We start from the raw sequence: 115,343 nt of genomic DNA, 5'->3' as shown, positions 1-115,343 counted from the left end.
TGCGATGATAGATTTTTTCATGGTCAATTTCCTTTATTGATGAGACTGCTTAACAAGCTATGACTCTATTAAAGCAACCAATAAAGGCTTTTTACTGCCAACAAAATGACAAGTTACGTATCAATAATGACGAAAAATGACAATGCTCGAAAACGTCACCTTGCGAAAAGTGCTAAATTGATATCAATATAAAGTACCAATTCAATACCTATGTGATATTAAACGCGCATTGGTTAGTTTCGAATCCGAATTTTTTGTTATTTTAATGGTCTGTTTCATCAAGACTGTTTGTTTACGCATGGGAGATATTAATGAAGGCGGGTGTATTAAGGGTTGTTATTAGCGGTGCTATTGTTGGACTGTTATCGGGTTGTGCTACATCGGTAGATCATTTATTGGTAGATGATGTCGCTTTACGAGATATAAATAACCAGGCGTTAGTTAGTGGAGATAAAACGCTAGATATTCAATATCTCGGTGTCGGTGGTTACTTATTCCAATATGGTAATGACAGTATTATGACTGCGCCCTCATTTACTAACCCCAGTTTAGTCAATGTCACCTTGCCGTTACCTATCGAGGCTGATACGAAATTAATTGATAAATTATTACCGGATCACGCTAAACAAGCCGAATTCATTTTAGTGGGACACGCACATTATGATCACTTAATGGATGTGCCTTATATCATGCAGAAGCATATGCCTACGGCAACGGCTGTTGGTTCAACGACGATGACGAATATTGTGACTGCGGTTATTGATGATGAGCGTTTATTGGATATTACTGATTATGCAGCCGTCGGTGAACAAGTAGGTAAGTGGGTATATAACCGAAGCCGCAGTATTCGCTTTATGCCTATTAAATCAGATCACGCACCGCACTTTATGGGTATTAAAGTGATGTCAGGTATATATGAAGAAGCGTTAACGGAATTACCAAGTACCGCTTATGGCTGGAAAGAAGGACAAACCTATGCCTATATTATCGACTTTTTAGATAAGCAGCAGAATCCAACTTATCGTATTCACTATCAAGATGCTGCAAGTAACTCACCGGATGGGTTAATGCCTGTAATGGATGATAGTAAAGCGGTTGATATGGCCATTTTATGTGTTGCTGCTTTTCATCAAGTGGATGATTATCCCGAAGCTATTTTGCAACAAACAAAGCCAAATACAATTGTACTAGGACACTGGGAAGACTTTTTTGATAACAACAGCGTTGATAATCAGAATAAACCAGCAAAAGGTGTACGGATGACCAATATCGATGATTTTATTCAGCGAGTTGATGTTGTGAAAATAGAAGGCGCAACGCCTTTATTACCAGCCCCTTTTTCATGGTTACAAATATACGCTAACTAGTTCAAGAGATTGAGTAAACATACTAAGTAAATTGGAATAACTAAGCTAGCGTCAGTGTTATCAAAATAAGGTATGAGGCTGGGTCTAATGCTTCTAGCTCATTAGATCCTGAATGACGAAATAACCTGATATATGTACGACAATTGGTATCTCAATCAGGGTATATTTACATCCAGAAAAATGACAGCGTGTCCACTTCGGCACGCTTAACAATTTAACTTGTATTCCGTTGTTGTGGCTGGAGTCACTAGAGGATACTTATTTTAGTTTCGCTAAATGGAGTTAGCACCAATGACTAAGAAGACACTTTTTAACAATATCTCTCTACTTTCTGTATCAGTTGCATTAGCACTGACGGCTGGCACTGCTCAGGCGAGTTTAGGTAACCTAGGTTCTACATTTGGTTTAACACCTGTTGATATTGCTTCGGCACAATCTTTTTCTTTATTTAATTCACAATCATCAGCAGCTTATTACAATCCTGCGGCGTTATCTGCGACAGACCAAGGTGAGATGTATGTGGGTTTATTATCTGCAACGCCTGATATGACAGCTGGTGATCAAACATTTGATGAAGCAACACAACCACTACTTGCTGGTATGAATATTAATATCACTAACCTTTTTAATTTTTCTTATCCAATCTATTTTGGATTGATCGCGGGTATTGAAAATTACGGTACAGAGATGATGGCATTTAGTTCTGCAACATCAGAAACAGGTCAACTGGCTAATTATGGTGAGAAACCATTATTTGTGGCAGCATCTGGGTCAATTCAAATAATCCCTGGTTTAACGATTGGTGGTGGTGCTCAAGTATCATTGCATGCTGATGCTGATATGAGTTTAGAAAGTGAATTAGATGGTACTGCATCTGGTAATGAGCGTGTGGCGGTTGCTGCTGAACCCGCTATTACACCGATCGCCGGTATCACCTTAGATTTAGGCCGAATGGCATGTGGTAGTGATAAGAACTGTTCTGGTAATGGTATTGCATTTGCTGCCGCTTTCCGTGGTGAAAGTTATGGCCAAGCCAACATTAAAGCCGCTGCGACGATTACGCAAACAGTCTCTGATTTACCAATTAACCTACTGACTTATGATGCTTATCAACCGGATATTATTTCTGCTGGTGTTCGTATTAAAGCTGGTATGGTGAGTTTAGCATTCAGTGCTGAGCAGCAAAACTGGTCTGATTTAAATGATTTAATGATAAATGATACCGTGAAAGATCAGGCTAGTTTGGGTTTCGAAGACATCATTATCCCACGCGCTGGTATTGAACTGAACTTTGACGATACGGTTAGATTAATGGCGGGTGCAAGCTATGAAGTTTCTCCGCTAGACGCAGATAAAGCCACGTTAGATGTAAATTACCTAAGCGCTGATAAATTAGTCATGGGCGCTGGTATTTCTTATTTCCATAAGGGTACAGGCTTAACGGCTTACCCTTGGCAGATTGATTTAGCCTATCAGTTACAAGTACTTGACCCAACTGATCATACAATTACACACCAAGACAGCGCGAACAATTCATCTGTTGAATTAGAAGGTACTGTCTCTACTATTTCACTTTCGTTTGCGACGAAATTTTAAGGGGGCTTTATGACAAATATTAACGCTCGTTTAAATTCATTTTTTAAATATAGCTTGATTGCTTCAGCGATTACACTTGCTGGTTGTGGTGTCGAGCCACAAGATAATGAGAAAGCAGAAGAGCCAATTCTAACAGCAGAAGAAAGCCGTGATGAATTAGCAAAGCGTCGTGCTCAGAGCTTATTTGATGCGCATACGTTTTATTCATTTCCATTTAATGGCCAAGCCGACGTTGCTGTGAATACATCCGTGTTACTGTCATTTTCTCATCCGCTAGATCGTTTTTCAGCGAAAGCGTTTACGTTGTCAGACAGCAAAGGAAATGTTGTTGAGGTGACGTCGGTTGAGGTGACTGAAGGTAGCTTTGCCACAGACCCTAATAATCCGATGGCGGATGGTCTGGCATTTAAACCGAAAGCTGCGCTTAAAGCGGGCGAACAATATTCAGTTACTTATGCTATCGGCTTGATTAATGAAGCTGATGGAAATAAAGAGTTAACTGCAGAGCGAACTGAGGAAGATCCATTAACGTTTACGACGCGATTAGCGAAAGACTCGGTGAGTTTTGCATTAGATACAAATGGTTTTTATCCGACTGATGATTTGCCGTTTACGACATTTACATCATTACGCTTACGTACAACTAATGACATTGATGCGACAACGCTAATTGCTGGTGATACATTTAAATTTCAAAAAGTGGGTTCGACAGAGCAAGTTGCGGGTGATTTAATTGTCAGAGGTCGTTATATCACATTTGATCCAGCAGATGACCTTGATGTTGATGCTACGTATGAGCTAATTATCAGCAATGACGTTAAGGACAGTATAGGTAATAGTTTTGCGGGTTTAGAAAAAACATTTACGGTGTTAGATTCGGGAGAGCATGCATTTAAGCCGATGAACGTTACCGTGAATACAAATAATCAGGCGTCACCTTACTCTGGTGAACTGACCAATGCAGTAACGATTAAGTCTGTGCTAATTGGTGGTAATGATACAACTTATGTTGACTCAGACTTGATTACTGAATTAGCAAATCTAGGTAACTTTGATGACGCTTCGCCACTTGTAATTCGTAAGGGATCTATTTTAAATAGCTCAAGCTTAACAGTTAAAGTGGGAGGTGAATTCCCGACGGGTTTCGATACTGGCAATATTCGTATGACCAATATTTCTGATGCAACCGGTTATTTAATTAATAATACCAATTCTGATCATAAATATGCGTCAAAGCAGTTACATCTATTTATGGATGTTGCAATGACGACGGATGGTTATGACGAAGATGGTAAGCTGAATGGTAAAGCCAACGGTGGTTTAAGTCAGAATATTATGCATCTTGAATTGATCGGCACCGTGAGAACGGAAGGTCCAACCATGATCATTGATGCAGTCAGTGAAATTGATGTGAAGATTTTAGGTGTGGATAATGCCCATGCACAAGTCTCTTTCCATATGGAGTCATATACTGCTGATGAAACGCCTGCACCTGCTGTTGATATTAAGCCACCTGAATTTCAATCTGCTTATCCGGCGGAGAATATCACTCACTTTAGCTTAGGTGATAATGTCACAGTAACTTATGATGAGCCGTTAACGTTATCATCATTGCAGAATCTTGTTCTTAAAGATGAAAATAATACTGTGATTGATACTGTCATTAGTCAAGACGGTTCCTCTATCGTGATTGACCCTATTACTAATTTAGCGTCTTCAACAGCATATACGATTACAGGCAGCATTGAAGATTTAGCTGGTAATATTGCGTATTTACAACAGCGTTTTACCACCCCGTATAAAGTCCAAGAATTACGCCAAACTTCACCCATGGTTGAAGGTACAGTCCCTGGTTACACTTGTGCCTTAGTTGAAGCTAATTATGCTAATGATATTGCTGGTCGTTGTGCAGGTGGTTCTGATGGCAGTGGTACTGTCGTAGAAGATGATAAGTTTAATATCTTTGATTTGCAGGCAGACAGAGATATCTTTATTGCTTTTAGTCAGCAAATTGATAAAGCGAGCTTAGTACTTGGTAATAGTTGTAATACAGGTTCCTTCCGCGTTGAGGTTGTCAATAGTGCGGGTGTTTGTCAGTCAACTGTACCAGGTGTGATGCAATATGATAATAAAATATTAACCTTCTCACCAATGGAAAACTGGCAAGATCAAGGTGCGAATGTTTATCAGTATTCATTAATTTCACAAGAAAATGCAACGAAAGAACAAGTTGATTGTACTAGCGGCTCTGTTATCTGTAGTGAAGCTGGTTATCCGTTACAAACCACACTACTGAAAGAAACCAGTGCTGAAGATCAAGGTGGTCCTGATATTCGCATCCCGTTTAGAGCGGCACCTGCGGATAACTTTGTATTTAACCCATTGATGATGCCAACGACGGACAGTAATCGCGATTATCGTTGGAATGAAGGACAAGAAACGCTTACCAGTAACTTTGCTTTATTAAGTGTAAATGATGGTGGCTTTGATGGACTAATTACAGATGCACAAACAGGCTGTGCGATTGGTAGCAGTTGCTCAGAAAATCTATCTAAGACTTTTATTAGTGCATTTATGCCAACGGAAGTAGGTGAGTATGATCCAATTAATAACCGTATACCGGTAAAAATTCATGCCCAGCAGATGATTTCATCAGAAGTATATGTACAGGCTAAATTGGTACTTCTAGGTGGTAGTGATGTGCCTACGGGGACGATGATCATGCGCCCACGTTACCCAACTGTTGATGGTAAAACCGTGGTTCCAACGGGTTATATTATCTGGAATGAAGATACCCAGCAGCTTAATTTTAAGATTGAGCTGGATGTATATATGGATTCACCAAATATGCATGTAACGCTTGATTTATCCCATAACTTACACAGTTATCCGATTACGATGAAGCTGCAAGGACCAATTGAATTTGCCGATGATGGCCGGATGGTGATTAGCTTAGCCAATAAAAATAATATTCAAATTAAAGTTATCATTGCCGACGGTAATGGCGATGGTGAAGGGGGAGCTGGAAAAATGATGCTAGAATTAGTACCAGGTGCAGTTTCATTACAACAGATTTCATTACCGATGAAGTAATTCGAAATTATAATTAGTTCTAATAAAAAGGCCGCAAATTTAATTTGTGGCCTTTTTCATTATTAAGCATAGTAATTAGTGAAAAGTATTAAATACCAAAACTTACAAATAACGCGCCTGTAAATGTGCTTTAAAGTGAGCAGGGTTGAGTGTTTCACCCGTTGCTTTTTTCACTAAATCATTAGTACTTAATAATGACGCATTTTGCCAAATGTTAGTTTTAAGCCAAGTGAATATAGGTGATAAATCACCGCTGGTAATAATGGCAGATACATCCATCTCTTGCTTAATTTTCGTCATAAACTGAGCCGCATACATGGCACCTAGTGTATAAGACGGGAAGTAACCAAAGCTACCATCTGTCCAATGCACATCTTGCATACAACCATTACGGTAATTACCTTTAGTATCCACACCTAAATATTGTTGCATTTTAAGCGCCCATAGTTCTGGAATATCATCGACTTCAATATCGCCATTCATTAATGCTTGTTCGATTTCATAACGCAGCATAACGTGAGCTGGGTACGTCACTTCATCGGCATCAACACGGATGAAATCAGGCTTCACGCGGGTGTAGCACTGACTTAGATTGAGTGGATTATAAATGTTGGTATCTGTGCCATTGAATGCTTGTTTAATTTCTGGCGTTAGTAGGGTTAAAAATTCCTGACTGCGGCCTAATTGCATTTCAAATAATAAACTTTGGCTTTCATGGATGCCCATTGAACGCGCTTGACCCACAGGTAAGTGATTTAATGCTGTTGGTAAACCTTGTTCATAGCGCGCATGACCTGTTTCATGGACGACACCCATTAAACTTTGGGTGAAATCATCTTCTTCATAACGCGTGGTAATTCGTACATCTGAAGAGACGCCGCCACAGAATGGGTGGGCTGATACATCAAGACGACCGTGGTCAAAATCAAAACCTAAAATACCCATCGTCTTTAAACCAAGTTGCTGCTGTGCGGCAATAGGGAAGTGACCTGTTGGCATGATGACATTATCTGATTTTTGTTTTTCTTGCGCTGCTAGTGTTAGTTCTGGCAACCATGACTTTACATCATCAAAGATTGGATCAAGTTGTGCACTAGTCATGCCAGGTTCGTACAAGTCCATTAGGGCATCATAGTTACTGCAGTTGTTTGCTTGTGCACGAATAGTTGCTTCTTCACGTGATAATTCAACAACGGTTTTTAAGTTCTTAGCAAAACCAGCCCAGTCATTTTCTTTGCGTTGAGTACGCCAAGCGTGCTCACATTTAGAACCTGCTAGCGATTTAGCTGAAACTAATTCTTCAGGCACAATATTAGCTTGCTGCCAGCTGCGGTCTATTTCCGCTAAGCTTGCTTGTTGCTCTGCTGATAATTGGTCTGACTGTGCTTGTTTAATTAAATCGGCAAGTTGTGGGACTGTGCTTTGCTGGTGGATCATAACCGCTAACTCAGCCATTGCCTCAGAGCGAGCTTCATTACCGCCAGCAGGCATCATTGCTGCTTGGTCCCAACCACAAATAGAAGATAAATGACTTAAATTATGGATCTTTTTAAAATGCTGAGAAAGCTGGTCATAAGCTGATTTTGTTGTCATTGTTACTCCAAAGTTGGATACAGATAAAGAGAGTATTAACCTGAATTGGCTAAGATATTGTTTAATACTCTAAAGGGTTAAATCATTTTTAACAAGGCAAATGAGTTGCAGTAAAAAAGATTAAGCTTCTTTAAAACGAGGTTTAATCATGCCTCCAACAGCTGTTTTTAGAGTGAAAATACAACCTGATAATGGTGATGCAGCACGCTCACTTGCTGACATATTTTCGCGTCCAGATGTAATGAAAAGCGTCTTCATATCACTCCCACCAAAACAGACCATAGTTGGATTTTTAACTGGTAGCGGATATTCAGCTAAGATTTCGCCATTTGGTGAAATTCGAATAACTTTAGAGCCGTTGAACATTGCAACCCAGTAGCAACCCTCGATATCCATTGCCGCACCATCTGGTCGGCCGTAGTCGGGTGCAAATTGTTTGAATATCTCTCTTGTGCCAGCATCACCCAATTCATTGAGAGGTGTTCGATACATCACGCGGTTTGGTGTATCTGTTGTATACATCCATTGTTTATCTGGGCTAAATGCCAAGCCATTAGCCCCAAGGATGTCAGCGTGTATTACTTTGGTATTGAGTTGTGCATCGACACGGCATAACAAGGCGCCATTAAAGTCCTTAGGTGACCAATATGTACCCGCATAAAAACGGCCGAATTGATCGACGCCACCATCATTAAAACGAGCCAGCGCTGGGTTGTTCGGGTTATCACATATTTTTTTATCTAACTGTCCAGCGGGATCGGTTAAGTAGATCCCTGTTCGCATCGCACAGATAAAACCGTCTGATTCTCTTAATGCAAAGCTGCCGACTTCTTCAGAAAAATGTAATACGGTATGTTTTTTTGTTAATACATCATATCGGTGTATTTGTTTTTCTAAGATATCAGTCCAGTATAAACTTTGGCTTTGTTCACACCATGTAGGGCATTCCGGTAAGTGCCCGTTGTAATCAAATAAGATGTTTATATCATTCATATTCAGGTACCTTATGGTCATATTTATAGTCTTGTTAGTTGTGCTAACTTAATTCTGATATCACCCTGATTTAGCTAATATTCCATCCAATACCCGAAATGGTAAAATACGCTTCAACAAGGCAAATAAATAAGTTGGAAAGGTCACGTAATAACGTACTTTAGGTTTGTTGCTTTCAATGGCATGAATCAGAGCCTTGGTTACTGCTTCTGGGCCTAAAGTAAATTGATTACTGACATCCTTTTTACCCAAGCGGCTGATTTGCTGTTGGTAGTCCTTGGTGTGTACGCTGTTTTCGATATCGATGTGTTCTTGAAAAGCGCTTAATGCATTGGCTCTGAACTGGCTGACTATTGGCCCTGGTTCAATTAAAGAAACTTTGATAGGGGAATTTCGCAGCTCTAGACGTAACGTATCCGTTAAGCCCTCGATTGCGAACTTGCTGGCGTTGTACGCCCCGCGATATTTCATTGCGACTAGGCCTAAAACAGAACTGTTTTGTATTATACGGCCACGGCCATTGGCGCGCATTAACGGAATAATTTGTGTGGTGAGTTCGTGCCAACCAAATACATTCGCTTCAAATTGTTTACGTAACTCATCAGTGGGTAAGTCCTCGACTGCACCGGGTTGACCATAAGCACCATTATTAAACAGTACATCAATCTTACCCTCGGTGAGTTTAGCGATATGTGCAACTGCAGTGGTAATTGAGGTTGTAGAGCTTAAGTCCAGTTGTACACTTTCAAAACCTTGTGCGATTAACGCGGTTACGTCTTCTGGCTTTCTTGCGGTAGCAAAGACACGATAACCCGTAGCTTTAAGTGTGACAGCCCCGTGATAGCCAATCCCTGTTGAAGCGCCCGTGATGAGTACTGTTTGCATTGTGCGAGCATCCTTAGCTGTGCTTAATGTATATTTTTGTTAGGTATGCAGTTTGTCATGAATTTCAGGCACAAAAAAGCCCGTCACTCTTTTAAAATGGAGTGACGGGCTTAAGCGTTATTTATATCAACAAAGATTAACCTTGTTCTAGTAATCTACGTAGGTCAATAACAGCCGCATTTGCACGAGACAAGTAGTTTGCCATTACTAATGAATGGTTAGCAAAAACACCAAAACCAGCGCCGTTTAAAATGATTGGGCTGCTTACAGGTTGTAGTGATGCTTCTAATTCAAGTATGATTTGGTCAACACTTGCCAGTGCGTTTTTCTTTTCTAACACGCTTTTAAAGTCAATACGTGCCGCTTTTAGGTAGTGATATAGTGCCCAAGAAGAACCACGTGCTTCCCAGAATACATTATCGATGTCTACCCATGCCGTTTTAACTGTTGCACCAGATGGTGTAAATGTTGATTGTTCAGCACCTGCATCACCAGATAAGTCGGTATTGATTCGGTATTGGCCAACAGATGCACTTAAGCGTTGTGATAATGAACCAAGACGTTTTTCAACTTGTTTGAACCATTCTGCAAGGTTATCTGCACGCGCATAGAATTGTGCGTCAGATTGTGAATCACCTAATTTAGCAAGATATAGTTGTAATTCTTCAACTGTCTTTTTATATTCTGAATCTGCGTTTGTTGGGAATAAACGCGTGTGCTCAACATTTAATGAACCGTGTGCTTTTTGTAAGTCTTTATTTTCAGTTGATTGCGTTTGTGAACGGCTTAAATCACGACGTAATACCAACATTAGATCGCGAGACTGTTCTAACAGACCATATTCCCAAGACGGCATATTATCCATAAAGATTGCTGGTGGTAATACAGAGTTACTTAGGTAACCGCCATTTTTTTCGTCTAGCGTTTGAATCGTTTTAATCAATGTTGCTGTCGTATATGAACCAACTGCGATATCGGCATTATTCTTGACTAGCGTTTCTGTCGCTTGTGTTGGGCTAAAGTTGTCTGGTTCAACACTCCAATAAATTGAAGTGGCATACAAGATAGCACCGACAGCAGCAATACCCGCTATGATTTTAGATTTACTCATCTGGTCGTTCCCTCGAATCATACGTTAAGTTTAGTAATATTTACTCTAGTGTAACTCGCTGAAATGCTTGCAACAAGCCTAATCACAATATAAAAACATACCATGCCACATTGGTATAAAATACATTATGATTTTTTAATTCTGACCACATGCATTATTTCTATTTTAAACCCTGCCACGGTTTCTATTTCAGGATAATACGTTAAATTTACGCTTGCCCCTGTTAATGATTTATAGGCTTTTTTGCGTTTAAATTTGAACGGCACTGTATGCCCTTGGATCATGACGGTGTTGAGGAACCAGTCATCTTTTTCTCGTTGGACGTGGGAGGTAACTTTTTGGAGTTCTGAATGGGTTAATCCGGGGTGTTGTTTAAGTAGTTTATCGGGATCTGAAGCCATTTTATTGTCTCATTGATTTTTCGTTATTTGAATAATAGTAGTTACTTGAATATAGTCGCTGTTAATTGTATTGAACTTGATGATTGCAACTTGAAAATATGAGCGAACAGCCATGAGTATATCGCAAAACAACGTTAAACTTTGTTTATTGGTACTATTTTTTAAGCTTACGCGTGTAAATATGATATAAACTAAAGAGTAAATTAAAACTCCCTTTCAATAATGACATTAGGGGTAACAGGGAGAACGATGTGAGACAAAATACACGTCATCAAAAAATAATTTCGTTGGTTAAGGAAGAGGGGTTTGTTAGTACTGAAGTATTGGTAGAACACTTTTCAGTAAGCCCACAGACAATCCGTCGAGATTTAAATGAACTAGCTGAGAAAAACTTGGTTCGCCGTCATCATGGTGGTGCATCATTGTTAGAAAGCAGCGTCGTTAATGATTCTTACGTTAATCGTAAGCAAAAAACGGCGAAAGAAAAAATGAAGATCGCACAAGCGATGGCAGAACTTATTCCAGATGGTTCATCGCTATTTATTGATATAGGCACTACATCTGAAGCATTGGCTCACGCATTATTAAATCATACTGGTTTACGTATCGTTACCAACAATCTTAATGTGGCGACGATTTTGATGCAGAAACCTGATTTTCGCGTCATTGTTGCGGGTGGTGAAGTACGTAATAAAGATGCTGGCGTTGTTGGCGAAGCAACGGTCGACTTCATTAAACAATTTAGAATGGACTTCGGTATTGTGACCATCAGTGGTTTAGATATGGATGGCTCTCTATTGGACTTCGATTATCAAGAAGTACGTGTAACACAAGCGATTATCGAGTGTTCACAAGAAGTATTTTTACCTGTTGATCACACTAAATTTGGCCGTAATGCTATGGTTAACATTGGTAATGTGAATCAGGTTCATAAATTATTTACAGATATTGAGCCACCTGAAGAATTGACTAAATTATTACAATTGCATCAAGTAGAATCGATAGTCTGTCAATCTGCGTTAGAGAGTTAAATCGTTAAATAATTATAGGGAAAGGAGTGTCTCGTGATCCGTGTTGTGTTTAATCAAAAAGGTGGCGTAGGTAAATCTACGATCTGTAGTAATTTGGCTGCAATTGCTGCATCAGAAGGCAAGCGTACACTGATTATTGATTTAGATAGTCAATGTAATACCAGTGCCTATTTATTGGGTAATGATTATAAGGTTAATTTTAGTGTTGCTGAGTTTTTTGAGCAAACATTAAATATTATTATGAAAGGGCGACCTTATCATGACTTTATTACCCCTACAGCCTTTCCTAATCTGGCCATTATGCCTGCATCAGAACTACTGGGTGAGCTGATTGTTAAATTAGAACAACGCCATAAGATCTATAAATTACGTGACGCGATGGTAAAACTGAAGCGTGATTACGATGAAATTTATATTGATACACCACCGGCCTTTAATTTTTATAGCTTATCAGCGTTAATTGCAGCGGATACCTGCTTGATTCCATTTGATTGTGATGATTTCTCACGTCGTGGCTTATATAGCTTATTGGCGAACATTGAAGAAACACGTCAAGATCACAATGATAAATTACGTGTAGAAGGCATTGTCGTTAATCAATATCAGGGACAGGCCAGTCTTCCTAAAAAATTGGTCGCAGAATTAAGAGCGGAAGATTTACCTATTTTAAACACCTTGATTCACAGCTCTGTTAAAGTAAAAGAATCACACAATCTTTCCCAGCCTTTGATCAGTTGTGCGCCCAAGCATAAAGTAACTCAGCAATTTTGTGAGCTCTACGCTGAGATCTCTGCATAATATATTTAACCGCTTTTGTTAGACCTATAGGCATCTACGCTAAAGCGGTTTAGTCTCTTTTTTCATACTCATTTTGTGAGTGTATTTTTTTATTAATAATCTTTTTAGGCTACATATATTTAAATTTGTGTTGCTAAAGTGGTAAGTAAGGTAGTTATGACTGTCAGTATCAATGAATTAGAATCATTTTTCCGTAATATCCAACAATCAATTATTTCAGCGTTTCAAGCTGAAGAAACCAACGGTGAATTTATTGCTGATAATTGGACTAGCCATCTTGGCAAAGGAACAAGTTGTGTCTTACGTAATGGTGAGGTGTATGAAAGTGCGGGTGTCAACTTTTCGATGGTGAGCGGTGATAAACTACCGGCTGCGGCATCGGCAAAGCGACCACAGTTTACAGGACTCGCGTATCAAGCAATGGGTGTATCCGTTGTTGTTCATCCACGCAATCCCCATGCACCGACGAGTCATGCGAATGTACGTATGTTTATGGTGACTGATAATGAAGGCAAGCAACATTGGTGGCTTGGTGGTGGATTTGATTTAACACCAATTCATTTATATGAAGATGATGCCCGTCATTTCCATACCGTTGCTCGTGATGCTGTAACCCCATTTGGTGATGACTTATACGAGCAGTTTAAACAAGATGCTGACGAATATTTCTACATGCCACACCGTGAAGAGTACCGTGGTATTGGCGGTATCATTTATGATGATTTGAACGCATGGGATATGGAAACGAGTCTCCGTTTTATTGAGTCTGTTGCTCAGGGTTATACCCAAGCATATGCCCCAATCATTGCTAAACGTAAAAACCAAACGTATACAGAACAAGAACGTGAGTTCCAACTGTTCCGCCGTACGCGTTATGCTGAGTTTAATTTGATTGTTGACCGTGGCACTATTTTCGGTTTGCAAAGTAAAGGACGTACCAAATCTATTTTGATGTCAATGCCACCACTAGCGAGCTGGCATTACGATGATCTTGAACCCCAAAATGATGCACAAAAAGCACTCGTGAAGGTAGTTTCTACACCGCAAGCGTGGCTATAATTTTATTTTATACCACGTTTAATCATGAGGCCTAACACCTCTTAATAACGAGCAACTAATGATAGTTGCTCGTTTGCTATATTTTAATCATAGAGTTGGATTAATTATGCGAGTCATCGTTTTATTGTGTTTGTTATTAGTGTCTAACCTTTCTCTGGCACAAATATCATCACCCCAAATAGAAAAACTCAATCAGCTTGATAAAGAAATATCAGTACTGTATAGCGAGTCTCAAGCAATGACAGGCTCTGCTAAAGACGTTGTACGATTACAATTACTTAATAAAAACGATGCGTTACGAGACGTCATTCAAGGCTTAATTGATCAGCGTACTGAGGGTTCTGATGACGTTTTGTTGAAACAAGTGAATCAACAAGTTAAATTTATTTCTGATGCATCGAATTATCTTTTAAATAAGATTACGATCATTGAAAAAAAATTAGAGACAGAAACCAATGAAGGTAAATTATTAGCACAGAAGTCACTTGATGAATCTCGTCGTTTTTCGACGCGCTTACTCAGTGACCAATGGGTCAACTACCAGTGGTTGAAATTATTAGATCAGCCGGTACCACTGAAAGAAAAAGCGTTGATTAGCGATATTGAACACCGTCTTGAGTTTATGTCGGCATCGTTAACGTTTGATCACCAGCAAGAAACAGCATTAAGTAAGCAGCTTAAAGAGGCGACTGAAGGCGAGAAAACTGCAATCCAGCTGGAACATATTCTTGCAGAACGTAAAGTAACGAATGATATTACTACGTTAAAATTTCTTGTCGCCCTTGCGGATAAAATGGCATTAGATACGACGCAATATAAGCAGCAATTGTTTGAAGCGACAGGGACGTTAACGGATGAGTTATTAAATGTTGATCTTATCTTATCTATTATCTCGACTTGGGGCGAGGGTACGGGTCAGTGGCTGGCGGATAATGCGCCGGAATTATTATTCAAAGTACTTATTTTTGCTTTCATCATTTTGATGTTCCGCTGGTTTAAAAAGCTAACACGTAGAATGGTTAAAAAGGCCGTTTCTTCTCCTAATCTACAATTATCTCGATTGATACAAGATTTCTTTATATCGATGTCGGGTAATATCGTGTTTGCGATTGGTTTACTTATCGCATTATCACAGATTGGTGTTGATTTAACGCCGATATTAACCGGTTTTGGTGTTGCGGGTTTAGTCATCGGTTTTGCACTACAAGATACCTTATCTAACTTTGCTTCTGGCATGATGTTATTAATCTATCGCCCATTTGATGAAGGTGATTTTGTTGAAGCTGGTGGTGTATCCGGTAAAGTGGCACACATGAGCTTAGTGAATACCACGATTAAAACGTTTGATAACCAAGTGATCATTGTACCGAACAGTAAGATTTGGGGCGATATTATTAAGAACGTTACACATGAACGTGTACGCCGTGTTGATATGGTATTTGGTATTGGTTATAGCGATGATATAGCGTTAGCTGAAACAGTACTGGCTGATATTGTGCACTCGCATGCTGCAGTATTAAAAAATCCAGAAACGATTATCAAATTGCATACGCTTAATACATCATCGGTTGATTTCATTGTTCGCCCTTGGGTGAAAACGGAAGATTACTGGGATGTGTATTGGGATATCACACGGGAAGTGAAAATTCGTTTTGATAAAGAAGGTTTGTCTATTCCATTCCCACAACAAGATGTGCATTTACACATGGTTGATAAAGCGGCTGAGTAGTTTATAGCATTCATAGAATAACAGTGCGTCTAACGAGTAAAATAGTGTAGGCGCATTTTTTTATGTGAAAGGTTAACTTTTAATTCGAACGAATATGTTTAGAAAAATCTTTAATAATAGCCGCTGTTGTACCCCAAATCGGATATTTCCCCCAAGGCATAAACGTCACTTCACGGTACTTACCCTTAAATAAACTTTTTTCGATAATATGATTATCATCATCAAGTAAAAACGATAAGGGGACTTCAAAAATTTCATCCACTTCGTTCGGATCTATTTTTGATTGATAATCACCATCGACTAAGGCAACGACAGGTGTGACATAATAACGACTAATTGTGGGTCTGCTGGGTAATGTGCCAAGCACCGTTATTTTGTTGGCTGGAATACCTATTTCTTCATGGGTTTCACGTAATGCCGTTGCAATCGAGGAGCTATCTGTTTTTTCTGTTTTGCCGCCCGGCAAGGCTATTTGGCCACTGTGGTGACGCAGATGTGACGCTCGGCGAGTGAGAATGAGGTTCAGTTGGTGTTCTCGTTCAACAATCGGAAATAGCACGGCCGCAGGTGTAAATATTTTTGTTAATTTACTGATTGGCTCAGTACTGGGTGACAGTACAAAACGTGAAGTTAAAGAATTAATATCCATATGCGTCCCTGCAACTCATGATGTTGAAACTACGTGCTTCAACGGATGTATGACTATATAACTAAAGTACTGGATGACTAATTTAAAGTATAGGTAATATTTTGGCTAATTTATCAAATGTTTCTTGATATTCCTCTTCAGCTACCGAGTCAGCGACAATACCACCGCCAGCCCAGCAGTATATTTCCCCGTTATCACACAGTAATGTGCGGATGGTAATACTCGTATCCATATGCCCGTGCGCGGATAAATAGCCGATGCTACCGCAATAGAGTGAACGGCGGTGTGGTTCTAACTCTTCAATAATTTGCATCGCACGAATTTTTGGTGCGCCCGTAATTGAGCCTCCAGGGAAGCTGGCGCGTAATAATTCGCTTGGTTTTTTATCATCTGGCAATTTTCCGGTAATGGTACTAACGAGATGATGCACTGCAGGAAAACTTTCGACATCAAATAATTTAGGTACGCTAACCGAACCCGGTACCGCCACTTTACCAATATCATTACGCAGTAAATCAACAATCATTAAGTTTTCAGCACGGTCTTTGTCGGCATTCTGTAAGGCTTTTGCATTAGCACGGTCAATGATTGGATCTTGACTACGTGGGCGTGTGCCTTTAATTGGCTTAGTTTCAATCGTGCCATCTTTAACTTGAATAAAACGCTCTGGAGAAATAGACAATACCGCTTGGTTTTCAAGGCGCATGAATACAGAAAAAGGAGCTTTATTATGCTGACTTAAAGTGCAATAAGCTTGCCACTCATCACCTCTATATTGGTTGTTAAAGCGCTGTGCTAGATTGATTTGATAGCAATCACCTGCGGATAAGTACGCTTGAATTTGATGAAATTTACTGTGGTACTGCTGTTCTGACATGTTCGACTGCCAGCTATTTTGTAATTCAAAATGCGTTGATGATGGACTCATTGCTGCATTTTGTAACTCTTCACCAACACTACATTCTTTTAGCCATTTGTGACGTGTTTGCCAAGCTTGTTCGGCGTTGTCACTAAATTGTACTTGCCATGCTTGCTGTTGCTTAATATCAATGACAATCGCCCAATCATATAAGCCTACAGCCATATCGGGGAAGTGCAGGTCATTATTCGCAATACTGGCAATGTTCTCGATATTACGGCCGAGGTCATAACCAAAATAACCCAGTGCACCAGCAATAAACGGCAGTTCGACATTAAGCTTATGTTGCTCTATATCACCAATTAACGTCTGATTTAGGTTCTGTAATACCGTAAATGAATCTGTGTTAGTGACAGTTTTTCCACTTGCTTGGTTAACGGTCGTTTGATTGTCTTCAGTAACGATAGTCGCAATGGGGTCTGCAACGATGATATGGAATTGACTATCAATGTGATCAACGGATCCTGACTCAAGTAAAATTGACCAAGGGGCATGACTTAGCGGGGCAAAAAAGGAATGAATGCCATTGCTAGGAAAGGCGATTGGTTTTATTACAAGTGATTTCATTAGTACAGCAGATCCCTAAATTTTGATGCGCGGAGGTTATCACAAATAGCCGAATTAATCTTGATTGATATAAGGGTTAAATATAAAACCTGTTGCTGTAAAGTTGTGCTTCTGTTGTTACTTTGTATCTGTTTAGTTCAGTTTTTAGTGGAGAGAAGTGATCAGCAAAGGTATGATATAGGCAACATATCTTATTGTTAACTATTTTAAAGCCGCTCTATGGCTTTGAAGATGATAAATATAATAATTAGTTAACACAGTGAGTAAGCAAAAGGGAGTTGACCATGAGTACAGTTATCCGTAAAGCGGACTTTATCGACAGTATTGCAGATTCACTACAATACATTTCATATTACCATCCGCTTGATTTTATCCAAGCAATGGAAAAAGCCTACAACGCAGAAAAAAGCCAAGCCGCTAAAGATGCGATTGCGCAGATTTTAATTAATTCTCGTATGTCAGCGGAAGGTAAACGTCCAATCTGTCAAGACACGGGTATTGTGACTTGTTTCGTTAAAATTGGCATGAATGTGCAGTGGGAAACAGATCAAACTGTACAAGAAATGGTTGATGAAGGTATTCGTCGTGGTTACGCTTTCGAAGGTAATCCATTACGTGCATCTATTGTTGCAGATCCTGCGGGCGCACGTAAAAATACCAAAGATAATACACCGGGTGTTGTTCACGTAGAAATGGTACCAGGCGCGAAAGTTGAAGTGATGATCGCAGCGAAAGGCGGCGGTTCTGAAAACAAAAGTAAGATGGTGATGTTAAATCCATCTGATGATGTTGCCGCGTGGATTGAGAAAACAGTACCGACGATGGGTGCAGGTTGGTGTCCACCGGGTATGCTTGGTATAGGCATTGGCGGTACGGCAGAAAAAGCAGCAGTAATGGCAAAAGAGTCATTAATGGAACCTGTTGACATCCATGAACTGATGGAACGTGGTGCTGAAACGACAGATGAAAAAATGCGTTTAGATATTTTTGATCGTGTTAATAAACTTGGTATTGGCGCGCAAGGCCTAGGTGGCATGGCAACAGTATTGGATATTAAGATAAAATCTTGCCCAACACATGCAGCATCAAAACCTGTTGTGATGATCCCTAACTGTGCCGCGACACGCCATACCCACTTTACACTTGACGGTTCTGGCCCTGCTGAATTGCATGTGCCTAAATTAGAAGACTGGCCTGAAGTGACATGGGAAGTAAGCGATAGTGTTCGCCGTGTTAACGTAAATGACATTAAACCAGAGTCAGTACTGGAATGGAAAACAGGCGAAACTGTTCTATTATCAGGCAAGATTTTAACGGGTCGTGACGCGGCTCATAAGCGTATTAAAGACATGTTAGATAAAGGCGAAGGCCTACCAGAAGGCGTAGACTTTACTAATCGCTTTATCTATTACGTAGGTCCAGTTGATGCTGTGGGTGATGAAGTTGTAGGCCCAGCTGGTCCAACAACTGCAACACGTATGGATAAATTTACCGATACTATGTTAGAACAGACTGGTTTATTAGGCATGATTGGTAAATCTGAACGTGGTCCTGCAACGGTTGAAAGTATCAAGAAGCATAAAGCTGTTTATTTAATGGCTGTTGGTGGTGCAGCATACCTTGTATCTAAAGCAATTAAGAAGTCTCGTGTTGTTGCATTTGCTGACTTAGGTATGGAAGCAATCTACGAATTTGATGTTGTAGATATGCCAATGACTGTTGCTGTCGATACGAATGGTGTATCTGCGCATGTTGAAGGTCCAGCAATCTGGAAAATAAAACTGAATGAGTAATAACGTAGTCACTCGTTAGTGTTTTAAAAACTGTTCGAATATAAATAAAGCGTCAACTTAGGTTGGCGCTTTATTCATTTTAACAGTGCTATATTTGAGGGAGTAGGTGGTAAATATCGGCGCTCGTGTTTATCGCTAACCCCCTTACTGTAGCTACCCACTAATGGGTGTTTTTAATTTTGTGTTCGTAGAAAAATGCGAACTAGGACAACTTCAATACATTTGTTTCAAACATTTGTTTACATTGTATTGACATTTCGTCCGTCAGAACGTAATTTTAAAACGTTCGTTTAAAAAGGGTTAATTATGGTTAGTAAGTTGGATACAAAAACTCGCATTCTCGATGCAGCCGAAAGCTTGTTCGCTGAACACGGGTTTTCTGATACTTCTTTACGCTTGATAACTACACGAGCAAGTGTGAATTTGGCATCGGTTAATTATCATTTTGGTTCTAAGAAAGAATTGATTCAAGCGGTCATCGCTCGACATCTCGAACTCTTCATGCCCCTACTGAATGAGAAGTTAACAGCCTTGTGTACACAAGCTGAAAAACCATCGTTGTTAGATGTGTTTAACAGTTTTGTTGATCCGCTATTAGCGTTAGAGCAACAAAGTAAAAATGGTACCGTGATCTTTATGCAATTGCTTGGTCGCAGCTACACCGATGAGCAAGGGCATTTACGTTGGTATACCACTACGCATTACGGTGAAGTCTTAGCCAACATAACTAAGGCTTTATTGAAAGCGAACCCAGCATTGTCATCGCAAGAATTGTTCTGGCGATTACATTTTACCTTGGGTACTGCAGTATTTACGATGGGTTCAAGTGGCGCATTGATGGATATTGCAAAAGCAGATTTTAATCAAGATATTGATGTCGAGGGGCTAATTCGTAAAGTGATCCCTTATTTGGCATCAGGAATGAATACCTCAACAGAAACTACAAGCATGTAGATGCAATTTAGCTATTTGGATGTTGTTCATACAGCTCCAAAGTTGTAAATACAGCATCAAAATAGTGAAACAAAAGGAAATAGTTATGAGCGCAATGAGTGAGTTTAGAAAAAATAATATCACAGCACCATTATTTAAAGTGTTTAAGAAGATCTTGCCACCGCTTTCACAAACAGAGCAGGAAGCAATGGAATCTGGTAGTGTTTGGTGGGATGGTGATTTATTCGCAGGTAGCCCTGATTGGAATAAAATGCTTAGCTACCCAACACCTAAGTTAAGTAAAGATGAACAAAGCTTCATTGATAACGAACTTAAAACATTAATGGGCATGCTGGATGATTATAAAATCGTTCATGAAGATCGTGATTTACCAAAACCAGTTTGGGATTTCATTAAATCAAACGGCTTCTTTGCGCTTATCATTCCAAAAGAATACGGCGGTAAAGCATTCTCTGCTTACGCTAACTCAACAATTGTAACAACGATTGCAACGCGTAGTTTATCTACTGCGGTAACAGTAATGGTACCTAACTCATTAGGTCCTGGCGAATTACTTGCACATTACGGTACACAAGCAGAAAAAGATCGTTGGTTACCAGGTCTAGCAAACGGTACTGAAGTACCATGTTTCGCATTGACGGGTCCTGAAGCGGGTTCTGATGCTGGTGGTATTCCAGATATGGGTCGCGTTGTTAAAGAAGAATTTGAAGGTAAAGAAACGTTAGGTATCCGCGTATCGTGGAGCAAACGTTATATTACACTTGCACCTGTAGCTACTGTACTTGGTCTTGCATTTAAACTACAAGATCCGGATGCGCTACTTGGTGATACTGTTGATATCGGTATTACGTGTGCGTTGATCCCAACATCACATAAAGGTGTTGAAATCGGTGACCGTCACTTCCCAATGGGTCTAGCATTCATGAATGGTACGACTTACGGTGATGATGTATTCATTCCTCTTGATTGGGTTATCGGTGGTGCTGACCAAGTTGGTAAAGGCTGGCGTATGCTGGTTGAATGTTTATCTGCTGGTCGTGGTATTTCTTTACCTGCACTGGGTACTGCATGTGGTCACTTAACTGCACGTATGACAGGTGCTTATTCATACGTACGTAAACAGTTCGGTTTATCAATTGGTAAATTTGAAGGTGTACAAGAGTCACTTGCACGTATTGGTGGTTTAACTTACCAACTTGAAGCTGCGCGTAAATTTACAACTGGTGCGCTAGATTTAGGTCAGAGTCCTGCGATTGTTACGGCAATCTCTAAATACCACATGACTGAAATGGCACGTACAGTTATTGATGATGCGCTTGATATTCAAGCGGGTAGTGGTATCCAATGTGGTCCTAAAAACTACCTAGCACACGCTTATTGGGGTATCCCAGTTGCAATTACGGTTGAGGGTGCAAACATCCTTACACGTAACCTAATGATCTTCGGTCAAGGTGCAACACGTTGTCACCCATATGTACTAGGTGAATTACAAGCTGCTGCTAATCCAAATGAAAAAGAAGGTCTTGATCAATTTGATGACCTATTACTAAAACATATTGCGTTTGGTGCTAAAAACTTCTTTGGTGCACTAGGTCAAGGTCTAACGGGCGGTCTATTAAACTCTGCACCTGTATCTGGTCCTACGAAGAAATACTACAAGCAACTTACGCGTATGAGTAAAGCATTAGCACTGTGTGCTGACGTATCTATGCTTGTTCTTGGTGGTGATTTGAAACGTCGTGAAATGATTTCTGCACGTTTAGGTGATGTACTAAGTAACTTGTACCTTGCATCTGCAACGTTGAAACATTTTGAAGAACAAGGTCGTCAAGCTGAAGATTTACCTATGTTATCTTGGGCTATCGAACGTAACTTGTTTGAAATCGGTAAAGCGTTTACTGGTTTCTTCCAGAACTTCGGTAACAAAGGTATTGCTGGTACATTGAAAACAGTTGTATTCCCATTCGGTATCAACTACAAAATGCCTGAAGATGATACAGCGAAAGCAATTTGTGAAGTACTACTTAAACCAAGCGAAGCGCGTGACCGTCTAACGCACCTTTGTTATGTTGGTGATGAGACAGATGCAAACACTGCAATTTACGACATGGAATCTGCATTCCAAGCAATGTATAAAGCACAGCCTATCGAGAAGAAAATCGCGATTGCTGCATCTAAAGGTACAATTCCACGTAAACTTGCTGCAAAAGTTGCTGCACCACTTGCTGTTGAAAAAGGCATCATTACACAAGTTGAAGCTGATGAACTACTAGCAGCTGATGAACTACGTTTTGCTGCGATTAACGTTGACTCATTCACTCCAGAAGAGTTTGCGGGTATTTCAAAAGTAACAAAAAACGATAAAGTTGCTTAATCTCACGATTAACAGTGAATTAAAAGTCTAGCCTGCGGGTTAGATTTTTAATAAATAAAGCATAAAAAAACCGAGGCTATTTATAGTAGCCTCGGTTTTTTTATGCCTGTATTTTACTTTCCGTACAAGACAGAAGGAAACAGGTCTTGTCTATGTAGATAAATAGACTTATTTGATTGTTAGGATTTTGCTGGTGTTTGTTGAACCAACAGTATCCATTTTATCACCTAGCGTTAGCAGGATGATGTCACCCGCTTTAACTTGGCCAGTTTCTTTTAATACAGCGTAAGCGCCTTCAACAATCTGTTCTTGCGATAAGCCTTCAGTATTAAACTGTAGTGGTGTAACACCACGGTATAGTGCTGTTGCGTTTAGTGTCTTCTGGTGCGGAGACAATGAGAAAATTGGTAAACCAGAACTAATACGTGACATTAATAATGGTGTCGTACCTGACTCACTCAATGCCACGATTGCTTTTACACCGTTCAGGTGATTTGCAGCGTACATAGTAGACATTGCGATTGTTTCTTCGATTGAATCGAATGTGTAATCAATACGGTGGTTTGATACATTTACGCTTGGGTGTGTTTCTGCGCCTAAACATACTTCAGCCATCGCTTTTACTGTCTCTACTGGGAAATCACCAGCAGCAGTCTCTGCAGACAGCATTACTGCATCTGTACCATCAAGTACCGCATTCGCCACGTCCATCACTTCTGCACGTGTTGGCATTGGGCTTGTGATCATTGATTCCATCATTTGCGTAGCAGTGATCACAACACGGTTATATTTGCGTGATAAGTTGATAAGCGATTTTTGAACACCAACAAGTGCCGCATCACCAATTTCAACACCTAAGTCACCACGGGCAACCATGATTGCATCAGAAGCTAAGATGATTTCTTTCATTGTTCCTTTAGTTGCTACGGTTTCTGCACGTTCTACTTTTGCACAAATTTTTGCATTTGAACCAGCTGCACGAACAAGTTCACGCGCGTAATTGATATCAGCACCGTTACGTGGGAAAGAGACGGCAACAAAATCAACGTCAATTTTTGCCGCTGTAATAATGTCTGCTTTGTCTTTGTCTGTTAGTGCTTCAGCAGATAGACCACCGCCTTGCTTGTTGATACCTTTATTATTTGATAGCGGACCGGCTACTGTTACTTCAGTGTGGATCTGCTGACCGTTAATTTCGATTACTTTTAATTGTACGCGACCATCGTCAAGTAGCAGTACATCGCCAGGGAAAACATCACTTGCTAGCTCTGGGTAATCGATACTTACGCATTCGTTATTACCGGCTGTTTTATCAAATGTTGCATCTAGGCAGAATTTATCACCTAAGTTTAAGTGAATTTTACCGTCTGTAAATTTAGATACGCGAATTTTAGGACCTTGTAAGTCACCTAAGATAGCCACGTGTTTGTTATGTTTTTTTGCAATGGCACGTACATCTTCTGCACGCTTGATATGGTCTTCAGGGTTACCATGAGAAAAGTTCATGCGAACCATGTTAGCACCAGCAAGAATAATTTTTTCGAGGTTATTATCACGATCTGTTGCTGGACCTAAGGTGGTTACAATTTTAGTACGACGTAACATGATGACTCCATATGAGTAATGAGATGATTTGTTTTAATTATTTATTATAGGTGTTTTTATTTATGTTAAATTTTGTCAAACAAAGGCCAACTTTCCATTATCTTAGTATGCAAAGGCTTGGTTACCGTAGTGTGACAAAAATAAAAAGAGCGATAGTAGAAATAAAAATGGCCACATTATGTGGCCATTTTTATTAATCTATTTTGTTAAAGCGCGAATCTTTGATTGCTGATTTCACTTTTTTCAAGTTTTCTCGGAATTTGTCTCCGCGGCGTAATGTGAAGCCTGTTGCTAATACGTCAACAAGTACTAACTGTGCAACACGTGATGCCATTGGCATGTATACGTCTGTGTCTTCCATTACATCGAGAGAGATAACTAAGTTTGAATATTCTGCAAGCGGTGAGTTTTGAGCAGTGATACCAATCACGATCGCATCATTTTCACGTGCTAATTTAGCCACATCAACCATACTTTTAGTGCGACCAGTATGCGAGAACAATACAACAACAGAATCTTCAGTGCTGTTTATTACACTCATGCGTTGCATCATTATGTCATCAAAACAAATCACAGGTACGTTAAAGCGGAAAAACTTATTTTCAGCGTCACGAGCAACAGATGCTGAAGCACCTAAACCAAAGAATGAAATCTGTTTCGACTGGATAAGTAGGTCAACGGCTTTATTAATAACTTCAGGATCTAAACTGTTCTTTGCTGAATCTAAGTGCGCAATTGTCGTTTCAAATATTTTTTGTGTGTAAACTTCAGGACCATCATTTGCTTCTACGTTTCTGTTTACGTACGGCGTACCGTTAGCTAAGCTTTGTGCTAAGTGCAATTTGAAATCAGGGTAGCCTTTAGTATCTAAGCGACGACAAAAACGATTGACGGTCGGCTCACTTACGTCGGCAACTTTAGCTAGTGTCGCAATACTTGAATGAATAGCAGATTGCGGAGATTCTAGAATAACATCAGCGACCTTTTTTTCTGATTTACTGAATATTTCTAAATTTTGGATTATTTTTTCGAGCATACTCATGATATTTCCCTGGCAAGCTCCGCAGTGGGCGCATGATAAAGTAATGAAGGTTAATGCTAATTTATAGTGGCATTATAAACCTTGTTGGATATTTATTACGTCAATTATGTAAAAAATATGAAGTAAGTCGAACTATTATTACATTTATTACTTATTTTTAGCATCGTTTTAGCGTCATTTGTGACTTTATTACAGTTTACTTTGATCAAGTAGCATAAACATAATGCGAATTGCTAATTTAAAAGCAGAGAATATGTAGGTTTATAACTAATCATGGTCGTAATATTTTTTCAAATTAGTAATAAAATTGCATAAACAATCATGTGCTATACCTACAGTAAGCAATGTTCATTAATCAGGGAGTATTCTATGATCAGTACCTTTGATATGTTTAGTATTGGTATAGGGCCATCGAGCTCACATACCGTTGGCCCTATGCGTGCTGCATTTGATTTTTTACAACACCTTAAAGCGGAGGGCAACCATGACCCTATTTTGGGGATTAACACTGAATTGTTTGGCTCGTTAGGGCAAACGGGTATTGGGCATGCGAGTGATATCGCGGTGATCTTGGGGTTAGCAGGATATGAACCGGATAAAATAGATTCAGAGCAAGTGCCTTCAATATTAAAAGAGATAGACGAACAACAAGGGATCAATATTCATGGTGTTGGTTTTGTGCCTTTTAATCGCGCAGAGCACATCGTATTACACCACCGAAAAACGTTACCTTATCATAGTAATGCAATGACAATAACGGCACTCAGTAAAGATGCTATCGTCTTGACTAAAACCTACTATTCGATTGGTGGTGGCTTTATTCTTGACCATGAGCATATTGATAAACCGTTGGAAAAAAATGCTAAAATCCCGCCTAAATATAAATTTGATAGTGCCGACGAACTCCTTACCACTTGCCGCTTACATGGTTTATCGATTGCGAAGTTAATGTATGAAAATGAGCGACAATTAAATTCTGATGACGTGATTAATGAAAAATTATTAACATTACATCGTATTATGGTGGACTGTATTCATCGTGGTTGCCGTAATGAAGGTATCTTACCTGGTGGATTAAAGGTCCATCGCCGTGCACCTGGATTATTCAAAAAGTTACAGGCGCCAGATGCCAAGGATGATACGTTCCACGGTATGGATTTCGTTAATATGTACGCGATGGCTGTGAACGAAGAGAACGCCGCTGGCGGGCGAGTTGTGACGGCTCCGACAAATGGTGCTGCGGGTATAATTCCTGCGGTAATGTATTTTTATGATCAGTTCGTGAGTCCATTAACGGAAGATAAAATTAAAACCTATCTACTGACGTGTGCAGCCATTGGGACTCTATATAAGAAAAATGCATCTATTTCTGGCGCAGAAGTTGGTTGTCAGGGTGAAGTTGGTGTCGCTTGTTCGATGGCTGCTGCTGGGTTAACGGCAATAAGAGGTGGAACGTTAGACCAAGTTGAACATGCTGCCGAAATAGGTATGGAGCATAATTTGGGATTGACTTGTGATCCAGTGGCTGGCTTGGTTCAGATCCCCTGTATTGAGCGTAATGCGATTGGTGCTGTGAAAGCGATTAATGCGTCGCGTATGGCGCGCATGGGCAGTGGCGATCATAAGGTATCACTTGATCAAGTGATTAAGACCATGAAGGCGACAGGGGATGATATGAAAAATAAATATAAAGAGACGTCTAGAGGAGGATTAGCGATAAATGTAACGGTTTGTTAGTGATTAAACGTGCATTAAGCGCTGAATGTTATGATTTGAAGGTCATACCAAGGGTAGAAAATGATCCGCGAGTACGGCCTAATTTATCATAGGTTATATTGTTACGAGAGCGGCTACGAATAATGGTGTCGGTTAGTCGCTTGGTGTTGCGTAAATTGAGCTCAATCAGTTTACCGTTGACATCATTAAGCTCTTGGCACTCTCTGATATCAGCTTCAATTTGTTGTTTTTGCGATAGGTAGGTAGTCAGTAATTCTGCCGCATCTGTATGCTGGCCAATTTTTACATCGAGCTCGGCAATTTGCATTATTTTTTGTTGCTTATCTTGACTGAGCTTTTCTAGGGCTGTGACATTGCGTGACTCTAACGCTGATTTTTCAGCCGTTAATAGAGCCAATAATTGTTCTACATAAGATGTTTGTAGAACGAGTAATTCGGGCAATGTAGTCAATATCATCTGTATCTATAGCACTCGGTTAAGCAAGTAAGTTTTCGAAATTAGACATATTCTTTGCTAGCTTGTTAGCATCAACTTGATAGCTACCGTCAGCAATGGCTTTTTTCAAACTTTCTACTTTTGACTCGTTAACAGGCGTACCTTGAGCTAAATCATGTTCCATAGCGGTCAAACTTTTGGCTTGTGATGTAATATTAACCGAGTCACTTTGCGCTGTACGTTGCGGTGAAGTTTGAGCTACATTACCAGTTTGAACACTGGTTTTTTGCTGCGTACTTCTTGCTTGATCAAGCTGGTGACTACGATTATTTAAATTGGTTAAATTTATGGCCATTCTTCTACCTATTGATTTGTAAACAGGTGTACTAAAAGATTATCGACTTATAACAATAATACTTTAGTAAAATTTAATAGTTTATTTGGATGACGCCTGCGGCTTGAACAGTACCCGAAACGATTCGATTCGATTTACGGTTACGGACATTAATTTTGTCACCCAGAATACCGTTAGCCAATGCTACACCATCAGTTTTTACGGTTAGATTTCCCACTGAACTAGTAATTGTAACGCTTTCGCTTTTACACACAAGACAAATATCCCGTGTTGAGATCATTTGTTCATTGGACAGTTGTCGTTTTAAGCGTGCTTTATTGACAAAACTTAAATCTGAAATATAGCCTGAGCGTAAAAAAACACGGTTCATATATTCTATTTTAGTATTGTTTTTCGTTAATAGGCTACCTTTTGATAAAGGTCGGCTGCTCACCACGACAGGAACTAGACGAATAATCTTCACTGGCACGTGCAGTTGCCAGTTTTTAGCATTACTGCATCGTATTCTTACGGTTGCTGCACGTTGTAAGCTTTTATTACCAACTAACTCGGCGGACATATTACCTTCACACTGAGTTACTGCTATTCTGCGGTCAATTTTTGTTACTTCAATGCTTACCCTTTCATTCTGAGAGCTAAGTAGTTGCGCTTTGATAAAAGATTCCGCAAACTCTTCAATCGCCTGATGTTTATCTGTGGCTGCGAGCGCTAGTGGCAAATAGCTCAGTAAACTTAAGCAATAGAAAAGCGAGAATGATAAAATATATTTAAGCATTTAGGTTTCTAAGCCGATATAAAATGAAACGTTACGTATAAAGTGAATTAAGAGCCAAGTTTTTGACTACTTTATGTCGTAAGCGACAATATAAATGAATAATACAGTGGTAAAGCAATATTCAAGCCACGTTGATAATAAGTTACATTTACCTGAGGATGGATAATGGCAGGATTACTCGATACGGTCAATCAGCGCACACAGCTGGTAGGACAAAACCGTCTGGAATTACTTATGTTTCGCTTAAACGGGCGTCAGCGTTTTGGTATCAATGTATTTAAAGTGAAAGAAGTATTGCAATGTCCGCCATTAACTATTCTACCTAAGCTTAATAGTGTCGTCCGTGGTGTTGCACATATACGTGGAAATACAATTTCTGTGATCGATTTGAGTTTAGCGACGGGTGGTCGTCCAATTCAAGATTTGAGCAAAGCGTTTATTATTATTTCTGAATATAATCGTTCAGTGCAGGGCTTTTTAGTATCAAGTGTTGAACGTATTATTAATATTAACTGGGAATCAATTTTACCACCGCCAAAAGGAACGGGGCGATTCAGTTATTTAACAGCTGTTACTGAAGTGGATAATGAATTGGTTGAAGTACTTGATGTTGAAAAAATTCTGCATGAAGTAGCGCCAGTAAAAATGGAAATTAGTGAGGAAGTGCTAGAAACGGCTAGCGAGATTGATAAATCTGCGATTGAGAAAGTGATTCTTGTGGTTGATGACTCAAGCGTTGCGCGTAATCAAATTAAGAAAGCGGTGTCTGATCTTGGTTTTAAAATCGTGTTGGCAAAAGATGGCCGTGATGGTTTAAATAAATTACGTGAAATGGCGCAAAATGGTCCTATTGCGGATCAAGTTGCTCTCATGATTTCTGATATCGAAATGCCAGAGATGGATGGTTACACGTTAACAGCTGAAGTACGTAATGATAAATCACTAGATGGTTTGTATATTATTCTACATACATCACTGAGTGGCGTGTTCAATCAGGCGATGGTGATTAAAGTTGGTGCTAATGATTTCATTGCTAAATTTAATCCAGATGAACTTGCTGGTGCGGTATTAAAGGCATTAAAAGTAGCAGATCCGAGTTAGAAAATTACTGTGTTAAATAAGTGTATCTTTATAATAGAAAGTTGAGTAAAAAATAGTGCAAACATTGTCAAATGAAGTCTATACCCGTTTTAGTGAATTTCTTGAAATTCAGTGCGGTATTGTATTAGGACAAAATAAACAATATTTAGTTAAAAGCCGTTTATTGCCGCTATTGGCAAAACATAAGATGGCTAATTTAACTGAGCTAGTACAAAAATCAATGACCATGTTAGCGCGTGATTTACGTAATGATGTTATTGACGCGATGACCACGAATGAAACATTGTGGTTCCGTGATATTTACCCGTTTGAATATTTGCAAACAAAGCTCTTACCTGAATTTATGAATAAAGGGTTGCCAGTTAAAATATGGTCTGCGGCATCGTCATCTGGTCAAGAACCGTTTTCAATTGCGATGTCTGCGATTGAAACACAAGAAAAACTTAAACGTTTAGTTAAACCTAATGTACAAATTGTCGGTACGGACATATCACCAACAATGATTAAACATTGTAAAGAAGGTGTTTATGATCGCTTAGCGCTTGGACGAGGTCTATCCGCTGAACGTAAGCGTCAGTTTTTCACGACATTACCTGATGATAAAATGAAGGTGAATCGTGAAGTTCAGCAATTGACATCATTTCGTGAAATCAATTTGCTAGAAAGTTATGCCTTACTCGGTAAGTTCGATATTATTTTTTGTCGTAATGTACTAATTTACTTTTCGCCAAAAATTAAAAGTCAGATTCTTAATCAATTTGCAGCGTCATTAAAACCGGGTGGTTACTTATTTTTAGGTGCGTCAGAATCGTTGACAGGCCTAACTGATAAGTTTGAAATGATCCGTTGTAATCCGGGTATTGTATATAAACTAAAATAATCTACTTAGCGGTGAGTTATCGTCATTATTCAAGTGTTTGTTTATTGGCGGTAACTTATCGATCTATACCGTCAAAAAAACTACTCCTCTTTATTATTCTTATCATTACACTCTTTATATCTAAACTCAGTCATTTAGTGCCATTAATTTAAATTAACGCCAAAGTCGTAACGCGTTGTTTTAAATTGTTTTTATTCGAAATTTAAAATGGCGAGATAATATCTGAGTATTGTTTTTAATTTTGGCACACATGTTGCTTTTATCATTTGTATCATCGTAATCATCATGCGATTGGTTACGATATAAATGTTTAGGAGGCGTTCATGGCTATTAATTTTGATAATGCATTAGGTATACACCAATACTCTGTCGGCGTAAGAGAACGCCGTGCAGAAGTGTTAGCGAGTAATATTGCTAATGCGGATACACCTGGCTTTAAAGCAAAAGATTTAAGCTTTAAAGATGCGCTGGCAAGTGCGACGCAAGGTACTAATTTCAATTTATCAAAAACCAGTGAACGTCATATCTCAGGCGGCAGAGGCATTGCGTCTGACCTGCAATTTAGAGTCCCTAATCAACCTGATACCGGTGATGGTAATACCGTTGACGTACAAGAGGAACGTGCCAGTTTTATGCAAAACAGCATGGAATATCAGGCATCACTATCATTTCTAAGCAGTAAAATTCAAACTATGCGCAAGGCAATTAAAGGACAATAATTATGAGCTTATTTCGAGTCTTTGACGTTGCCGGTTCGGCAATGAGTGCACAATCAGTTCGTTTAAATACAACTGCAAGTAATCTTGCTAATGCAAATAGTGTGAGTAGTAGTGCTGGTGAAACCTATAAAGCACGCTATCCCGTTTTCCAAGCACAATTAGATCAAGCCAATGCAGCTCAAAATGAAGCAGTTGGCGTGAATGTTGCAGGGATTGTAGAGAGTGATGCTCCATTGGTTAATGAATTTAATCCGAATCATCCATTAGCTGACGAAGATGGTTATGTATATCGTCCGAATGTAAACGTAATGGAAGAGATGGCAAATATGATTAGCGCATCTCGTTCATACCAGACTAACGTGCAAATAGCTGATTCAGCAAAGAAAATGTTGAGTAAGACATTGGCGTTAGGTCAGGGTTCATAGAGGGTATTTGGTTGTGACGACAATTAACAACAATAATAATATAGCTGATTTTAGTAGTCAGTTTAAGACTGAAAAAAAGGATGCGGCAGAGCAGGCGGCAGAAACTACCCGCAAAGAGCTTGGCCAAGAAGACTTTTTTTCGTTACTAACACAAGAACTTGCTTATCAAGACCCGTTTAAGCCTGTAGAAAACTCAGACATGGTCGCGCAGATGGCATCTTTTACCACTGCTGATGGTATTGCTAATATGGATAGCAAGTTTGAGCAGTTAAACACGATCATGAGTTCGAATCAGGCTTTACAAGCATCTGGTCTTGTTGGCACTAAGGTATTAGCGCCTGCATCATCGGCATTCCTATCTGCAGGTGAAAATGTGTCTGGTCGAATAGACCTGCCTCAGGATGCACCTAATATGCGTTTACAAATCGCTAACCAAGTTGGTGAAGTTGTTAAACTGATTGATATGGGTGAGCAAAAAGGCGGTGCGGTTGCCTTTGATTGGGATGGCACTGATATGAACGGCAATAAAGTAGCGGAAGGAAGTTACCGCTTGAAAGCATCTGCATCGATAGACGGCAATGCACAAGATCTTAAGATATCAAGTTTCCAGCATGTTGAAAGCGTTAACATCGGTAATACGGGTGGCGGTATTATGCTGAACTTAAAAGGTATGGGTAGCCTACCACTAAGTCAAGCAACAGAAGTTGCGGCTAAAACTTACTAAATTATATTGAATAAAAAGGAAGTCATATGTCATTTAACATCGCCTTGAGTGGGATCAACGCTGCTCAGAAAGACCTTAATACAACGGCAAATAATATTGCCAACGTTAATACAACAGGTTTTAAAGAGTCTCGCGCTGAGTTTGGTGATGTTTATGCAACATCGATTTTCTCAAATGCTAAAACGTCAGTAGGTAACGGTGTTGCCACTGCGCATGTAGCACAACAATTTCAACAAGGTAGTTTAAACTTTACTGAGAACTCGCTCGATCTCGCGATTAATGGTAACGGTTTTTTTGTTATGTCTGATGGCATGGAGTCGATGGATCGTAACTATACACGTGCAGGTGCATTTAAACTTGATGCGAATAGTTTTGTAACTAACTCGGCTGGTAATTACCTGCAAATTTATGACGTGAATGATGATGGTTCTCCAAAAGCAGTGAGCATGGCCTCAACCAAACCATTGCAAATACCAGATACAGCAGGTGTACCAGAAAAGACTGCAAATGTTGATATGACAATGAATCTACCAGCAACATCACCTGGACTAGATCCACTAGTATTTGACCCTACTGATAGCGCCACTTATACATCTGCGACGTCGGTATCTATTTACGATTCATTAGGTGAGTCGCATACCTTATCGACTTATTATGTCAAGGATGGTCGAGCTGGTGCGCCGTTAAATTCATGGTTAGAATTTAACTATGTTGATGATCAGCCTCTCGATATAGTGGGGGGGGAAGCTACAGGACAAGCGCCTGGTACCCCAGCAAAACCATTAGCCACACGTTTGACATTTGATTCGTCGGGTTTATTAGATTCCCAGATGCCAGCAATCGCACAAACGGTTCCACTGGGTGCTATTTTAACTAATGGTGCGGATACGACTCAAACGGTAACGTTAAACTTTAATAATCCGACACAGTTTGCATCGGCATTTGAAGTGACAAAATTAGAACAAGATGGTGCAACAGTAGGGCGATTAACTGGTATTGATATTGGCCCTGATGGCATGGTTGTAGCAAGTTACAGCAACGGTAGTAATGATAAATTAGGTATGATTGCCATGGCTAAATTTGCCAATGAGCAAGGATTAAGTCAAACCGGTGATACGGGTTGGCGTCAATCGCAATTATCAGGTGATGCTATCGCCGGTAAACCGAACTCGGGTACATTTGGTAAAATTAACTCATCAGCGTTAGAGCAGTCAAATGTAAACTTGACCAGTGAGCTTGTTAACTTAATTACGGCGCAACGTAACTACCAAGCAAACTCAAGAACTCTAGAAGTGAACTCTAAACTACAAGATACAGTATTACAGATTCGTTAATCTGATTGGCTAAGATGCCATATAATTAGCGGGTTTAATCAAGAACCCTATCTGTTATGCACTATATTAGTTGTAAAAAAGCCACCCTATTTAGGGTGGCTTTTTTATTTTGGCACTTTAATTGCTTTATCACTTAATTAGATGGGAAATTAACGATTTTAACGAAAAGTGACAGAGGATTGACGAATGGACAATATGCTTTATATCTCGATGTCGGGTGCCAAAGAAAATATGAATGCATTGGCTGTTCGTGCCAATAATATTGCTAATGTGAATACACATGGTTTTAAATCTGATTTTGAACAAGCACGTTCAATGCAAGCTTTTGGTGAAGGTCTACCTACTCGTGTATTTTCTATCACAGAAAGCCCTGGCCAAGATTTTACGAGCGGCGCACTACAGCAAACAGGCAATGCGTTGGATGTTGCAATTCAAGGTGATGGTTGGTTGAGTGTACTCGACGATCAAAATAATGAAAGTTATACCCGTAGTGGCAGCTTACACATGAGTCCTACCGGTGAACTGTTAACATCTTCAGGGCGTCCTGTACTGGGTGAAAATGGTCCAATCGTTATTCCTACACCCGTAGAACAAATTAAAATCCATGCAGATGGTCGCATTGAGGTTCGTCCTCAAGGTGCACCAGCAAATGCACTGGAAGAAGTCGATCAGTTAAAATTGGTTAATCCTGATGTACGAAATTTAGTGAAAGGTTATGACGGTATGTTCCGTCAAGCGGACGGTACGCCTGCGGCTATCGATCTTAATGTCCAAGTTGCTGGTGGCGCGTTAGAAACCAGTAATGTTAGTGCTGTTGGTGAACTCACCGGAATGATTAATTTGCAACGTCAATTCGAAATGCAGATAAAAATGATGAAAACAGCAGAAGAAAATGACAAAGCATCTGATTCATTATTACAAATCAGCTAATAGTCATTGATGAGTCCCCAATAGCATAAATTAGACGAGGAAAGCATTATGAATCCGGCATTATGGATCAGTAAAACAGGCTTAGAAGCACAACAGACAAATATCTCAACGATTTCAAATAACTTGGCCAATGCCAGTACGGTTGGTTTTAAGAAAGAACGCGCAATCTTTGAAGATCTATTGTACCAAGCGGTAAACCAACCGGGTGGCCAATCATCACAGAATACGAAACTACCATCAGGTTTAATGGTCGGTTCTGGTGCGCGTGTTGTTGCGACACAAAAAGATCATTCACAGGGTAATATGTTAACGACTGATAACTCACTGGACTTAATGGTAAGTGGTCGTGGTTTTTTTGAAATTGAAATGCCAGATGGCACCACGTCATATACACGTAATGGTCAGTTCACGTTAAACGACGAAGGTATTATCGTGACGCCTGGTAGCGGTTACCCGTTACAACCCCAAATCCAAATACCTGCTGATGCACAAACAGTCACTGTATCTGAAGATGGTGAGATCTCGGTTAGTCTACCGGGTCAAACAAACAATCAAACTGTTGGTCAGATTAATATTTCAGACTTTGTTAATCCGGGTGGTTTACAGCCTATTGGTCAAAACATGTTTATTCAAACTGGCGCTAGTGGTGATCCGGTTCAGGGTTTACCAAGTAATGAAGGTTTAGGTAAATTAGTACAAGGTGCGATTGAAACATCCAATGTAAACGTGACTGAAGAATTAGTTAATTTGATCGAAAGTCAGCGTGTATATGAAATGAATTCAAAAGTAATATCAGCCGTTGATGAAATGCTAAGTTACACCAATCAACAGTTATAGTTAATCGTTAAACGCTCATTATTTATATCGAGAATCATCATGCGTAATTTTATCTTTGCTCTTTTTGTTTTTATGCAACTAGCAGGCTGTACGTCGTTAGTTAAAGTAAAAGAAAATGTGGTTACAAAAAACGAAGACGCGACTAAAACAGAAGATGCGGAAGAGCCTGCTGATGTCAATGAAACGCCTCAACAAGATTCACCTGATTATGCGCCGATTGTACCTGATGATAACCCACTGCAAGCAAAAGTAACGGGTTCTCTGTTTAACCCGCAATATAACAATAATATTTTTTCAGACATTAAAGCACGTCGGGTTGGTGACATTATTACCGTGACATTAACAGAGTCAACCAGTGCCAAAAAACAAGCAAGTTCTAACCTCGGTAAAGATAACTCATTTGAATTAGACCCTGTTAATCTTGGTGGTGAAGATGTTGTTATCGCTGGCTATACAATCGAAGGCAGCCTCAATCAAACCAGTTCTTTTTCAGGTAATGGCTCGGCAGACCAGAGTAATAGTTTAGAAGGTAATATCTCGGTGACTGTGGTGCGTGTATTACCGAATAATAACTTGGTGATCCGTGGTGAAAAGTGGCTAATGCTGAATAACGGTAATGAATTTATTCGTCTTACTGGCTTATTACGCCCACAAGATGTTGATGCCGATAATAAAGTCGATTCATCATTAATTGCTGATGCGCGTATTCAATATGGTGCGGTTGATGACTTAGGTGAAGCACAAGTGCAAGGTTGGGCAACGAAGTTCCTTAACGGCAGTAAATGGCCTTTCTAAATATATGTAGGGTGTAAATGATAATGATGGTTTGCATCTTGGTATGACAATTGCAATTTTAGCTATATAACGCATATTTATTGCAGTAGTCATTATTTTGGCAGTGCTTGAATACAAAATCAGAATAATGACAATTCTTATACCACAGGTTATTTAGATGAAATTAACAGCTCAGATTAAATTAAAGCAGAATTTATTACTCGGTATGAGCATTGCCTTGTTAAGTATTTTTGTGGCCACCATTAGTTCTGCACATGCCGCACGTATAAAAGATATCAGTTCTGTGCAAGGCGTCCGAGATAACCAATTAATCGGTTACGGTCTTGTGGTCGGTTTACCGGGCACGGGTGAAAAAAGTAATGCATTCTCTGCGCAAAGTTTTAAAACAATGCTGAATAATTTTGGTATCACGATGCCAGAAGGTGCCAAAGTTAAAATTAAGAATGTGGCGCCTGTTGCTGTGAGTGCTGTTTTACCCGCATTTACTAAACCGGGTCAAAAGATTGATGTGACTGTTGCTGCTATCGGTGAAGCAAAGAGTTTACGTGGTGGTTTATTGTTACAAACATTCCTGAAAGGTGCTGACGGCCAAGTTTATGCGCTAGCACAAGGCAGTCTTGTTGTAGGCGGTCTTGGTGTTGAAGGTAAAGATGGCTCTAAAGTTATCATTAACACACCTACGGTGGGTCGTATTAGTAGCGGTGCTATCGTCGAGAGAGAAGTTGCTAACCCATTTGGTGATGGTGATTATCTGACATTTAACCTACATCGCGGTGATTTTTCTAACGCGAAGCGTCTTGCCGATTCAATTAATAATCTTGTTGGTCCAAATACCGCTTACCCAATGGATGCAACATCCGTACGTGTACTTGCTCCACGAGATATTTCTCAGCGTGTAGCCTATTTGGCAACACTAGAAAATCTAGAATTAAAAATGGCAGATGAGTCCGCAAAAATCATTGTGAACTCTCGTACTGGTACCATTGTGATTGGTCAAAATGTCAGACTCAAACCTGCAGCTATTACGCATGGTGGATTAACGGTCACCATTAACGAAACACAAGAAGTGTCACAGCCAAATCCATTTGCGAATGGCGAAACTGTGGTCACGAATAAATCGACGATTAATGTTACTCAGGAGGATGCACGTATGTTTAAACTTGACGCTGGCGCCACGCTTGATGATTTGATCCGCGCTGTTAATCAGGTTGGTATTGCGCCGGGTGATCTAATGTCAATTTTAGAAGCACTGAAAGATGCAGGTGCATTAGATGGGCAACTTATTATTATTTAATTATGTAGACTAGTCATATAAATAACACCTTGATAAGCGCTATAACCAATTGTTTGGTATAGCGCTTTTTTGTATCTAATTATCCTTATTATCTAGATTGGTCTAATAATTGCTATGTTAAACATAGGGATTGAACTCAAGTGCTTTAAGTACGTTAACTTATTGATTTTTAATATTGTTATCAATGACAAATTAATGACTAACGCATTGAAAGATAAAGCTACCGCACAATGATTAAAACAAAATGACTATTTTAAATAGTGGAATGGACTGGGTATGGATAATTCATTTAAAACGAATGTAAACAGTAACGTCTTAGATACGCAAAATCTGGATTCTTTGCGTAAACGTGCGCAAAACAATGATGAAACCGCATTGAAAGACGTGGCTAAACAATTTGAATCTTTGTTTACCAATATGCTGATGAAAAGTATGCGTGAAGCCAATGCCGCCTTTGAAACAGATAGCCCAATGAATAATAACTACACCCAGTTTTATCGTGATATGCAAGATAAACAGATGGCTGCTGATATGAGTCAGTCAGGTAGTCTGGGCTTGGCGGATGTCATTGTTAAACAGTTGTCGAATAATAGCGGCAATTACATGCCTGCGTCGTCGTTGGACGGTGATACGAATCCATTACAGAACATAAAGGCTGAAAATGCCTCTGCTGCGACAAATAAAGAGATCACTGAAGATAAAGACAATACTACCGTTCCAGCTATCGATGAAGATGGAAATCCCATCACTGATGATAAACAAGCTGCTGCATTACCTAAAGCAGAAACCGCTCGTAAGATGCAATTTGATAGCCCTGCAGACTTTGTTGCTTCATTAGCGCCTTTTGCTGATTCAGTGGCGAAACGTTTAAATGTGTCACCAGATGTATTACTTGCTCAAGCCGCGTTAGAAACAGGCTGGGGTAAAAAAGTATCGACGGATAACAAAGGTGATAGTTCGCATAATTTATTTAATATTAAAGCGGATAAACGCTGGGAAGGACCTACTGCTAGTGTCGGTACATTAGAGTTTACCGACGGTGTCGCGAAGCGTGAAAAACATCAATTTAGAAGCTACCAAGATTTTCAGTCTAGCTTTAATGATTTTGCAGATTTTTTACAATCTGGCGATCGTTACAGCGATGCGTTGCGTAATTCTGCAGATTCGGCACAGTTCTTGAATGGTTTACAGAACGCAGGTTATGCAACGGATCCTAACTATGCAGCAAAAATTCAAAGTGTCATGAAACATGATGCCTTTAAGTAAAGCGATATTAGGTCGTGTTAGCAAAGCATGAACAAGTAAAAATAAGTGTAAATAATCTTATTTTGGAGTGATGAACTGATGGTTGGAGCTGTAATCTGATGGCTAATTTATTACAAATAGGTACTTCTGGTGTTCTTGGACATCAGCAAATGCTTAATACTACAGGTAATAACATCTCGAATGTTAATACTGATGGGTATAGCCGTCAACGCACCCAGCATAATTCGCAAACAGATAGCATGGGGCTTGCTCGTTCTATTACAGGTCGAGAAGTTAATAAATTTGCACAAGCTGAATTATTAATTGATACCAGTGCTTTTAGTAACAAAGATAAGTTTCTTGCCGAAATAACACGTACCGACCAAGTGCTCTCTGATCAATCAAATAATATGGCGTCAGGTGTATCACAATTATTTGAATCTTTTCATACAGCAAATGATGATCCAACCTCTATTTCAAATCGTCAACTGGCGATTTCAGATGCTCAAACACTCGCAGCCAGTTTTCGTAATGTCGGTGAACAATTAAATTCTCAGGCAAAAACATCAAACAGTGAAATAGCAGAAAAACCTGCATTACTAAACTCGTTAATTAAAGAGGTTCAAGGCTTTAATAAGCAGGTAATGATTGCTGAAAATACATCACGAGGAGCGTCAGGCGCATTACTCGATCAGCGCGATGTGGCGATAGAAGCATTAGCAAAAGAAGTTGATATATCAACAATTGCTAATGACAACAAAACGATTTCAATTAATTTGTTGAATGGTCAGCCGCTGGTGATGGAAAATAGTGTGAGCCAATTTCAAGCGGTTGGTGGTGAACCCGATCCAAGAAATATGGAACTGGTTTTAAGCATAGATAAAAATACCATGCCATTACAAAATGTGGAGCTCGGCGGGCGCATTGGTGCACTACTGGAATTTCGTGATGACACTGTTTATACATCATTACGTGAAATTGGGCAGCTGAGTCTTGGTATTGCTGATGCAGTTAATACGCAGAACAAAATGGGTTTAGATCTTAACGGTGAGATGGGCAAAGATATTTATACTATTCCACCAACGCAAGCAAAAGACTATCCGGGCAATTCTAATCCTGCGCATGTTATTACTTCTCAATTGATTTCAGGGAAAGGTAGTTCGCTAACCACTAGTGAATACCAAGTATCGATGACCAGCCCACTGACTTTTGATATATATGAAATTAAAAATGGCGAGCGTAGCACTAGTCCATTAGCGATTAACGGTGCTTATCCTGGACCAGTTGAAGTCGTTGATCATGGCTTTGAAATTGACTTTACCGCCGCCGCAGGTGGTTTTCAAAGTGGTGATAAGTTCTTAATGGCACCGACACTATTTAACTTAAATGATTATGATGTCACACGATCAGAGCCTGAAGATATTGCCTTAGCGTCGATTTTACAAACTAAGACCGGAGCAGCGAATACGACAATGAGTCGACTCACTGTTACCGAAATATCAGACCCTGCATTGTCATTTTCTAATAACGATTTGAATATAACTGCGCCACAGCAAGTTGCTGTTAATAACGCGGGCGACTTCGATATTTATGATGGCAATGGTACGTATCTGGCAACCACCTCGGGTGCGTTAAATGGGCAGGACTTATTTGCCAATGCGATACCGCCTTTAAATCCGGGTGTCGGTTATGAAATTAAAATGGATGGTAAACCTATTCCAGGTGAGACATTCACATTGGCTTATAACCTCAATTCCATTGCTGATAATAGTAATGGTTTAAAATTGGCAGGTTTAGAGAACGACGATAAGTTACGTAAAAATCATAAAAATAATGGTGAAAACCAAATGACGTTTGCAGAGGGTATTTCCACCTTAATCTCAACGGTTGGTAATAAGACTCGTGCAGCACGTGTTGACGCTTCAGCGAATGAAGCTAAATTAACGCAAAGTCAAAATTGGATTGAAAGTGTATCAGGGGTCAACCTTGATGAAGAAGCGGCAAATATGGTCCGTTATGAGCAAGCTTACAATGCATCCGCCCAAATCGTCAGTATTTCCCAAGAGATATTTGACACCATCCTGAATGCAGCGAGGTAATAACGATGAGACTAACCAATAATCAAATTTTCTCTCGCTCGATGCAGGATATGTCGCAAACGCAAAAGCGCTTAAATACAGCGCACTCGCAAGTGACATCGCAAGAAAAATTTAGAACGTCAGGTGATGCACCAGCTGAAATTGCGAAATCGAATTATTTGAATGATGAAATCAAAAAGAATAGTCAATATCAAACCAATGGCTTGATGCTTCAGGGCACATTGGGTTTAGAGGAAACAACGCTTAATAATTTACATACTGCGATGGAACGTGGTCGAGTACTTTCTGTTCGCGCGCTCAATGGTGCGGTTGATACACAAGATAGATACGCTATTTCGTTAGAAATAGGGCAAGTACAAAAAGAAGTATTCAGCCTGACAAATAGTAAAAATGCGAATGGAGATTTTATCTTTTCTGGCACGTCTGCGCATTTACAAACATATGTAAAGGACGACCAAACAGGTAAATATACTTATCGTGGTAATGAACAAGATAATGACATTCAAATAGCGACCAATGTTTACGTCAGTAGTGGTGATAACGGTAAGCGTGTTTTTGAATCTGCGCCAGCTCGGTTAACTGCGAATACGAGTAACCTTACCGGTAACCTGACAGCGGCACAGACTGAAGTCGTGAATCAAGGGCAATACGATAATTACCATGCCAATAATTATGATCATAATAATCCGGCTAATAATACGTTCAAATTAAATATCACTGCACCGTTAATTCCGGGTAATAGCGATACATTTGAAATTCTTGATAGTACGAACACTGTTTTACAAAGTGGTAATTTTACCTCTGAAAAAGGCATTCGTTTTAATGGTGTCAATATTACAGCTACTGGTGGAGCCCCCGGTAGTGTCGACATTTCCTTAGCACCGCCTAAAAATGTCAATATTTTGGACACACTTGAATCCTTAAAAGAAGCATTAGTTGATACGTCATTATCTAAAGAGGATTTCCGTGAACGTATGGCCGATGCGCAGGTTGGTATTGAAAATGCGAAATACTCGGTGATGTCGACCATGTCAACTATTGGTGGACGTAATAATACAATCACACGTGTTACAGAATCGAATGAATCATTCAAAGTGATTAACCAAGAAGCGATGGCAATTCTTACCGAGGCAGATCTTGCCGCGGCAATGACAGACCTAACAAAAGAACAGAATGTACTTGAGATGAGTTATCAATCATTTAATAAAATCAACAACTTGAGCTTATTTAATTCGATTGCTTAATTTGGCACATAATTTGCAATTTTAAACATATCTATAAAATAGACAGATTTTACGCTTAACTAAATTTTAACTTTGGCACTGCCAATATTTAATAGCGTTATATACAGAGGGAAAACTAATGGCTATATATGTAAACACTAACGTTGCGTCTTTGAACTCACAACGTAATCTAACGAATTCAACAAATGATCTGCAAACATCATTTGAACGTTTATCATCAGGTAAACGCGTTAACTCAGCAGCAGATGACGCGGCTGGTTTACAAATTGGTTCTCGTTTAGAAGCACAAGTGAATGGTTTAAACCAAGGCGCTCGAAATGCTAATGATGGTATCTCAATGGCGCAAACAGCGGAAGGTGCGCTAGACGAAACAACCAACATGCTACAACGTATGCGTGTGCTTTCAATTCAATCTGCGAATGGTTCAAACAGTGACGCTGACCGTACCGCATTAGATAAAGAATTTGGTCAATTAAAAGACGAGATTAACCGTGTTGCAAAAGACACGACATTTGGTGGCGAGACGCTACTTGATTCATCGTTTAATAATGATTTTCAGGTTGGTGCTGATGCGAACCAAGTGATTAATGTTACGATTGCGACTAGTATGGGGACTGGTGGCTTATCAATTGCTGCTGCGACGATTGCTACGGCAAGTGCGTCACAAACTGCGATCGCCGATTTAGACAGTGCGATTGCACAGGTAACGGATGTTAGAGCGGATCTAGGTGCAAAACAAAATCGCTTCTCATCAACAATTCGTAACGTAACAAATATTGCTGAAAATGTGTCTGCATCTAAATCACGTATTATGGATGCTGACTTTGCTGCTGAATCTGCACAATTAGCGCAAAACCAAGTATCACAACAAGCAGCAAGTACGATGCTAAGTCAAGCGAACCAGCAATCACAAGTTGCTATGTCGCTATTAGGCTAAGAGGGCGGGCTCCCTCTGGCCCCTTTGGGGCCGCCTAATACATTGCTTTTACCTATATCCTTATCGCGAACGTCCTATGTAAGCGTATAGGTAAAAGTATTCTTATCGATCCCTTACCTTTATCTCTATTCTTGCTCATCCCTTATTTAATCGTCTTACGTTAGTCTTTCTGATTTATTGAATTCTATTTTCACTCCACTTTAGCTTCGTTTATGTTGTCTTAGCTATCTGGGCTGACAATTATTTGTTGTCGCATATTATAGGGTGGCAAAATGACGGCAAAATTTTGGCTGCAGGATTAAATATACTTATTAATGATGGCGTTAGTTATATCGCACTATTTTTAAATAAGTTAAAACTCAATAAAAACAGTGGCTTGTGTTTTTATTGAGTTTGATGTCTTATTTGGCACAGTGATTGCTTTATCTAAGGTATATAAACTTATCCAATTTGAAGCAAGCAAAAGGAAGATACCGTGGCCTTATATGTAAATACAAATGTAGCATCTTTAAATTCACAACGTAATTTGACGAACTCTACAAATGCGTTACAAACATCATTTGAGCGCCTGTCTTCTGGTAAGCGTGTTAACTCTGCTGCGGATGATGCTGCAGGACTACAAATTGGTTCTCGTTTAGAATCTCAAATTAATGGCTTAAATCAAGCGTCGCGAAATGCTAATGATGGTATATCTCTTGCTCAAACGGCAGAGGGCGCATTAGACGAAACCACCAACATGCTACAGCGTATGCGAGTACTTTCAATTCAGTCTGCCAATGGGTCAAATAGTGCTGCGGATCGTGTTGCACTTGATAACGAGTTTGGTCAATTGCAGCAAGAGCTGAATCGCGTTGCCGATGATACGACATTCGGTGGTATGGATTTACTTAATGCAACGTTCGATCAAGACTTTCAAATCGGTCCTGATGCGAACCAAATTATTAATGTTAAAATTGCGACGAACATGAATGCGGCAGGTTTAGGGGTTGGCTCACTAGGTACGGATATTTTACAAGCTTCAACAGCACAACTTGCTATTACAAATATCGACTCAGCGATAGCGACTGTGACTGAAACTCGTGCAGATTTAGGTGCGAAGCAAAATAGATTTTCATCGACGATTCGTAATTTATCTAATATTTCAGAGAATGTATCTTCGTCTAAATCGCGTATTATGGATGCTGACTTTGCTGCTGAATCAGCAAAACTGGCTCAGAACCAAGTATCGCAACAAGCGGCGAGTACTATGCTTAGCCAAGCGAATCAGCAATCTCAAGTTGCGATGTCATTGTTACAAGGCTAATTATTATTCTAAGCTTATTAGACAGTTATTCAGGCCGATAAGGCCTGGGTAATATTGTTACCCTACGACAATCTGATCACTTAATTATTCCCTTCTTATTTTCGTTCAATATATTGATTATAATAAATTTAATGTAACTTACTGTTATATTTATATTAGTCATTTCTAATGCCAATCTATGTACTCATTTTAATATAATGTAACATTAAGCACATCTGTTTAAGTTGTTGATATATATCTTTAATTACATCTTTTTAAATTCAACATGTTAAATATGCACGAAAAAAAGGAAAATAATTCTAAAGGATGCTTTTTTAATGTCGATAAGGATTATAACAATACAAAAAACTGATTATTTATAAGGGCTGTATTTTACATACACAGCAGTCCTTTACAGGATTTCTTTTAGGAGACGAATATGGCTGTTTATGTAAATACCAATGTAGCATCTTTAAATTCACAACGTAACTTAACGAATGCGACGAATGACTTACAAACTTCTTTTCAACGCTTATCATCAGGTAAGCGTATTAATAGCGCTGCTGATGATGCTGCAGGTTTACAAATCGGCTCACGTTTAGAGTCGCAAGTAAATGGTCTAAATCAAGGCGCTCGAAATGCTAATGATGGTATTTCACTTGCTCAAACAGCAGAAGGCGCGTTGGATGAAACAACGAATATGTTACAACGTATGCGTGTGCTTTCAATTCAATCTGCGAATGGTTCAAATAGTGATGCAGATCGTTCAGCGCTAGATAAAGAGTTTGGTGAGTTAAAAGAAGAGATTACGCGTGTATCAACAGATACAACATTTGCTGGTGAGAAATTGCTAACAGGCGGTTATGCTGCAGATATTCAAGTTGGTGCCGACGCTGGCCAAACGATCAACCTTAAAATTTCACAAAACATGGGCGCGACTGCGCTTGGTTTAACTGGTACAGTGACGATTTCAAGTGCTGGTGGCGCACAAGCTGCAATTGATAAATTAGACTCTGTATTAGCGGTTGTAACAGACACTCGTGCAGAACTAGGTGCGAAACAAAACCGTTTTTCGTCAACCATCCGTAACATTACTAATATTTCTGAAAACGTATCAGCCTCTAAATCTCGTATTGTTGATACTGACTTTGCTGAGGAATCTTCTAAACTGGCACAAACTCAAGTACAGCAGCAAGCGGCAAGCTCTATGCTAAGCCAAGCTAACCAAACGTCACAAGTCGCTTTATCACTACTATAATCGTTTAGGTTTACTTTTGCCCTGCACCTTGCGGGGCATTTTGGTCTTTGGGGGCTACCATGTCCATTGATAACAATGTGGATAATAAGAGCATTCGTTTTTATCCAGACCCTGTAATGACAAAAGAACCTGTCATTACGAATCCTGCCGTTTTAATTTCACAGAATGAAGTCCCTTCATCTGAAGAAGTACACCTATCTACACCTAAACTTACTGATAATATAGATCTGGAACAAAAATTGCTTGAAGCAAAAGATACGCTGCAAGCTCATTTTGATGTTAATAATAAAAAGTTAAATTTTAGTGTCCATGATGATACAGGACGTATGGTTGTGAAGGTAGTGGATCCCGATAGCGGTGAAATACTGAAAGAACTACCGTCAGAAGCTGTCTTGAAGATGGCGGCTAACATTGAAAAGTTTCAGGATAATATATCAGCTAGTTCAGGGCTCTTATTTGATGAGATGGTCTGATTGAAATAGCGTGATAAAATAGTCGAATGTTTAATATAAGAGGCAATTGTTTGCCTCTTATATTATCTATAGATGAAAATTAAGGATACGCATGGCTGGTATAACAATGGCTGGTTCAGGCTCTGGTTTAGACCTTGAATCTATCATTACCTCATTTGTAAGCGCTGAAAAAACGCCAAAAGAAACGCGACTGAATAAAAAAGAAGTCGCAATAACCACGGAACTATCTGGCGTTGGCACGTTGAAGGCTGCGCTTGCCGATTTTAAGTCAGTCTCGGGTCAACTCGGTAATACCGATTCTTTTTTCCAGAGTAAAACGAATATTCGTTATCAGGGGCGAACGGTCGATCAAACGGCTGCTAATGCCAGTGGTGATACTGCAGCTTTACCCATTATGATTCAAACCAAAGGTGTTGTGCCAAAGGGGGCATTTGATGTTGAAGTTAAACAACTTGCTCAAGGTGCGCGATTAGAGTCAGACTTCTTACCAGACAGAGAATCAAAACCGGGTCAAGGTATGCTGTATTTTGATGCGGGTAAGAATACTTTTCAAGTTAATGTCAATGTGACTGATACCTTGCAAGACATTCAGATGAAAATTAATGATGCTCCGGATAATTACGGTATTAGTGCGAATGTTATTAGCTCTGATGTTGGCGCTAAAATCATTTATACCTCAGATAAAAGCGGTAAGGAAAATGGATTAACTGTATTTACTTCTGACTCAAGTCTTAATCGAATTTCGTCGAGCATGGTTGGGCAGCAAGCCACAGATGCAATCATTACTGTCGATGGCAACATCATAACCAAAGATAACAATATCTTTAATCACGCAGTATCTGGTGTCACGATCACTGCCAATAGTTTGACGAAACTTAATGAACCAGCCAACTTTTCTACTGCGATTGATCATGCTGCTGTCAAGGATCTGGTTTATGGATTTGTCGATAGTTATAATAGTTTGATGGATACTATTAATGTTTTGACTAACCCTGAAACAGGGGTTCTTAAGTTAGATCCGACAGCTCGTAGTGTGAAGCAACAGCTGCAAACTATTTCCGGTGGTGTAGTTGAAGGCGCTAATAAGCGGCTAAATACGTTATATGCTGCAGGTATATCTCTTGAAGAAGGCGGTATGTTATCCATTAGCCCATTTGGAAAAAATGGTGGTCAATCGGGAACTCAGCGCTTAAATGATGCAGTAAGTAACTCATTAGATGATCTTGGCAAACTTTTTGCAGGGGATAATGGTATTGCCGCGCAAGTCAATAAATTGTTGAGTGAAAGCCTAGGCAATCGAGGCATGATTTCCCTGCAACAGGATATGCTTAATGGTAACTTGCGTGATATTGAAGATGATCGCATTAAATTAGATCAACATATTTCATCATTTGAAAATACATTACGGAAAAAGTACACGGCCTTAGATAATACTGTTACACGATATAATGCCACCGGTGATTATATTCGCAATGTATTAGGCTAGTGATATTATTTTTTGATATTTATATACATTAATAGTTAGGTAAAAAGCATGAGAGCTAATATAAGACGTTATCAGCAAGTTAGTCGTGAAAGTGGTATTTCTACGGCAGATAACCACCAGGTTATTTTTATGTTGTTACAGGGATTGTTAGACTCTGTTGCTGTCGCAAAAGGCTGTATTTTACGTAAGGATATTGAAGGTAGAGCAAAAGCGATTAATAAATCAATTAATATCACATCAGGATTGATTGATGGTATTAATCATAAGGTTCATCCTGAAATTGGTGAAAATTTTGATGCGCTTTACCGCTATATTCAACTCCGCTTGAACGACGCATCATTAGAGCAGTCAATAGAACCGTTGGATGAAATTACGACGTTAGTAACGCCTATCAAAGATGCGTGGCTGAACATTCCTCAAGCAGAAAAAGAAAAAGCAGAAGCGATTCGTAAGCAAGCAAGTGGTGCTTAATTATGGATGTCACTGACGTTGAACTGATGGCTCACATTGACGCTTTATCTACAGACGCTAGCGAAGCGATTAGGGCTGAACAATTGACATTATGTGATCAATTGTTGATTCAACGTCAGGGTTTGATTGAGCAACTTATCACGTTATCAGATCCTGCTCAAAATCCTCGAGTACACACTTTCTTATCGCAAATAATATCTGATGATAACACGCAGATTACGCGATTAAACGCATTAAAATCAGATGTCGAATCTCAACAAGTTACTACTAAACGTCGGTCTAAATCGATTAACCGGTATCTTGCTATCAAACAGTTTTAGGTTGTTATTATGAATCAATTAAACCTCGATATAGCAGCTCAAATTGCTGCTTTAGAATCACAGCAGAAACAGCGAAAAAAACAAGTTAGTTTGGCGCATGAAATTGATGCCATTCGTGAGGCTGCCCAGCCTAAAGTAGACCCTATTGCTGTATATGAAGCGAACATGCTGGCTTTTCAGGATTATATACCTAATATTTATAATGCGTTTACTGCTTACCGACCCGCTAAATTCGAATTAACACAAGTTGATGAACTGTTACACCTGGTTGATATCGATAATAATTTTGTACTGGGTGAAGAGTATTTCCGTGATAGTTTGATTGATTTTGAGCAATATCGTATTAACCCTAAGATGGCGCGTCTTGATTTTACTAAAGAAGCGGATTCTGTAGCCGATTTTATTCACGTTAAATACTTAAATAAATTAATTAGATTGTGGTCTGGTTCTCACGAGAAACATAAGGAAGAGTTTATCTTACCTGAAGCAATAAACATGATGGTTTGCTTTGGTTTAGGATTAGGTTACTTTTTACCGGAAATGCTAACTAAACATAGTGTTAAACGTCTCTATATCTATGAACCTGAAAATGATTTTTTTTATGCGAGTTTATTTACGCTCGATTGGGCAAGCATTTTAAAACAGCTTGATGAGAGTGGTGGCAGCATTCATTTCTGCCTTGGTGCGGATGAGGATGAATTTTTTACTGATATCTCTAATGAGTTGATGGTAAAAGGGCGTTATGATGCGACTTTTAACTTTTGCTATCAACATTATCAAAGTGAGCAAGTCAATAAGGCGTTAGAAAAATTCAACGCACAAAATTATCATATCGCATTTGGTCTTGGCTTTTTTGATGACTCATTATTGGCGTTAGCACATCAATATCACACCCTAAATAAACATGTACCTTTACTCGCAGAAACAGCCCCTTTACCTGAGTGCGAGACGTTACCGGTATTTATATTAGGTAATGGTCCATCGCTGGATGAGCATATTGATTACATTATTGCTAATCGTGATAAAGTCTTGTTGGCAAGTTGTGGCACGACACTGCGCGCATTACACCAATATGGTATTAAGCCTGATTTTCATCTAGAGATGGAACGCACTAAAGTTACCCACTCAGTACTGAAAACGATTGGTGATGATGAATATGTAAAATCAATACCCTTGTTAACATTAAATACTGTTACACCTGATGTAACTGATTTATTTGATCGTCAGTTAATGGGTCTGAAAGCGGTTGAACCATCAACATATATTCTTCAAAACGAGGAACTTGGTTTTGATAAGGATCGTTTAGCGTTATTAATCTATTCGAATCCGACGGTGTCAAACCTTGCACTATCTTACTTTACCCAAATGGGTTTTAAAAATATTTACTTATTTGGTGTAGATCTTGGTTTTAGTGGTGAAGCACATCACAGTAAGAAAAGTATTTATTATAATAACGCTGGTGATGACAAATTATTGTTTGATAAAAAAGCCTTGTCTGGCTTTGTGGCACCCGGAAATCATGTTGAAGAAGTTGAAACAACGATGATTTTCCAAATGTCAGCAAAAGGGCTTGGGGAGTTATTAACTTTCTATCCAGATGTAAATTGCTACAATCTGAGTAATGGCATTAAAATTGAAAATACGATCCCTGCCTATCAAGCAGATATTACATTGCCTGATATGACATTGGATAAAGTTGAATTAATTGACCGAATTCTAGCTCACTATTCTTCAGACACTCGTGATTTAGCTGTACAGTACAGCGCCGTATTACACGAAAATATATTTGCTGATTTTGTTGATGAGATGATTAGTTTACTACAATCCCCTGTGGCGTCTCGTTATGATGCTTTGCAGCAATTACATCAGCAGTTTATTTTATTGCACAGTAAATATGATACTAAGTATTCATTCTTAGTCGAAATGTTACGTGGCACTATGCAGCACTGTCATGCGATGATAATTAAAGTATTATTGTTACCAGCGGACTCTGAACAAGGGCTCGTATATTATCAAGAAGCTATCGATATATTTATGGCCTATCTTGAAGAAGCGAAAGATAAATACCAGCGTGAATTATTTCAAAAGGATAATACTCAGTTATCTGAAGATTGGACTTAATGCATATTTAAAATAGGGCGTAATAATAGGATAAGACTGCACCTTACTATTATTTAGGTATATAATCATAAGCCATTCAAATAGCGTGGCTTATGATGAAAACATATTTTTTAATCCCTTTTCTCGCATTATTATCAGCATTGACGCCTCTTGCGGTCGATATGTATTTACCGGCAATGCCCAATATTGCCGGTGATTTTAATGTTTCTATTGAAATCATTCAAACCACACTCAGTACTTATCTATTAGGCTTTGCGATAGGGCAATTATTCTATGGTCCGCTAGCGGATAGCTATGGCCGAAAGCCTGTGCTTATCTGTGGCCTTATCACCTATTTAATCGCGAGTTTAGGTATTGTTTATGCGGGTTCGATTGAACAATTTAAGTGGCTACGTCTATTGCAGGCTATTGGTGGTGGTGCTGCATCCGTGGTTGTTAGCTCATTACTTCGTGATTTATTCTCGGGTTCGTTATTTTCTAAAATGATGTCTTACGTCGTTTTATCGATGACATTAGCCCCACTTGTTGCGCCGTTAATTGGTGCGCAATTATTAGTATGGTTTAGTTGGCACAGTATTTTTGTCGCACTTGTTGTCCTTACTAGCCTATGTTTGGTGGTGAGCTACCTTGGTATTAAAGAAACATTACCCAAAGAGCGTCGTGTTACGTTTAACTTACCTCAGGTATTTAGTAATTATTGGTTGATATTAAAAAACCGAAAAGTGCTAGGGCTTATGCTTTGCGGAGCGTTTAATGTGTCCGGCATGTTTGCTTTTTTAACCGCGTCTCCGTTTGTTTATATCAATTACTTTGGTATTGATGCTCAAAATTATGGTTACCTTTTTGCCTGTAATATTTTAGGTATGATGGTTGTTACATGGATTAACGCTAAGATTGTGATGCGGTTTGGTTATCAACAAATCTTACGTGCGGGTGTTATTATCAGCGCGGTTATTTCTGTTTTATTCTGGCTAATGAATTTTAATTTAACCTTTGGATTAGTCGGGCTCGTTATTTCTACCGTCGCTTACATTAGTCTAATTAGTTTAATTGGTTCAAATGTGATGACGGGAGTTCTTGCTGAGTTTCCACACATATCAGGTACTGCATCGGCATTATCTGCCACCATTCGATTTGGTTTTGGTGCTATCTCAGGTCTTGTGATCAGCGTATTTCATGATGGAACACCTCTGCCTATGATTGCTGTTATTAGCAGTTGTGGGATTTTATCGTTTTTAAGCTATTTTATACTAACGGATAGAGCAAATAAGGACAGCTAATGCGGATTGAATTTATTAGTACTGGTGATGAAGTACTATCAGGACAAATTATTGATACCAATGCTGCGTGGATATCACAATACTTCTTTCAGCAGGGAAGAGAGTTTACTCGTCGGCATACAGTAGCTGATGACCTTGACTCCTTGATTGATATTATTACAGAAACAAGTCACCGCGCAGATGTTGTTATTATGAATGGTGGGCTAGGGCCTACATCTGATGACTTAAGTGCTGAAGCTGCAGCAAAAGCAATGGGGGTTCCATTAGCGCGTTCACAAGCATGGTATGATCATTTAGTCGCGAAATATGCTAAATCAAATCGTGTATTATCGATGAGTAATGAAAAACAAGCATGGTTACCACAAGGCGCAGACGTGGTTGATAATCCGGTTGGTACAGCCTGCGGTTTCAGTTTTAAATTTAATCGAGCTCGATTTTATTTTACCCCCGGTGTACCTAGTGAATTCAAGCACATGGTCACTGAACAGATACTGCCAGATATTCAACAACGCTTTACTCCAGTGGCTGTTCCCACACTCATAAAAATGAAAACGTTTGGTATTTCAGAGTCGGTATTAAATGAACGCCTTGCGGAACTATCTTTGCCTCAATCAATCACCTTAGGGTTTAGAGTCGATTTTCCGACGGTTGAAATTAAATTGTTATCAACTGTTAAAGCTGATTTAGATAATGCACGTGAGCTAATTTATGCTGAGCTAGATGAGTGTATCTTATTCGAAGGTGATGGTAGTTTTGCTCAATATTTACAACAACTAATGTTAGAAAAAGGGAATACGTTATCACTTGCTGAATCTTGTACCGGAGGCTTAATTGCCAGTGAACTGATCGCCGTTGCAGGGAGTTCTGGTTACCTTGATTCTAGCCATGTTACCTACAGTAATGAATCTAAGTGCCGTTTGGTTAATGTGAAAGAAGCGACACTGATTAAGCATGGTGCTGTATCAATGGAAGTCGCTGCTGAAATGGCACAAGGCGCAATGGTAAATGCGGGAGTGGATTTTGGTATTTCAGTATCAGGTATTGCAGGCCCTGGTGGTGGTAGTGAAGAAAAACCCGTTGGTACTGTTGCATTTGCATTAGCGAGTAAAACGCATACTTATAGCCAGCTGCTATTCATTCCTCGTTGGAGCCGACAAGGGATCAGAACCGTTGCCTTATATGTTGCTTTAGATATGCTGAGACGAGAGTTATTAGGGTTAGATTTATCGGCAGCGTTTGGATCTATAGAGCGTCGCCAGAGTGAAAATAGGGTGAATGGTTAGTTCTACTTCACCGTTAGCGTGTTATTACTTTAGTGTTCAAAAACGTAGTGATTATTAAACCAATAAATAATGACTACGTTGTTTACTACCATTTCTGTTTAGGTTGGAATAACAGGTCTAGTTCATTCTTCTCGTCTTCTTTTTCTTGACGATCTTTTAAATCATCCGATGAAGCTTGAGTTAATTGTTCATTCACGTCATGAAGTAAAGATGTCAGTGTCTGCTGTTTATTAATAAGCGAATCATTTTTATCATTGATATTGTTTAAGGTATCAATCCCTTTACGTAGCAACTGCTTACAAGAACCAAACTGGCGAGTTGCACGTGCTTCATAAGCGCGTTTCAATAAATTATCGATATTTACATTAAGCTGCATAAGCTCTAGTTTTCTATCTTCAATAACAAACGTTTGGGTATTTAACTTACTTTTGGCATGTTCAGCACGTAATACAGCTCTGACTTTTTTGATTTGCTGCAGTAATATGATCGCTTCACGGTCTGAATTTGGCGAACGAAACATTTTTTCTTCGCTTTGTGCTGGAGCATCTTTTAGCTGTGCCATTTGGGCTTTTACGTTGACTAAGCGTTGGCGTACTTGCGGTAGGCTTGGATCCATCTGTAGTGTTGCAGCAAGCGAATCATGCATACGGCTATGCAGAACAAGAGTAAGTACTTTACTATAAGGTAATGATGTTGAGTTAAGCAGTAATTCTTCTGCTTCTTCAATGACTTGTCTGTGCTTTATGATTACCTGACGCTTTTCTGTTTCAGCTTTACGCTTGTATTGTAAGATGATGTTATACCCGATCACCAAAAACAATAGAATAGCAATCGCGATGATCATAAGTGTAAACTTCATTGTTTCATAAACCTAATTTTGCAGCGGTGTTAAGATATTACTATAAATACCTTAGTTAAGGTAGTGTTAACGTGAAGATACCACCGCCAAGTGTACCGCCATTGGCTAATGATATCTGTCCTGTTTTGCCTTTTATTTTGTGTGCGCTTGCGATTAATCGAGCAAAATATAAACCTAAGCCTGTACGTCCTTGTTTACTGCTTAACTCACTCATTGAACTGTGCTGAGCTTGTAACATGCTATCAGGGTAGCCATGCCCATTGTCTGCAATTTCAATGACAAGTTGCTTGTTTATTATGTTAGCTGTGACAAGAATTTGTCCCTCGCTATAGCGTAATGCGTTAATGAACACATCCGATAAAAGATAGCTAATGAGGTTGTGATCACAATGCCAAGCAAGGTCTTCATTGATATCGATATCAATATTAATGTGATGACTTTCACTGTACATCTGGTTTTTAATACAAAATTCATTGAAGTAATCAGCAATAAAACATTCTGCAATATTTAAGGGTAATTGATCTTTCTCGTCTCGATAGAGGGAGAGTACCTGAATTAAACCACTGTTAAGTCGCAATACTTCATAATGTAAATCAGCGAGCTTGGCTGCATGTTTACTGTCATCTTGTGAAATATTGATATCAGCAGACATTGATTCAATTGATTGCAATAACAGGCACAATGAATTTTTCATATCATGAACTGCAGATGTCAGAATCAACGCATAATCAACTGTGTCTTTGTGTGGTTTAGTGTTATCGTCTAGTGATGTCATGATATCGTTAACTGGCATAAAAATAATGATCCTTAGGATATCTTATTAAGAAGAAATAACAGTATTCTGCTATTGTTTTGTTAGAATACAATTAATTATTTGGAATATAGAGCACACCACGAATGAAGTTACAGCAATTTAGATACATAGTCGAAGTCCTCAATCATAATTTGAATGTGTCTGCGACAGCAGAAAGTCTTTATACTTCGCAACCAGGCATTAGTAAACAAGTTCGTATGTTAGAAGATGAGCTGGGTGTGCAGATCTTTGAGCGTAGTGGTAAACACCTTACAAAGGTAACCCCTGCTGGTAAAGATATAATTCGTATTGCAGCTGATATTCTAGGCAAAGTTGAAAGTATTAAAGCCGTTGCGAGTCAACATACACACCCTTCTAAGGGAACGCTAAATATTTCGACAACGCATACTCAAGCACGTTATGCACTGCCAAAAGTGATTAAAGGTTTTATTGAGCGTTACCCTGATGTGTCATTAAATATGCATCAAGGTACACCTGCACAAATTAGTGATTCGGTATCTAAAGGTACTGCGGACTTTGCCATTGCTACTGAAGCGCTGCATTTATACAGTGATTTAGTGATGCTACCTTGTTACCACTGGAACCGTTCTATTATCGTTAAACCGGGTCACCCATTAACGAAAGTGGGCAAAATCACGGTTGAAGACATTGCTAAATACTCATTGGTTACGTATGTGTTTGGTTTTACGGGCCGTTCAGAGTTAGATTGTGCATTTGATGAAGCCGGCTTAGAGCCTAAAATTGTGTTTACCGCAACAGATGCCGATGTGATTAAAACGTACGTGAAACTAGGTATTGGTGTGGGTGTATTAGCAACAATGGCATTTGACGATGAAACTGATGATGATTTAGTGCGTATTGATGCAAGTCATTTATTTACGTCGAGCACGACTAAAATTGGTTTCCGTAAAGGTACTTTCTTACGTACTTATATGTATGACTTTATGGAGCGATTTGCACCGCATTTAACTCGAGATGTTGTAGACAAAGCAATTATGCTGAAAACAGCAGAAGAGATTGATGATATGTTTAAAGAGATCTCGTTACCAACAAGGTAACGAGATTATATTTACTCGGCTAATGTCTGTTTAGCCGAGTGATTCTTCCGTTTGTTTCACTGCTTTTTTGACCTGATTTTTGGTTATCTTTTTCTTTTTTGCTTTCACTTCTACGGTCTCTTCTTTTACTGAATCTAATTTAATTGTCGAGCATGCATTGTCATTAATCGCGCTAATAAGCTCATTCATATTATGTGATAATGTTTCATCATGACTTAATCGTTTAATTTGTTCACTGACGATATCAATCGCACTACTCATGACCACTTGCTCTAGCTCTGTGAATGCATCTTCGATGTAATTCGATATTTTAGTGAGGTTAGGTAGGTTTGTTCGGCATGCTATTAAGCCAACATTTAGGTTATTCATGTAGCTGTATAGCGTTATATTAAGTGACATTCCCGGTGGTAACGCTGATAACGGATAGCACTCCAACATTTTTGCGCCCATCATATAAACGGGTTTACGTGGTCCGGGCACATTTGATATGAGTACGTTACCAACGGGTGGTAATACATCATCAAGTTTCAGTAATTCACTCACGACCGCTAAACCTTGGCTTGCGAGAGTGTAGCTTGTCAGCGCTTCATCTGATAATAATCTTGCTTCTTGCTTTAACTTGTCGCACGCATCTTTAATTGCCATTAGTCGTGTCAGTGGGGCTGCTTCACTATGGGCTAGCTCAACCATGGTAATAGCAATACGATTATTGGATGTTGTATCATTAGGATCACGGAGACTGACTGGGATCTGTGCAGTGAGCGGTTGTTTAAGCTCATAGTTAAGATCAGAAAGGTAACGGTGTAATGCAATATCGCAAATACATACCACCACATCATTGACCGTTGTCCCCGCTATTTTACCGATGTTCTTAACCCGCGAGAGTGGGAGTATGCTTGTTGCAGCACGGCGTGCTCGTTTAGGACTGACTGAAAATGGTGTTTTTGGCGCAGTAAAAGGGGTAGGGATATTTGCTTTATAAACATTAACCCCTTGTAATATAAGTTTAGAACCAAGTCCGAGAATTGATGGTATAGCACGTACTTGCTTGGTTAATATCGCACTGTTTTGCTTTAACTTATTCACCAAACTGAGCTTTACGTTACTGTCTTCTTTTTTGCATTTAAACTCAGTTTGACTCCAAAATGCTTGTAACTGTCCATCGGCTTGCGGTGATAAATAACTCAGGATAATTTTATTTGCTTTTGCACCATCAGTAAATGCGTGGTGCATTTTTAAGTAAATAGCGAACTGATTGTTGGCAAGGCCTGAAATTAAATGCATTTCCCATAGTGGGCGGCTACGATCCATCAAGTTAGAGTGTGCATGCTCTATGTATTCAATCAACTGCTCTCGTGTGCCAGGGACTGGTAATCTTGCTCTGCGTACGTGGTATTCGAGGTCTACGTTTTCGTCTTCTTGCCAGTACATCATACCAGAGAATGCGGTGTGCAGTTTGTAGTTAAACGGTGATTCGATTTGTGTAAATTGCATAAGTTGATGATACAGATCTTCACTGTAGTCACCTTGATAGTCGCTGGGAATATCAAAAACTTGCATTGCAGCGACATGGTTTGGTCGTGATACAGTTTCGCAATAAAGGAAACCCATATCAGGTAGAGTGAGCGCTTTCATTAATATTTTCCCTAACTTATGCAGAGCGAACAGCTTGTTACGTCGTGCGATGTATATAGAATAAGTGACCTAATAAGTAGAGAATAATTGAGCACTAAAGTCATTAGCGTAGGGGCTAATCACTGCTATTTACACCTTAAAGTATGAGTGCTTTTCTCATGCGATTACAGGCATGTAAATAAATGGGTAATCAAACGAGTGAAGGGAATGTTAATACCTTTTATTGGGTATTAGTTTTATCGTCATTAATGGATGTAAAAAAGCCAGAATAGTGATGAACACATTCTGGCTTTTGAATTTATAGCAGTCTAAATAATATTTTTTATTTAGACAAAAATGAGATTAAGTACAAGTGTGTGCTTTTTTGATATCGCCAACATTTAATACTTTAATTGCTAAACCACCTTGTGATGTTTCACGGTATTTAGCATTCATGTCTTTACCTGTTTCGTACATAGTTTCGATAACTTTATCTAGCGATACGCAAGGTTCACTTGTACGGCGCATAGCCATACGTGAAGCGTTAATTGCTTTTACTGCTGCAATTGCGTTACGTTCGATACAAGGTACTTGAACTTGGCCACCAACAGGGTCACAAGTTAAGCCTAAGTTATGCTCCATACCGATTTCAGCTGCTTCACAAACTTGAGCTGCACTTGCACCCATTAGCTCTGCAAGACCTGCAGCTGCCATTGAGCAAGATACGCCAACTTCACCTTGGCAACCAACTTCTGCGCCAGAGATAGATGCGTTTGTTTTGTAAAGAATACCGATAGCACCTGATGCTAGGTAGAATTTAGTGTATTCATCACGTGTTAACGGACGGATGAATTTATCGTAGTAAGCTAATACTGCAGGAATGATACCTGCTGCGCCGTTTGTTGGTGCCGTTACAACACGACCACCGGCTGCATTTTCTTCACTTACTGCAAGTGCAAACATGTTAACCCAATCAATGATTGTCATTGGATCAGTGTTAAAGCCATCACTCGCTTCTAACTGGCGTTTAAGCGCAGCAGCACGACGTGGTACACGTAATGGACCAGCAAGTAAACCTTCAGTTTTACAACCGCGTTCAATTGCTTCAGCCATTGCAGTCCAAATGTTTGAGAACTGGTGATGTGTTTCTTGTTCTGTGCGGAATGATTTTTCATTCTCAGCCATAAGTGCACTGATAGATAATGCATTTTCTTGGCAGTGTTCAACTAATTTTTCAGCACTGTTAAATGGGAATTTAACGTCTGCTGTTTCACCTTGTGTTAAACCGAAGTTTTCTTCGTCAACGATGAAACCACCACCCGTAGAGTAGTATGTTTTTGTGAATGAAACTTCACCATCGATGTATGCGTGAATTTTCAAACCGTTTTCGTGTAGTGCAAGTGGAGCATCAATAAAGTTCATAGCTGTAGCGGGAAAATCAACAGTATGACAGTGTAGACCGATCGGTAAACGACGTGTTTGTTCAACACGGCTAATGAACTCTGGAATTGCATCAATATCAACGGTTTCAGGTAAGTTACCTGCTAAACCCATAATGATAGCAATATCAGTGTGGTGACCTTTACCAGTCAACGATAATGAACCATGCACATCCACTGTGATTTGAGTGACTTCGCGGATCTTCCCTGTCGCTCGTAGGTCGTCGATAAATTGTTTGGCAGCTTTCATTGGACCAACAGTATGAGAACTTGATGGACCAATACCAATTTTGTAGATATCGAATACACTGATCATAGTAATTCCTCAGCAGATGCTTAAGTTATATAAGCTTAAATAAGTAGCGCGCTAACAGACTCTTGTTAGGCAGAATGATAGGGATTAAACTTTTTTTTAATCTCTCAAATTTTATGTCGCTATGATAGCGGTTTCATTGCAAAACACAACTGCCAATATAGTAGCCAATGCTGTTATTTAGAGATTGATCCCATATAACAATTCATTCTCTTTTAAAATTGCAGTGTTAAGCTTTGTTTTATTTGTTTATGAAAGATTTTTTCGATTCGGAGGTAATATTGACACCCCGAAGAGGTGTCAATATTATACTTAATAATTAGATAGTTAGTGATTAAGTCTGATTTTGTTATTAATAATTGATAATCCAGTGATCGACTAATAATAATAAAAATAACGTCATTAAATGTATGATTGAAAATTTAAATGTTTGAAATGCCATTTTACGTGTGGGCTTGAATTTTAAGCGATAAGCATAATAAATAAAGCTAGCACCTAAGAAAGTAGAACCGGCTAAATAGAGTGAACCGCTAAGTTGGGTCAACCAAGGTAGCCAAGTAACGGGCAGTAATAATAGTGTATACAATAAGATCAACGTTTTTGTGTATTCAGCGCCATGAGTGACTGGCAGCATTGGGATATTTGCTTTAGCGTATTCTTTTTCTTTATGGATCGCGAGCGCCCAAAAATGCGGGGGAGTCCAAATGAAAATGATCATGACTAGGAGTAATGCCTGCCCAGTTATTTCACCTGTCATAGCCGTCCACCCAAGTAGTGGTGGTGTTGCACCTGCAAGTCCGCCGATAGCGATGTTTTGTGGTGTCGCTCGTTTTAAATACATAGTGTAAATGACAGCGTAACCAATTAGGCTGGCGAAGGTTAACCATGCTGTTAATGCATTGACCCAAATGAACAGTGTTGCCATGCCTATTACGGCCATACTTGTTGCAAAGAATAAGGCTTTAGGCGTGCTAATTGTTTGTTGTACCAATGGACGTTGATGCGTTCGTGTCATGATCGCATCAATACGTTGATCAAGAATATGGTTGTACGCCGCTGCAGCCGCTGATAGTAACCCAATACCAACCAAGCCTGGCACTAATAAGCTGAGTGGAGGCAGGCTAGGTAGCGCAAGTACCATCCCAACTAATGCCGTTAATAATAATAAAGCGACAACCTTGGGCTTTGTTAGTTGATAGTAAGCACGCCAGTTTGGTGTAAGCGTTAATATGATTGATTGTGTATTCATAACACCTCTTGCAGTTGCTGTTTGTTTAGGCTGAGTAAAGTGATTAAGGTTAGTAATAGAATTGCCGCGACCAAGTTATGTGCTACCGCAATGCCAAGGGGGAGTTGAAAAAAGACGTTAGCGATACCTAAGCTCACTTGCAGGCACAAAATAATGATGAGTGCTTTGACGGTAAGGCGAATCTTTCTTTCTGGCTGGTATTTTAGTAATAAGCAGGCAATCAAGAGTAAATAAACTAAAGTTACGCCAGCCCAGATGCGGTGAGTGACATGAATATTCATTCTGGCTATCGTATCTCTCACTCCGTATTGGTAAGTTTCTGCCGCTGGACTGAGGCTAAAGACATCACTCAGACTAAAACGACTAAACCAGTCACCGTTACAGATAGGTAGTTCGGTGCAGACAATGGCGGCATAGTTAGAACTCGTCCAACCACCGAGAGCGATTTGAATGATTAATATCGGTAACGCGATACAAGAATAAAAGTGTAGCTTTGCTAATCGCTGCCTATCTATGGGTAATATAACGTTGGTATTGTTTCCGTACATTGATGGCTTAGATTGCGTTGGTAACGTTGGGTCTGATAGGCGCAAGCGGAATAATACTAATAAGCTGAGAATACTAAATCCACCTAGCAAATGTCCCATCACGATAATGGGCTGCAAATTCATTGTGACTGTCCACATACCCAGTGCTGCTTGAAATAGCACGAGAACAGCAAGCAATGCCGCCAGCCGTAATTGTTTTTTTTGTTTACCACTAACGATTAAAATAATGAATATGAAGATACCAAGTAATCCGGCGATATAACGATGGATCATTTCATTCCATGCTTTTTCTATATGTAATGGATTATCGGGATAAGCTTGTTTGGCAGACCGTATGTCATCTTGACTTACGGGAACGGAATTAAAGCCATAGCAGCCAGGCCAATCAGGACAGCCAAGCCCCGCGTCTGTTAAGCGCGTATAAGCTCCAAGCGCAATGACCAGAAAGGCGAGTAATATCGTCAGGTTAAGTAGTTTTGACATAGACAATCCTTGTTATTAGCTTACTTATCCTATTTTCGATATTTTAAGTAAGCGTTTCATATCCTTTAATAAGCCCGCTGATACCTTTAGCGCAGCTGTTTTGTCGACAGGAAATTGATAGTGCATAAACATATTACCCAGAGGATCAACTAAATATAGTGTATTTTCAGATAATTGGTTTTGGTTTGAATCGTGTAATTGTAATTTTTTCAGTGTCGGTATATTGACTTGTTCGATCGCAGTATTCGTTCTATTTGACGAATATGCGTCTGAAAAATGGGTGTTTGGATATTTAGTTAAATAGCGTTGCACACGTTCTCCTTCAGATGCGAGTAACGTGTGTACTTGCTGTATTAACCATAAGCTTTGCTGGCACTGCTTTGAACATTCGTCATCCGGGTTATAGAGTAGTACCCATGCTTTTGGTGATGCCGAAATAGGTATAGGTGGTGATAATAGTTCACCAGTATTGGTTTTTGCTCCTTGATACCAGTCATTAACTAACACGAGTTTCGCCACTAAAATGGGCGCTATAAATAAACCGATGATGATGAATAGTGGTTTCTTCTGCATGATTAATCCTTATCTTGCATGTTCTTATCGTAAGTTCGATATTTCTTTAGCCAAACCCCGCTGCATAACACTAGCGCAAATGCGAGAGTAAACCATTGAATGGCATAAGCAGTGTGTTTGGCTGGTGGCATTACAGTGATATTCCACGTTTTGATAAAGCCGATGTTGGCGTCATGGTCTAGCTGTAATAGCAGTGGCATGAATCGAGAGTGTAGGTATGTTCCTAGTTGTTTTGTATCCGTACGCTGTACAACCAAAGGCTTGTTCGTTATCGAGGATATGTTGTCGCCAAGTAATAATGGTGAGCCTTGCTGAGCACTCAAAGTCCCACTTAGTTGATATCGGCCTGTATATACAGGTATGACAGGGAGAGATAAGCGATCTGCTGAACCCGCTAACCAGCCAAGATTAACTAAAATGGTGTGTTCACCGCTGTGGAAGGGGAGGTATAGGTGATACCCAAACTGCTTTTGGTAAGTCTGGTTATCTAATAGTATCGGTGTGCGATTATCAAAATAACCATCTAATGTTATTTTTTGATGCAAGCTGTCTGCATTTATTTGAGCCAGTGATATGAGTGTCGGTTTATCGATATCTAAGAGGGTTTGTTTTTCTTGGGCTCGAGAGAGTTGCCACAATCCTAAGTTGATACAAACAGCCACAGCAAGCAGGCTAAACAGCACAAAACTGATTAAGCGTTTGGAAAGTCTGTGCCATTGAATAGCGCTAAATAACTTTGGCATATTTAACCTTAGTGGATAATAGCTTAGGGTCGTATTGTAAGGTCCCGTGTCGAACATATAACTAAGGATAGAGTTGTTTTGATAAAGCGGTAGGAAAACAGAAGAAAGTTAAATTTAATTAACGGCTTAGAGATGAATATCCCAGTACAATGTACTGGGATAGAAGTATTGTTATTATTGGTATCGTTAACGGTGGATTAAAATGAGTTTAATCGTGCGTTATTTTACTTGCCAAGCAATAGTTTCGCCTGTTCTGATCGGTACCATTTTAGCATCACCAAAAGGTAGCGTTTCAGGCACTTGCCATGCAGATTTTTCTAACGTGATAGTGTCAGCATTGCGTGGTAAGTTATAAAAATCAGGGCCATTGAAGCTTGCGAATGCTTCTAATTTATCAAGTGCATTTTCTTGCTCAAATACTTCCGCATACAGTTCAATTGCAGCGTGTGATGTATAAGCACCCGCACAACCACAAGCTGATTCTTTTTTATCATCCGCATGAGGTGCTGAATCAGTACCAAGGAAGAACTTGTTGCTACCACTTGTTGCGGCTTTTACGAGTGCAGCTTGGTGGGTATTACGCTTCAAGATTGGTAAGCAATAGTAGTGTGGCTTGATGCCGCCAACGAGCATGTGGTTGCGATTGAATAATAAATGATGCGCTGTGATTGTTGCAGCAATATTGTCACTTGCGTTATTCACAAATTCGACTGCATCTGCTGTCGTGATGTGTTCAAGTACAATTTTTAAGTTTGGAAAATCAGCAACAACAGGTTTTAACACTGTGTCTAAATATACTTTTTCACGATCAAAAATATCGATATCAGCATCTGTTACTTCACCGTGTAATAACAATGGCATACCAGCATCTTGTAATGCTTGTAGTGCAGGGTAAACATTTTTAATTGATGTTACACCCGATGATGAATTTGTCGTTGCGCCAGCTGGATAAAGCTTTGCCGCGTAAACAATACCGGTTGCTTTTGCAGCGCGGATATCTTCAGCAGTTGTTTGATCGGTAAGATAGATAGTCATTAATGGACTAAATGAAGAATCGGCTGGTACGTTAGCTAAGATACGTTGACGATACTCTTGTGCAATCTCAGCATTTGTTACTGGCGGTACAAGGTTAGGCATAATGATAGCACGACCCATGTAACGGCTAATGTCAGCAACAGTATGTTTTAAAACATCACCATCTCGAAGGTGTAAATGCCAGTCGTCTGGGCGGGTGATCGTTAAAGTTTCCATTTGATTTCTCCATCGCTAATTTCCGCAGATTCTAAAGATTAATGTAGGGGAAGTCAAAGACGTAGTCTTAATTGATAAGAAAAGATGAAACCAAGTAAGCCTACTTTTAATATTAGCTTACTTGGCCTCTATTTTATCAATTATTTAATCAAGTTATTTACATGCCGAAGCTAGCAGCCCATTGCATCATTAAACCACTGATATAAGCCCCGTATGTTCCTAATGCGTAACCTAATACAGCAAGTAAGATGCCCACGGGTGCTAATGACGGGTGGAATGCAGCAGCAACAACGGGTGCAGATGCAGCGCCACCAACATTCGCTTGGCTACCGACAGCCAAAAAGAATAAAGGTGCACGGATCATTTTAGCGACAACAATCATTAGAATTGCATGGATTGATAACCAGATAATACCAATGAGGAAGTAACCTGGATTTTCAAAAATAGCGGTAATATCCATATTCATACCTATGGTAGCAACCAAGATATAAATAAAGCCTGAGCCAACTTTAGAAGCACCAGCGTTTTCAAGCTTACGAGACATAGGTAGGCAAGATGCAATCAGTGCAAATGTAGTTACTAATACGATTAACCAAAAGAATCCAGATGTTAGGCTGTATTTTGCTAATTCAGGTGCGTTAATTTGGATCCAAGGGGCAATTTTATCACTGAAATAATGTGCAAGACCGGTTAAACCAAAGCCAACAGCAACAATTGACATGATGTCAGTAGTTGTAATTGGACGTGCATTTTCTGCTTCATATTTTGTAACCGTTTCTTTAAGCTCATCAATTGCAGTGGTATCAGCTTTAAGCCATTTATCCATGCGCTTTTGATTACCAGCCATGATCAATAGAATCGCCATCCAAATATTGGCAGTGATAACATCGACAGTGATCATTGCTGAGAACAAACTATCATCAACAGTGAATACTTCTTTCATTGCAGCTTGATTCGCACCACCGCCAATCCATGAACCAGCAACTGTTGTTAGGCCACGCCATACATCGCCACTTACAATATCAGGGTTTATTTGGTCAATAATAAGGATCGCGATTGGTCCACCAATCATAATACCGAACGTACCTGTTAAGAACATGATAATGGCTTTTGACCCTAGTCCCATGATCTTCTTTAAATCAGCTGAAATAATCAGTAGTACTAACGCTGCAGGTAATAAATAGCGACTCGCCACAAAGTAGAGGCTCGATGAACTTGCATCGATAATACCAAACGTATTAAGTAGGGACGGTAAGAAATAACATAATAGAAGACCTGGAACAAACTTGTAGAATTTCTTCCAGAAAGGATGTTCACTTTTTTCAGTGATGAACACTGCGCCTAAAATCACTGCGAGTAAACCCATTACCACAGCATCGTTGGTAATAAGATTGATTGAGTTTTCCATCTTCTTCCTTGTGAGATTAACGCGGTATGAAACGTTAATATATAGTTAAATTAGTTATCACAAAATATACATTAATCACTGCTTTGTGATCAATTGGAAGAATAAAAGAATGATTAAGGATATGCGGGTAGCGTTATGTTTTATTATGAATGGTGGTATGTATTATATACACCTTTAGTGTATTACGTTTAAATATGACGTTATTTGTATGATATTAATACATGCTTATGCTGTGTTAACTGAACAGAACTTAGATCACAAAATAGATATTTATATACTAAATGGGTACTTGGAGAGGCGCTTGATAAGTGCATATATAGACAAAATAAGTGGTTAATCATGCTGAAGCCCTCATGGCGACATTCATTTTAATATCGCCATGAGGGCTAATTTACAGGTTGAACTGGTTTTTATAGTTAAACAATATAGTTAAACAATATAGTTAAACAATATAGACAAAAATGAACAGGATTATCCACACGACATCAACAAAATGCCAGTACCAAGCAGACGCTTCAAATGCGAAATGTTTACCCGGGGTAAAATGACCATTGATGACACGGAACAACATAACCGTGAGCATGATAACTCCCAATGTTACGTGCATACCATGAAAGCCAGTGAGTAAATAAAAGGTATTGCCATACACACCGGAATCAAACTGTAATGATAATTCTTGGTAAGCATGAATATACTCTTCTGCTTGGAAAAACAAGAAGGTTACACCTAAGGCTACGGTAATCGATAGCCAGAAAACTAACTTTGAACGTTGTTTCGCAATGAGGCTGTGATGTGCAAAATGCAGCGTCACTGAAGACGTAATTAAAATGGCTGTATTGATTAACGGTAGCCCGTACCATGGCATAGCTTGAGTTTCGGTACCATCTGGGGTTGTCGTTAATGGCCATTGCGGAATAAAGTCGGACCAAATTACAGCGTGGGTCATGGCATTATTTCCTTCACCACCTAGCCAGGGAATTGATAAATTACGCAGGTAAAATAATACCCCAAATAATGCGACAAAGAACATGACTTCAGAAAAAATAAACCAAAGCATCCCCATTCTAAATGAACGGTCAAGTTGTTGATTGTATAGTCCATTCATTGATTCTGTAATGACATTTCTAAACCAACTAATGAGCATAAACAGTAAAATACCGATACCAACGAATAAAATGGGAATACCGGTATTAGAACCTTCTTTACCAACCATTTGTACTGTTATTGCCGCACCAATAGCAATGATGAAGAGTGCGATAGCACCGACTAAAGGCCAAATGCTACTGGCTGGCACGTAGTAGTTTTTTGGTGTATTTGTGTATTCATTATTATCTTGCATTATAGAACTCCTAGCGCATAGCTACTTCTGTCGGTTCGTTTTTAAACAGCGTGTAGGCGAGGGTTAATGTTGATATATCAGATGGAATATTCGGATCGATATAAAAGATCAGTGGCATCATGGCTTCTTCATTTGCCATTAGCATTTGCTCTTGAAAACAAAAACACTCCGTTTTTACTAAGTATTGCGCACCATAGCCGGGACTAATGGAAGGTACTGCACGGCCAAAAGTATCTTCATTACTTTGATTCGTCGCAGTAAAACTGACTTGATAACGCTCCCCTGGGTGTAGCTCAATACTCTTTATTTCAGGTTCAAATTTCCAAGGAAGCTGTTTATTTAAGTAAGTTACAAATTCGACCTTCACGATACGAGAGTTATCAATACTTGTCGTTTCAGTTGTCGATGTCCGTGTGTAATCTTTTCCGTTGAGCCCCGTAATATCACAAAAAACATCATATAAAGGGATTAACGCAAAGCCAAAGCCGAACATACCAATGACGCTAAATATCAGTATCCGTAATTGTTTTTTTATTTTAGGTGCTGTCATTATTTCACCTCAGGCGGAGTATCAAAGGTGTGATAGGGTGCTGGAGATGGCACTGTCCATTCTAATCCTTCAGCACCTTCCCATGGTTTCGCTGGGGCTTTTTTACCACCTCGAACGGCCATGATCACAACAGCGACGAAAATTAGTTGGGATAACCCAAACATAAAGCCACCAATACTGACGATTTTATTAATATCGGCAAATTGTAAGGCGTAGTCAGGTATACGGCGTGGCATACCCGCAAGTCCTAAGAAATGCATAGGGAAAAACAGAATATTAACGGAGATTAATGAACACCAAAAATGCCATTTACCGAGAGTTTCATTAAACATGTACCCAGTCCATTTTGGTAACCAATAATAAGCGGCAGCCATAATAGAGAACACTGCACCTGTTACTAGTACATAATGAAAGTGAGCAACAACAAAGTAAGTATCGTGATATTGGAAATCAGCAGGGGTGATCGCTAACATTAACCCCGAAAATCCGCCAATAGTGAACAATACAATAAAGGCAAGTGAAAACAGCATAGGTACTTCAAAGGTGATTGAACCACGCCATAGTGTTGACACCCAGTTAAATATTTTCACCCCTGTTGGCACTGAAATAAGCATGGTGCAATACATAAAGAAGAGTTCAGCAGCCAACGGTAAGCCGACGGTAAACATGTGGTGCGCCCATACGGTAAAACTGAGAATCGCAATGGATGCTGTCGCATATACCATCGAGTGATAACCGAATAATTGTTTACGTGCGAAAGCCGGAATAATGGCTGAGATGATCCCAAATGATGGCAAAATCATGATGTATACTTCTGGGTGACCAAAGAACCAAAATATGTGTTGAAATAACACGGGGTCACCACCACCTGCCGCGTCAAAGAAACTGGTACCAAAGTACTTATCGGTGAGAATCATCGTTACTGCGCCTGCCAGTACTGGCATAACGGCAATTAATAAAAATGCAGTAATCAACCAAGTCCAAACAAACATTGGCATTTTCATTAATGTCATGCCTGGTGCTCGCATATTTAAGATGGTCACAATGACATTAATCGCCCCCATAATTGAGCTGATACCCATTAAATGAACTGAGAATACAAACATGGCAGTACTGTCAGGGCTGTATTGAGTTGAAAGCGGCGGGTAAAAAGTCCAACCAAAGTTAGGACCACCGCCTTCGGTAAATAATGACAGCAGTAATAATGAGAATGCAAAAGGTAAGATCCAAAAACTCCAGTTGTTCATTCGTGGTAATGCCATATCTGGCGCACCAATCATGAGTGGCAGCATCCAGTTAGCAAGCCCCACAAAAGCGGGCATAACAGCCCCAAAGACCATAATTAATCCGTGCGAGGTGGTCATCTGGTTGAAAAAATTGGGTTCGATTAATTGTAAGCCTGGTTGGAATAGCTCAGCACGGATAATCATCGCCATTGCACCACCGACGAAAAACATTGTCAGGCTAAACCAGAGGTATAATGTACCAATGTCTTTATGGTTGGTGGAAAATAACCAGCGTTTATATCCATGTGGCGCGCTGTGATGATCTGTGTGTATTTGTGTTGCTGGTGCATCGATGATGGTTTGATCAGCATTATCTTTTAATTGTATCTCACTCATTTGACTGTCCCTTGAATTACCGGTTAGTTACTACCAGTTAATGCCGCATCTATTTGTGAAGGTTGTACAATATCACCAGTATTATTGCCCCAAGCATTACGTTCATAGGTGATAACTGCTGCGAGTTCTTTCTTACTTAACTGTTTTGCGAATGATGCCATTGCAGTGCCTGAAACACCGTCAAGCACAACACTGATATGTTTATTAACATCACCTAGTGCAACTGGACTGTTTTGTAATGCAGGGAATGCACCTGTAATACCTTGGCCTCCAGTTTGGTGGCAGGCGGCACAAGCTTGGTTATACACTTCTTCACCTAGGGTCATCATGGTTGGCATATCCATGGTTTTGGTTAGACTCTGTTGTTCAGCTTGTAACGCTTGCTTTGCATCCACTTTGGCTTGAGCTAGCCAGTCATCGAATGCTTCTGGTTCAAGTGCTGTCACGACAACTGGCATGAAACCATGATCTTTACCGCAGAGTTCAGCACATTGGCCTCGGTAGGTGCCTGGTGTATCAATCTTGGTCCATGCTTCGTTAATAAAGCCGGGATTTGCATCTTTCTTCACCGCAAATGCAGGTACCCACCATGAATGAATCACGTCGTCAGCAGTCATGAGAAAGCGGATTTTTTTACCGGTAGGTAAGACAAGGGGCTTATCAACCTCTTTCAGATAGTGAGGCTGTTTTTCAACTTCATTATTAATTTCGGCTTGGCTGGTGGTTAGACGACTGTAAAATTCAAGGTCATGGTCAAAGTAACGATAATGCCACTTCCATTGAGAGCCTGTTATTTGAATGGTGATATCAGCCTCTTTTGTATCTTCCATCAGAATCAGCGCTTGAGTGGAGGGGATTGCCATGACAATTAAAATGACAATTGGTATCGCAGTCCAAATTATTTCTACCGTGGTACTTTCATGAAATGAGGCGGCAACCGCACCTTTAGATTTTCGATGTTTATATAAAGACCAAAACATAATGCCAAAAACGATTAAGGCAATGACAATACAAATATACAATATCGTCATGTGTAGACTGTATACGGTATTACTTATGCCTGTTACGCCTTCAGTCATATTGAAATTTGACTGTTGAGCAAATAGTGGTGTTGAAATTATCCCTAGTAAAAAGGTATTTATTTTTATTATAAGTTTAAATAAGCGCACATAACCTCCCTCAAAATTATCCATAATGTTTCGAAAAACATAGATTTGATAATGAGTGAATTGAGTTCTATCCCTGCTACTGCCTTAAGCATCTAACAATTCACTGTTATTTGCCGAAGTATAGTTACGGAAATGTTAAATGTGCTACTTTGTTCTTCAGATACTTATGTTTTTAGTTGCCACTATGCGTCAAAGGTCACGACTTTAAATGACTGTTTCAGCGTTGTAATTTTTTCTTGCAGCTGAGCTATGTGGTTTGCAACGGAACTTGATAGTGCTTGTGTGTCTTGATTGGTCACACTTCCTAATCGCATTACTTTCAATTTTATGATTTGAGTATCGGTCATTAGGTTATCAATATGCTGGATCATTTCTGGATTTGGGTATTTATCTTTGAGTAGTTCTAGCTGTTTTGAAAAATCTGAAAAAGTGCGTTCAATTTCGATAAGGGTCATGGCAACTCCGATATAGCGATTAGTTTGCAATTCAAAGGAACGTGATGTGGTTAACTTAAAATTGATTATAGTGTAAATGCTGACTTTTAACGCTGAGATCTAAATTCAGGAAATATTTATCATTCATTTTTGCTGCTATTCATACTGGAATTTAAGTCAATGCAGGCGTGTTTGTTTGTGCAGATGTTGATAAGCGTTATAAAAGTGATGGTGAGTAATTAACCAACCCCAAGATTGAAAACTGTAAATTTCCTGTTTTTCATCTTATTTAGCTATAAAAATCATTTTTGATCTTGAATTTTAACTTTTCATCCATACATTATAAGCAAATAAAAATATTAAAGTGCTATTTAGAGTGGCAATGCTCGATTTTTTTCTTGCTGCTAGCTATAATATCGCGTCTTAAATTTCCAGTTGGAAATGTTAATAAATTCATTAGAGGTATCTAAATGCAAGTTTCTGTAGAAACGACTCAAGGCCTAGAGCGCCGCTTAACTATCACAGTTCCAGCTGAAACAGTTAGCAAAGAAATCGACAAGCGTTTACGCGGTTTAGCAAAAACTCAACGTATCGACGGTTTCCGTCCAGGTAAAGTTCCAGCTAAAGTAATCAAAAAACGTTTTGGCGCTGCTGTAGCTGAAGAAGTTGCTGGTGAAATCATGCAACGTAACTTCTACGAAGCAATCGTAGCTGAAAAATTAAACCTTGCTGGTGCTCCAACTCTTGAACCTGCTGCTGTTAAAGAAGGCGAAGACTTCTCTTTCACTGCAACTCTTGAAGTTTACCCAGAGTTCGAAGTTGCTGGTATCGAAGCAATCGAAATCGAAAAATCAGTATCTTCAGTAACTGACGCTGATGTTGATGGCATGATCGAAACACTACGTAAGCAACACGCTGAGTGGGTTGTTGCTGATCGCGCAGCTGAAGCTAACGACCAAGTTAAAATGAACTTCAACGGTAGCATCGACGGTGAAGAATTCGAAGGCGGCAAAGCTGAAGATTTCACACTAGCTATGGGCCAAGGTCGTATGATCCCTGGTTTCGAAGAAGGCATCGTAGGTAAATCTGCAGGCGAAGAGTTCACTGTTGAAGTAACTTTCCCTGAAGAATACCATGCAGAAAACCTAAAAGGTAAAACTGCAAGTTTCGCTATCACGCTTAACGCTGTTGAAACACAAGAACTTCCAGAAATTAACGCTGAATTCGTAGGTAAATTCGGTGTTGAAGACGGTACTCTTGAGTCTCTAAAAACTGAAATCAGCAAAAACATGAGCCGTGAACTTGAGCAAGCTATCAAAGCTGACACAAAAACTAAAGTGCTTGACGCATTAGTTTCATCAAATGATATCGACGTTCCTGCTGCACTAGTTAAGCAAGAAATCGTTACATTACGTGAGCAAGCTATGCAACGTTTCGGTCAAATGGCGCCACAAAACGCTCCAGAACTACCTGATGAACTATTCACAGAGCAAGCTAGCCGTCGTGTTAAAATCGGTCTAGTTCTTGGTGAATTCATCAAAGTAAACGAAATCACAGCAGATGACGCACGTGTTCAAGACATGATCGCATCTATGGCTTCTGCATACGAAGATCCAGCTGAAGTTATCGCACACTACAAAGACAACGAACAAGCACTAGAAAACGTTCGTAACGTAGCTGTTGAAGACCAAGCTATTGATTTAGTATTAGAAAAAGCAAACGTTACAGAAAAAGAAGTAGCGTTTGAAGAACTAATGAATAAAGCGACTCAAAACGCATAATTGTTGATTAGATTAAACAAAATACGTAATTAAGCGCTATAATGGCTCGAGTGGGGGTATTTCACTTGGGCCATTTTTATTTAGGGATGATAATATGTCACAATTCTTTAATGATATCACAGAGTCTCCGTCAAACGCGTTAGTACCTATGGTTGTTGAACAGACAGCTAAAGGTGAGCGTTCTTACGACATCTATTCTCGACTTTTAAAAGATCGTGTAATCTTCTTGACTGGTCAGGTCGAAGATCACATGGCAAATCTTGTTGTTGCACAGTTACTTTTCTTAGAATCAGAAAATCCTGATAAAGATATTTTTCTTTATATCAATTCACCAGGTGGTTCTGTTAGTGCTGGCATGTCAATTTATGACACGATGCAATTTATCAAGCCAAACGTGTCTACAATTTGTATGGGCATGGCTGCAAGCATGGGTGCATTCCTACTTGCTGGTGGCGAAAAAGGTAAGCGTCACGCATTGCCGAATGCTAAAATCATGATCCACCAACCTTTAGGTGGTTATCAAGGTCAAGCATCTGATATTGAAATTCACGCGAATGAAATACTTAAAACTAAGCGTAAATTAAATGAGATATTAGCTGCGCATACTGGTCAAGAATATGACCGTCTTGCTGCAGATACAGATCGTGATAATTATATGACGTCAGCTGAAGCGATGGATTACGGTCTTATCGATACAGTAATAACAAAACGTGATTAAGTAATTTTTGACAGGTCGAATGTCCTTTAGCCATAATTAAGATTAGGCATAGGGCTTCCACCTGTAATGTGAGGTTATCGAATGACAGAAACAAAAAATGGGGATAACGGTAAGTTACTTTATTGTTCTTTTTGTGGCAAAAGCCAACACGAAGTACGTAAGTTAATTGCCGGCCCATCTGTCTACATTTGTGATGAATGTGTTGATCTTTGTAACGATATTATTCGTGAAGAGATTAAAGAAATTGCACCTAAACGTGAAGGTGATGAACTACCGACACCGCATCAGATTCGTGGCAAGCTAGACGATTACGTCATTGGCCAAGATCATGCTAAGAAAGTGTTAGCAGTTGCGGTATACAATCACTATAAGCGTTTACGCAATGGCGATACATCAAATGGTGTAGAACTAGGTAAGAGTAATATCTTGTTAATTGGTCCAACTGGTAGTGGTAAGACATTATTAGCTGAAACATTAGCACGTATTCTTGATGTACCTTTTACTATGGCTGATGCAACAACATTAACTGAAGCTGGTTATGTTGGTGAAGATGTTGAAAATATTATTCAGAAATTACTGCAGAAATGCGATTATGACGTAGAAAAAGCCCAACGTGGTATCGTCTATATCGATGAAATTGATAAAATTTCACGTAAATCTGATAATCCATCTATTACTCGAGATGTATCGGGTGAAGGTGTTCAACAAGCATTACTGAAATTGATTGAGGGCACTGTTGCTTCTGTTCCGCCACAAGGTGGTCGTAAGCATCCTCAACAAGAGTTTTTACAAGTAGACACATCTAAGATCTTATTTATCTGTGGTGGTGCATTTGCTGGTTTAGACAAAGTAATTGAAATGCGTAGTAATACTGGTAGTGGTATTGGCTTTACAGCTGAAGTGAAAGGTGAAGCTGAGAAAGCAACTTTATCTCAAATCTTCGCTAAAGTTGAACCGCAAGATTTGGTTAAATTCGGTCTTATCCCTGAGTTTATCGGTCGTCTACCAGTGACAGCGACATTAACAGAACTTGATGAAGCTGCACTAATTCAGATCTTAACTGAACCGAAAAATGCACTGACTAAACAGTATTCAGCATTATTCGATTTAGAAGGTGTTGAGCTAGAGTTCCGTGAAGATGCATTAATTGCAATTGCGAAAAAAGCGATGTCTCGAAATACCGGTGCACGTGGTTTACGCTCAATTGTAGAAGCTGTTTTACTGGATACTATGTATGATCTTCCTTCAGTTGAAGATATTAGCAAAGTTGTGATTGATGAGTCTGTAATTAAAGAAGAGTCAGCCCCAATTTTGATTTATGAAAATACTGAGAATCAGGCGGTATCAGCAGACTAGTGTTATATTTTTAAACACTTACTGTTAAAAGGGGGCGTAATGCCCCTTTTTTTATATTATTTTTCATATTTTAAGCCCCTAGCATTGATTGTTGAGTAATAACCCCTATATATTCAATATTAGCCCTTAGTCCAGTTTTATAAGTGAGGACAAGATGAGTTTTGAGCGTACGGAACGCGTAGATATACCTGTATTGCCATTGCGTGATGTTGTGGTTTATCCCCACATGGTAATTCCTTTGTTTATTGGCCGAGAAAAGTCAATTCGTTGTCTTGAAGCCGCAATGGATACAGATAAACAAATATTTTTAGTTGCACAAAAAGATGCAGCTCAAGATGATCCCCAAGTTGATGATCTGAATAACGTGGGTACAGTCGCTAATATTTTACAAATGTTGAAATTGCCTGATGGTACGGTCAAAGTATTGGTCGAAGGCACACAACGAGCTAAATTAAATAGCTTGAGTGATGGTGACGACTACTTCCAAGCCGAGATTGAATATATTATCTCTGAGTCAGTATCTGATGAAGAAGAAGATGTACTTATTCGATCTGCAATCGGTCAGTTTGAAGGTTATATAAAACTAAACAAGAAGATCCCAGCTGAAGTACTAACATCAGTAACGGCGATCGACGAAGCTGCGCGTCTTGCAGATACAATGGCCGCACATATGCCATTGAAATTAGAAGACAAGCAAGTGGTATTAGAGCTAAGTAACGTTGCAGAACGTCTTGAGTTCCTAATGGCACAAATGGAATCTGAAATTGACCTATTACACGTAGAGAAGAAAATTCGTACACGTGTTAAAAAGCAGATGGAAAAAAGCCAGCGCGAATACTATTTGAATGAGCAAATGAAAGCGATTCAAAAAGAGCTTGGTGAGTCTGAAGATGGTGTTGATGAATTTGAACAATTGGCTGAAAAAATTGAGCAAGCACAGATGCCTGCTGAACCAAAAGCCAAAACCATTGCAGAGCTTAATAAATTAAAAATGATGTCACCTATGTCTGCAGAAGCAACTGTAGTGCGTAGTTATATCGATTGGATGATTTCAGTTCCTTGGAAGAAACGTTCGAAAGTTAAAAAAGACATTGGTAAAGCGCTAGAAATACTTGATTCAGACCATTATGGCCTAGATAAAGTAAAAGAACGTATTTTAGAATACCTAGCAGTGCAAAGCCGCGTAAATAAACTTAAAGGTCCAATTCTTTGTCTTGTCGGTCCTCCAGGTGTTGGTAAAACGTCTTTAGGTCAATCGATTGCGAAAGCAACAGGACGTAAGTATGTACGTATGGCACTCGGTGGCGTACGTGATGAAGCGGAAATCCGTGGACATCGTCGTACTTATATTGGTTCTATGCCGGGTAAACTAATCCAAAAAATGGCGAAAGTTGAAGTACGTAATCCGTTATTCTTATTAGATGAAATTGATAAGATGGCATCGGATATGCGTGGTGATCCTGCATCGGCATTACTGGAAGTATTAGACCCAGAGCAAAACACATCGTTTAACGATCATTACCTTGAAGTTGATTACGATCTGTCTGATGTAATGTTTGTTGCGACGTCGAACTCAATGAATATTCCTGGTCCATTACTTGACCGTATGGAAGTGATTCGTCTGTCGGGTTATACCGAAGATGAAAAGCTGAATATTGCTAAACAGCATTTACTGGATAAGCAAGTTGAGCGTAATGGTTTAAAACCAAAAGAAATTAGCATTGAAGATAGTGCATTAATGGGCATTATCCGTTATTACACTCGCGAAGCGGGCGTACGTTCACTTGAGCGTGAAATTTCTAAATTATGTCGTAAAGCTGTGAAGCAAATATTGCTGAACAAATCACTTAAATCAGTGACGATTACACAAGATAACTTATCTGAATATTTAGGCGTACAACGCTTTGATTTTGGTAAGACTGAAAGTGAAAGTCGTGTTGGTCAAGTGACGGGTCTTGCGTGGACAGAAGTGGGTGGTGATCTACTGACTATCGAAACAACATCTGTTCCAGGTAAAGGCAAGCTTAACTACACTGGTTCACTTGGTGAAGTGATGCAAGAGTCTATTCAAGCTGCGATGACGGTTGTTCGTTCTCGTGCTGAAAAACTTCGCATCAATAACGACTTCTACGAAAAACGTGATATCCATGTGCATGTACCAGAAGGCGCAACGCCAAAAGATGGTCCAAGTGCGGGTATTGCTATGTGTACAGCACTTGTATCTAGTTTAACGGGTAACCCTGTTCGTGCGAATGTTGCGATGACAGGTGAGATCACGTTAAGAGGTGAAGTATTACCAATCGGTGGCCTGAAAGAGAAATTACTTGCAGCGCATCGTGGTGGTATTAAACGTGTGTTGATACCAAAAGAAAATGAACGTGATTTAGAAGAGATCCCAGCAAATGTAATTGGCGATCTTGAGATTCATCCTGTTCGTTGGATTGATGAAGTGCTAGAGCTTGCTTTAGAGCATAGCCCTGCTGGTTTTGAAGTTGTGTCAAAATAGTTTTATTGCTTTAGGTTAGAGTGCTGTCGATACTTGAATAGTCACTCTAACCTTGTTATAAACGCTGTTAAAGTTAGTTATATTGATGTTCAACTATTACATATAAATGATTATAATTAGGGGAAGAAAGTGAATAAAGCTCAACTGATAGATTGTGTTGCCGCTAAAGCTGATATTTCTAAAGCTGCTGCTGGCCGTGCTATTGATGCAATGATCGAATCTGTAACAGAAACTCTCGAAAAAGAAGAGTCTGTTACATTAGTGGGATTTGGTACTTTTAGTGTTCGCGATCGTGCGGCACGTATTGGTCGTAACCCACAAACAGGCGCAGAAATTCAAATAGCAGCATCTAAACTTCCAGGATTTAAAGCTGGTAAGTTATTAAAAGACGCATTGAAGTCTTAAGCTATTGATTTAATTTTGAGTAAAGGCGCACCACGAGGTGCGTTTTTATTGTTATTTACTGTATTGCAGTTTAGAGAATACAATTATGTTAGAGAAGTTCCGCGAAGGTTCACAAGGACCTGGCGCTAAGATTATTTTAGGCGCAGTGATCGTTACGTTTGCCCTTGCTGGTGTAAGTAGTTATTTAGGTAGTGGTAGCGCTCAGTCAGCTGCAACAGTGAATGGCGTTGATATTTCAAAGCAAGCGCTAGAGAATCAAGTTAGAAACGACCGTTCTCGTTTAGAGTCTCAACAAGGCGAATCATTTGCTGCTCGTTGGGAACAACCAGAATTTCAGAATCAAATTCGTCAGCAGTCACTCGATACCTTAGTAGCACAAAACCTACTACAACAAATGACAGATGATTTGTCATTGCGTATTGGTGATGAGAAGATCCGTAGTTATATTTTCTCTATGGAACAATTTCAAACTGACGGCGTTTTTAATGAAGAACGTTACATCAGTTTATTACGCCAAAACGGTATGACACCAGCGCAGTTCGTTGAACGCCTACGTACTGATTTTGCACAACAACAATTAACTGACGCATTAGTAAGCTCTGAATTTAGCTTACCAAGTGAAGTTAAACTTTTAGCGGCACTACAGAATCAACAACGTCAGCTAAGCCAGCTTATTGTACCAGTAAATAAATTTGCTAATGATATTGCTATTACTGATGCAGAAGTTAGCCGTTATTATGAAGACAGCAAAGCATTCTTCCAAACGCCTCAACAAGCGTCAGTTGATTATATCTTAGTTGATATGAAAGACATCAGTACTGGTATTGAATTAGCTGCTGATGCCGCTGAAAATTACTATAACGAGCATCAATCATCTTATGCACAAGAAGATAAGCGTAAAGTTGCGCATATCCTTGTTGCATTCAATGACGATGAAGCAACTGCAGAGAAAAAAGCGCAAGCATTGCTGACTAAAATTCAGTTAGGTGCAGATTTTGCTGAGCTAGCTAAAACATCATCAGACGACACGTTCAGTGGCGAAAATGGTGGTGAGCTAGATTGGTTAGAAAAAGATATTATGGATCCTGTGTTTGAAGCTGCTGCATTTGCCTTAGTGAATGACGGTGACGTAACATCTGAACTTGTTCGTAGTGACTTTGGTTTCCATATCATTAAGCTATTAGCGGTTGAACCAGGTAAAGTGAAAGCATTTGCTGATGTTAAAACAGCGATTGAAACGCGTCTTAAGAATGAACAAGCCGTATCTCATTTTGATGAGTTAGCAGAGCAGTTAGCTGAGCAAGCATTTGAAGTGCCTGATTCACTGGATGTTGCATCTGAAGAGACAGGTTTAGCGATTGTATCTACAGAGCTATTCTCTGCGGACGCAATTCCTGCACCATTAAATGATCCGAAAATCGTATCGACATTATTTGACCAAGATTTTATTGCTGAAGGCCTAAACTCTGAAATCATTAATCTGTCTGATGAGCAAAGTATTGTTGTTCGTATTAACGAATATAAAGCGCAATCAACGAAGCCATTAACGGATGTTAATGACGAAATCATTGAACGCTTAACAGCAACAAAAGCAGAGCAAAAAGCATTAAGCTTTATGACGAATGTATCAGCTAAAATCAATGCAGGTGAAAATATTGATGCAGAACTGGCAACAGTTGATGCAAGTTTCACTGCACCAGAATGGCTGAGTCGTTTTGATTACACAAAAGCAGACTTTAAAGTATTGAGCAAATTATTCTCAATGCCAAAACCAGCTGCAGAACAAGCGACAGTAGCAACTGAAACGTCGTTAAGCGGTGATGTAACATTACTTAAATTCTCATCTGTACGTGATGCTGAAATGAATGCTGAAGAAGCAACTCGTTTAGGCGATACGTTGAAGAATATTAATGCGCAAGCTGACTATGAAATGCTAATACAAACACTGATTAAAGCAGCTGATGTATCTTACCCTGTTGCAGAGTAAGTATGAGGGCTGCTGATACCTTAAGGTAATCAGTCTCTGTATAGTTTAAGAAATCCCGATATGATTTGATATTGTATCGGGACTTTTTTATGTCTGTCGCATTAATAAATGATTGTCTATCTATTAATATTCATAGATTGTTATAATGAGGAATTATTAACTATAATAATAAGTTATGGCTAAATATATTATTACATTTATTACTCTCACGTTTTTGTTACTCGCTGGTGCTTGGTTCTACTTTCCGAAGGACAACCCGCTTCTGGGTCAATGGTTTTCGACAGATACGATTTATGGCGAGCCTGAATTATTGAACTTTACAGAGTTTGGACTGTTTAAAGATGGCAGTCATGTACCTGCAGATTTTTTGGTAGGGCGTACGAAGGTGACTGTGACAACGAATATCGCTAGTACTGAATATTTCATTGTGAGTGAAAACATGATTAAACAGCGAGTGCCACGTCAAACATGGCGTTTTTTCTTACGTGCAGATGCATTTGAAGAAATGAAGCAAGCGTTGAAAAAAAGTGAGATAAGCCGCTACAATCAAGAATAAGCGCGACTCTTACCTCAAGTCAGACTTATTGACAGCCTGGCTTTTTCATTTTGTATTGATTTGATAATATTTGTCCACATAATGCAGCTGTTGGCTTAGAAAACAGCTGTTCGGTACGACCTTGCTCGATACATTCCCCTTGATGCATCACAATCATTTTATCGCTGATATGCTTCACTAGTCCCATATTGTGAGTCACGATGATATAGGAGATACCAATGGTTTTTTGCAGATCTAACATGAGGTTAATCATCTGTGAGCGTAATGATATATCGAGCGTCGATAGTGTATCATCTGCAATAATTATTTTTGGGTTTAATATCAGCGCTCTTGCTAGTGCAATACGTTGTTTCTGACCACTGGATAACATGGGCGGATAAAAGGTTGCATACTCAGGTAGTAAACCCACTAAACGTAATGTTTCAGAGATTTTCTCTGTACGTTTACTTACCGACATATCGGTGTTTAGCTGTAGCGGTGCATCTAATATTTGACCCACGCTTGTTCGTGGGTTGAGTGATGTTTCTGGGTCTTGAAACACCATTCTTATCGAGCGACAACGTAAGTCAGTATTACTGTCATTGAGCTTGCAGCCATCAATATAAATATTGCCCGTCGTCGGCGGGATCACACCCGCAAGCAAACGTGCTAATGTTGATTTTCCCGAACCTGTTTCACCAATAATGGCGAGCGTTTCTGCGCGATTTAAATTAAATGAAATATCATTGACAGCAATCACTTCTTGACGCTTAAAAAAGCCTGTTGGATTAATATATATTTTTCCTAACTTCTCAACACGTAGTAAAGGCTGCATCGATTTATCCGCAGCGATGCCTGTTATTTCTTCTGACATTTTTTACCTTTTAATTCATCTGCATTGAGAGGGAAGTGGCAACTAAACATATGGCCTTTTACTTTTTGCATCGGTGGCGTGATCACACAGTTTTTTTGCGCATTAGGGCAACGAGGGCCGAGTCGACAACCGATGGGTAAATGGTGCAATAGTGGCACTTGTCCCGCCAAGGTATTTAAGCGCGCTTTGTGTGGAACTCGATTAAAATCAGGATTGGCACGTAATAACGCATCTGTATAAGGGTGGTGAGTGTGATTAAATACTTGTTCTCGTGTACCGCTTTCAACCATTTGTCCGCAATACATCACCGTCATATTATCTGCTAATAGACTTACGGTTTCTAAATCGTGGCTAATAAGGAGAATAGTGGTGTGTGATAATTTATTTAATTTATCAAGTAAACGTAAAATTTGATTCTGTGTTTTTGGCTCCATTGCTGTTGTTGGTTCGTCAGCAATCAGTAGACGCGGTTTTTTCGCAATTGCCATTGCGATCATCACTTTTTGGCAAAGCCCTTCAGAGAGCTCAAATGGATAGCTATTCATGACTTTTTTATGATCTTTTACGCCCACTTTATGCAGTAGGGCAATGGCTTGTTTTTTACGCCAGTTAAATCGATTCCAAAAATGGCCAGTAAACTGATCACAAGGAATGGCTTCAGCAAGCTGTTCACCGGCTTTTTCTGATGGGTCCAAATGTGCGGCTGCATCTTGAAATATCATGCCGATCTCTTTGCCCATCACACGACGACGTTGTACCGGTGTTAAGTTAAGTAAATCAATATCACCTAATCGTAAACGGTCTGCACGAATACGCCAGTTATCTTTGGTTATTCCCATAATGGCTTTTGCCACTAGGCTTTTGCCTGAGCCTGATTCACCCACTAATCCACGCACTTCACCATCACTTAGAGTAATGTTGAATCTATCAACCGCTTTTAAGATACCCTGCGGCGTTTCGATTTCAATGGTGAGATTTCGAATATCGAGTAAGGCCATTAATCAACTCCCGCAATAACAGATTGTCTTAAACTTTCACCAACAACATTAATAATGAAAATAGTGACTAAAATAGCTAGTCCAGGTAATACCACTGTCCAAGGTGCAATAAACACAAGGTCTGTCGCGCCTGATAACATGGTCCCCCATTCTGATAGAGGGCGCTGGGCCCCCAAGCCTAAAAACCCTAATGCACTAATATCAATTATAGCTGATGAGATCGCACGAGTAAGTAAGTTTACAAGGGTTTCAATAATGTTCGGGAATACGCCATAACGGATAATACGGTAGTTATTTGCACCATCTAATTTGAGGGCAACAATGTATTCTTTTTGCAGTTCTTGATACACCGACAAATACACGCCACGAATAAATTGTGGGATAGATGCCAATAAAATCGCTAATAAACTATGGTCTAAACCAGGACCCAGTATCGAGATAAAAATAATCGCTAATAACAGAGACGGAATTGATAAAGCCGTATCCATAATGTGATGTAAGGTACTTGATAAAAGACCACGGCTGATTGCGGCTGTAATACCGATCGTGGTGCCGATGACGAGGGCGATAATACTAATGAGTAGGGCATTACCGAAGGTTAAACGTAATCCGTACAGTAATCGTGAGAGTACATCTCGGCCTAAATCGTCAGTACCAAAGAAATAGTCGACAGTGCCCTGTTCATCCCATGAGGGTGGCTGAAGTAGTAAATGAGCTTGTCGTAAATCCGGTTCGTGCGGTGCAATCAGTGGCGCAAAAATCAATAGGAAAAATAGAAGACCAAGCGCCCATAACGCGGCCATCGCAATTTGCTGCGATGAATAATGTTTCCATGTTTGTTCTGCAGGAGAAAGAATATGTTCATCCGCAAAGATATTAATGTTGGGCATAAAGTTCTTTCCTGCGAATTGGATGAATAACGACAGTCAATATTTCGGTCAGTACATTTGCAGTAACCACAAAAATAGCTACGGTTAACATGCCACCTTGAATGGCTGCGTGGTCTTGCTGGTAAATACTGTTAATTAACCAACGACCAATACCGGGCCACGAAAATACGGCTTCAGTGACCATTGCAGTGGTTAATACGGTACTAAATTGTAAACCGAGATGTGGGATCATATTTGGAATGGCGTTACGTAATACATGACGCATGATAATTTCGGTTTTACTTAATCCCTTACTTGCGGCTGCTTTAATGTATTTTTGCTTCATTACATCGCTGACGTGATTACGCATTTGACGAATCACTTCCGTTGTCGGGACGGTTGCTAATACAACGGTAGGTAAGATCAAATGCTTAAGCGCATCATAAAATGCGTCTTGGCTATGAGGGCTATCAGAGATAAGCGTATCAATAAGCATGAAACCGGTGACTGAATCAATTTCATAAAGTAAATTTAAGCGACCTGTGACTGGCAACCAACTCCAGTTAAGTGCAAAGTACATCATCACTAACGAGGCAAGCCAGAACACCGGAATTGAAAATATAAATAACGACACACCCATGATCGTTCCGTCGAGCGAACTGCCTCGTTGCATACCCGCCATCGTACCAATAGGGACACCTATAGCAATGGAGAGAATAAAGGCACTAAAACAGAGCTCTAACGTTGCAGGAAATACCGTTAAAATTTCATCTAAAACCGGTTGGCCTGTCCCCGTCGTAACACCTAAATCACCTTGCGTAATAGCGATCAAATAATCGAAATAATTACTGAATAGGTTACCATCTAAGGCTAAATCATTCGCTACGCGACTGCGTAGGTAGAAACCAATAATGGTTAACGCTGTTACTGTAATAACGAGTAGATTAATACGTCTTATTATATAAAAAAACATGAGTTATTGCCGTACTGTATTAATGAAGTTGATACCACCGAAGGCGGTAGTTTCAACCCCTTTTAGGCCACTGGAGTAGGCATGCAAGCGCAAAGAGTGGGCCAGTGGAATGAGCGGTAATTCTTGTTGGATAATTTCTTGAGCACGATAATAAAGCGTGACGCGTTCAATGTATTCTGTTTCTGTTACTGCTTGGTTAATTAACTCATCAAACTCAGAGTTGCACCAGCGAGTATAATTCGAACCAGTCGTAATGGCATTACAGCTGAGTTGGAAACGGAAGAAATTATCAGGATCATTATTATCAGCGACCCAACCTAACAGGTAACTATCATATTCACTCTGTCGTAATTTCTTTTCCATGAGCTGCCATTCATATTTAATAATTCTCACTTCGATACCAATCTGTGCTAACTCGGATTGAATCAATTCGGCCATTTTAACGGCGTCTGGATTATAAACTTGTGACGATTTAAGCGCCATTATGTCCATGCTAAAGCCATTTGGATAACCGGCTTCAGTTAATAATTGGCGTGCATATGCAAGGTTATATTTATAACTTTTAAGATAAGGATTATAGGCCCAAGACACGGGAGGCAAAATAGATTTAGCGTTGACACCAGTATTATAATAAACCGCTTGTAATAACGTATCTTGATTAATGGTATGTGCTAATGCGCGACGGATCTTAGGGTTGTTGAACGGTGCTTTTTCGGTATTAAATGCCCAGTATGCCACGTTTAATCCCGTTTCTACGGATATATTGACCCTATCGTGTTCACTGATCATCTCGACTTGGCTCGCGGCTGGGTAGGCCATGATATCGCACTCTTGCGTCAACAGTTTCGCTAAGCGTGACGATGAATTTGGCGTAATATCAAAGATCAATTGTTTGATATTTGCATTGTCTCCCCAGTAATCGTCATGTCGTTGATAACGGATAAAATTATCAGTGCGGTATTCTTTAAACTTAAATGGGCCTGTACCAATGGGTAAGTGATCGATATCCACTTTTTTGTTTAGCGCGATCAAGGTATCTGCATATTCAGCGGATAAAATAACACTAAAATCGCTGGCTAAATTAGCAATAAACGATGAGTCAGGTAGAACAAGATTAAACTCGATCGTGTAATTATCAATTTTAATCAATGATTTGATTTGTTGATCTAATTCAATGCCTTCGAAGAAAGGATAGCCTGTTGTTGATACGTCATGATAAGGATTCGCTTTATCTAAAATACGCGCAAAGCTAAAAATGACATCATCAGCATTAAATGGTCTGGTTGGCGTAAAGTAATCGGTTTGATGAAACCGAACATCTTTGCGTAAGAAAAAGCGATAGGAAAGGCGGTCTTCTGATATTTCCCAATCAATGGCTAATCCCGCTTTAAATTGTTGGGTATTAGGATCAATAAATAGTAGACGATCATAGAGTTGACTAGTCGTCGCATCCAAGGTCACATTTGATGTTGCCGTTTGAGGGTTAAATGAGCTGGGGCTCCCCTCTGTGCAATAAGACAAACCGTCTTGTTTTATTTGCGTTTGTTCATCACACGCCGTTAATAATAAAAGAACGGTTAGTGGCAGTATGTATTTAACTAAATTTGGAATATGCATATTGTTTTATCACGATTACTCACCTCGCTAATTTATCACTAAGGCAATGTTCAACCAAGTTAATCTGTGTCTTTTACTTCATAATAGTCAAATTTATAGCAATTAGATGCGAAAATCTGAACCATATCAGCAAGTTTTTGTGGTGATAATGGATTATTTAGCGGGTAAATTACACTATTCATTTAGATCTGGCAGTTGGAGTATATTAATATTACTTGATACATTTTTATTGGCGCGAGCTCATAGGTTTACATGCTATTATAAACGCATAGTATTTTATGGTGGTTATAGTAATGCGTTTGGAATTAGTTTGTGAAGATAGAGTCGGTATTAGTCGAGAGATTCTTGATTGTTTTTTAGCACGTGATATTAATTTATCAGCGATTGAGATCCAGCAGCCAGACCGAATATTTATTAAATCACCTAATCTAGAGTTCTCTGATTTGCAGGCTTTAATGACGAGTCTTCGTCGTATTAGCGGTGTGTGTGATGTTAAAACAGTTAGCTATTTGCCTTCTGAACTTGAGCATCAAGAAATTCAAACTTTGATGACTAACTTACCAGATATTGTATTCTCGGTCGATGTGAAAGGTCTTGTTTCTTTAGTTAACTCACCCGCGTTAACTGCACTTGGGTTATCTGAATCGCAAGTGAAGGGCCACTGTGTCAGTAATTTCGTAAAAGGTTTTTCTATTTCAAAATGGTTGGAATCAGATGAGGTTTGTGCTCAAACACAAAAATTAACCTTGCTTGATGAAGACTTTCTTGGTGATATTTTACCCTTGAGCATTAGCAGTGATATCAATCAAGTTGTACAGTCTAAAGCAATGGCGACTGTCACCCCTGATGAACTTGTTGGTGCCGTCATTATTCTTAAATCAGTTGGTCGCATTGGTAAGCAATTTAACTTTTTACGTACTTTTCAGTTTGCGGCATTTGATGAGATCCATGCTAAAAGCGATAAAATGAACGCGTTAATTAACACGGCAAAAAAATTAGCCATGTTAGATGCACCTTTGATGATCTTAGGTGAAACTGGCGCAGGTAAAGAACTCATTGCTAAAGCCTGTCACCAAGCAAGTGGGCGCTCACAAAATCAATTTTTGGCGTTGAACTGTGCTGCGGTACCTGATGCGGTTGCAGAGTCTGAATTGTTTGGTGTTGTTACTGATGATGGTGAAACCAAACGTGGTATTTTTGAACTCGCGAATGAAGGTTCCGTACTACTTGATGAAATTGGTGATATGTCGCCGTACTTGCAAACTAAGTTTTTACGTTTATTAGAAACGGGTTGTTTTCGACGTGTGGGTGATGAACAAGAAGTACGTGTCGATGTCCGTATTTTTTGTACAACACAAAACGATCTCGCCAAGTTAATCAGTGAAGGTAAATTCCGTCAAGACCTCTACTATCGTTTAAATGTACTCTCAATGACAGTACCTGCATTACGTGATCGTAAAGAAGATATTGTACCCTTATGTCATTCTTTCTGTACTGTGTTTAGTCACGAATTACAGCGAACCAAACCACAGTTAAGTCGTAACGTATTAGACTTACTACAAACGTACCCTTGGCCTGGTAATGTACGTGAATTACGTAATGTGCTGTATCACGCACTAACCTTGTTAGAAGGGGATACGCTAAACCCATGTGATTTGAACTTACCGCATACGGTGACTGAAAGTTATGATGAAGCTTTATTTGATGGTTCATTAGATGAAGCATGTAAGCGTTTTGAAAAATTATTATTGCAACGATTATATCCGTCATATCCAAGTACACGTCAATTGGCAAAACGCTTAGGTGTATCGCACACGGCTATTGCTAATAAGTTACGTGATTATCAAATTACTAAAAAATAGTTCAGACCCGTATTAACTTGATGCGGGCAGTGTTTATAACGGAGTCGATATAAAATGAAAGTATTTTCACATTTGCTACACTTTATCATTCTGAGTATAGGGACTTATGCTATGACTGTATCTGCTGCACAAGCTGAGTTATATCCTTTTCAAGCTAAATATGCGGTGTACTACAAAGACGTAAAATTTGGTAATGGCGAACGTACATTACGTCGTTTAAATGGTGATAGTTATAAACTCACAACAGAAGCCAGCGTATTATTGGGTACTGGTGACTATGTAAATAATTCTTGGTTTGATTTTAAAGATAATGTACTCACTGCAGACCGTTACGAGCATGAAACATCGATAATGGGGTTTGGCGATGTATCGTCGGCTTCTTTTGAAGATAACGGTGACATTTTAATGGATTTTGAAGATGGCCATGTTGAAATAAAATCAAAGCCGGATGTGATCGATGTGGGTGCCTTGACCATTTTAGTACAAAATGATCTGCGGTTAGGTAAGACTGAATTGAGTTATGAATGGGTATTCGAAAAGAAGCTAGAGACTATCCAGTTTGAAGTCGTACAGGAAGAAACCCTTAACACTATATTTGGTGACATGACTGCGGTTAAAGTGAAAGAAGTTAAGAAGAAAAAAAACCGTGCTACCTATTACTGGTTTATTCCGAAACTCGATTACCAACTTGCGCAAGTTGAAGTATATAAGCATGGTGAACGTAAGTCGTTTTTAAAACTTACCGACCTTACTTTTCAGTAACCGATTGCACTTAATATTTGAATTCAAGTAGAAGATAAAATGACAAAGCCAATCATGATTATGGGGTGTACCAGCGACGCCGGTAAGAGTTTCGTTGTTGCGGGTCTATGCCGTATGTTTGCTAATCGTGGTGTCAATGTGGCTCCCTTTAAAGCGCAAAATATGAGTAATAATGCTGCTGTTACCGCCCAAGGTGACGAGATCGGCCGTGCTCAGTATCTACAAGCCATCGCTGCGAAAGTGATGCCTGATGTCCGCATGAATCCGGTATTATTAAAGCCGAGTGCAGATACACAGAGCCAACTCATTTTAAATGGCAAGCCAGCCCCTGAATTGAGCAACACTCCATGGATGGAGCGTAAAGCGCATCTGTTTGAGCATGTTGAACATGCGCTGTCTGAGCTGCAGCAAGAATATCAGCAAGTGATCATTGAAGGTGCAGGTAGCCCCGCTGAAGTAAATTTACGTGCTAGTGATATTGTTAACATGAGTGTCGCACTCGCTTGTAATGCAGATGTGTATTTGGTGGCAGATATCGATAAGGGTGGCGCATTTGCGCATCTTCTGGGTACGTTTATGTGCCTTGCAGAAGAAGAGCAGAAACTGATTAAAGGGTTTGTATTAAATAAATTCCGTGGTGATCCGCTGCTACTTGGTAATGCAATGGATTGGTTAGAAGATAAAACGGGTATACCGACCGTGGCTAATATTCATTATTTTCCACATCGTTTACCTGAAGAAGATACTTTGCATCACCGTGCTACTTATAAACGTGGGCACATCAACATTGCACTCGTCGCTTACCCGTATGCTGCGAATATGGATGAATTCGATAACTTGATTCATCAAGATAATGTCAGTGTCGTTCCGTTGCGTGATGGGCAATCGTTAATTGACTTTGATGCCATCATTTTACCCGGTAGTAAAAATACCGCTGCAAGTTTATTACACTTACGTGAGTCTGGACTCGCCAATGAGATCCATAAAGCGGCACAGCGTGGTCAGCCTATTTTAGGTATTTGTGGTGGGATGCAGTTATTAGGTGAACACATTCTTGATCCGCACCATATAGAAGGGGGCGATGAACAGGGATTAGGTTTATTACCGATAGTAACAGCCCACGCAGAAACTAAAACAACTAAACAACGTGAGATTGATTGGCAAGGCCTTAAATTATCGGGCTATGAAATCCATCATGGTAAAACCCAGATAAGTCTAAAAGAGGGCGCTCAAGAACACCGCCTGCATAGTACATGCAAAAACTTTATTGAAACTGATTTAGGTTGGCAACAAGGTAATGTGTATGGCTGTTACCTGCATGGCTTATTTGATAATAAGGGCTTTATCAACCAGTTTTTAGCGAACTTAGGCTGGGAGGGTGATGCAGATGATCACGCTGTGAGCTTAGACGCTGAGCTAAACCGGGTTGCCGACATGTTTGAAAAGTTAGCTTGGTTGTAATGTTTAATTAGCTATAATGTAGAGATAAAAAAAGCAGGTAAATAAATTTACCTGCTTTAATCGACATAACCTATATTCGAACAGCCATAGCTCGTTACGTAACGGCACTAGGGTGCTAGACGATCAACCTGCCAATTATCACCCTCTTTTACATAGCTAAAGCGATCATGTAAACGATCCGCTTTACCTTGCCAAAACTCAATACTGCTTGGTTTGACAACATAGCCGCCCCAAAACTCAGGTAATGGTACTTCTTTATTCGCAAATTTGTCTGTGAACTGCTTAACTTGTTGTTCGAGGTCTTTGCGAGAAGAGATGACTGAACTTTGTTTTGATGCCCATGCGCCGATTCGGCTACCACGTCCACGAGACTGGAAGTAAGCATTCGAATCTTCAGCTGAGAGTTTTTCGACAACACCTTGAATACGCACTTGACGCTGTAAAATATTCCAATGGAATGTTAACGCGATATGTGGATTGAGTGTTAACTCTTGGCCTTTTCTACTGTCGTAATTGGTAAAGAAAACAAAGCCTTCTTTGCTCAATTCTTTAAGTAGTACAACACGGCAAGAAGGGTAACCATTAGCATCAACAGTCGATACTGTCATTGATTCTGGTAATACGATGCCGCAGTCTTGCGCCGCTTGAAACCAGTTCTGAAACTGTTCAAACGGATCAACACTGGGATCAAGGTCGGGCAAGTCGATTAATACGCCTTGCCCTAAGGTAAATGCACAACGAATCTTATTTAATAAAGACATTGTTAGACCTTATGCGTATAGACCCAAGTTTTCTTTTGCATACTGTTCAAATTCAGTGCAACCGCCAACATGTTTTTGGTCGATAAAGATTTGCGGAACAGTGTTTACTGGTACGCCTGCTGATTTTTCTAGGTCAGCTTTGCTGATGCCTTCTGCAAGCATATCGATGTAGTTGAAGTCAAAATCTTCGTTTTCAGTTTTTAATGTTTCTGCAATTTGTTTTGCACGAACGCAAAATGGGCAACCAGGACGACCAAAGATAACTGTAAACATAATAAAAATACTCCGCGTAAATAAAATTGGTTAGCACTCTATACGTACTTTAATGTCAGTACCAGTTGCTAGTGAGTGAATTCACTCTTGATGCGTACATAATATGTTTTTCTGAAATAAAATGAAATTGTTTATTAAATAATAATTGATAGGTGTCATCTATTGATTATTATTTCCCGTTACTTGTGTAACTTCTGTGAAGAAATGTAATTTTTTTGCATCGACGTCTAATATTTGCAGAGATAAATAGCAATCATTGCTGTAATCAGTGATAATTATCGATTAACTTTTATAAATCAGCTTGAAACAACATATGAAATCATTAGAGTTTTATCAATCTACGATTACCAACTTAAAGCAACTGCCAATGTCGGCAGGGCATATTGATGTTTTACTTTCAGCGCGTGATTTTAAAGCAAAAATACTCAACTTAATTGCTTCATCTTCGAAACGCATTTATATTTCGGCCTTATATCTTCAAGATGATGAGGCAGGCAGAGAAATCCTTAATGCGCTTTATCAAGCGCGCGTTAATAATCCTGGCTTAGTAATTAAAGTGTTCGTTGATTTTCATCGCGCACAACGAGGCCTTATTGGCCAAAAAGAAAATGGCGGCAATGCTGATCTCTATAAAGAGATGCGTAAAAAGCTCGGCGATAAAGTAACTATTTTAGGCGTGCCAGTTAAAGGTAAAGAAGTATTAGGTGTATTGCATCTTAAAGGCTTTATTTTTGATGACTCAGTATTGTATAGCGGCGCGAGTATTAACGATATTTATTTACATCAAGCAGATAAATACCGCTGTGATCGTTACCATGTACTGTACAACCCTGCATTAGCAGATTCTATGGTTGCTTATTTAGAAGACTATTTTGTTAGCCAAAATGCCGTAACTCGACTTGATGACGAGGCTATTCCATCAAGCAAGGCGTTAAAGCAAGATATTCGTCAGTTTAAGCAAACGCTACGCAGTGCACAGTATCATTATATTAATACCACACCAGAAAGTAATGAAGTGGGTATTACACCGATTTCGGGCTTTGGCCGTCACGGTAATAAGCTTAATCAAACTATTACTAATCTACTGCGTTCAGTAGAAAGTGAAGTAACTATTTTCACGCCTTATTTTAATTTACCGTTATCAATATCGAAAGATATTAAGCGTCTATTAAAACGTAACGTGAAAGTAACCTTGGTGATTGGTGACAAAACAGCGAATGATTTTTTCATTCCGCCGTCAGAACCGTTTAAAGTGATTTCTGCATTACCGTATATCTACGAAAGTTACCTGTATAAGTTCGTTAAAACGTGCCAACCGTTTATCGATAAAGGACTGCTTAACGTACGTTTATGGAAAGATGAAGGTAATAGCTTCCACCTTAAAGGTATGTGTTGTGATTATAAATATCACTTATTAACGGGTAATAACTTAAACCCACGTGCATGGGGCTTAGATTTAGAGAATGGTATTCTTATCCATGATACTAAGCAGTTATTAAAAGACACGTTGCAAGCAGAACAAGAACACGTATTGAAAAATACTCGTCGTATTAAACATTTATCAGACTTAGAATCGTTGTCTGATTATCCTGCACCCGTGAAGAAGTTTATGCGTCGCATTAAAACAACACGTTTGGATATGCTCCTTAAACGTATTCTCTAATTTAGGGTTTAGTTAGCACTGGTTCAACGTGTTATTGAGGCTTCTTACTGTTGTGGTAAGGAGCCTTTTTTATGACTGTCAATCTTGCTGCATGCGAGTGCTGCGTTAAAGCATCACTTTATTAATAGGAACTACGTATTGAAAATGATGATGTAAACTAATGTCATTACTGCCGCAAGACTATTGCTCTGTTCTAGCTTGCTGATTATACTCTGATTAACTATCAAACAATTAAATTGGCTGTTATTTCATGTTCGGATTCTTAAAACAACTTTTTTCTGGCTCAGAGACGGTACCTGTCGACAACTCACCAACAGTTGAACCAGTACATTACAATGGCTATCTTATTTTTGTAATGCCGACTGAAGAGGCTGGACAATACCGTGTTGCGGGTTTAATTGAAAAGCCAGTTGAAGGTGATGAGGACGCGAAAAATTTAACACATTCATTTATTCGTTCTGATCTTTGTATGAGCAAGCAACAAGCTGAACAAATCACACTACAAAAATGTAAGCTATTCATCGATCAAATTGGCGATGATATGTTTAAGTAACTTGTTGCTTTTGATTAATTAACGCGGGAGTTCACTATGTTTTTTACAAAAAATAAATTAACAATGGTTAGTGAATCAGATGCACTACCTGATAATCCGACGGCCATTACTGTTGATGCATTACATTATGTGTCTGGAACGAATATGGTACCGCCTTTTGTTGCACAATATCAGGTTTGTTATTTTGCAATGGGCTGTTTTTGGGGCGCGGAACGCTTATTTTGGTCAATACCTGGTGTCGTTACGACAGCGGTAGGTTATCAAGGTGGCTATACCGTACACCCTCGCTACCAACAAGTATGCAGTGGTCAAACGGGACACACTGAATCTGTGCTAGTGGTATTTGATCCCGAAGTTATTAGTTTCGCAGAGCTTCTGATCTTGTTCTGGGAAAATCATCAGCCAACGCAAGGTATGCGTCAAGGTGCCGATCAAGGGACGCAATACCGTTCTGCTATTTACTGCTCGACTAAGTTGCAACTGTCGCAAGCAAGAGCATCTGCTGCACATTATCAGCAGGCACTGACGGATGCAGGTAGTACAGAGTCTATTACGACTGAAGTCGATCTTGCTGCTCCATTTTATTATGCAGAGGCCGACCATCAACAATATCTTGCTAAAAACCCTCAAGGCTATTGCGGTCTTGGTGGCAGTGGTATCTGTTACCCGAGTAATTAATGATGATCGCGAGAGATAGACGAATTTTATTTATACTCGTGTTTACGGTTCTTGCTTTTATGTGGCAGAGCGCATTAATCGCACCACTTAAAATATTAGTGGTGTTTTTACACGAGCTTAGTCATGCGCTAGCGACGTGGCTGACGGGGGGTAAGGTGGTCGAGTTTGTCGTGTCTGCTTACCAGAGTGGTCATGTTCGCTCGATGGGGGGCTCGCGCTTTATTATTCTGAGTGCGGGCTATCTCGGTTCATTATTGTTTGGTTTATTGTTTTATGCTGCCAGTAGCCGTCGTCAAACCACTGATATCTGTTTAGCGCTATTGGCGTTGACTATGTTATTAGTGGCTGTATTTTTTGGTGGTACTTTATATACCATCGGATTTGCAGCCGTGATTGCTGCCGTTATCATCGTATTGCTAAAATATGCAAATGCAGGCATTAAGCAAACAGTCCTATTGGTGTTTGCCAGTGCAAGTATGATTTATGTTCCTTTGGATATTTGGCAAGACACCATTGTTCATAGTGGAGCATTATCCGATGCGCGTATGTTAGCCAATGAAATGGGTGGCGCAACCTTTATGTGGGGTGGCTTGTGGTTTCTGACCAGTTTATTTTTTATTTATTTAACCTTACGCAAATCCTGATCTAACTTACCCATTAGAATATTGATGTGGGTGTTAGCTGCATTATCAGTGAGTTCAATATCGCTGATAATGCTTAAATCAAACATCGTATTGTTGTGGTTATCTGAAGCTGAATAACAAGCTGAGTGCACATTGAATGGTGCGCAATACGCAAATACATTATCACGTATTAGCTTGGCTATCGGCTGCTTAATAGCCTTTGCTAACGCTTCTTTTAACGTCCATATCCGATACAACGCACTCGGCTGTAGCGCTTCTTCTACAACGGTTTCTGAAACTGATTCTGTTTGTGCCAGACAAGCTTGTAATTCTTCAGCATGGTAGTAATGTTTCGCCACTTTTTCGAGTGAACGCTTGGTTGAGATCCACTCTAAATCGACACCCAACTTAACTTTTTTTGTTGTTGGCAGTAATGCGACAAGGACTTGCCCACTAGAATGAGAAATACAACAGCGTAATGCGATAATCTGATTATGATGATACACATGTAAGCAATTATCTTGGCTATCGAATAGGACGTAAAGATCGGCGAAATCATAGCCTAAATGCTTACTCGCATACGTCTTTATAATAATACGACTAGCAAGGTATTCTTGTTGGGCTTGCTGCTGTTTACGTTTGTGAAATATCGCCTGTTCCTGTGGGTGTAAATAATGCGCTGCAAATGCTGCTATTTGTTCATTATCTAAGGTATTGCTGTTAAACAAGTATACGTCAATGGTTTCACCAAGATCGTCCACAGCGTTGATAGGAAAGTCGGTATGCGTAGTAAACGTTAACCGTGTGCTAAAGAATATTGCAGTGTGTGGCATTAAAGATGAGACCGTTATAGTGCTATTGGCGGAAAGTATAACAATCTCTTGTTATTACTTCAGTAAACCGCGATATTTATTTTGTTGGTGTATTAGCCATTCAGGTGTTGCTGTGGCGATTCCTTCTGGCTTCAAGTTGGGGTGGGATATCATTATTTTATTGATGGCGAGTTCTTGTGTCTGTTCAACATCAATAAATAAGATAGTTTTGCCATTTTCAAGGGATGTTTTGAATAACGAACTATTAATATGAGGTAGCTGAATACCGATGTGGTCGCCCTCCCAAGAACAGAAGGCGAGTACAATCAGTGCGAATATTATAACTGGCATACCACTGAGTGGACCGGTATGCCAACCTAATAAGTAACTCACTAACAGAATGCTGATTGTGGCAACAACTCCTACTAGTACAGCTATATCACCCGTTTTAATGACACCCTGTTGAAGTGAGCGTTCCACATTATATAAATGGTGCTTACCTAAAGATTTATCACTGTTTGTTAGGGTGTGCATCTGTGGTTTATTAATGCCATAGGATTGCAGCTCTTGTTCGATACTGGCTGCTTCATCCATTGAATCGAGAATGTAATAGTGTCTAAGCATGATAACCACTGCCTCGCGTTACAATCATATAATGTGCATTGTCTCTAAATTATAGCAGAATAAACTTATAGACCAACGGCGCCATGAATAACATCTATGCACCGCTAATGGCATTCCAACGTAAATGATCTTAGCATTGATCGTTGGATTACTCTGGTGATTGCTTTACTTATGGATCAAAACGTTCGTGATCTCAGTGGATAGCATATCGATAATTATCTTTAGACTGATTTTATTGCGTTGGCTTTGATGAGGATGGATGTATCCATATTTCCCAATCCGTGTTGCTGTAATATCTCGTAATCACTATCGACTTGGCTTGTTAGTGGTAATTCGAGCTGATAGCGTTTAGCTTCTTCCAAACAGATCCCTAGATCTTTTCTCATTAGATCGATCGCAAAGCCAAAATCAAATTGATCGTTTGCCATTGTTTCTGCTCGGTTCTCCATCTGCCATGATCCCGCTGCGCCATGCTTAAGTGTTTCCACTACTTGTGCAACATCCAATGATGCTTTTTCTGCTAACGTTAACGCTTCACTTAAGCCTTGTAAAACGCCTGCGATGCATATCTGATTGACCATTTTACAACGTTGACCTTGACCGTGGCCGCCTAGTAGCGAGGACTGCTTTGCATAAGCGTTAAAGACTGGCTTAACTGTCTCAAAGGTGTCTGAGTTACCACCACACATGACGGTTAATGCGCCATTTTCGGCACCAGCTTGTCCACCTGAAACTGGAGCATCGATAAATTCAACATTATGACGTTCACATGCAGCGGCTAACTCGATGGCAAGCAGTGCTGATGTCGTTGTGTGATCCACTAAGATCGCACCGGGTTTGAGACTGGCTAATACGCCTGATTCACCGTATACCACACTGCGAACATCGTTGTCGTTGCCAACACAAATGAACACGACATCTGCGTTTTCAGCTGCTTCTTTAGGGGTGGTAGCTAATTCACCTTGATAGTCATTTACCCATTTTATGGACTTTTCGGTAGTACGATTGAATACCGTTGTTTTATATCCTGCACGTTTTAAATGACCCGCCATTGGGTAGCCCATTACTCCAAGACCAACAAATGCTACGCTTAAAGAACTCATGTTTTATACTCCAATTTGATAATGACATATGTCAATTTGTGTGTATAATTTATTGCATTACCTTGTGGTAAGTCAATTGTTTTGTACAATTAATTAACAAATGTTATGTGAATAGATAAATAGATAGATAAATAGATAAATAGATAAATGTAGTGGTTCTAGCGCTGTATGTTTTATTTCAGCAAGGTAAACTAAGGGCAATTAAGATTATGTTTTTACAGTGTTCATTAGAGGCAAGTTCATGAGTGATATTAAGTTTCGACAGATTGCCGAAACCATTGAAACTAGAATTAATACTGGTGTATATCAACCGAATACTAAGCTACCGCCACATCGCGTGCTTGCTGATGAGCTTGAGACTACGCCGACCACCGTGTCCAAAGCTTATAAATTATTGGTTGAAAAAAACAAAGTGGAATCCTTTGTAGGGCGAGGCACTTTTGTCTGCGGTAATTCTGAATTGGAAACGGTGATCCAAGCTTCTGATGCAGATTACAACTTCTCAATTCTACAACCTTGCCTAAAATATAATGTTTTGCCTTTACAAGCAGCATTCCAACAAACCTATGCGGCACTGCCGAGTGAGTTATTGGGCTATACCGAAAATTCAGGGCATTTATCGCACCGAGAAGCGGGTGTTAAATGGGCTGCGGAATTTGGTTTGTCAGTGTCTGATCCTAATGAAATATTACTGGCCAGTGGTGCGCAGAATGCATTGGAAATATTAATTCAAACATACACGGAACCGGGTGATTGTATTGCCGTTGAATCATTTACTTATCCGGGTATTTTATCTATTGCGACTTTGTTAGGTCGTCGCATTGTCGATATTGCAATGGACAGTGAAGGGATGTGTCCGATAGCGCTTAACGAGGCAATTGTTACAGATAAGCCTAAGATCATCGTGATCGTACCGTCACATCAAAACCCAACGGGTGTGACAATGCCGAAAGCGCGTAGAGAAGCCATTGCTAAAGTGATTGCAGCTGAAGATGTTTGGCTATTAGAAGATGATATTTACGGCTTCTTAAATCCAACTAAAATTCCTGCGATCACCAACTACATTCCTGAGAAAAGTTTCCATATCACCAGCTTGTCTAAGGCGATAAGTCCTGCATTAAGATGTGCGTTTATCAAAGCACCAAAAAGTGAGATACGTAAAGTCGGTGCGTGTATTCGTACTTCTATTTGGCTTGCGTCACCACTTAACTTTGCTGTGGCCACACAGTTGATTAATTCTGGTGAAGCATTTTCAATGGCACATCAGCAAAAGTTATTGGCCGCGCAGCGACAACAGTTCGTGACCGAAAAACTTGGTTTTTTAGCATGTTCAAGTCAGCCTACGAGTTACCATGTTTGGGTGGCATTACCGGCGCATTGGCGACAAGAGCACTTTGTGATGGAAGCTAAAAACCAACAATTACTCGTGAGTAGTGGTGGTTATTTCTCGCAACAGAGTGATAAAAGTAATCATATTCGCTTGTCTTTAATGGCGATTGATGACGAGCAGCGTTTTCAGCAAGGCGTTATATCGTTAGCTAACTTACTTCAAGACGGGCAGGGATCACACTTCTTGTTTTAATTATTTAAACGACGGCGATATCAGTGAATAATAGAACTTAAGCTAAGGAGAGTTTATGTTGAAGAATGCGATAACGGGTATGCTTATTTTGAGCTGTTCAGGTTGTGCTTTTTTTATAAAAAAAGAACCTGTTGCTCCCGTGATAGATCCTGCAGATGTTGAGGAACCGGTATTAATGACCACCCCGATGTCAGCAGCGGAATGTGCGGGTGATATGCAATTACCTGTTGAGTTTAGTCGTAAATTTACCGCGATATCGGACCCTGCGTTGCTAGCGCAATCCATTGGTGAGCCGAACGAAGGCCGACTTTGTCAGGGGCAGGTATATGTTGCGAAACAAAATACCCAGATCCTACTGTTTCGTTCTTGGAACAGCACCAATCCAAACAGTGAATTGGGTGAATGGTGGGCATTAAAAAGTCCTCGTGGGCAAATATCAGAATACCGTAGCGACTACCAAATATGCTATCAGTGGACACCGTTAGATAAGCTCACATTATGTAGCTTAAAAGCGGGTGCTAAAGTGGTTGTAGGTACAGGTCAAAGCGCGAGTTGTTCTGAATATTTGCATTATCCTACGTCAGCTAAAAAACAAGTATATGTGGCTAATGCCGATGTAGATCTGTTTGATTGCACGAGTTATAACGCAGAATTTAACTGGACGCCTATCATTAATAAATAGGATGAACAAATAGCATTAAGCTAAACATAAATCTGTTTTAATACTCAACGATAGGTTAGAAGCATGAGATATTATCAACGCTGGTGGTTATTCGTCGTTACCTTGATTATCTCTAGCGTGAGTCTGGCTGATAATGTCGTTGTGCGGTATGACAATCCGAGTGACACACGCCTACAATCTATCGCGGAGAAGCTAAAAGCCGACCTTGGTATTCAAGACACTATTGCGCTGATGAACGAGCAGTTTATTTTTCCTGAACCATTAACTATCGTTTTTGGCGGCCGTGATGGCCCGCTATATGATCCCCAGCGCAATCACATTTTAATGCCGTATACATTTTTGAATGACGTTGAGCGACGGTTTATCGCGGTCAATGATGCGAGTACTAACAATGCCGATGCGAACGTCACTCAAGCGGTGATGGATGTCGTGATACATACACTATTCCATGAACTTGCTCATGCACTTATTGCCAATCATGAATTACCGATAGTAGGTAAAGAAGAAGATGCGGCTGATAATTTAGCGGCTGTGTTATCAATTGAATATTTTGAAAATGGCGCTGAAATTGCCATCAGTGCAGCAGAGCTGTTTTATCTAGAAGGTGATGACATTGAAGAGTTTGAAGATGCGGACTTTTGGGATGAACACAGCCTTGATCTACAGCGTTATTACGCCACGCTTTGCCATGTTTATGGTAGTGATGAAGTTCAATATGCTTACCTATTAGAAGAAACTGGTTTTTCGCCTGAACGTGGTGATTTTTGTATTGCTGAATATGAAAACATCGCGAATAATTGGCTGACGTTACTGGCTCCTTATATGACACCCGATACAATAAATGAGCCTGAGAAAGATATTATCGGCTCAATATTTATACCATAGCGTCGCTATTTTATTATTTGTATACCGGTTTTATCGTAGTTAAGACCGGTCATCACAATAGTAGCACTATCGCCTCCTATCAGCCTTCCTAAGTAATATTTTCATCTTTATCATCAATTTATTTCTTATTTTTATACTAGCTGTATGTTAAATCGTTATATTTCTTACTTGACTCATAATTGTTATGTTATAACATAACAAAACATTGGTGTTATATTATAACAATTAAGGAAAATGACTGTGAAAAAGAAATTGGTTTCCCTCGCGATAAGTAGCATCTTAGTATCACCTGCTTTTGCTAATACGCTGTCAAACCCACAAATTGGTGTTGTACTCGATGGTTATTACCAAAACGGTGAGCGTAATAACTCCGAACGTGGGGAGGGTTTCGGACTAGGCCACACTGAAATTAGTATATCCGCGAATATTGACGATAAGTTTCACGGAGCATTAACGACAGTGCTAGAGGTGCATGGAGATGAAACTGAATTGCTTTTAGAAGAGGCATTCATTCAAACATTAACGATGCCATATGGCTTTAATATCCGCGCTGGTCGTTTCTTGTCAGACTTCGGCTACATGAATAACCAGCATATGCATACCGATAGCTTTGTTGAGCGTCCTATCGCTTACCGTACTTTTTTAGGCTCTCATTATTACGATGATGGTTTACGTGCGAACTTAGTATTGCCTACTGACATGTATGTGAAACTGGGCGTTGAAGCGTTAAGTGGTAGCAAAATGTCGGCAGTGGATGATGGTACTGCTGTTGGTGTGTATACCACGACATTAAAGTTAGGTGATGACTTCTCTGCATCATCTAGCTGGCAGTTTGGCTTAAGTTACTTACGTAATGAAAACGGTAAAGTAAATAACTTTGAAATACATAAACACAATGAAGATGAGCATGATGGTCATGACCACAGCCATGCATCAGCTGTTACGGGGTCAAATCTATACGGTGCTGACTTCGTGTGGAAGTGGGCTCCCAATGGTAATTATAAATACCGCAACTTCACGTTGTCAGCAGAATACATGTTGTTAGATGATATTTTGGATAGCCAATACAAGGGTGAAAAAAATGCACCAGATACGCTAGCTGCTTATTACGTATCGGGTGTATATCGATTTACGCCAAGTTGGTCTGCAGGTATGCGATACAGTGAAGCTGAAAGTTACGAAGGTCACGCCCATACAGCTCAGGACGTGCATTTGACCTCGCTTAGCGACAGTGAAATGGAAGCGATGGTCGCATGGGATTCATCTCATTTTGGTACTATCCGAGCACAATACTCTCGCGTCGAAAACCAAGACAAAGCAACGGATAATGTATTTACACTGCAATATGTGATGACGTTTGGAGCGCATGCTGCTCATGCGTTTTAAGATAAATAAAGTTGTGTTGGCAGCCAGTGCGGCTCTGTTTGCTTCACCGGCGATGGCGTTAAACATTTTCGTCTGTGAACCAGAATGGAAAGCCTTGTTAGCTGAACATGCACCCCGTGCCAGTATTTATTCCGCGACGACGGCAATGCAAGATCCGCATTACGTGCAAGCAAGACCGTCTTTAATTGCTAAAATGCGTCAGGCGGATATGGCTATGTGTTCAGGTGCCGAGTTGGAAATTGGCTGGTTGCCAATGTTGCAAGCGCGTAGTGCTAATCCTGCGGTACAAAACAATACTCCAAGTATGTTGTATGCGTCTGAGATTGTGAGCATGCTGGATAAACATGATCACGTTGATCGCAGCATGGGAGACATTCACGCGTATGGTAATCCGCATGTGCAGTTTGCTGCTGACGATATGATCCAGCTTTCTCGTATTGTGACTAAGCGTCTAGAAAGTATTGATCCAGATAATGCGCTTATGTATCAACGCAATGGTGTTAAGTTTCGTGAGCATTGGCAGCATAAGCTAGTGGAATGGCGTCAACGTGCTGAACCACTGCGAGCTAAGCAAGTGGTGAGCTATCATGCAACTTATCGTTATTTGTTTGATTGGTTGAAGATGGAGCAAGTGGCAGATCTTGAGCCTAAACCAGGGGTGTCACCAACTACAGCACATTTGCAGTCGTTGACGAGGTTAGACCCTACGTCGTTTGATGCAATTATTTACTCGTCTCATCAAAATAAACGTGCGGCAAATTGGCTACATCAGCAAACAAACAAACCTGTTATTCAGTTACCGCTCAGCGTATCGGAAGGACAACGCCTCGACGAACTGTATGACGACATATTGGATAACTTGCTTGCTGTATTGACTGATGAATCGGCGAAGCGTTAGACCATGCTAATGGATTATCTTTGGCTTGCTCCCGCCGTGTTATGTGGTTTGATTGCGCTGGTGGGCAATGTGATATTAGGGCAACAAGTACTAGCGCGTAAAATCATTTTTATTGATTTGGCTGTTGCACAAGTGGCCGCATTAGGCGCAGCATTCAGCCAATATTGGTTGAGTCGTTTTGACGTATTACCTGAGACTTGGTTAGGGCAAATGATCGGTCCTTGGGTATTATCATTGATGCTATGTGGTTTAATTGCCTTGATGGAAAAGCATTATCAGCAACATCTTGAACCTATGATTGGTAGTTTGTTTGCGGTGTCGGCTTCATTGGCTATTTTACTGGCAAGTAAAGACCCGCACGGTGCTGACTTTATACAAGGGATCTTAAATGGTCAGTTGTTATGGGCAACGTGGGATGATGTTTGGCCGTTAGCGATTATTACATTGGCGATGCTCTCCTTGGTCACTGTGAAACCCGCATTTATGCAAGGGCGTGGATTTTACGTGATCTTCGCTATATTAATGCCGATAACGGTGAAGTTGACGGGCATCTACCTTGAATTTGCGTTATTGGTTATTCCTGCGTTGTGTGCATCCGCGTTAAAAGGTATACGGTTTTTTATCGCGAGTATGGGGATCGGTGTTGTGGGTATTTTGTCAGGTATTGTGTTGTCTGCTCATTATGACTTACCCAGTGGTGCAAGTATCGTGATTACGCTATTTGCCTCTGGAGTGCTGTTTCATTTATTGTTACAAACTTTACTGGTCAAGACGGGTATTCGCGTCTCATAAAATTAAAGCCTGATTCCGCGTATGATTGGAATTAGGCTTTCTATTACTTTCACCAATGACGTTTATCACGTATCAATCCATATCATCAAACGGTTGACCAATGCTCGGTAAGAACACATCGAGGAAATAACGGATCTCGTCTGTCATGCGTTCATCTAGCGCGCTTTCACAACGGATCTTTGCTTTAGAGAACTCTAAGTTACCGCAACTCTCTTCTTCAATACATTTCATATGCGCACATAAAATATCAGCGTCTTTGACTAGTTTTTTATAGGTTGGATCTAGATCCGGTGTTGATAATAATGGCTTGTAAGCATCACGCAATTCAGGTGGCAGCATATCTAACAAGGTATTTTCAGCCGCTAATTCAATCTTGTTATATTCGCGAATGATGGCTTTATTGTAATATTTTACAGGGGTTGGCAGGTCGCCTGTAAGTACTTCGGTTGTGTCGTGAAACAAAGCCATCGACGCAGCTTTGTCTGGGTTATAGTTTTTTCCGTAATATGTGTTGCCAATTAGAGCAAGGGCATGGGCAACCATCGCCACTTGTAAGCTGTGCTCGGCTATATTTTCGTGGGTGACATTACGCATCAGCGGCCAGCGGTAAATGAGTTTCATGCGGGCTAGGTGGGCAAAAAAATGGCTCATAACGATCTCCAAATAAGAAAGGCATCGAATGACAATACAGGCTAAGTTCACGTAAGTCATAGGTTTCATTACTGTAGCATGAGTTCGGGATTAGGAGAGTGTTAAAGTGTGAACTCTATTACCGCTTCGTAATAGCAAAGTAATAAGCGATTATACTAAGGCAACTCAATATACCCATACATAAATAACCATAGCTTATACCAAACCATTTTACGCTGATACCCGCTGCAAGATAGCTGATTAGCCACCAAAAATGGGTCAGAGAAAAATGAGCCGCAAAATAGGAACTCGTATCTTCACCTTCACACGCTTGAGTTATAATTAAACCTGATGTGGTCTGGATACATGACATGCCAATTCCTAGCGAGAGACAAATGACTGTGTAACCAATCCAACCGGGTGTGAACATACCGAATGTAAATGCGCCACATATCGCCATCATACCAATCCAGTGAAAACGATCTGGGCTATTTGTTTGCAACCAGTGAGGTAAGCGAAGTGCAATTAGCATTGAACCAAAACCAACGATCATCATTGCTAATGCCGTTTGTTGTTCTCCTCCGTTTAAGATCTCATGCACGTAAGTCACTGTATTGACTAATACCATCGCAGATGCGCTTGCTACCGCTAAATAGGCTAGCCATAACGCTTTCAATTGCGGCTTATTTAGGTAATCTCGAATACCTTTACTTAGTGCATAAAATGTTAATGGTGCTGTTTTAATGGAGAGGTTGGTTGTACAGGGGAAGACGCAAAACAAAATTAAAATGGCTGAGATAATAAATGTGGCAGCATCCAACACAAACAAATAGCGAAAGCTCATCGTAGTGAGAAATAATGCCGTTAATATAGGGCTCACTATCTGTTCTAAATCGAATGCTAAGCGGCTCAGACTAAGCGCTTTGATATACTGATTTTGGTTCGTAAAAATTAACGGTAATATCGATTGAAATTGTGGTGTAAACCAAGCCGAGCAGGCATTAATGATAAACATGAGTAGGTAAACTTCCCAAACATGTGTGACGAATGGAATAAATGCGAACATTAAAGCCCGAGCGATATCCAGAATAACGAGAGTTTGACGTTTTGGAAATTTATGCGATATGGCACTAAATACAGGTGCGAGAAAAATATAGGTCAGTATTTTTATGGCAAAGGTGATACTTAGCACCATACTCGCGTTCTCTCCTGCCAACTCATAAGCGAGTAAAGCCAGACAAATAGAACTAATGCCAGTCCCAATTAAAGAAATAACTTGAGCTGATAATAGTCGTACGTAATTGTGATTCTGCCACATTTTTTCACCTATTCCTCAACTGTTCTTTCACTATGATGTCTATTTTTAATAAACTATACTCCTCTAAGATTAATCAATTAAATCGAATATATTCATTCACTATATTAGTGAGTTCAATAGTGCAGCAGGGACAAGCAATGAAAGATATAAATTGGCGTGGAGTAGATTTGAATTTATTGTTGACGTTCAATGCGTTGATTAGATTTGAAAGTGTATCGGAGGCGTCAAAGCATTTGAATCTAGGTCAGCCTGCAACGAGTTACAATTTGAAACGGTTAAGAGAGTTGTTAGATGATCCACTGTTTGAGCGACAGGGGCATAAAATGGTACCTACTTACCGGGCAAAAGAGATCGCGCCAAAGGTAAGCCAGATCTTAGCTATCGTTCGTGAAAGTATTTTGCCACAGCAGGATTTTGATTGTGATTGTTATGATGGTGTTTACAAAATTGGTTTGACGGATTATGCCGAGCAGATATTTGGACCTGAGATATTCGATACTTTATTACAACTTTCCCCTGACTGTAAGGTGCTGTTCAAACCCGCAGATCCTCAAAATAGTGTGCAGATGTTAGAAGCTGGAGAGGTTGATCTTTGTATCGGAGTATTCAACGAGTTACCCACTAACATCAAAACTACATTCCTTTATCGAGAAAAGCATTTATGCATATTTGATAACAGCGTTATGCAGGTTAAATTACCGATCCCACTAGATACTTATCTCAACACACCGCAAGTTATTATCACTGCAAATGCTGATTTAACCAGTCGGGTTGATAGCAGCTTAGATACGATGGGCATTAAGCGTAATGTTGTACTCGGTACTACTCGATTTTTCACTGTTCGACGTATTTTATCTGGGCGTAAATTACTGGCGGTGATGGCAGAGATGGTCGGACGCAGTGATTTAATTCAAGATGAACTTACACTCTGTACGCCACCGATTGATATTCCCGATTTTGATGTTGATATGATCACATTAAAACGCAATGCAGCTCACCCTCGACTTATTTGGTTAAGTGAGCAAGTTAAGTTGGTGGTGCAGGACAAGGTCGCTCGGCTGAAGTCACTTGAGTAATATCGAATAATTGATCTTATAAATATTAATTGATAACACTGATGTTAATTATAAATATGTTCGATTTCAATGATAGATGATTTAGCACTACTATCCTGAGCACAAATTACATTTTGCTACAGGAGCTACAAATTGATTTTCTCTCCATTGGCTGGGGCTAACTGGTTCAGTGCAACTAAGATGTCCCGCCTCCTCAAGTTTATTTTTGCTTGTGCTATTTTTTTGGCTTTAACAGGTTTTTTTCAAGTCGTATATGCCCATGGGGTAACACTTGGCGATCAGGGTTATATCCAAGAAATATCAGGCGTCAATATCATTCCTTTTATGTATCTTGGTGCTAAACATATGGTGACGGGTTATGACCATTTGTTATTTTTGTTTGGGGTTATTTTCTTCCTCTACAGGCTAAAAGATGTGGGACTGTATGTCAGTCTGTTTGCTGTCGGTCATTCTTCAACCCTGCTTATAGGGGTATTTTTTAATGTCCCAGCTAATGCCTATTTGATTGATGCAATTATTGGTCTGTCAGTGGTCTACAAAGCCTTGGATAATCTTGGTGCATTTCAACGTTGGTTTGGCTTCCAACCTAATACTAAGGTTGCCACGCTAATTTTTGGTTTATTTCATGGCTTTGGCTTAGCGACAAAAATTCAAGAGTTTGAAATGTCAACGGATGGACTCCTGACAAATCTGATCGCGTTTAATGTTGGTGTTGAAATGGGTCAACTTATCGCACTTTCTATCATATTAATCATTATGGGATTTTGGCGAAAAAGCGCTAGATTCAAGCAACAAGCCTTTGTTAGTAACACAGTGTTAATGGCGGCAGGTTTTTTACTCATGAGCTACCAGCTATCTGGCTACATCTTAAATTAGGAACATTAAATGTATAATTCAAAAAACACAGATATGGCAGAACTGCCGAGCACTCAATCTTTATTTAAAGCGACTATAACTGCATTTTCAGTTGCCGTGATCCTGACTATTTCGGTAGTGTTACCTGCAGAGTTTGGTATTGATGTCACGGGAATCGGTCGGGTAATCGGTTTGCAGGAGATGGGGGATATTAAAGTGTCGCTAGCAGAAGAAGCTAAGCAGGAAGATCTTGCTATACAAGCGAATAACACCAGTCAGTCGGTAATAGAAATAGCCGCAGATCCTGAAGTCGTGGCAATGATAAGCAATGCAGTATTGGATAAGTCGATAGAGTTACCATTATCGTCAGATACTAGAACGATAGTACTTAAAAATGGCGGAGCTGCGGAATTGAAAGTCGCGTTGAAAAAAGGCCAATCAGTTAACTATACGTGGACGTCGAGCGATAAAATCAACTTTGATAATCACGGTGATTCTGCTTCGGTAGATTATTTACGTTATTCAAAAGGCCGTAATGTTGCTGAAGATAAGGGTAATATAGTTGCAGGGTTTGATGGTTATCACGGCTGGTTTTGGCGTAATCGCTCAGGTAAAAGTGTCACGATAGAAATCCAGTTCGAAGGTGAATATAGTGAAGTGAAGAGGGTTAAGTAAAGTTCGTTAAATAAAGCTGATCTAGGTATACAGTCGAGATCAGCTTTATTATATTTTTAATATCGATAGGGTAGAGAGGCTATAAGATATTAGCTATTAATTTTTACCTGAAGATTTGATATATGCTCAGCTATTTCGGTAGAGGTGATCCCACAAGTAATAAAAGCGTCTGCAAGTTTAACTAAATATTCCCTAACATCATTTTGATTATCTGTGTCTGGTATTGTTGTGCCTCGGATGAATCCATAAATGTTAACTAACTTTATTATGCCTGCTGTATTGAGGCCATATTCTTTAGTAATCTTGATACTTGCAGAAAGTACTTTAAGTAAATCAAAGTGCCCGAAGTTTACTGTGATGGTCTGTGAATTAGGATCAGAAGCATAAAAATGTAACAGGTTTTCAGTAATTAGTCCAAAATTGAGATTCTCATTTTGCGGAGTATTATAATTTTCAAGCTGGCAAAAACTCCGAATCTTGTTATATCCACTATATAGTGACATGAATTGATCTGGACTTTGAAAAATATTAATGGTCACCTCCATACTCGTCACATCACCAAATTGGCTATTAGATGGGGTTTTTAAACGAAATTTATCCAGTAATTTAACATATGATATAAAAACTTCGTATGGGTTAGACTTCTCAGGTGTATGTTCAGTGATCAAGCTCGTCAGACATTCTTCAAGAGAGAGTTGTATTTGCTCTAGCCTATGGCTTGGTTGCAAATAACCTAATTCATATTGGATATTGTTGCGATTGTTTTCAGTGAAAATACTTTTATAAAAGGCTTTCTTATCATGAAATAAAAAAGAACCTGAAAATGTTTTTTCAATTGATATTAGAGTGTCGTTAAACTCTGAAATATGGCTTTGATATTCTTTAAAATTTAAAGCTTTTAATTGCTTCTCCCATAGGGCACTTTGGAGTTCTTCTGTATTTTTTTGATGTTTACTGAGATTATAGTTTTGAATCATTAATAGGACCAAGGTTCCAATAGTTCCTATCGCCCCAAACCACATAGCCCAGTTCCCAAAAGCAACAGAGTCATATTGATAGACTTGTCCCGATAATATTAAAAAAACTAAAGCAAAAAAAGCAAATATGAGTCCGCCACCAATAATTAAAAAAGGCTTAATATTTTTCATTGGTATCACCACTTGAGGAATTACGATTTTTGATCGTCAGCTGGGTTGTGAGATACTGAATATGTTGTTGTTGAATCTCTAGTTCGTTTTGATGTGACGATTTAAGATATTGTATTTGTTGATCTTTGCTTCGTATCTCTATATTTATTTTTTCTAATTGCTCTTTTTGTGGGGTAATTATCATTATCGATACAATCAGTATTGTTGTTATAAAACCACTGATAAGAATGCCGATAACATTTATAAGCGACATTTTGTATTCTGTTAGGCTTGTATGGGTCATTGCTAATTGCCTGATAGTTTTATGAGAATACTATTCTACACTATCCGTTACTAGATTAAACGATAGGCATAGTTAGATTAACTACGTTACTACATGATAATCATAGTTAAAATAATGATACCTATTGGTTATGAATTAAGACTACAAAGGGCTAAATAGTAATTTTAGAGGTAATTTAATCATGGCAAAAGTAATGATCTTATTAACGTCGGCTATATTTTTTTTCTATGGTTTACTCTTTGTTGCTTTTCCACAAGAAGTCTTATACTTTTTAGTTCAGAGTAAGATGGATTCTAGCTCGGGAATTATCGATTTAAGGGCGACTTATGGCGGTATGTCTATGAGCGTTGGTCTAGTGTTATATATTTTGGCTAAGCAAGATAATACATTGCATATAGGTTTGTTAGCAGTGCTTTTATTAATGTCAGGTATGGCGCTAGGACGTCTTGTAGGAATGGTTGTTGACGGTAATCCAAATTATGTCATGCATATTTACTTAGTATTAGAGTTATCTGTTTGTGTAATAGCAGGACTACTACTCAAAGGCAGATATAAATAACAAAAAAGGCGTCATTACGACGCCTTCTAATATCTATCACTGTATTACTAAAAAATTAAGCCTGACGGTAAGTCGATAGGAAGTTTGCTAGTTTGTTAATCGCAATTGTTAACTCTTCAACACGTGGTAAGAATACAACGCGGAAGTGATCTGGACGGCTCCAGTTAAAACCAGTACCTTGCACAATCAATAGCTTTTCTTGTTGTAACAAGTCTAAGGCAAATTTCTGGTCGTCTTTGATATTGTACATTTCCATATCAATTTTCGGGAACAGATACATCGCACCTTTTGGTTTAACACACGAGATACCCGGAATTTCATTTAACATCTTCCAAGCTAAATCACGTTGTTCCAGTAAACGGCCACCCGGTAGAATCAACTCATTAATACTTTGATAACCGCCTAACGCTGTTTGTATCGCATGTTGCATCGGTACGTTAGAGCACAGGCGCATTGACGCTAACATTTCTAATCCGGCAATATAATCCTTAGCAAGGTGCGTTGCACCGCTCAGTACCAACCAACCAGAGCGGAAACCCGCAATACGGTATGCTTTAGATAGACCATTGAAAGTAACAATCAGAATATCTTGTGCAAGCGTACACATTGGCACATGCTCAACACCGTCATATAAGATCTTGTCATAGATCTCATCAGCAAAAATAATCAGCTTGTTTTGACGCGCAACTTCAATCACTTCTAGCAAGAATTCTTTGCTATAAACCGCACCTGTCGGGTTGTTTGGATTGATTAAAACAATACCTTTAGTATTCGGTGTAATCTTCGATTTAATGTCATCCAGATCAGGATACCAATCAGATTCTTCATCACAAATGTAGTGCGTTGCTTTACCACCAGAAAGGGTAATTGCCGCTGTCCACAATGGATAATCTGGTGACGGTACTAATACTTCATCACCATTATTCAGCAATGCCTGCATCGACATCATGATTAATTCTGATACACCATTACCCAAATAAATATTATCTATTGATACATTCAGCAGGCCTTTCTGTTGATAATGCTGCATTACAGCTTTACGCGCAGAGTATAGTCCTTTTGAATCACAATAACCTTGGCTTAATGGCAGGTTATGAATCACGTCTTTAACGATTTCTTCTGGGGCTTCAAAACCAAATGGGGCGGGATTCCCGATGTTTAATTTGATTACTCGATGACCTTCTTCTTCTAAGCGATTCGCTTCTTTTAATACTGGTCCACGTATGTCGTAACACACGTTATCTAACTTGTGAGATTTTTCTATTGAGTACATCCCGTCTCCAACGCTTTAATTATGTATATTGGTTTTTCTTTCTGTAATAAAAGTAACGTATATAAGGCATTGTTGGAAGTGATATTTGGTGATTAGACTGATTTATTGTTGCGCCATTGTTAATTGATCGGCTTCGGGTGTAACATTATCAGTAATGGTTACCAAATTACGGTGATTTTGTGAGAGTATTGTTGAAATACAACAGTTAAATACAATATTAAAAGGATGTAATAAAAGACAATGAGCCAACAATTAAACCCAGCAAAAATGAGCGGATTACAAATACTACAAGCAATGGCAGAAGGATTATTCCCACATCCTTCGATTTGCCATACCATGCCAATGGAGTGTGTAGACCTAAGTGAAGGTCATATTCACTTTAGTGTGAAAGCGGATGATCGTCATTTAAACCCGATGGGAGGTGTGCATGGTGGTTTCGCTGCAACGGTCCTTGATTCAGTGACCGGCTGCGCTGTACACACCACTTTATCTGCAGGTGATACTTATGGCACGGTCGATTTAAACGTAAAAATGGTGCGTCCTATTCCAAAAGACACTGTATTGCATGCTAAAGGCAAGGTATTGAACGTATCAAAAACAGTGGCTATCTCGGAAGGTGATATTCGTGATGAAAACGGCAAGCTTTACGCGCATTGTACAGCGACATGCGTAATCACTCGCCAAGCTAAATAGGCTAGGGTTTACTAGGAACACAAGATCTGAGATGAGCTTATGATAAATACAGCATCTGAAATTAACGAAAACACTTTTCAGTACAACCCGTCAGCTAGTGAGAATGCAGGTAAAATGGTGATGGGTCATCGTGGTGCATCATCTATTGCTCCTGAGAATACCTTGGCAGCCTTTTTATTAGCCGAAGACCATGACGTTCCTTGGATTGAAGTGGATGCGGATATGCTTGGTGATGGTACCGTTGTTATTTGCCATGATGCGAGATTAGATCGTTGCAGTGACCAGTGTGGTTTGCTGCGCGATAAAATCGTCACGGATCTTGATAATATTGATGCAGGTGCATGGTTTTCGCCTGACTTTGTGGGTGAACGTATTCCCACGCTGGTGGAACTCATTCTATTTACTAATGAAACAGGGATGCACCTGAACTTAGAAATTAAATCAGGTAATGATAAAGCCACAACCGACCAACTCATTGATGGGATCATTCGTGATATAAACCACCATTGGCAAGGTGGACAGCAATTACTGATTTCCAGCTTTAATTATTTATTACTCGCCGAAGTGAAACGCCGCGCACCGGAAATAAGCTTGGCGTGTCTATTTGACTCGCCATTACCGAGTGACTGGTTAACGTCGATGCAGTACGTGGGGGCCGAGTTTGTACATCCCAATGATAAAGGGTTAACTGAGTTACAAGTGAGAGCGATGACTGAGGCTGGTTATCGCGTTAACGTGTGGACGGTGAATAATTTGGCACGTGCAAATCAGCTATATAATTGGGGTGTAACGGGGATTTGTTCAGATATACCACAGCAATTTTCGCCTTGTTACCGAAATTAATCGCAATCTCCATCACAGCCTCTAGTGCGGCAAGGATTATAGATAATGACAAATAAGGACGTTTATGATGTCAGCGAGCGATTAGCATTACGTTGGCATACATTACTGCAAGATAATTTTGTTCAGTTAACCGAAGCAGAAATACAGCACGCTTGGTTACGTTTGTTAGCGCATTATCAAGAAGCATATCGCCATTATCATGATCTTACGCATATTGATGCCTGTTTTATGTGGTTTGATCGTGTGAAAGACCAATTTGATGATCCCTTGGCGGTTGCATTCGCTATTTGGTTTCACGACATTATTTATGATGTGAGACGCAGTGACAATGAAGTAAAGAGTGCGCATTATGCCGTGACAGCACTGACTAACTTAGATAGCCCGATAGCCTTGGTGCAAAAGGTGTATGAGTTAGTGTTATTAACGCAGTATCCAAGTAAGCCAAGATATGTAATCAAGAGTATATCGGATTCACTATTCAATCGAACTCACAATGAAGTACTTGTGAGTATTAACGACCAGGCATTATTTTTAGACATTGATTTAACGATATTAGGGCAAAATAGTGCCACGTATACCGTCTATGAAGATGCTCTCCGTAATGAATATCAGCATGTACCGCAGTGGTTGTATAAATTAGCGCGAAAACGTTTACTTAAACGCTTTTTACGTCAGCCTAAAATTTATTATTCTGATTATTTTAAAGAAAAATTTGAATGCCAAGCGAGAGTGAACATACAATCAGCGCTTAAGTCTTAATGGAATACACTGAATCATGATTATTAATGGATCACCTTGTCAAGATGTCGCAATTGCCGATCGCGGTTTTAATTTTGGTGACGGGCACTTCACCACAATAAAGATGGCCGCTGGGCAAGCACTCCTATTAGATTTACATATCGCGCGGTTACAGCAAGCGTGTGTGGTCTTGGGCATTGAGTTTAGCCAATGGGATGAACTGGTTGCGGCAATTAAGCAGCAGGCATTAGCATTACAAGTAGGTGTATTAAAAGTGACTATCACGCGCGGTGAGGGTGGTCGTGGTTATGGTGTAACAGGATGCAGCAGTGCTAACTGGTATTTACAGCATCGACCTATACCTGTGCATTATCGCGAATGGGCAAATTCAGGTATTGAGTTAATGGTCTGCCAGTACCAGCAAACCGTCAATCCAGTGCTTGCCGGATTAAAAACCTTAAATAGACTTGATCAAGTCATGATTAAGCAAGAATTAGATGCTGAGAACATGGCTGATGGATTAGTGTGTTCGACAGATGGCTATATAGTCGAAACATCCGTAGCGAATGTGTTTTGGGTTACAAACGGTCAAATCTATACCCCAAGCACAGCACGCAGTGGTGTTGAAGGTGTGATGAAAACACATGTTTTGGAGTTGTTGAATAATCTAAACATAACAATAAATACAGATGATTACACTTTATCGGATGTGCTTGATGCAGACGAGATTTTCATTACAAACTCAGTGATGGAGGTTGTGCCGGTTAAGCGTATTATTAAACCCGATTTGAGTATTGATGTGAGCTTTGATTGTGAAAGAAAGAGTGGGGAAAGTAGCGATAAACTTATCGCACACACGTTGTCTTTTTTATTACAGGAAACAAAATAACAAGCATTGTCATCAATACAACACGCTTAACCATAAGATAAAGCGTGTTGTCACTTATCATCGAAATTAGTAAATTCGGCGTTTTAAACCTTTCTTATCTAATATCTTGGTTGCGATTTCTTCAACCGAAAATGATGTACTGTTAATGAAAGGTATCTTTTCACGGCGGTATAAGTATTCCACTTCCGATATTTCTAACTTACATTGGCGTAATGACGCGTAAGTACTGTTAGCAAGGCGTTCACCACGGATATCCTGCAGGCGTTTTACGTCAATAGTGAGACCAAATATCTTATCTTTATTACGTTTCAGCGCTGGTGGCAGTTTTAACTCATCCATATCATCTGCAATAAACGGGTAGTTAGCAGTCTTAATACCGAACTGTAATGCCAAATATAAACTGGTTGGCGTTTTGCCACTACGGGATACACCGACTAAGATTAAGTCAGCATCATCGTAATCTTTACAGGTAATGCCGTCGTCGTTTGCAAGTGCGTAATTTACCGCTTCAATACGCGCATCATAAGTGTCGTTTTTAAGGCTGTGAGTACGGTGCGATTTAGGCTCTGCTTTAATATTTAATTGCTCTGAAAGCGGTGATACAAAAGTGCTCAAAAAGTCGTGAGAATGCCCTTCATTTGATTCGATGATTGTCCTTATTTCAGATGAAACTATCGAATGAAACACTAGTGGCTTCTGTCCTGTTTTTGCAACGATATCATTAATTTTTTGAGTAACATTTTTTGCTTTTTCTTCGGTCTCGATAAAGGGAAATGTGTGCTGATCAAATTCGATCGGAAATTGGCTTAGAAGCGCGTGACCAAAGACTTCAGCGGTGATCGCCGTGCCATCAGATACATAAAAAACAGTTTGCATTTACTCTATCCTTTTCATAAACAGATGAATTTTTCTAAGCAAGTATCTTACATTGAAATTAATAGCTGTGTATGATTAAAAACACTAAGGAAAGCAAGATGATTATTTTGCATTAATAATATGTGAGCAATATCCTGTATCGCCCACAATTAAAATCATTTTTGAGATAGATTAAATCTGGAGAACTGCCGTGATAGAGTACGTAATTGGCTACGAAAAACTTGGAATGAACGACGTTGAACGCGTTGGCGGCAAAAATGCATCATTAGGTGAAATGATCAGTAACTTAGCAGGCGCAGGCGTGCAAGTTCCAGGTGGTTATGCAACTACTGCAGATGCGTTTAATGAGTTTTTAGAGCAAAGTGGTGTAAATGACCAAATTTATACACTTTTAGATAATCTAGATGTTGATAACATTGCAGCGTTAACAGAAGCTGGTGCGAAAATTCGCCAATGGATCATCGACACACCTTTCCAACCTGAATTAGAAGCTGCTATTGCTGCAAGCTATGAAGTATTAGCTGGCGAAGCAGGCGACCAAGCATCATTTGCTGTACGTTCTTCGGCAACTGCGGAAGATATGCCTGATGCATCATTTGCTG

At 39.6% G+C, this 115,343-nt stretch carries 108 protein-coding genes (2 of these 108 only partly in view); 64 read left to right on the top strand and 44 right to left on the bottom strand.

The features are described 5' to 3' along the window. Window positions 1-21 carry the beginning of an OmpA family protein gene (locus tag HWV00_RS16175; protein ID WP_211682953.1) on the bottom strand. The gene continues 732 nt to the left of window position 1, outside the view, so 21 of the gene's 753 nt are visible here — the first part of the coding sequence; it begins with the start codon at window positions 19-21; its stop codon lies off the left edge, out of view. Window positions 22-311: 290 nt separating this feature from the next. On the opposite strand from HWV00_RS16175, the gene HWV00_RS16170 reads away from it, so the two are divergent. The 3 genes from HWV00_RS16170 (at window position 312) to HWV00_RS16160 (ending at window position 6,056) form a co-directional block, all read left to right on the top strand. Beyond that, the gene (locus tag HWV00_RS16170; protein WP_211682951.1) at window positions 312-1,367 is read left to right on the top strand and encodes a hypothetical protein; all 1,056 of its coding nucleotides are present in this window, start codon (window positions 312-314) and stop codon (window positions 1,365-1,367) included. A gap of 291 nt (window positions 1,368-1,658) precedes the next feature. After that, window positions 1,659-2,963, top strand: a complete 1,305-nt coding sequence (locus HWV00_RS16165) for an OmpP1/FadL family transporter (RefSeq protein ID WP_255554678.1) — start codon at window positions 1,659-1,661, stop codon at window positions 2,961-2,963. Between the two features lie 9 nt (window positions 2,964-2,972). After that, complete coding sequence (locus tag HWV00_RS16160) at window positions 2,973-6,056, top strand: Ig-like domain-containing protein (RefSeq protein ID WP_211682947.1); 3,084 nt, start codon at window positions 2,973-2,975, stop codon at window positions 6,054-6,056. A 102-nt stretch (window positions 6,057-6,158) separates the two neighbouring features. On the opposite strand, the gene HWV00_RS16155 is transcribed toward HWV00_RS16160, so the two are convergent. The 5 genes from HWV00_RS16155 to HWV00_RS16135 form a co-directional block, all read right to left on the bottom strand. After that, on the bottom strand, window positions 6,159-7,649 hold the full coding sequence (locus HWV00_RS16155) for a carboxypeptidase M32 (RefSeq protein ID WP_211682945.1): 1,491 nt from the start codon (window positions 7,647-7,649) through the stop codon (window positions 6,159-6,161). 120 nt (window positions 7,650-7,769) lie between these two features. Then, window positions 7,770-8,642, bottom strand: a complete 873-nt coding sequence (locus HWV00_RS16150) for an SMP-30/gluconolactonase/LRE family protein (RefSeq protein WP_211682944.1) — start codon at window positions 8,640-8,642, stop codon at window positions 7,770-7,772. 60 nt (window positions 8,643-8,702) lie between these two features. Further along, complete coding sequence (locus HWV00_RS16145; RefSeq protein ID WP_211682942.1) at window positions 8,703-9,527, bottom strand: SDR family oxidoreductase; 825 nt, start codon at window positions 9,525-9,527, stop codon at window positions 8,703-8,705. 136 nt (window positions 9,528-9,663) lie between these two features. Continuing rightward, window positions 9,664-10,638 (bottom strand): DUF2333 family protein, encoded by a 975-nt coding sequence (locus HWV00_RS16140; protein WP_211682940.1) that lies wholly within the window; start codon window positions 10,636-10,638, stop codon window positions 9,664-9,666. 125 nt (window positions 10,639-10,763) lie between these two features. Next, complete coding sequence (locus tag HWV00_RS16135) at window positions 10,764-11,039, bottom strand: hypothetical protein (RefSeq protein ID WP_211682938.1); 276 nt, start codon at window positions 11,037-11,039, stop codon at window positions 10,764-10,766. 251 nt (window positions 11,040-11,290) lie between these two features. On the opposite strand from HWV00_RS16135, the gene HWV00_RS16130 reads away from it, so the two are divergent. The 4 genes from HWV00_RS16130 (at window position 11,291) to HWV00_RS16115 (ending at window position 15,656) form a co-directional block, all read left to right on the top strand. Then, on the top strand, window positions 11,291-12,070 hold the full coding sequence (locus HWV00_RS16130; RefSeq protein ID WP_211682930.1) for a DeoR/GlpR family transcriptional regulator: 780 nt from the start codon (window positions 11,291-11,293) through the stop codon (window positions 12,068-12,070). A gap of 33 nt (window positions 12,071-12,103) precedes the next feature. After that, window positions 12,104-12,868 (top strand): ParA family protein, encoded by a 765-nt coding sequence (locus HWV00_RS16125; RefSeq protein ID WP_211682928.1) that lies wholly within the window; start codon window positions 12,104-12,106, stop codon window positions 12,866-12,868. A gap of 156 nt (window positions 12,869-13,024) precedes the next feature. After that, window positions 13,025-13,927 (top strand): oxygen-dependent coproporphyrinogen oxidase, encoded by a 903-nt coding sequence (hemF, locus tag HWV00_RS16120; protein WP_211682926.1) that lies wholly within the window; start codon window positions 13,025-13,027, stop codon window positions 13,925-13,927. Between the two features lie 106 nt (window positions 13,928-14,033). Further along, window positions 14,034-15,656, top strand: a complete 1,623-nt coding sequence (locus HWV00_RS16115) for a mechanosensitive ion channel family protein (protein ID WP_211682924.1) — start codon at window positions 14,034-14,036, stop codon at window positions 15,654-15,656. A gap of 79 nt (window positions 15,657-15,735) precedes the next feature. On the opposite strand, the gene HWV00_RS16110 is transcribed toward HWV00_RS16115, so the two are convergent. Continuing rightward, complete coding sequence (locus HWV00_RS16110; protein ID WP_211682922.1) at window positions 15,736-16,305, bottom strand: CoA pyrophosphatase; 570 nt, start codon at window positions 16,303-16,305, stop codon at window positions 15,736-15,738. An 82-nt stretch (window positions 16,306-16,387) separates the two neighbouring features. Continuing rightward, a complete protein-coding gene (gene pabB / locus HWV00_RS16105; protein WP_211682919.1) occupies window positions 16,388-17,791 on the bottom strand; it encodes an aminodeoxychorismate synthase component I in 1,404 nt (467 codons plus the stop codon). 284 nt (window positions 17,792-18,075) lie between these two features. Here pabB and HWV00_RS16100 point away from each other — a divergent pair, with 284 nt between their 5' ends. The 3 genes from HWV00_RS16100 to HWV00_RS16090 all read left to right on the top strand — a co-directional run bounded on the left by HWV00_RS16100 (window position 18,076) and on the right by HWV00_RS16090 (window position 22,912). Beyond that, the gene (locus tag HWV00_RS16100; protein WP_198437065.1) at window positions 18,076-19,584 is read left to right on the top strand and encodes a fumarate hydratase; all 1,509 of its coding nucleotides are present in this window, start codon (window positions 18,076-18,078) and stop codon (window positions 19,582-19,584) included. 306 nt (window positions 19,585-19,890) lie between these two features. Continuing rightward, window positions 19,891-20,538: a TetR/AcrR family transcriptional regulator gene (locus HWV00_RS16095; RefSeq protein WP_211682917.1), complete on the top strand. Its 648-nt coding sequence runs from the start codon at window positions 19,891-19,893 to the stop codon at window positions 20,536-20,538. Between the two features lie 85 nt (window positions 20,539-20,623). Beyond that, on the top strand, window positions 20,624-22,912 hold the full coding sequence (locus HWV00_RS16090) for an acyl-CoA dehydrogenase (protein WP_211682915.1): 2,289 nt from the start codon (window positions 20,624-20,626) through the stop codon (window positions 22,910-22,912). Between the two features lie 168 nt (window positions 22,913-23,080). Here the strand turns inward: HWV00_RS16090 and pyk are convergent, their stop codons facing one another. Continuing rightward, window positions 23,081-24,517 (bottom strand): pyruvate kinase, encoded by a 1,437-nt coding sequence (gene pyk / locus HWV00_RS16085; RefSeq protein ID WP_211682913.1) that lies wholly within the window; start codon window positions 24,515-24,517, stop codon window positions 23,081-23,083. 193 nt (window positions 24,518-24,710) lie between these two features. Further along, a complete protein-coding gene (locus tag HWV00_RS16080) occupies window positions 24,711-25,559 on the bottom strand; it encodes a MurR/RpiR family transcriptional regulator (RefSeq protein WP_198437069.1) in 849 nt (282 codons plus the stop codon). Window positions 25,560-25,928: 369 nt separating this feature from the next. Between HWV00_RS16080 and HWV00_RS16075 the strand changes: the two genes are divergently transcribed. Then, complete coding sequence (locus tag HWV00_RS16075; RefSeq protein ID WP_211682912.1) at window positions 25,929-27,296, top strand: L-serine ammonia-lyase; 1,368 nt, start codon at window positions 25,929-25,931, stop codon at window positions 27,294-27,296. Between the two features lie 28 nt (window positions 27,297-27,324). Here the strand turns inward: HWV00_RS16075 and HWV00_RS16070 are convergent, their stop codons facing one another. The 3 genes from HWV00_RS16070 to flgA all read right to left on the bottom strand — a co-directional run bounded on the left by HWV00_RS16070 (window position 27,325) and on the right by flgA (window position 28,862). After that, window positions 27,325-27,753, bottom strand: coding sequence for a flagella synthesis protein FlgN (locus tag HWV00_RS16070; RefSeq protein ID WP_211682910.1), 429 nt, complete (start codon window positions 27,751-27,753; stop codon window positions 27,325-27,327). A 19-nt stretch (window positions 27,754-27,772) separates the two neighbouring features. Further along, the gene (gene flgM, locus HWV00_RS16065; protein WP_211682908.1) at window positions 27,773-28,087 is read right to left on the bottom strand and encodes a flagellar biosynthesis anti-sigma factor FlgM; all 315 of its coding nucleotides are present in this window, start codon (window positions 28,085-28,087) and stop codon (window positions 27,773-27,775) included. A gap of 73 nt (window positions 28,088-28,160) precedes the next feature. Then, window positions 28,161-28,862 carry a flagellar basal body P-ring formation chaperone FlgA gene (flgA, locus tag HWV00_RS16060; protein ID WP_211682906.1) on the bottom strand — a complete coding sequence of 234 codons (702 nt, stop codon included), beginning with the start codon at window positions 28,860-28,862 and terminating at the stop codon, window positions 28,161-28,163. 165 nt (window positions 28,863-29,027) lie between these two features. Here flgA and HWV00_RS16055 point away from each other — a divergent pair, with 165 nt between their 5' ends. The 23 genes from HWV00_RS16055 (at window position 29,028) to HWV00_RS15945 (ending at window position 53,400) form a co-directional block, all read left to right on the top strand. Next, complete coding sequence (locus HWV00_RS16055) at window positions 29,028-29,963, top strand: chemotaxis protein CheV (RefSeq protein WP_211682904.1); 936 nt, start codon at window positions 29,028-29,030, stop codon at window positions 29,961-29,963. A 55-nt stretch (window positions 29,964-30,018) separates the two neighbouring features. Then, window positions 30,019-30,843, top strand: a complete 825-nt coding sequence (locus tag HWV00_RS16050; RefSeq protein ID WP_211682902.1) for a protein-glutamate O-methyltransferase CheR — start codon at window positions 30,019-30,021, stop codon at window positions 30,841-30,843. A gap of 323 nt (window positions 30,844-31,166) precedes the next feature. Continuing rightward, the gene (gene flgB / locus HWV00_RS16045) at window positions 31,167-31,562 is read left to right on the top strand and encodes a flagellar basal body rod protein FlgB (protein ID WP_211682900.1); all 396 of its coding nucleotides are present in this window, start codon (window positions 31,167-31,169) and stop codon (window positions 31,560-31,562) included. Between the two features lie 2 nt (window positions 31,563-31,564). Then, window positions 31,565-31,987, top strand: coding sequence for a flagellar basal body rod protein FlgC (gene flgC, locus HWV00_RS16040; RefSeq protein ID WP_211682898.1), 423 nt, complete (start codon window positions 31,565-31,567; stop codon window positions 31,985-31,987). Between the two features lie 13 nt (window positions 31,988-32,000). Beyond that, window positions 32,001-32,711: a flagellar hook assembly protein FlgD gene (locus HWV00_RS16035; RefSeq protein WP_211682896.1), complete on the top strand. Its 711-nt coding sequence runs from the start codon at window positions 32,001-32,003 to the stop codon at window positions 32,709-32,711. A 26-nt stretch (window positions 32,712-32,737) separates the two neighbouring features. Further along, a complete protein-coding gene (gene flgE / locus HWV00_RS16030) occupies window positions 32,738-34,045 on the top strand; it encodes a flagellar hook protein FlgE (RefSeq protein WP_211682895.1) in 1,308 nt (435 codons plus the stop codon). A gap of 186 nt (window positions 34,046-34,231) precedes the next feature. Then, on the top strand, window positions 34,232-34,975 hold the full coding sequence (flgF, locus tag HWV00_RS16025; protein WP_211682893.1) for a flagellar basal-body rod protein FlgF: 744 nt from the start codon (window positions 34,232-34,234) through the stop codon (window positions 34,973-34,975). A 48-nt stretch (window positions 34,976-35,023) separates the two neighbouring features. Then, a complete protein-coding gene (flgG, locus tag HWV00_RS16020; RefSeq protein WP_211682891.1) occupies window positions 35,024-35,812 on the top strand; it encodes a flagellar basal-body rod protein FlgG in 789 nt (262 codons plus the stop codon). 39 nt (window positions 35,813-35,851) lie between these two features. Then, a complete protein-coding gene (locus HWV00_RS16015) occupies window positions 35,852-36,607 on the top strand; it encodes a flagellar basal body L-ring protein FlgH (RefSeq protein WP_211682889.1) in 756 nt (251 codons plus the stop codon). A 157-nt stretch (window positions 36,608-36,764) separates the two neighbouring features. Next, window positions 36,765-37,901, top strand: coding sequence for a flagellar basal body P-ring protein FlgI (locus HWV00_RS16010; protein ID WP_211682887.1), 1,137 nt, complete (start codon window positions 36,765-36,767; stop codon window positions 37,899-37,901). 276 nt (window positions 37,902-38,177) lie between these two features. Continuing rightward, the gene (flgJ, locus tag HWV00_RS16005) at window positions 38,178-39,167 is read left to right on the top strand and encodes a flagellar assembly peptidoglycan hydrolase FlgJ (protein WP_211682885.1); all 990 of its coding nucleotides are present in this window, start codon (window positions 38,178-38,180) and stop codon (window positions 39,165-39,167) included. Between the two features lie 98 nt (window positions 39,168-39,265). Beyond that, window positions 39,266-41,245: a flagellar basal body rod C-terminal domain-containing protein gene (locus tag HWV00_RS16000; protein WP_211682883.1), complete on the top strand. Its 1,980-nt coding sequence runs from the start codon at window positions 39,266-39,268 to the stop codon at window positions 41,243-41,245. A gap of 5 nt (window positions 41,246-41,250) precedes the next feature. Next, window positions 41,251-42,489, top strand: a complete 1,239-nt coding sequence (flgL, locus tag HWV00_RS15995) for a flagellar hook-associated protein FlgL (protein ID WP_211682881.1) — start codon at window positions 41,251-41,253, stop codon at window positions 42,487-42,489. Window positions 42,490-42,607: 118 nt separating this feature from the next. After that, window positions 42,608-43,426, top strand: coding sequence for a flagellin (locus HWV00_RS15990; protein WP_211682879.1), 819 nt, complete (start codon window positions 42,608-42,610; stop codon window positions 43,424-43,426). Window positions 43,427-43,901: 475 nt separating this feature from the next. After that, window positions 43,902-44,729 carry a flagellin gene (locus HWV00_RS15985; protein ID WP_211682878.1) on the top strand — a complete coding sequence of 276 codons (828 nt, stop codon included), beginning with the start codon at window positions 43,902-43,904 and terminating at the stop codon, window positions 44,727-44,729. 418 nt (window positions 44,730-45,147) lie between these two features. After that, entirely contained in the window at window positions 45,148-45,966 is an 819-nt protein-coding gene (locus tag HWV00_RS15980; RefSeq protein ID WP_211682876.1) for a flagellin, read from the top strand. A 59-nt stretch (window positions 45,967-46,025) separates the two neighbouring features. After that, complete coding sequence (locus HWV00_RS15975; RefSeq protein WP_211682874.1) at window positions 46,026-46,439, top strand: flagellar protein FlaG; 414 nt, start codon at window positions 46,026-46,028, stop codon at window positions 46,437-46,439. A 91-nt stretch (window positions 46,440-46,530) separates the two neighbouring features. Further along, complete coding sequence (fliD, locus tag HWV00_RS15970) at window positions 46,531-47,925, top strand: flagellar filament capping protein FliD (protein ID WP_211682872.1); 1,395 nt, start codon at window positions 46,531-46,533, stop codon at window positions 47,923-47,925. Window positions 47,926-47,973: 48 nt separating this feature from the next. Beyond that, window positions 47,974-48,396, top strand: coding sequence for a flagellar export chaperone FliS (gene fliS / locus HWV00_RS15965; RefSeq protein ID WP_211682870.1), 423 nt, complete (start codon window positions 47,974-47,976; stop codon window positions 48,394-48,396). A 2-nt stretch (window positions 48,397-48,398) separates the two neighbouring features. Further along, a complete protein-coding gene (locus HWV00_RS15960; RefSeq protein ID WP_211682868.1) occupies window positions 48,399-48,716 on the top strand; it encodes a hypothetical protein in 318 nt (105 codons plus the stop codon). A gap of 9 nt (window positions 48,717-48,725) precedes the next feature. Then, a complete protein-coding gene (locus HWV00_RS15955) occupies window positions 48,726-50,837 on the top strand; it encodes a 6-hydroxymethylpterin diphosphokinase MptE-like protein (RefSeq protein WP_211682866.1) in 2,112 nt (703 codons plus the stop codon). A gap of 92 nt (window positions 50,838-50,929) precedes the next feature. After that, window positions 50,930-52,117, top strand: a complete 1,188-nt coding sequence (locus HWV00_RS15950) for a Bcr/CflA family multidrug efflux MFS transporter (protein WP_255554667.1) — start codon at window positions 50,930-50,932, stop codon at window positions 52,115-52,117. Next, window positions 52,117-53,400, top strand: a complete 1,284-nt coding sequence (locus HWV00_RS15945; RefSeq protein WP_211682864.1) for a CinA family nicotinamide mononucleotide deamidase-related protein — start codon at window positions 52,117-52,119, stop codon at window positions 53,398-53,400. Before HWV00_RS15950 ends, HWV00_RS15945 begins: the two co-directional genes overlap by 1 nt. An 85-nt stretch (window positions 53,401-53,485) precedes the next feature. On the opposite strand, the gene HWV00_RS15940 is transcribed toward HWV00_RS15945, so the two are convergent. Together HWV00_RS15940 and HWV00_RS15935 are read right to left on the bottom strand one after the other, a co-directional pair. Next, a complete protein-coding gene (locus HWV00_RS15940) occupies window positions 53,486-54,259 on the bottom strand; it encodes a DNA repair protein (RefSeq protein ID WP_211682862.1) in 774 nt (257 codons plus the stop codon). Window positions 54,260-54,314: 55 nt separating this feature from the next. Continuing rightward, window positions 54,315-55,052, bottom strand: coding sequence for a sensor histidine kinase KdpD (locus tag HWV00_RS15935; RefSeq protein ID WP_211682860.1), 738 nt, complete (start codon window positions 55,050-55,052; stop codon window positions 54,315-54,317). A 104-nt stretch (window positions 55,053-55,156) separates the two neighbouring features. Here HWV00_RS15935 and cysB point away from each other — a divergent pair, with 104 nt between their 5' ends. Continuing rightward, window positions 55,157-56,131 (top strand): HTH-type transcriptional regulator CysB, encoded by a 975-nt coding sequence (gene cysB / locus HWV00_RS15930; RefSeq protein WP_211682858.1) that lies wholly within the window; start codon window positions 55,157-55,159, stop codon window positions 56,129-56,131. Window positions 56,132-56,161: 30 nt separating this feature from the next. On the opposite strand, the gene HWV00_RS15925 is transcribed toward cysB, so the two are convergent. The 13 genes from HWV00_RS15925 to HWV00_RS15865 form a co-directional block, all read right to left on the bottom strand. Continuing rightward, the gene (locus HWV00_RS15925) at window positions 56,162-57,766 is read right to left on the bottom strand and encodes a wax ester/triacylglycerol synthase family O-acyltransferase (RefSeq protein ID WP_211682856.1); all 1,605 of its coding nucleotides are present in this window, start codon (window positions 57,764-57,766) and stop codon (window positions 56,162-56,164) included. 342 nt (window positions 57,767-58,108) lie between these two features. Continuing rightward, complete coding sequence (locus tag HWV00_RS15920) at window positions 58,109-59,500, bottom strand: L-serine ammonia-lyase (protein ID WP_211682854.1); 1,392 nt, start codon at window positions 59,498-59,500, stop codon at window positions 58,109-58,111. Window positions 59,501-59,849: 349 nt separating this feature from the next. After that, window positions 59,850-60,746, bottom strand: coding sequence for a heme o synthase (cyoE, locus tag HWV00_RS15915; RefSeq protein WP_211682852.1), 897 nt, complete (start codon window positions 60,744-60,746; stop codon window positions 59,850-59,852). Continuing rightward, on the bottom strand, window positions 60,743-61,777 hold the full coding sequence (locus HWV00_RS15910) for a heme A synthase (RefSeq protein WP_211682850.1): 1,035 nt from the start codon (window positions 61,775-61,777) through the stop codon (window positions 60,743-60,745). The genes cyoE and HWV00_RS15910 overlap by 4 nt, the downstream gene beginning before the upstream one ends. A 24-nt stretch (window positions 61,778-61,801) precedes the next feature. After that, the gene (locus HWV00_RS15905; protein ID WP_211682849.1) at window positions 61,802-62,350 is read right to left on the bottom strand and encodes a hypothetical protein; all 549 of its coding nucleotides are present in this window, start codon (window positions 62,348-62,350) and stop codon (window positions 61,802-61,804) included. Between the two features lie 2 nt (window positions 62,351-62,352). Beyond that, a complete protein-coding gene (locus tag HWV00_RS15900) occupies window positions 62,353-63,093 on the bottom strand; it encodes an SURF1 family protein (RefSeq protein WP_211682847.1) in 741 nt (246 codons plus the stop codon). Window positions 63,094-63,312: 219 nt separating this feature from the next. Continuing rightward, window positions 63,313-64,344, bottom strand: a complete 1,032-nt coding sequence (gene pyrC / locus HWV00_RS15895; protein ID WP_211682845.1) for a dihydroorotase — start codon at window positions 64,342-64,344, stop codon at window positions 63,313-63,315. Window positions 64,345-64,501: 157 nt separating this feature from the next. After that, a complete protein-coding gene (locus tag HWV00_RS15890; protein WP_211682843.1) occupies window positions 64,502-65,752 on the bottom strand; it encodes a DUF819 domain-containing protein in 1,251 nt (416 codons plus the stop codon). 442 nt (window positions 65,753-66,194) lie between these two features. Further along, on the bottom strand, window positions 66,195-67,091 hold the full coding sequence (locus tag HWV00_RS15885; protein ID WP_211682841.1) for a cytochrome c oxidase subunit 3: 897 nt from the start codon (window positions 67,089-67,091) through the stop codon (window positions 66,195-66,197). Window positions 67,092-67,101: 10 nt separating this feature from the next. After that, window positions 67,102-67,641, bottom strand: a complete 540-nt coding sequence (locus tag HWV00_RS15880; protein WP_211682839.1) for a cytochrome c oxidase assembly protein — start codon at window positions 67,639-67,641, stop codon at window positions 67,102-67,104. Beyond that, complete coding sequence (gene ctaD / locus HWV00_RS15875) at window positions 67,641-69,263, bottom strand: cytochrome c oxidase subunit I (RefSeq protein WP_255554661.1); 1,623 nt, start codon at window positions 69,261-69,263, stop codon at window positions 67,641-67,643. Before ctaD ends, HWV00_RS15880 begins: the two co-directional genes overlap by 1 nt. A 23-nt stretch (window positions 69,264-69,286) precedes the next feature. After that, window positions 69,287-70,456, bottom strand: a complete 1,170-nt coding sequence (gene coxB / locus HWV00_RS15870; protein ID WP_211682837.1) for a cytochrome c oxidase subunit II — start codon at window positions 70,454-70,456, stop codon at window positions 69,287-69,289. Between the two features lie 158 nt (window positions 70,457-70,614). Then, the gene (locus tag HWV00_RS15865) at window positions 70,615-70,887 is read right to left on the bottom strand and encodes a hypothetical protein (RefSeq protein WP_211682835.1); all 273 of its coding nucleotides are present in this window, start codon (window positions 70,885-70,887) and stop codon (window positions 70,615-70,617) included. A 449-nt stretch (window positions 70,888-71,336) separates the two neighbouring features. Here HWV00_RS15865 and tig point away from each other — a divergent pair, with 449 nt between their 5' ends. The 7 genes from tig to HWV00_RS15830 all read left to right on the top strand — a co-directional run bounded on the left by tig (window position 71,337) and on the right by HWV00_RS15830 (window position 80,175). After that, window positions 71,337-72,647, top strand: coding sequence for a trigger factor (gene tig / locus HWV00_RS15860; RefSeq protein ID WP_211682833.1), 1,311 nt, complete (start codon window positions 71,337-71,339; stop codon window positions 72,645-72,647). Window positions 72,648-72,741: 94 nt separating this feature from the next. Continuing rightward, entirely contained in the window at window positions 72,742-73,365 is a 624-nt protein-coding gene (clpP, locus tag HWV00_RS15855) for an ATP-dependent Clp endopeptidase proteolytic subunit ClpP (RefSeq protein ID WP_211682831.1), read from the top strand. A gap of 81 nt (window positions 73,366-73,446) precedes the next feature. Further along, complete coding sequence (clpX, locus tag HWV00_RS15850) at window positions 73,447-74,721, top strand: ATP-dependent protease ATP-binding subunit ClpX (protein ID WP_211682829.1); 1,275 nt, start codon at window positions 73,447-73,449, stop codon at window positions 74,719-74,721. Window positions 74,722-74,875: 154 nt separating this feature from the next. Further along, complete coding sequence (lon, locus tag HWV00_RS15845) at window positions 74,876-77,227, top strand: endopeptidase La (protein ID WP_211682827.1); 2,352 nt, start codon at window positions 74,876-74,878, stop codon at window positions 77,225-77,227. A 129-nt stretch (window positions 77,228-77,356) separates the two neighbouring features. Next, complete coding sequence (locus HWV00_RS15840; protein ID WP_211682825.1) at window positions 77,357-77,632, top strand: HU family DNA-binding protein; 276 nt, start codon at window positions 77,357-77,359, stop codon at window positions 77,630-77,632. A gap of 85 nt (window positions 77,633-77,717) precedes the next feature. Further along, window positions 77,718-79,619 (top strand): SurA N-terminal domain-containing protein, encoded by a 1,902-nt coding sequence (locus tag HWV00_RS15835; RefSeq protein ID WP_211682823.1) that lies wholly within the window; start codon window positions 77,718-77,720, stop codon window positions 79,617-79,619. A 175-nt stretch (window positions 79,620-79,794) separates the two neighbouring features. Beyond that, window positions 79,795-80,175 (top strand): hypothetical protein, encoded by a 381-nt coding sequence (locus HWV00_RS15830; RefSeq protein WP_211682821.1) that lies wholly within the window; start codon window positions 79,795-79,797, stop codon window positions 80,173-80,175. A gap of 25 nt (window positions 80,176-80,200) precedes the next feature. Here HWV00_RS15830 and HWV00_RS15825 read toward each other — a convergent pair whose 3' ends face one another. Genes HWV00_RS15825 through sapA form a run of 5 tightly spaced genes read right to left on the bottom strand, consistent with a single transcriptional unit; the run spans window position 80,201 to window position 85,485 of the window. Next, a complete protein-coding gene (locus HWV00_RS15825; RefSeq protein WP_211682819.1) occupies window positions 80,201-81,028 on the bottom strand; it encodes an ATP-binding cassette domain-containing protein in 828 nt (275 codons plus the stop codon). Further along, window positions 81,013-82,026 (bottom strand): oligopeptide/dipeptide ABC transporter ATP-binding protein, encoded by a 1,014-nt coding sequence (locus HWV00_RS15820; RefSeq protein ID WP_211682817.1) that lies wholly within the window; start codon window positions 82,024-82,026, stop codon window positions 81,013-81,015. The genes HWV00_RS15825 and HWV00_RS15820 overlap by 16 nt, the downstream gene beginning before the upstream one ends. Next, window positions 82,026-82,916, bottom strand: a complete 891-nt coding sequence (locus HWV00_RS15815; protein WP_211682815.1) for an ABC transporter permease subunit — start codon at window positions 82,914-82,916, stop codon at window positions 82,026-82,028. Before HWV00_RS15815 ends, HWV00_RS15820 begins: the two co-directional genes overlap by 1 nt. Then, on the bottom strand, window positions 82,903-83,868 hold the full coding sequence (locus tag HWV00_RS15810; protein ID WP_211682813.1) for an ABC transporter permease subunit: 966 nt from the start codon (window positions 83,866-83,868) through the stop codon (window positions 82,903-82,905). The genes HWV00_RS15815 and HWV00_RS15810 overlap by 14 nt, the downstream gene beginning before the upstream one ends. Window positions 83,869-83,871: 3 nt before the next feature. Continuing rightward, a complete protein-coding gene (gene sapA, locus HWV00_RS15805; RefSeq protein WP_211682811.1) occupies window positions 83,872-85,485 on the bottom strand; it encodes an ABC transporter substrate-binding protein SapA in 1,614 nt (537 codons plus the stop codon). A gap of 293 nt (window positions 85,486-85,778) precedes the next feature. Here sapA and tyrR point away from each other — a divergent pair, with 293 nt between their 5' ends. From tyrR to HWV00_RS15790, 3 genes are all read left to right on the top strand, one after another. After that, entirely contained in the window at window positions 85,779-87,347 is a 1,569-nt protein-coding gene (gene tyrR / locus HWV00_RS15800; protein ID WP_211682809.1) for a transcriptional regulator TyrR, read from the top strand. A gap of 111 nt (window positions 87,348-87,458) precedes the next feature. After that, entirely contained in the window at window positions 87,459-88,109 is a 651-nt protein-coding gene (locus tag HWV00_RS15795; RefSeq protein WP_211682807.1) for a DUF3108 domain-containing protein, read from the top strand. 39 nt (window positions 88,110-88,148) lie between these two features. Beyond that, window positions 88,149-89,570 carry a cobyric acid synthase gene (locus HWV00_RS15790; RefSeq protein ID WP_211682805.1) on the top strand — a complete coding sequence of 474 codons (1,422 nt, stop codon included), beginning with the start codon at window positions 88,149-88,151 and terminating at the stop codon, window positions 89,568-89,570. A gap of 107 nt (window positions 89,571-89,677) precedes the next feature. Here HWV00_RS15790 and pdxH read toward each other — a convergent pair whose 3' ends face one another. After that, window positions 89,678-90,331 (bottom strand): pyridoxamine 5'-phosphate oxidase, encoded by a 654-nt coding sequence (gene pdxH, locus HWV00_RS15785; protein ID WP_211682803.1) that lies wholly within the window; start codon window positions 90,329-90,331, stop codon window positions 89,678-89,680. A 9-nt stretch (window positions 90,332-90,340) separates the two neighbouring features. Beyond that, a complete protein-coding gene (locus tag HWV00_RS15780; protein WP_211682801.1) occupies window positions 90,341-90,604 on the bottom strand; it encodes a GrxA family glutaredoxin in 264 nt (87 codons plus the stop codon). A 313-nt stretch (window positions 90,605-90,917) separates the two neighbouring features. On the opposite strand from HWV00_RS15780, the gene pssA reads away from it, so the two are divergent. The 4 genes from pssA (at window position 90,918) to HWV00_RS15760 (ending at window position 94,142) form a co-directional block, all read left to right on the top strand. Beyond that, complete coding sequence (gene pssA / locus HWV00_RS15775) at window positions 90,918-92,267, top strand: CDP-diacylglycerol--serine O-phosphatidyltransferase (protein ID WP_211682799.1); 1,350 nt, start codon at window positions 90,918-90,920, stop codon at window positions 92,265-92,267. A 250-nt stretch (window positions 92,268-92,517) separates the two neighbouring features. After that, window positions 92,518-92,820 carry an HlyU family transcriptional regulator gene (locus HWV00_RS15770; protein ID WP_211682797.1) on the top strand — a complete coding sequence of 101 codons (303 nt, stop codon included), beginning with the start codon at window positions 92,518-92,520 and terminating at the stop codon, window positions 92,818-92,820. 36 nt (window positions 92,821-92,856) lie between these two features. Beyond that, window positions 92,857-93,498: a peptide-methionine (S)-S-oxide reductase MsrA gene (gene msrA, locus HWV00_RS15765; RefSeq protein WP_211682794.1), complete on the top strand. Its 642-nt coding sequence runs from the start codon at window positions 92,857-92,859 to the stop codon at window positions 93,496-93,498. Continuing rightward, window positions 93,498-94,142 carry a M50 family metallopeptidase gene (locus HWV00_RS15760; protein ID WP_255554651.1) on the top strand — a complete coding sequence of 215 codons (645 nt, stop codon included), beginning with the start codon at window positions 93,498-93,500 and terminating at the stop codon, window positions 94,140-94,142. The genes msrA and HWV00_RS15760 overlap by 1 nt, the downstream gene beginning before the upstream one ends. Here HWV00_RS15760 and HWV00_RS15755 read toward each other — a convergent pair. From HWV00_RS15755 to HWV00_RS15745, 3 genes are all read right to left on the bottom strand, one after another. Beyond that, window positions 94,118-94,954, bottom strand: coding sequence for a 4'-phosphopantetheinyl transferase superfamily protein (locus HWV00_RS15755; protein WP_211682792.1), 837 nt, complete (start codon window positions 94,952-94,954; stop codon window positions 94,118-94,120). The genes HWV00_RS15760 and HWV00_RS15755 overlap by 25 nt on opposite strands. A gap of 54 nt (window positions 94,955-95,008) precedes the next feature. Continuing rightward, window positions 95,009-95,557, bottom strand: coding sequence for a hypothetical protein (locus HWV00_RS15750; protein ID WP_211682790.1), 549 nt, complete (start codon window positions 95,555-95,557; stop codon window positions 95,009-95,011). 221 nt (window positions 95,558-95,778) lie between these two features. Continuing rightward, complete coding sequence (locus HWV00_RS15745) at window positions 95,779-96,660, bottom strand: NAD(P)-dependent oxidoreductase (RefSeq protein ID WP_211682789.1); 882 nt, start codon at window positions 96,658-96,660, stop codon at window positions 95,779-95,781. A 241-nt stretch (window positions 96,661-96,901) separates the two neighbouring features. Between HWV00_RS15745 and HWV00_RS15740 the strand changes: the two genes are divergently transcribed. The 6 genes from HWV00_RS15740 (at window position 96,902) to HWV00_RS15715 (ending at window position 102,885) form a co-directional block, all read left to right on the top strand. Then, the gene (locus HWV00_RS15740) at window positions 96,902-98,242 is read left to right on the top strand and encodes a PLP-dependent aminotransferase family protein (RefSeq protein WP_211682787.1); all 1,341 of its coding nucleotides are present in this window, start codon (window positions 96,902-96,904) and stop codon (window positions 98,240-98,242) included. Window positions 98,243-98,297: 55 nt separating this feature from the next. Continuing rightward, window positions 98,298-98,924 carry a hypothetical protein gene (locus tag HWV00_RS15735; protein WP_211682785.1) on the top strand — a complete coding sequence of 209 codons (627 nt, stop codon included), beginning with the start codon at window positions 98,298-98,300 and terminating at the stop codon, window positions 98,922-98,924. A 63-nt stretch (window positions 98,925-98,987) separates the two neighbouring features. Then, window positions 98,988-99,809: a DUF4344 domain-containing metallopeptidase gene (locus HWV00_RS15730; protein WP_211682783.1), complete on the top strand. Its 822-nt coding sequence runs from the start codon at window positions 98,988-98,990 to the stop codon at window positions 99,807-99,809. A 234-nt stretch (window positions 99,810-100,043) separates the two neighbouring features. After that, window positions 100,044-101,195 (top strand): hypothetical protein, encoded by a 1,152-nt coding sequence (locus HWV00_RS15725; RefSeq protein ID WP_211682781.1) that lies wholly within the window; start codon window positions 100,044-100,046, stop codon window positions 101,193-101,195. Then, complete coding sequence (locus HWV00_RS15720) at window positions 101,185-102,093, top strand: metal ABC transporter solute-binding protein, Zn/Mn family (RefSeq protein ID WP_211682779.1); 909 nt, start codon at window positions 101,185-101,187, stop codon at window positions 102,091-102,093. The genes HWV00_RS15725 and HWV00_RS15720 overlap by 11 nt, the downstream gene beginning before the upstream one ends. Before the next feature lie 9 nt (window positions 102,094-102,102). Next, window positions 102,103-102,885 (top strand): metal ABC transporter permease, encoded by a 783-nt coding sequence (locus HWV00_RS15715; protein ID WP_255554647.1) that lies wholly within the window; start codon window positions 102,103-102,105, stop codon window positions 102,883-102,885. Between the two features lie 72 nt (window positions 102,886-102,957). Here HWV00_RS15715 and yfbR read toward each other — a convergent pair whose 3' ends face one another. Beyond that, window positions 102,958-103,536 (bottom strand): 5'-deoxynucleotidase, encoded by a 579-nt coding sequence (yfbR, locus tag HWV00_RS15710; protein ID WP_211682775.1) that lies wholly within the window; start codon window positions 103,534-103,536, stop codon window positions 102,958-102,960. A 118-nt stretch (window positions 103,537-103,654) separates the two neighbouring features. Then, window positions 103,655-104,833: an MFS transporter gene (locus HWV00_RS15705; RefSeq protein WP_211682773.1), complete on the bottom strand. Its 1,179-nt coding sequence runs from the start codon at window positions 104,831-104,833 to the stop codon at window positions 103,655-103,657. Window positions 104,834-104,970: 137 nt separating this feature from the next. On the opposite strand from HWV00_RS15705, the gene HWV00_RS15700 reads away from it, so the two are divergent. The 3 genes from HWV00_RS15700 to HWV00_RS15690 all read left to right on the top strand — a co-directional run bounded on the left by HWV00_RS15700 (window position 104,971) and on the right by HWV00_RS15690 (window position 107,439). Then, entirely contained in the window at window positions 104,971-105,909 is a 939-nt protein-coding gene (locus HWV00_RS15700) for a LysR substrate-binding domain-containing protein (protein WP_211682770.1), read from the top strand. Window positions 105,910-106,089: 180 nt separating this feature from the next. Continuing rightward, window positions 106,090-106,785, top strand: coding sequence for a HupE/UreJ family protein (locus HWV00_RS15695; RefSeq protein ID WP_211686631.1), 696 nt, complete (start codon window positions 106,090-106,092; stop codon window positions 106,783-106,785). A gap of 9 nt (window positions 106,786-106,794) precedes the next feature. Beyond that, the gene (locus HWV00_RS15690; RefSeq protein ID WP_211682768.1) at window positions 106,795-107,439 is read left to right on the top strand and encodes a hypothetical protein; all 645 of its coding nucleotides are present in this window, start codon (window positions 106,795-106,797) and stop codon (window positions 107,437-107,439) included. 89 nt (window positions 107,440-107,528) lie between these two features. Here HWV00_RS15690 and HWV00_RS15685 read toward each other — a convergent pair whose 3' ends face one another. Beyond that, the gene (locus HWV00_RS15685; protein ID WP_211682766.1) at window positions 107,529-108,587 is read right to left on the bottom strand and encodes a hypothetical protein; all 1,059 of its coding nucleotides are present in this window, start codon (window positions 108,585-108,587) and stop codon (window positions 107,529-107,531) included. Beyond that, on the bottom strand, window positions 108,574-108,870 hold the full coding sequence (locus HWV00_RS15680) for a hypothetical protein (protein ID WP_211682764.1): 297 nt from the start codon (window positions 108,868-108,870) through the stop codon (window positions 108,574-108,576). The genes HWV00_RS15685 and HWV00_RS15680 overlap by 14 nt, the downstream gene beginning before the upstream one ends. Before the next feature lie 181 nt (window positions 108,871-109,051). Between HWV00_RS15680 and HWV00_RS15675 the strand changes: the two genes are divergently transcribed. Continuing rightward, window positions 109,052-109,429, top strand: a complete 378-nt coding sequence (locus HWV00_RS15675) for a DUF4345 domain-containing protein (RefSeq protein ID WP_211682762.1) — start codon at window positions 109,052-109,054, stop codon at window positions 109,427-109,429. A gap of 55 nt (window positions 109,430-109,484) precedes the next feature. Here HWV00_RS15675 and HWV00_RS15670 read toward each other — a convergent pair whose 3' ends face one another. Beyond that, complete coding sequence (locus tag HWV00_RS15670; protein WP_211682760.1) at window positions 109,485-110,702, bottom strand: pyridoxal phosphate-dependent aminotransferase; 1,218 nt, start codon at window positions 110,700-110,702, stop codon at window positions 109,485-109,487. A gap of 240 nt (window positions 110,703-110,942) precedes the next feature. On the opposite strand from HWV00_RS15670, the gene HWV00_RS15665 reads away from it, so the two are divergent. The 4 genes from HWV00_RS15665 to pabC are packed head-to-tail and all read left to right on the top strand — an operon-like array spanning window position 110,943 to window position 113,865. Then, entirely contained in the window at window positions 110,943-111,395 is a 453-nt protein-coding gene (locus tag HWV00_RS15665; RefSeq protein WP_211682758.1) for a PaaI family thioesterase, read from the top strand. Window positions 111,396-111,434: 39 nt separating this feature from the next. Further along, the gene (locus HWV00_RS15660) at window positions 111,435-112,238 is read left to right on the top strand and encodes a glycerophosphoryl diester phosphodiesterase (protein ID WP_211682756.1); all 804 of its coding nucleotides are present in this window, start codon (window positions 111,435-111,437) and stop codon (window positions 112,236-112,238) included. Between the two features lie 45 nt (window positions 112,239-112,283). Next, window positions 112,284-112,997, top strand: a complete 714-nt coding sequence (locus tag HWV00_RS15655; protein ID WP_211682754.1) for a hypothetical protein — start codon at window positions 112,284-112,286, stop codon at window positions 112,995-112,997. A 16-nt stretch (window positions 112,998-113,013) separates the two neighbouring features. Beyond that, window positions 113,014-113,865 carry an aminodeoxychorismate lyase gene (gene pabC, locus HWV00_RS15650; RefSeq protein ID WP_211682752.1) on the top strand — a complete coding sequence of 284 codons (852 nt, stop codon included), beginning with the start codon at window positions 113,014-113,016 and terminating at the stop codon, window positions 113,863-113,865. A 66-nt stretch (window positions 113,866-113,931) separates the two neighbouring features. Here pabC and HWV00_RS15645 read toward each other — a convergent pair whose 3' ends face one another. After that, on the bottom strand, window positions 113,932-114,741 hold the full coding sequence (locus HWV00_RS15645; RefSeq protein ID WP_211682750.1) for a pyruvate, water dikinase regulatory protein: 810 nt from the start codon (window positions 114,739-114,741) through the stop codon (window positions 113,932-113,934). A 190-nt stretch (window positions 114,742-114,931) separates the two neighbouring features. Between HWV00_RS15645 and ppsA the strand changes: the two genes are divergently transcribed. After that, window positions 114,932-115,343, top strand: partial view of a phosphoenolpyruvate synthase gene (gene ppsA, locus HWV00_RS15640; protein ID WP_211682748.1) — the 5' portion only. Its footprint extends 1,964 nt past the window's final position; only the first 412 of its 2,376 coding nucleotides appear in the window; the start codon lies at window positions 114,932-114,934; the stop codon falls past the right edge of the window.

Origin of the sequence: Moritella sp. 24, assembly GCF_018219155.1 — a bacterium.
In the GTDB taxonomy this organism is placed as follows: Bacteria; Pseudomonadota; Gammaproteobacteria; order Enterobacterales; family Moritellaceae; genus Moritella.
This window is presented reverse-complemented; position numbering and strand designations above follow the sequence as displayed.

Excerpts from the sequence above, each read along its gene's own strand:
- HWV00_RS15955 (WP_211682866.1), top strand. The coding sequence starts at position 48,726 with ATGAATCAATTAAACCTCGATATAGCAGCTCAAATTGCTGCTTTAGAA.
- HWV00_RS15745 (WP_211682789.1), bottom strand. The coding sequence starts at position 96,660 with ATGAGTTCTTTAAGCGTAGCATTTGTTGGTCTTGGAGTAATGGGCTAC.
- fliS (WP_211682870.1), top strand. The coding sequence starts at position 47,974 with ATGAGAGCTAATATAAGACGTTATCAGCAAGTTAGTCGTGAAAGTGGT.
- HWV00_RS15950 (WP_255554667.1), top strand. The coding sequence starts at position 50,930 with ATGATGAAAACATATTTTTTAATCCCTTTTCTCGCATTATTATCAGCA.
- HWV00_RS15670 (WP_211682760.1), bottom strand. The coding sequence starts at position 110,702 with ATGTACTCAATAGAAAAATCTCACAAGTTAGATAACGTGTGTTACGAC.
- HWV00_RS16000 (WP_211682883.1), top strand. The coding sequence starts at position 39,266 with ATGGCTAATTTATTACAAATAGGTACTTCTGGTGTTCTTGGACATCAG.
- HWV00_RS16170 (WP_211682951.1), top strand. The coding sequence starts at position 312 with ATGAAGGCGGGTGTATTAAGGGTTGTTATTAGCGGTGCTATTGTTGGA.
- clpX (WP_211682829.1), top strand. The coding sequence starts at position 73,447 with ATGACAGAAACAAAAAATGGGGATAACGGTAAGTTACTTTATTGTTCT.
- HWV00_RS16155 (WP_211682945.1), bottom strand. The coding sequence starts at position 7,649 with ATGACAACAAAATCAGCTTATGACCAGCTTTCTCAGCATTTTAAAAAG.
- HWV00_RS16135 (WP_211682938.1), bottom strand. The coding sequence starts at position 11,039 with ATGGCTTCAGATCCCGATAAACTACTTAAACAACACCCCGGATTAACC.
- cysB (WP_211682858.1), top strand. The coding sequence starts at position 55,157 with ATGAAGTTACAGCAATTTAGATACATAGTCGAAGTCCTCAATCATAAT.
- flgC (WP_211682898.1), top strand. The coding sequence starts at position 31,565 with ATGAGCTTATTTCGAGTCTTTGACGTTGCCGGTTCGGCAATGAGTGCA.
- HWV00_RS16140 (WP_211682940.1), bottom strand. The coding sequence starts at position 10,638 with ATGAGTAAATCTAAAATCATAGCGGGTATTGCTGCTGTCGGTGCTATC.
- cyoE (WP_211682852.1), bottom strand. The coding sequence starts at position 60,746 with ATGAATACACAATCAATCATATTAACGCTTACACCAAACTGGCGTGCT.
- HWV00_RS15730 (WP_211682783.1), top strand. The coding sequence starts at position 98,988 with ATGAGATATTATCAACGCTGGTGGTTATTCGTCGTTACCTTGATTATC.
- HWV00_RS15885 (WP_211682841.1), bottom strand. The coding sequence starts at position 67,091 with ATGCAAGATAATAATGAATACACAAATACACCAAAAAACTACTACGTG.
- HWV00_RS16095 (WP_211682917.1), top strand. The coding sequence starts at position 19,891 with ATGGTTAGTAAGTTGGATACAAAAACTCGCATTCTCGATGCAGCCGAA.
- HWV00_RS15660 (WP_211682756.1), top strand. The coding sequence starts at position 111,435 with ATGATAAATACAGCATCTGAAATTAACGAAAACACTTTTCAGTACAAC.
- HWV00_RS15695 (WP_211686631.1), top strand. The coding sequence starts at position 106,090 with ATGTCCCGCCTCCTCAAGTTTATTTTTGCTTGTGCTATTTTTTTGGCT.
- HWV00_RS15795 (WP_211682807.1), top strand. The coding sequence starts at position 87,459 with ATGACTGTATCTGCTGCACAAGCTGAGTTATATCCTTTTCAAGCTAAA.
- HWV00_RS16070 (WP_211682910.1), bottom strand. The coding sequence starts at position 27,753 with ATGATATTGACTACATTGCCCGAATTACTCGTTCTACAAACATCTTAT.
- HWV00_RS16100 (WP_198437065.1), top strand. The coding sequence starts at position 18,076 with ATGAGTACAGTTATCCGTAAAGCGGACTTTATCGACAGTATTGCAGAT.
- HWV00_RS15645 (WP_211682750.1), bottom strand. The coding sequence starts at position 114,741 with ATGCAAACTGTTTTTTATGTATCTGATGGCACGGCGATCACCGCTGAA.
- HWV00_RS15865 (WP_211682835.1), bottom strand. The coding sequence starts at position 70,887 with ATGACCCTTATCGAAATTGAACGCACTTTTTCAGATTTTTCAAAACAG.
- HWV00_RS15835 (WP_211682823.1), top strand. The coding sequence starts at position 77,718 with ATGTTAGAGAAGTTCCGCGAAGGTTCACAAGGACCTGGCGCTAAGATT.
- HWV00_RS15820 (WP_211682817.1), bottom strand. The coding sequence starts at position 82,026 with ATGGCCTTACTCGATATTCGAAATCTCACCATTGAAATCGAAACGCCG.
- flgB (WP_211682900.1), top strand. The coding sequence starts at position 31,167 with ATGGCTATTAATTTTGATAATGCATTAGGTATACACCAATACTCTGTC.
- HWV00_RS15725 (WP_211682781.1), top strand. The coding sequence starts at position 100,044 with ATGACTGTGAAAAAGAAATTGGTTTCCCTCGCGATAAGTAGCATCTTA.
- clpP (WP_211682831.1), top strand. The coding sequence starts at position 72,742 with ATGTCACAATTCTTTAATGATATCACAGAGTCTCCGTCAAACGCGTTA.
- HWV00_RS15780 (WP_211682801.1), bottom strand. The coding sequence starts at position 90,604 with ATGTTTACAGTTATCTTTGGTCGTCCTGGTTGCCCATTTTGCGTTCGT.
- pyk (WP_211682913.1), bottom strand. The coding sequence starts at position 24,517 with ATGTTACGTCGTACTAAAATTGTAACCACCTTAGGTCCAGCAACAGAT.
- pssA (WP_211682799.1), top strand. The coding sequence starts at position 90,918 with ATGAAATCATTAGAGTTTTATCAATCTACGATTACCAACTTAAAGCAA.
- HWV00_RS15790 (WP_211682805.1), top strand. The coding sequence starts at position 88,149 with ATGACAAAGCCAATCATGATTATGGGGTGTACCAGCGACGCCGGTAAG.
- HWV00_RS15890 (WP_211682843.1), bottom strand. The coding sequence starts at position 65,752 with ATGGAAAACTCAATCAATCTTATTACCAACGATGCTGTGGTAATGGGT.
- hemF (WP_211682926.1), top strand. The coding sequence starts at position 13,025 with ATGACTGTCAGTATCAATGAATTAGAATCATTTTTCCGTAATATCCAA.
- HWV00_RS15740 (WP_211682787.1), top strand. The coding sequence starts at position 96,902 with ATGAGTGATATTAAGTTTCGACAGATTGCCGAAACCATTGAAACTAGA.
- msrA (WP_211682794.1), top strand. The coding sequence starts at position 92,857 with ATGTTTTTTACAAAAAATAAATTAACAATGGTTAGTGAATCAGATGCA.
- HWV00_RS15705 (WP_211682773.1), bottom strand. The coding sequence starts at position 104,833 with ATGTGGCAGAATCACAATTACGTACGACTATTATCAGCTCAAGTTATT.
- HWV00_RS15880 (WP_211682839.1), bottom strand. The coding sequence starts at position 67,641 with ATGACAGCACCTAAAATAAAAAAACAATTACGGATACTGATATTTAGC.
- HWV00_RS15665 (WP_211682758.1), top strand. The coding sequence starts at position 110,943 with ATGAGCCAACAATTAAACCCAGCAAAAATGAGCGGATTACAAATACTA.
- HWV00_RS15815 (WP_211682815.1), bottom strand. The coding sequence starts at position 82,916 with ATGCCCAACATTAATATCTTTGCGGATGAACATATTCTTTCTCCTGCA.
- pdxH (WP_211682803.1), bottom strand. The coding sequence starts at position 90,331 with ATGTCTTTATTAAATAAGATTCGTTGTGCATTTACCTTAGGGCAAGGC.
- HWV00_RS15945 (WP_211682864.1), top strand. The coding sequence starts at position 52,117 with ATGCGGATTGAATTTATTAGTACTGGTGATGAAGTACTATCAGGACAA.
- HWV00_RS16080 (WP_198437069.1), bottom strand. The coding sequence starts at position 25,559 with ATGAGTATGCTCGAAAAAATAATCCAAAATTTAGAAATATTCAGTAAA.
- HWV00_RS15935 (WP_211682860.1), bottom strand. The coding sequence starts at position 55,052 with ATGCCAGTTAACGATATCATGACATCACTAGACGATAACACTAAACCA.
- HWV00_RS15900 (WP_211682847.1), bottom strand. The coding sequence starts at position 63,093 with ATGCCAAAGTTATTTAGCGCTATTCAATGGCACAGACTTTCCAAACGC.
- coxB (WP_211682837.1), bottom strand. The coding sequence starts at position 70,456 with ATGGATAATTTTGAGGGAGGTTATGTGCGCTTATTTAAACTTATAATA.
- HWV00_RS16090 (WP_211682915.1), top strand. The coding sequence starts at position 20,624 with ATGAGCGCAATGAGTGAGTTTAGAAAAAATAATATCACAGCACCATTA.
- HWV00_RS15810 (WP_211682813.1), bottom strand. The coding sequence starts at position 83,868 with ATGTTTTTTTATATAATAAGACGTATTAATCTACTCGTTATTACAGTA.
- HWV00_RS15680 (WP_211682764.1), bottom strand. The coding sequence starts at position 108,870 with ATGACCCATACAAGCCTAACAGAATACAAAATGTCGCTTATAAATGTT.
- HWV00_RS15770 (WP_211682797.1), top strand. The coding sequence starts at position 92,518 with ATGTTCGGATTCTTAAAACAACTTTTTTCTGGCTCAGAGACGGTACCT.
- HWV00_RS16145 (WP_211682942.1), bottom strand. The coding sequence starts at position 9,527 with ATGCAAACAGTACTCATCACGGGCGCTTCAACAGGGATTGGCTATCAC.
- HWV00_RS16165 (WP_255554678.1), top strand. The coding sequence starts at position 1,659 with ATGACTAAGAAGACACTTTTTAACAATATCTCTCTACTTTCTGTATCA.
- HWV00_RS15755 (WP_211682792.1), bottom strand. The coding sequence starts at position 94,954 with ATGCCACACACTGCAATATTCTTTAGCACACGGTTAACGTTTACTACG.
- ctaD (WP_255554661.1), bottom strand. The coding sequence starts at position 69,263 with ATGAGTGAGATACAATTAAAAGATAATGCTGATCAAACCATCATCGAT.
- HWV00_RS15655 (WP_211682754.1), top strand. The coding sequence starts at position 112,284 with ATGACAAATAAGGACGTTTATGATGTCAGCGAGCGATTAGCATTACGT.
- HWV00_RS16115 (WP_211682924.1), top strand. The coding sequence starts at position 14,034 with ATGCGAGTCATCGTTTTATTGTGTTTGTTATTAGTGTCTAACCTTTCT.
- HWV00_RS15960 (WP_211682868.1), top strand. The coding sequence starts at position 48,399 with ATGGATGTCACTGACGTTGAACTGATGGCTCACATTGACGCTTTATCT.
- HWV00_RS15685 (WP_211682766.1), bottom strand. The coding sequence starts at position 108,587 with ATGAAAAATATTAAGCCTTTTTTAATTATTGGTGGCGGACTCATATTT.
- flgG (WP_211682891.1), top strand. The coding sequence starts at position 35,024 with ATGAATCCGGCATTATGGATCAGTAAAACAGGCTTAGAAGCACAACAG.
- HWV00_RS15910 (WP_211682850.1), bottom strand. The coding sequence starts at position 61,777 with ATGTCAAAACTACTTAACCTGACGATATTACTCGCCTTTCTGGTCATT.
- lon (WP_211682827.1), top strand. The coding sequence starts at position 74,876 with ATGAGTTTTGAGCGTACGGAACGCGTAGATATACCTGTATTGCCATTG.
- HWV00_RS16150 (WP_211682944.1), bottom strand. The coding sequence starts at position 8,642 with ATGAATGATATAAACATCTTATTTGATTACAACGGGCACTTACCGGAA.
- HWV00_RS15700 (WP_211682770.1), top strand. The coding sequence starts at position 104,971 with ATGAAAGATATAAATTGGCGTGGAGTAGATTTGAATTTATTGTTGACG.
- HWV00_RS16160 (WP_211682947.1), top strand. The coding sequence starts at position 2,973 with ATGACAAATATTAACGCTCGTTTAAATTCATTTTTTAAATATAGCTTG.
- HWV00_RS15920 (WP_211682854.1), bottom strand. The coding sequence starts at position 59,500 with ATGATCAGTGTATTCGATATCTACAAAATTGGTATTGGTCCATCAAGT.
- HWV00_RS16110 (WP_211682922.1), bottom strand. The coding sequence starts at position 16,305 with ATGGATATTAATTCTTTAACTTCACGTTTTGTACTGTCACCCAGTACT.
- flgL (WP_211682881.1), top strand. The coding sequence starts at position 41,251 with ATGAGACTAACCAATAATCAAATTTTCTCTCGCTCGATGCAGGATATG.
- HWV00_RS15690 (WP_211682768.1), top strand. The coding sequence starts at position 106,795 with ATGTATAATTCAAAAAACACAGATATGGCAGAACTGCCGAGCACTCAA.
- HWV00_RS15905 (WP_211682849.1), bottom strand. The coding sequence starts at position 62,350 with ATGCAGAAGAAACCACTATTCATCATCATCGGTTTATTTATAGCGCCC.
- pabC (WP_211682752.1), top strand. The coding sequence starts at position 113,014 with ATGATTATTAATGGATCACCTTGTCAAGATGTCGCAATTGCCGATCGC.
- HWV00_RS15925 (WP_211682856.1), bottom strand. The coding sequence starts at position 57,766 with ATGAAAGCGCTCACTCTACCTGATATGGGTTTCCTTTATTGCGAAACT.
- HWV00_RS15675 (WP_211682762.1), top strand. The coding sequence starts at position 109,052 with ATGGCAAAAGTAATGATCTTATTAACGTCGGCTATATTTTTTTTCTAT.
- sapA (WP_211682811.1), bottom strand. The coding sequence starts at position 85,485 with ATGCATATTCCAAATTTAGTTAAATACATACTGCCACTAACCGTTCTT.
- yfbR (WP_211682775.1), bottom strand. The coding sequence starts at position 103,536 with ATGAGCCATTTTTTTGCCCACCTAGCCCGCATGAAACTCATTTACCGC.
- HWV00_RS15990 (WP_211682879.1), top strand. The coding sequence starts at position 42,608 with ATGGCTATATATGTAAACACTAACGTTGCGTCTTTGAACTCACAACGT.
- HWV00_RS15735 (WP_211682785.1), top strand. The coding sequence starts at position 98,298 with ATGTTGAAGAATGCGATAACGGGTATGCTTATTTTGAGCTGTTCAGGT.
- flgF (WP_211682893.1), top strand. The coding sequence starts at position 34,232 with ATGGACAATATGCTTTATATCTCGATGTCGGGTGCCAAAGAAAATATG.
- HWV00_RS15980 (WP_211682876.1), top strand. The coding sequence starts at position 45,148 with ATGGCTGTTTATGTAAATACCAATGTAGCATCTTTAAATTCACAACGT.
- flgM (WP_211682908.1), bottom strand. The coding sequence starts at position 28,087 with ATGGCCATAAATTTAACCAATTTAAATAATCGTAGTCACCAGCTTGAT.
- HWV00_RS15715 (WP_255554647.1), top strand. The coding sequence starts at position 102,103 with ATGGATTATCTTTGGCTTGCTCCCGCCGTGTTATGTGGTTTGATTGCG.
- HWV00_RS15830 (WP_211682821.1), top strand. The coding sequence starts at position 79,795 with ATGGCTAAATATATTATTACATTTATTACTCTCACGTTTTTGTTACTC.
- fliD (WP_211682872.1), top strand. The coding sequence starts at position 46,531 with ATGGCTGGTATAACAATGGCTGGTTCAGGCTCTGGTTTAGACCTTGAA.
- HWV00_RS15825 (WP_211682819.1), bottom strand. The coding sequence starts at position 81,028 with ATGTCAGAAGAAATAACAGGCATCGCTGCGGATAAATCGATGCAGCCT.
- flgE (WP_211682895.1), top strand. The coding sequence starts at position 32,738 with ATGTCATTTAACATCGCCTTGAGTGGGATCAACGCTGCTCAGAAAGAC.
- flgJ (WP_211682885.1), top strand. The coding sequence starts at position 38,178 with ATGGATAATTCATTTAAAACGAATGTAAACAGTAACGTCTTAGATACG.
- tig (WP_211682833.1), top strand. The coding sequence starts at position 71,337 with ATGCAAGTTTCTGTAGAAACGACTCAAGGCCTAGAGCGCCGCTTAACT.
- HWV00_RS15720 (WP_211682779.1), top strand. The coding sequence starts at position 101,185 with ATGCGTTTTAAGATAAATAAAGTTGTGTTGGCAGCCAGTGCGGCTCTG.
- HWV00_RS16015 (WP_211682889.1), top strand. The coding sequence starts at position 35,852 with ATGCGTAATTTTATCTTTGCTCTTTTTGTTTTTATGCAACTAGCAGGC.
- HWV00_RS15760 (WP_255554651.1), top strand. The coding sequence starts at position 93,498 with ATGATGATCGCGAGAGATAGACGAATTTTATTTATACTCGTGTTTACG.
- HWV00_RS15750 (WP_211682790.1), bottom strand. The coding sequence starts at position 95,557 with ATGCTTAGACACTATTACATTCTCGATTCAATGGATGAAGCAGCCAGT.
- HWV00_RS15940 (WP_211682862.1), bottom strand. The coding sequence starts at position 54,259 with ATGAAGTTTACACTTATGATCATCGCGATTGCTATTCTATTGTTTTTG.
- HWV00_RS15975 (WP_211682874.1), top strand. The coding sequence starts at position 46,026 with ATGTCCATTGATAACAATGTGGATAATAAGAGCATTCGTTTTTATCCA.
- tyrR (WP_211682809.1), top strand. The coding sequence starts at position 85,779 with ATGCGTTTGGAATTAGTTTGTGAAGATAGAGTCGGTATTAGTCGAGAG.
- HWV00_RS16010 (WP_211682887.1), top strand. The coding sequence starts at position 36,765 with ATGAAATTAACAGCTCAGATTAAATTAAAGCAGAATTTATTACTCGGT.
- pyrC (WP_211682845.1), bottom strand. The coding sequence starts at position 64,344 with ATGGAAACTTTAACGATCACCCGCCCAGACGACTGGCATTTACACCTT.
- flgA (WP_211682906.1), bottom strand. The coding sequence starts at position 28,862 with ATGCTTAAATATATTTTATCATTCTCGCTTTTCTATTGCTTAAGTTTA.
- HWV00_RS16075 (WP_211682912.1), top strand. The coding sequence starts at position 25,929 with ATGATCAGTACCTTTGATATGTTTAGTATTGGTATAGGGCCATCGAGC.
- HWV00_RS16055 (WP_211682904.1), top strand. The coding sequence starts at position 29,028 with ATGGCAGGATTACTCGATACGGTCAATCAGCGCACACAGCTGGTAGGA.
- pabB (WP_211682919.1), bottom strand. The coding sequence starts at position 17,791 with ATGAAATCACTTGTAATAAAACCAATCGCCTTTCCTAGCAATGGCATT.